Raw genomic sequence first — 114,141 nt, forward strand, 5'->3', positions numbered from 1 at the left:
TGTGGGCAATGTCTATGTCTGCAAGGACGGACCGGTCTTTACCGCTAAACAGGTCAAGGAGATGCCGCAGGAGTTCTGAGGCGGCAACCGGTATAGCAAAGGAGCTAGCAATGGGCCGCAAACGAAAATATACCAAAAGCTATGTCATTTCGATCCGTGTCTCTGAAGAGGAGTTCAAGGATCTTAATTTGATTATGGAAACCATGCAGATCAAACGGGTATCGGACATGATGCGCCAGGCGCTCGGCTGTTTCAGGGACAGTTCGGCATCATACTGCAGACCAGTGATAAAAAGGGGCAGGCTCCAACCGCTCCGAAACTTTGCATAGCAGCATGCGATTATCCATTACTTCAGAGATGAAGGGCGTTCACCCCATACGCAAAAAAGCGCCGTCCAAGCTGTTTGTCGAAGTAACAACTCGCTGCAACCTCAACTGCTTCATGTGCGTCAAACAAAACGGCGTTGATCCCCAGTGTGAAGGAGATATGCATCAGGAGCTATTCGCCCGCCTCACTCCGGCATTGACCGGCCTTGAAACGCTGGTGCTCAACGGCATCGGAGAACCACTCCTGAATCCGGAACTGGAAACCTTTATCAGACAGGCAAAAAGGTTCATGCCTGCAGGTAGCTGGATCGGCTTTCAATCCAACGGCCAGCTGCTCACTAATCTGCGCGCCTCTTCTCTTATTGATTCGGGACTTGACCGGATCTGCCTTTCTGTAGATGCAGCGCTCCCCGACACCTTTCAACGCGTCAGAGAGGGCGGCGAACTGAAGGATATGGAGCACGCTTTTCAGGCCTTACGCCGGGCAAAGATCCAATGCCAACGCCCTGAAGTCAAGGTAGGGATCGAATTCGTGGCCATGCGCAGCAATATAAACGAACTCCCGTCGGCATTGCGCTGGGCGGCGCAACAGGGAGCCGACTTCGCCATCATCACCCACCTACTACCCTATAGCGACAAGCACGCGGTTGAGGCTGCCTACAGTACCTGCTCTAGCCAGGCCATTGACCTGTTCAACCGCTATCGCACGCTCGTTGCCTCTCAGGGGCTCGACATCTACCGGTATCTGGAAGCGCGTTGGAAATACATCCGGACAGAGCAAGAACAGCAGCTGGTTAGGCTAGTTGAGGAGATGAAGCAGGAAGCAGACCGGAACAATCTCTTTATCGACATGAAACGCTTACTGAACCTGGATGCACATTGGGCCTATCACGTGGCGACAGTCTTCGCTGAAGCAGCATCCGTGGCGGAGCGATGTGGTATAGAGCTGCACCTCCCTGCAGTGACATTGCAAGAGCAGCGTCATTGTAGTTTTGTCGAAGACGGAGGGGTCTTTGTCTCATGGGACGGCAACATTTCCCCCTGCTATTTCCTCTGGCATCGCTATAACTGCTTTGCCAGCGGCTGGCAGCAGAACGTCCGGCCGAGGGTCTTCGGCAACCTGCAGCAGCAAGGTATCCTTGAGATATGGAACAGTAATGCCTACCGGTCATTCCGCGAGCAGGTTATCGGTTACGACTATCCCACCTGCGCCAACTGCAGCCTCGCGCCCTGCGACTATGTTCAGACAGAGGAATTTGCCCAGGACTGCCATATCCGCGAGGTCCCTTGCTGTGAAGAGACACATGCTAGGCATAATACCGGGATAAGGTGGGATTAAACGGGAATCAGCGGGACGGCTTATCTAGTGCGGAGTTGAGCGAAAAATCGTGAAAAAATTTTTCCGTCAGATGGACACATGGCATTTTTCATTTTTAGAGTTCTGGACACATGGTTTACTAAATAATCAATTACAAAATCGCTGCCATATAATATCAAAATCTTTAACTTGTTCCTGAAGGTAAGTCAGATCGGCTTTCCCTCCTGAAATAAACTTTTGAAAGCCAGATTTGCCACCATAGCCATTTTTAGAATTTACTTCACCACAAGTCATTGGTATGCCATCAACCCCTTTATGGAAATACACGTTACGGAATTTTACTGATTCGGGATCTTTTAGTTTAGCTTTAACAGATACCTTCCCTTTATCTATCCATACTATCTTATCAGGGCTTGTGGCCGCAAATACTGTAGGGCATGAAAATATAACCATAATCAAAACTATAAAAATATTCATAAACAATCCCCTTTGCCAGCAACGCCCTGGACATGGCGTAATATATAACAGGAGGCAGTTAGGTTATGAAACAGCAGTACAATGCATTATTGGATGCACACAAGTTACGGATAATCAGAGACCATGTTGACAGATTGATAGGCAGAATCTCGCCTGTATACCTATTAATAATAATACTTCATCTAATTAACCCAACATGCATCAAACCATTCCTTGTGAATTTAAGAACCAACCTTGGGCGCATGACGGATGAAAAGCTTGATAAAATCATATCAGACTTAAACACCAACGACTATTCACCTTTATCGCGTTTTTCAATAAAAGCAGCTTCAAATGAGCCCCAAACATCCAAAGCCCCATGATCAACAACTGCCTGTGACTTAATAGGCAATTCCCCTAATTTTAACCACCTCAATCTAACCCCAAACTCAAATGCCACCGCCCGGATCACTAGACCCGAAACCGGGCGGCCCGCCTTTATTTTGACTAGTTCAATTTCGTCCATACCTAGCCGGTTACAGAACTCAGAGTCATCCAGATCGAACACACTCATCAGTTTAAGAATGCGCTGGTTTAGCTCTGGCAGCTCATTGTATGGCAGCGGGTCTTCCTTAGCATTACTTGCGATGTTAAATACTTCAGGTTCAGGATATGGAACATTTCTCCGCATCTCCCCTTCGCCAATAAGAAGCCAAGATGGATTTATATCAGGATAAAGCTCCAAAATATATTTCAAATCATCTGCATTTGGTACACCTTCCCCTCTTTCCCATCGTCCTAAGGTGTTTTTATTAACCTTTAATAGAGACGCAAATACATCCTGCTTCTCATTTCCTCTTACTTGCCTTAACCGATCACCGATCATAGTTTGGTTCCGTTTTTTTGTTTCCACCTAAAAAAAGAAAATCGGAACTTTCCCCTCTTTTCCCCAAGTGGTTCCTGAATGCATAAAATAGGCATAAAATTAAATAGTTACTTATATATTGGTTCCGAAAATAAGATTAAAAAATTTCGGAACCTTTTTTTAGGTTTGACACAACCAATTTATTGGTTTAGTGTTGTCTAAAATTAACTACACACTTAGACCAAATAAACAAGAAAAAGGGACAAGAAATGACCGCGAAAAAAGCTCTACCTGGCACCACTATCTACGCACCAAAACAACAGGACGGCACCGGCGGAACCCTGGTCTACACCCCTAAACCCCGGACTTGATATGGTCTTGAGCTTCGGCAAGGACCTTATAAGCGGTTGTTATCATGTCTCCCATCATAGCCATCGCCTGGGAGTTTTCACGGGTTGATCCGCCGCAGCGGATATCCCCATTAGCAATAAAGGCAGCAGTAATCGTAACGGCATGGGTAAAGAGTTTTTCATTAAGCATAGGACACCTCCAAAGGATAAAAACATGAACGACATTCAGCGATACTTGGGTTTACGCAACATCACCTGCCAGCAGATAGCGAACGCCACAGGGATCGGTTATCACAGCATCCAGAAAACCGTAAAAGGACTTCGTCGCTGTGTCCGGATCCGAGCCGCCATCGCCGAATATCTGGATCTTGATCACACCAAACTCTGGGGTCGCGGTTCCGTTTTATACCTGCGCGCCCAGATCGCCATCGAAGCCGGCCGCCAGGCCGAGAAAAAGCGACAGGAAATAATCAAGAAATATGCCCCGGATGCCAGAAATATAGCCGCAAAACGGAAAGCGGTCAATGTCTAACAATAAACAAAAAACAGACACACCCGCCGGACAGCTCAGCCTGTTTGAAGCCATCATCATGCAGGAGATATCCGTGCAGAATAGTCCGGTGCCCGGCAGCCTCAATATGCGGCATCAAATCATAGCTGCATTGAAATATGCCCTGAGGCACGCTGGTAAAAGCCGGGAGCAGGTTGCAGATGAAATGACCAACCTCACCGGTGAAGTAATTACTGATGACATGATCAGCACTTGGTTGGCATCGTCCAAACCAAAACACAGATTTCCGCTCGAATACCTCCCTGCTTTCCGTCGCGCCACCGGCTGCATGGAACCGCTCAACGTAACATCTCGCGCTTGCGGAGCCTTCTCACTTCCCGGTCCGGACGCATTAAGGGCAGATATCCGTAAGCTTGACGAACAGAAACAGGTCAAAAAAGAAGAGGAAAAAGCTATTGATGCCGCAAAACGGAGGCTTGAAACACTTTTGCAGGAAGTGGAGGGGAAACGGTGAGCGAGCTGACTGCTGCAGAAATAGCCAAAGCCCTTAAAGTTACTGACAGAGCAATTAGGAAGCGTGGCTGGCGCGCAGTCAATGAAACAGGCGTTGCTCGGTATAATATCCACACCATTGGCCTGGACAATAAAGAGATAACGCGCATCAAAACATATCTAAAACGCCAAAATCGGCATCATGTGCAACTGCCAGTAATTGCCCAGGATGAAACCGAAGCCCAAAAAGAAGCCCAACGCCTCGAAGCTCGGCAACAAAGCGCCTCCCAGTTTGCGGCCCTTCCGGCCTGGCAGAAACGGGCAGCGGCCGCCAAACTGGAGATCATCAAAGCCTGCACCAGGTATATCAACGACTGCGCCCTCGCCAAAATAGAGGGCCAAAACTCCTTTGCCCACGAATACGCCCTTGGCAGGATAGATGTCGCACCCTGGGTGCGCTCCGAGATCCGGCAGTTTCACCCGCAAACCCTGCGCGACTGGATCAAAACCGAGTACGAACTCGGCTCCATGGGCCTCGTAGATATGTACGGCAACCGCAAAGACCAGAGCAAGATCGAGACCTTCTCCCCTGACGGCAAAACCCAGCCGATGGTCGATATCCTGGTAGCCCTGGTTCTTAAACACCCGCGAATTCGCGAGAAAAAAGCCAACGAGGCGCTTCGCGGTATCCTGCTGGAGCGCGGCATTCATGATGCCCCGCTGGTCAGCGACAAATCGGTCATGCGCTTCATGACGAAATGGAAGAGCCAGAACCGCGACCAGTACGAGATCGCTTGCAACCCTGACAACTACAAGAATAATCGCCAACCTGCCTTTGGCTCGCGGTCAGAAGGGATTACCGGGCCAAATCAGCTCTGGGAGATCGACGCCACCCCTGCCGATCTACTGCTCACCGACGGTCAGCGTTACAAAATCATCGGCGTCACCGATGTCGGTACCGCCCGCCTTAAATACTACGTCAATGTAACTGAAAAAGCGCGTGACAACGCTTGGGCCATCCGCAACTGCATCCTCGACTGGGGTGTGCCATGTAATGGCACCCTGGTCACCGACAATGGATCTCCTTATATCGGCGGACACTTCACCCGGATCCTGCACGACCTCGACATTGATCACCATGTCTGCAAACCGTTCTCCGGAGATGAAAAACCGCATATCGAGCGGAGTTTCCGCACCTTCAGCCATGACCTGATCGAGCTGACTCCTGGCTATTGCGGCCATAGCGTTGCCGATCGCAAAGAGATTGAATCGCGCAAATCCTTTGCCCAGCGCCTCATGAAACCTGATGAGGTTATCGAAGTATCAGTAAGTGCCGCCCAGCTGCAGCAGTTCATCGACCGCTGGACCGCTGCCTATCACAACTCCAAACACGATCGCCTCGGCAAAACACCCAACCAGGCGCTTGCTGAGTGGCCGCATGCCATCCACAGGATCAGCGACGAACGCGCCCTGGATATGCTCATGGCCGAAGCCGTCCGCCGTGGTAACCGGCTGCCAACCATCGGCAAAAAAGGGATCCGCGTCAATGGTGGCGTGTATATCCACCCTGCTCTCGGTATCCATGTCGGCAAAAAGTGCCGCGCTTTCCAGGATCCTGCCGACCTCGGCCGCATCATAGTCCATCTGATGAACGAGCATGGTGTTTGGGAGTTCCTCTGCATCGCCGAGGATCCGAACCGCACCGGCATCTCCATGGCCGAGGTCGCCAGTGTCACCCGAGCCTTGCATACCCAGCACAAGAAAGAGATTGCCCGGCTTAATCGTGAGGCCAAAAAGGCCATTAAGGGTGTTGATATCGTTGATGCGGTACTCACCTACCGCGAACAGGAAAACGCCCAGGAGCAAGGGAATGTCACCTATTTCCCTCGCCCGAGCGTCGAGTACTCCACGCCCGGCCTCCAGGCCGCAGCCGATGCCAGGGCCGCTATCGACGGCCGAAACAGCATGGAGCACGCTATTGAGATCGAAGCCAAGCGCCTCACTGCCATCCCGCAGCCGCCGGTCCAGGACGAACTAGTCCAAGCGCACCCACGCAAAATCGTCCCATTGCCACAGAAGCCTAAAGGATTCCAGGTACCCGAGGATCGGCAAGCTCGGTGGGATCTCTGGCAAGAGTTGCATGCCCGCATTCTCGATGAAGACGACACAATCAGTGACGATGAGATTCGCTTCTACACCAGTTTCAGAAAATCCGCCACCTGGGCCGCATTCAATAAAATCATGCAGTCCGCCATAAAATGAAAAATCCCCGCCGGAGGCCACCGACAGGGATTTAGGGCAATTGCCCAACTACTATAAAAGGAGGTTTTACCGTGACACAACCTGCAACAAATGTCAATCAGATCGTCTCCCTCGACCCCAACACCGCAAATCTGGTCAATGTAGGCCTAGCTTTAGAGGCCGTTGAATCGGTATTGAGCCGCAGCAGCCATTTGCCCGGCGCAGTAACATTCACCGGTTTTTCTGGCTTCGGCAAATCACTTGCCATGGAGTATGTCGCCCAGCAGTACCGCGGCTACTATGTGGAGTTCCAGGACAACTGGAGCAAAGCGGATTACATCAAGATGCTCATGTTTGTCATGGACATCAAGAAGCTCAAAGGATGGTCTGAAAATGACTGTGTTCAGGCCATTATCGACGAACTTGGTGCCAGCCGTCGGCCGCTGATCATCGATGAGTTCGACCAGCTGATCGACCGCAAGCATGTCGGATCGAGCCTTGTAGCGCTTACGCTCAACATCATCAAGAAGAGTGGCGGTTCCGTCATTCTTGTCGGAGAAGAGCTTCTCCCCCAAAAAATAAGGAACTATGAAAAGTTCGACAACTGCATCTATGGCCGTTATCTCGCCCAACCAAGCAAGCTCAACGACTGCCGTATCCTGGCCCGTCACTACTACCCAGAGTTGGAGATGCATGACGATCTACTCGAAGCCGTGGCCACCCGATGCAAGGGAATCACGCGTCGAATATGCATCAATCTCGATCGTTTTGCCGTAGAAGCCCGTGACCTCGGCATTACCAGCGTCAGCTTATCCGAAGCCGGCAAACTCATTACGACCGGCGAAGCCACCAAACCACGGAGCCTTAAATGAGCCGCAAACCCGCAGATAAACTGCGGCCCAACGAAACCAGACAGGCTATCTGGGATTGGATACGCAAGAACGGCTCAGTTCCGTTCATGGTCTTGGATGTCGAAGTGCGGCTCTCATTGGCCACTGTTCGAGATTATCTCACTGGGCTATGTAATGCAGGTTTCCTGGAGTGTACCCCTAGCCCGTTCCTCGGTAGGCCTGCAATCTACAAGATGAAAAAGGACAATGGCCAAGAGGCACCCAGGGTGCGCAAGGACGGCACCCCGGTCACCATGGGATTGGCACGGGAAAAAATGTGGATCGCTATGGGGATCCGCGCCCAGAAGGGTCACACCTTCACCGCCCGCGACCTCACCGTCGGCTCCACTAAAGATATTCCGGTCTCAGAAGTCGATGCCAAAAGCTACTGCAGCGCCCTGCATCGGATGGGCCGCCTGGTTGAAGTCGAGCCCGGCTCTCCCGGCAAACTCACCATCTACCGCATGCCGCGCAATAAATGGACTGGGCCGAAGCCGGTCCAGATCCAGCGCACCAAGCGCGGCTTTGATCCCAATACCGGCGAGGCGTATCACCTCGACGTAACCAGTGTTGAAGGGGGCGAGTGATGAATCTTGACCCTGAATACGTCCTGGGACTTCTGCAAAGAGCGGTGATCGAGCGCAACAATCCCAAAACCGGCAATGGCGGGCAAAAGCGCGTCGGTGATGAGTTGGGTTGTAGTGGCAGCTTGGTAAATCAGTTGTTGAGCGAAACGTATCCCAACCCTGAAGAGAAGTGGTATCCGCTCATCGTAGAACACTATGGCAACGAAACCGTACAGTGCCCCACCCTGGGAGAGATCCCGCTTATCCGCTGCACCGAAGAGCGCAATAAACCGGCCGGAGCTCCTAGTGCCTTCTATGCTCGCCAGAGAAGGACATGCCGTAACTGCCCAAACAACGGAGGTGCCAAGTCATGAAATGCCCCAAGTGCAAAACCGGCTTCCTGATCCCGGAGCGTGACATTTACGGCAAAACTCAATCTATCGGCTGCATTAACTGCGGCGATCGCAAATTTAGGGATGTGGTGATCCGTAGGCCCACACCAGTCGATCAAAACGGGCTCACCGGCGCCAAAGGTGCCACGATCAAGCGTAACCGTGGAGGTAAGCCATGACTCCCGAATTCCGCTGCAGTAGATGCGAAACGCTTCTGGATGTAACACCGGACAACATGCACACCGACGGCTTCACTGTCGAGCCATGCCCCCGCTGCATAACCTGTGACGGGTGCATATACCAAGAGGAGGATTAAACCATGCTTAAACGCATCTTAAAGCACCTTGCCGCTCGACGTGAATGGAACCGAACAAAGCGATTATTAAACGACCGCGCCCGCAGCCGCTGCCTGGTCAGCTTGCTCTACGCTAACGGCGTCCTGCGCCAGATATAACTCAATCAAACACAGATAGGAGATAACAGTGGATTTCTACAGCTACTCACCAGCATTCGGCATGGAATACCATCCAAGTAAAGAAGCCGCCATAGAGGCCGCCACCGAGGGGATGAGACTTACCCACCATGATCAAATAAATCAAGTGACCTGGGGCGAGGTTACCGAACGCGGCGTCGACACAACAGCCGGGGCCGTCCTTAAACGTCAGGACCGGCTCACTTACGAAGCGGCATATCCCCAGGTTGTCAATGGCCGCATGGAGGATGCCGCAGGGAGTCTGGTCCTTTTAAAGAACATCCGTGAGACCGACCTCCTGGAGCACGATCTGGTGCTCTCCATCGCGGCGATCTGGAAAGGGCTGGCCGGTAAGATAGCGCGGTTCAAGGAACATAACTTCAGTGACGTTACCACCTTTGTTGATTTGCTCTTTGAGAAACACAACACCAAGCGAGGCGGCACCCAGGGGAATATGACCTTTGGCACCTTCGATCGCAAGTTCAAGCTTGTAATCGCCATCCAGAAGACTCTCGACTTCGGTCCAGAGATCGAGGTTGCCAAGGCCAAGATGCTGCAGGCTGCCAGAGAGATGGGGAACGGCAGCCAGCTTGAGGGCATTGTGACTGCCACCCTTACCCAGGTTGACGGTAAACTGCGTGTCGCTGAGGTTTTGCGCCTCTGTCGGCATAAGGTCGACAATGACACCTGGAATGAGGGCGTAGCTATCATTAAAGACGCCATCAATGTCGTGAATAGCAAAAAGCAAGTTCGGATGTATGAGCGAAACGATCAAGGTGCTTACGTTGCCATTCCGCTTGATATAGCGGCAATATAAGGGGGAAGCCATGAGTGAACTGATTTGCTCAACTTGCAATAGTTCTGAAATCGAAGACGACTGCACCGTTCCCGGATTGATTCACAAAGTTTGCGCGCGGTGCGGCGCAACCCTGGCTACCGTGGGTGGCATCAAGACGCTGACCGATGCCGTCCGGGAGCATAGCCGCCTGTATGGGATCAAGGAGGCCGCGTAATGTGTAACTGCAGAACAACACTCGAATCTGATGAGCAGGGTTCCATTAAGGAGTTTCTCGCCAAACATCATAAGGCCACCATCAAGCGCTCCAGTTTTAAGGAAACGGCATTCCCGATAGTTAAAAGCAAGGACGGTAGCACGAAGATGTTATGCGTGACCTATTCAACACTTAATGTCGAAACCAATAAAAAGAAAAAACCTATCGACGTCACCATTATGCACTCGTTTTGCCCCTTCTGTGGGGTCAAATATGGCCAGGAGGCGGCAGTATGAAAGCGCCATACTACCTGGTCACGGCCAGCTGCCGCAACAATCGCTGCAAACAGTTTGGCAAGCCATTCACCAAACAGCGTAAGACCCTGCGCGGCATGAGCACCAGCGGGGCCTTCTACGATATCAGCCAACTGGCCTGCCCGGAATGTCGCAACTGGAGCGATATCAGCAACCGAGAATATGTTGGGAAAAGGGAGGCCGCGTAATGTTGATGCGTGAAAAAGAGATCGATCACATTGAAACGATCGGGGATCTGAGGGCAGCCATAGCTGATGTGCCAGACGATACCCCGCTTGAGGATTGTATGAATGCCGGAATGTGCCTCATTTATCACGATGGCAAAACACGGCCCGAAGAGCCTGATTCTCCGGCGTATGTCGAATATCGGTAAAACAGTTTGATCATTGAAAGCAGGGGCGCATCGCCATGCGCCCTCTCTTTGAGGGATCAAGCAAAAGCCAAAGGGAAACCGCGTGCAAAAACCAGTTAAAAAAACAAAAAAGCGCCAAAACTGCACGCACATGACCGGCGCAGAATTAAAGCAGCTGCGCCGTGAAATAGGCATTGGCACCTGCGATATGTACCGCCTACTCGGCCTACCGCGTCGCACCTACCAGGACTACGAAGCTGGCAAACGCGGCATTCCAGAGAGTGTGGCGATAGCAGCCAAAGAGGCCCACCGGAGAGACCGGGAGTTTTTTGCCTCTTTGCCTGACCGGATCGATGCCAGGATCCTGAAGCAGTTCCCGGACGGGCTTATAAAGTAAGGAGCGGATATGTTTATAAGCAGAGAAGAAAAATTAGTGTTGAAAAAGCATAAGCACAAGCAACTTTTAAATATGTTTCGCGGTGTTTTGACAAGGGTATCTGGATTAAAGCAAGGCACGCTGAATGTCGATGTCTCTGCCCATTTTCAGGATACTGGATTTAGTTTTGACATAACTGTTTTTACCCTCCGTGGGGATAACACGTCGTTAACTATTTATGATTTTTGGGAAGTTAAACAATCTCAAAATCTTGTTGACGCTTATATCTTAGCGATAAAGACAGGAAATTTCGAAAAAGTAAAGACTGTGGGTAGGCTTTAACGGCTGGTCATGTGAGGCCACGGAGGGTGTAATGGCAAAAGAAACTATTATGAGAATGGCTGCCGAGGAAGCATATCAATTACTTCAAGCGGCAATGGATAAAATTATGTCAGCGGAGCATTTCCCTGAACAGGCCAGTAGGGAGGCAATTAACAAGCAACTCCGTGAGGCTGGGGATTTACTCTGTAAAGCAAATAATTGGGTTTACGCCATCAAGAGCACATAACATCCAGCACAGCGGCTTGCCCGCTGTTGCGTAAGTTAATAAACGGTGAGGTTTCACATGCCAAAAATGAAAGAACACCCTCGATACAACATCATCAGCACCAGGATCGATGATCACCTTCATGCCGATGTGGTAGCCGCTGCCGGAGATAACCTCTCCAACTATTTACGGCTCGCCCTGGAGGAGAAGATCATCCGCGATCAGCAGCGTGCCTTGGACGCACACCTTGCCGATTGCTGATTATGACTATATCGAGCGGGTGGGAATCATGGAGTACTGCGGCCGGCTTAATCGACGTGACGCCGAGCGGCTGGCCTGTGAGCGACCGTGGGACAGTGACAGTAGTTGGGGTATACCGAAACCTCGACAAATGAGTCTTGGTGAAGGGACACCTGCAGAAGATTTTTTCAGGATGTCGTGGAGTAAGTAATGGTACGCATTGACGACAGCGGATGGTGGCAGCTAGAGCTGGATGACGCCGAAATCGAGGGGGGGGGGGGGTGCCTTCCCCACAGGAGAAGGGAATGAACGAACTAGAGCTGCTCATAATCGGTTTTGCCATGGGCTATTTCTGGGCCATATACCGTGCCGAGAACATCAGGATATCCGGTGTGAAAGTCTACTCAACTATCAACGCCAAAGAGTTCTGGACGCAATTGGAGAAATGGGCAAGAGAAAACCCTGAAAAGCCCACAATGGAGAAACTCGATGAAAAAGAAAATTGACAAGCACGGTGACCACCTCTTTGGATGTGAGTGTAGGGAATGCACAAAAACAAATGCCACTTGTCCGGAGTGCGGGACGAAATATTGGACTGACCCAGAACGGCCTGAAATGGAAGAGTGTCATCACTGTATGTGGACACCTTTTAAACAAGGATTAAACCATGACTAAAACAGCCCTTAAAAGTGATAAATCTCCCCGCCTCAAGCTCTATGGTCGCATTCATAGCCTAATGGCCGAGGGGAATATCTCAGATGAAATCTACCGAGATATCCTCTTCGTAAACTTCGACGGCGCTGAGTCAAAATCCAGCCTCAGCGAGCGCCAGCTCCTGCAGCTTATCCAGCACCTGGAAACTCTGGTACCAGGTAAACAGCGCCGCTCATACCCAGGCCGGCCGCATAACATGAATCGTCCTGGTCAAAGCCGGACCGACCAGCTGGAGAAGATTGAGGCCCTGCTTACCATCGGCAAGCTACCCTGGAGCTATGCCGATTCAATTGCCAAACAGATGCGCCTGGCAGACAAAGTCGCCTGGGTAAAGACGGAAGATCTCTATAAAATTACCACCGCCCTGCGTAAACGGGCACAAAAAGAAGGCTGGGACCTCTCAGGAGAAACAAAATGACAAAATGGCATGAGTACATCAAGATCGAAGATCTGCCCGAAGATTACCAGTTAATGGCCGGATCTATAGGGCTGGAGAACGTCATTAAGCTCACTAACGACCTGCCGAAGGTCTATATATACCTGAAAGGTGCCGATAAACTGTTTCTTCCTGCCAAACGTCAATACATCCTGGATGCGTTTGCCCAGGCCGGCCCCGACAATAAGTTCAGGCCGCGTAAGGTTGCTCTCGAAACCGGATTGTCTGTAGATTACGTCTACAAGCTGCTCAACGAAAGCAGCGGCCCCAAGCCAAAACAGGATGAATTTAATTTTGATTGACAGTCGCAACCGTTTGGCAGTATAGAGGCGAAATACCCCGTAACCCCGCTATCCATGCGGGGTTTTTTTATTTTAAATAAATGATCCCCCCGCGATTACTCCGTACTATCCCCCTCAATTGAATTACAACCGACCGCCGGCATCCCCGTTGCCGACACCAGGCGGAACAGGCGTCGCGGATACGCCTGAACCGCCGCGGTCCATTCCTGGGGGGAACCATGAAACTGACGCGTCATTTCACTTCGGATGAATTCATTGTCTCTCAAACCGCGGCTCGGCTCGGGATCGATAACAGCCCCACGCCTGAAGTCATTGCAAACCTGCAGCTTGTGGCTTTGGTTCTGGAAAAAGTGCGGGAGTATTTCGGCAAGCCGGTCTTGGTCTCCTCTGGTTACCGCTCCCCAGCCTTAAACGCGGCGGTTCCAGGCTCATCAAAAACCAGCGCCCACAGCAAAGGATTGGCCGCTGACTTTACCGTGCAGGGAGTCTCCAACCATGATGTTTGTAAATGGATTGCTGAGAACATTAAAGAACTGGACATTGACCAGGTGATTTATGAATTCGGAGTCACCGGCTGGGTGCATATAGGCCTTGCCGCTACCCCTCGCTATCAGATGCTCTCCGCTATTCGTGGCGACGGCGGCAAAACTGTTTATGTAGAAGGCTTTAGAGCCTGACAAACTAACTGGAGGAACCTTATGTCAAAGAAAAAGCTTACCACTCGAATCAAAGAAAGCAGCTGGAAAACCACGCTGGCCGGAATCCTTACCCTTGCAGCTACCGGTGCCCAGGCATACGGCGCAGTCAGCGGTGACGCAGTCGCCAGCAGCGTACCATGGACGCAGGTAGCGGGCATGATCGGACAGGCCCTTGTCGGCAGTGGCCTGATCGTTGCCAAGGATGCCGGCAAATGATCAAGCTGTACGCGCCCGACAGTTATGTCGCCGCCTCTGCTGCGGTCCGTTGCCAGGTTGTTAATGGCTGCGGACCGGGCGGCTGGAAGGTAGACCTCATCCCTGACACCATGTGGGGATTGAGCGTTGCCCCGGCTTGCGACATCCACGATTGGATGTACGCCACCGGTCAGACCATAGCCGACAAAGACGAGGCTGACCGAACCTTCCTCAACAACGTGCTGCGCCTCATCGATGGCGCCGACGGATGGTTCAATCAGCTCTGGCTGGTCAAAAAACTCAGGCGGCTCCGAGCACGTGAATATTACGAGGCAGTCCATCTGTTTGGCGGCCCGGCGTTCTGGGCGGGCAAGAACCCGGATACTCACCTGATTGCCGCTTGTGAGGCTAGCGCCCGTGCCTGACGACATGGACCTCTGCCAGCAGATCAACCAGGAGCGGATTGACGACGCCCTTGCCGACCATTACCGCCGGAGAGTAACCGGCACTAGCCTTACTCACTGTGTTGATTGTGGCGATCCTATTCCGGCGAAACGGCAAATATATTCACCAGGCTGCTGCCGGTGCGTGGCGTGTCAAACTGACTTTGAAAACAGCTTTAAAGGGTGATTTAAATGAGATTACTTGTCATTGCCATATTGCTCATGATCGCGGTACCAGCTACCGCGCTCGATCCCGGTCAGTATGATCTCACCCTTTATGCCAACGAAGATTTTGAGCTTAATCTTACCCATACGGCTGCCGGCCAGCCGGTTGATCTAACCGGCTACTCCTTTAAGATGGCCGCAAAAAAGAGCGGTGTTGCCGTACCGTTTGCCATCTTTTCCAGTGTAATTGTGGATGCTGCTGCAGGGAAAACCCGGCATCGACTGAGCCGTCGCGCTACGGCCGCCAATGCTAATGTGGCTGGCACATATGACCTGCTGCAGACCGACCCTTCAGGCAACAACAGCTATCGTATGCGGGGCGCATTCAAAATACTGGAAACTGTAACGCGATGATCCGGATCCTGCTCGCCATATTGCTGCTGATCCCAGCGATAGCTGCGGCCGAGGTCGTAGGTGTCACCGTCACCGGGCCATCTCAGCAGCTCATCGTGACAAAGCAGTCAAGCACGGTTACTGCCGAAACGGTCACAGTTAATGCCTCAATCAATCTAATTGGTACCGAGATTATCACCGTTGCCGTGCCCGGCCCCCAGGGGAGACCGGGCGATGGTGGCAGTGGCAGTGGCGGTGGCGTCACCGTACATAATAATCTCTCTGGCCGAGATGCCGCCAATGCGCACCCGGCAACTGCCATCTCCGGGCTGTCTACGGTTGCCCGTACCGGGAACTATGCCGATCTGACCAATAAACCTGCCATCCCTGAAGCGCAGGTCAATAGCGACTGGACAGCATCGAGCGGTCTTGCGCAGATTCTGAATAAGCCTGCGATTCCCAGTACAGCAACCGAAATCGCCTACAATGGCAGTACCGTTGCCGCGGCACTGGATCAAATACTTAATCCGATCAGCATCACTTCATTTACCCTGGATGGTGGTTCTAACATTACTCGCGAGATCGGTAGCTCATACACTATCACCACAGGGCTGGTTTGGGTGACTAACAAGTCCGCAACATCTCAGACGGTGAACTCTGTCGCCAGGACTAGCCCGTATTTACCATCTCCGTCTACGATTTCTACCAACCAGACCTACAATCTTTTAGTGAGCGACGGCCAGACCACAGCCAACAGCAGCCGCACGGTAACGTTCACCCATTACCGTTACTGGGGTGTCAGTTCGGCAGCGGTAATCGACGATGCCGGCATCATTGCTCTTAGTAAAGAGTTTGGCACGTCCCGCGGACAGAACCGCACCTTTGCGCCGGTCGATCAGTATATCTACATCGCATACCTGGCCACAGCCGGTGCCGCCGCCACTATCACGGTCAATGGCTTTCTCGATGATTCCTGGCAGATGGTCCAGCGCCAGTACATCAACGCTTCCGGGTATAGTGCAGAGTTTCGTATTTACCGCTCTGCATACCGCCTTACCGGAACCTATGTGGTGGTGGTGTCATGAGATGGCGCATTCGCGTAGCCTTGGTGCTACTGTCCCCGTTACTTGCGCTCTGGTGTTTTCAAGCGTTCCCTCAAGCCCGCGCCTGGGCTGCAGGCATCATACTCTCCGCCCCGGTAGAGCCCGGCGGTGCGTTCCCTGTCGCTAAGGGCCGCAATATCAGGGGCGCATTCATGGTTGTGTCCAGCCTCGGTGAGCGGGACAGAATCCATGACAGCCTCCGTGAGCCAGGCATGGAAGTTTCGATCAACGGCACAGTCTGGCAGCTTTATAGCGGCATAACCAATGACCGCTGGCGGCAACGCCCCGGCGGTGCCGGCGGCGGCGTAACCGTCCACAACAATCTTACTGGCCGCGACGTGCAAGGGTCTCATCCGGCAACAGCAATCTCTGGTATCGATACTGCCATTGCCCTGAAAATCCCCTCCAGGTTGCCGTTTGATGGCCGTCCCGGCCGGGATGCACTTAGATGTGAGATTTTGAACAGTGGCAGCGACGGCGTAGCTTACGACGAAAACGGTCTGAACCCGGTCGGATCTCCCGGCCCGTTCACTCTGGTCGGGTACGAAGGCGCAGTTCTCTTGGCTGAATCAGCCTATGTAAAGATCAGCTACGACTGGTTTGTCTCAATAATCGACAGCCAGGTAATCAGGCCGCCTGCAGAACTGGACGGCATGCAGATGCGCCGCCAGGTCCTGGATATCGGTATTCAGCCAAGCTACAGCACTCATCGGGTTAATAATAAGGTCACCGGGTATCTCAACGTCTCCACGTCCCGCTATCCGTCCGGGAAAAGGACCTGCAGCGCAACGTACTATGTGCCATTTACCCGGCGTGGAGCCATAGGGCTACCGGGGCAATCCGGAGCGGCAACTGCAGCTGGGGCGCGAGGTGCAGTCCAGTACAACTACAGCAGCGGCGTCATGTCTGGTGCCTATGGGCTCAATTATGATCCGCTTACCAATACAGTCACTATTACCGGTCGCTTGGTGGTGAAATGAATTGGGTTAGACCTGCACTAGCTGTTAGCTCAATGAGTCTCGTGATTATCTGGGCCTGCCTGGCGCTACAGTGCTCCCGGTTTCAGGATTCGCCGGGAACATGTGGAGTTATTTATAACAGGGCAAACGGATCAATCACTACGGTATGGAACTATAGCAACGCATCCATCTACCTGCCGATCTGGAACCCGGCTAACCCGTCGTTTGTGCCGTGCAGCAGCTACACCGGACCGAACCTCCCGCCAGAGGGCGCAGCCGTGAACTTATTACCCGATACCGTAGCGGCTCGCATGACCCCGTACTGCTGGACCTGCCACGGCGAGGCGGCAATCTGGAGATATGGCGATGCCAATACCGGCATGGCATTCGGTAACGGCAATCCGGTGGGGTACAGGTGATTAATGTGGCATGGGCTGATTATCGTACTACTGTTCGCGGCCACCGCGACCGCCGCCAGCGTAACCATCGAAAAACGTGGTGTCGGTACCGCAATTGTTGCCGATGGCAAAAACAGCTGCACCAGCGATATGCGAGTATGCACCTGGTCCGTAGACGCCGGGTCAACGTTTTCCGTCTCAGTGCAACGCGATGCCAGCAACGCCAATCTAATGTCCTGGGGCGGGCTCTGTGCTGAATACGAAGACCGCAAGCAGTGCACCGTTCGCCTCGACGACACTGCGGTCCGCCGGTACCGGGGAGTATATCCGATTCTTGTCGGTCTCGGTTATGCGGCCGATGGTCGCTGCCGGATCCCCGGTGGCATGTACGATTATATGTTTTTTGATTCGCTCCAGGTTGCAGTCAACACGATCAAATCCGGCGCAGGCAGTAACCCGGTGGAGTGCATAACACGCGGCTATTACAGCCTGGCAGTAGTCGATAGTGATGTAACGATTTCCGGCGGGTGGACCGGGTTCTCGCCGCCGATCCAGGGCGAGGCCCCAATGACTATAACAGACACAATAACGGTATCCACCGGGACATTAACGATAACCGGGCCGGTGCAGATAGCATGCGGAACCACGGTTGTAAATTCGCCGCTGGTTATAACAACGACACCTGTAGTGGTGGGAGCAAGTTCATGCGATTTTGGGTTGGTTGTTCGATAATCTTTATCCTGAGTACATCCGTATTTGCTGAGGATGTTAGCCGGCCAACCGTTGTGCTTCGGCCATGTGGCGGTACCAGGGTAGCACTCACCGATAATATCTGCGTTCCCGGCGACATCTATGACACTGAAGGGGCGTATTACATCGATGGTGAGGGGATCTATGGGTATCTGTATCCGAAGCTCCAGAACGTGCTGGCACCGGCAACACACAGCCATGCTGCCGCAACAACCACGACTGACGGTTTCTATAGTGCATCTGACAAATCCAGGATAGAAGCGTGGCTGTTGAGTGGCGCACCATCGACTAAATCGGAGGGAGCTACTTGCTCAGGTGCCTGGACCAGTCTCCAAGCGGCTGGCTATAGCCTGTCAACTGCAAAGGCCAAATGGTCATGTATTGCCAACCAGGTTACAGATATCACTGCTATTGGCACAGACTGGGCCGCGTTTGCCAATGCCGCCTGTAAATCGTCTGTGGTTGTTGTGTCAGCTTGTTCTCACATGTTTGAACGGCCAGCTACAGTTGCCGCAGGGACTACTGTAGCTGGCGAGGGGAACCTTAGCATTATCAGTCCCAAAGAGGATATTTTCCCTACTGCAAACGCGTTGATAGAAGTTGCCGGTACCGGCCAGTACATGACCTATACCCCCGGCAATAAAGTTGTTGTGAAAAACCTAGCGCTAATGGAAACAGACAAAGTGACCACTGGCCCGATCGGCGGGGCAGGCAGTTATGGGGTATTCACCGGGATCAAGATGGCGCCCCAGACCGGTTTGGATGTAACTGACGTTCAATTCCTCCACCTTAATAAGGGCGTTGTAATGCCAGATCTAGGGGAACGGCTCAATTATCAGCATAACTACACATACAGGACATTGCGACCTGTTTATATCGCCGGGTCAGTTGGTAATGTGAAAGTCAAGCACAGCACATTCAATACTACCTATAAAGCCAGTAGTAGCAACGAAGCGGTTGTTACTACTGCCGCTAACATAGGGATAGATGATTTTGAGTTTGTCGATAATGCAATCTATTGGCTGAAGGGTTTTGTCGATTACACCAATACCACGGCCATGCCGAATTTTGTGAAGGTAGCCGACAATCGCGGGTACTTTTACCGCGGCCAACCAATCATGTTCAATGTCGTAATGGCCCAATACGAAATGGATGTTTCCAGGAATTTCCTCTGGAATTATTCAGCATCAGGAGCGCCACTGATTAATATTGGCGGTGGAGTAGCAACAGTTAGAGATAATGTGACTGGTCATGATGGTGGCAGTGCATATTGCTTCGTAAAAGTAAATAATGCTGATGCTGTTGTTCAGTTTTCAGGCAACACCTACGGTTACCAATACGGAATATGTGCCAGCGACAATATCCAGGTCACGGTTAATATTTCCGGTGATAACCACTCCGGCTCGACAATCAGACGATCACAGTTTGCCTATCCTTATAAAGTCACTCTGCTGGGGGATTACCGCAAAACTCTCACCCATTCTGCAGCAACTACTATTGTCCCTGATATGGATGAGTACCAGATTTACATAACTGGCACCGGCACGGTCAATCTCCCCGCAGTTGGGTTTTCTCAAATCATGTCCTACAACGGCCGATATCGCATTACCAATGCGACAGCAAACGCTAAGACGATTGGTATCGGTCCGGAGGGAAATACCAGGATTATAGATCGGTTTGGAACAGTTATGTACACGATAGACATCCCGGCGTTTTCGAGCAAAGAATTTTCATTCGTCAGCAATGATTACCGAAACTGGGTTGAGGTTATCCCATGACAATAATGAAATGGCTACTATGTTTCGGCTGGGTTGCTATCGCATGGCAACATGACGGTGGCGCCGATTATTATACCGTGCATTATCGGACGACAAACCTGATTAGGTTTATGCCGCTAACATCAGCGACCGCGAAAAAGGTTAGGGTAAAACTCGACGCCAGGCGGCATTACTGGTTTAGGGTTACCGCGACGCGGGCCGGGCTCACGTCAGGGCCCAGCGAGATATTTTATCTGCCGAGAGGATATTAATTACACGGCAAACGCCGCTTTAAGGGGGATTTAATGGAGTTCGATTATAAGGCATTGCAGTTCTGGTTTTTGGCCGCCTGCACTCTGGGCAACTGGATCTACGCCTGGTGGAGCAACCGAGATAAGATTACGGCGGCCCGGTTTACCGATCTGGAAAATCGGCTGACCGCCCTGGAGATAAAGGGAACCTGCGTCAACCATGATGCGATGCATAAACAGGTTGATAAGGCCGTGAACAGCCTGGAATGGATTAAAGGGAAGGTAGACGGCATGAACCGAGCCGTTGACTTGTTAGTCGAGAACGAACTGAGGGGGGACAAGAAATGAGCTTCTCCGATATCATTTCCGAGCATATCCGGATCACCATTCTACGAGCGCTTAACGAGATCGGCGGCTACAGCTGCAATGAGTCGATACTTCATTCAATCGTGGCCCGATTCAAAATTATCGTCACCCGCGATCAGATTCGCATCCAGCTAGCCTGGCTCCAGGAGCAGGGGCTGGTTACCCTGGAGACCGTTGCTGAATTCTACGTGGCCACTATCACCCCACGCGGCATCGATGTCGCCGAGGGTAATGCTATTGTGCCGGGCATCAAGCGCCCGCATCCAAAGGGATAGCGGCTATGCCACAAGTATCGAGCATCGACAGATTACCGCCGGATATCAAGACTCAGTTGCAGCAGCTGCTCCAGGATCCCCGCGTCACCCAACTGGGAGCAACTGCCAAAATCAACGAGATACTGGCAGCTGACGGCCACCCTGAGCGGGTTAGTAAGTCCGCTGTCAATCGTTACTCCATGCAAATGGCCGAGGTAGGAGAAGAGCTGAGGCAAAGCCGAGAAATTGCCAACATGTGGATTGGCAAGCTGGGGACGGCCCCTGAGGGTAATGTGGGGATGCTGGCCATTGAGATCATTAAGACTATGTCTTTTGAGTTGGCTATGGTCCTTAAACGCGGCGATATGGACTCTGAGAGCGCACCCGGAACCATTAAAATGATCAAGGAACTCGCCCTCACCTGCATGCGGCTTGAGAAGTCGGCCAACGACAATATGAAGCGGGAGAAGGAGATCCGGACGCAATTTGCCGAAGAAGCGGCCAAAACCGCCAGCGAAACAGCACGGGCTGCAGGTGTCTCTCCGGATACAGTAGACAGGATCTGGAAAGAAGTGTTGAGGATGGCATGACCCACAAGGGCAACGCTAAAATTATACCGGCCAATCCGAACGGACTGTTTCTCCCGTTCCAGGAGAAGTGGATTAAGGATAATAGCCGGCTGAAGCTGGTAGAGAAATCGCGTCAGATTGGTTTCTCCTGGTCAACCTCATATCCATGTGTTGAACGCACGGCACTGCAGGGCGCTCGTTACGATCAATGGGTGTCAAGTCGAGATGAAATCCAAGCAAAGCTATTCCTGCTCGATTGCAAGATGTGGGCACAGGTATTCAGTATGGCGGCTGAAGATTTAGGGGAAGTCGTCATTGATGCAAAGAAGAAACTCTCTGCCCAGGTCCTGAAATTCGCTACTGATAGGTGCATCTACTCCATGAGTAGTAATCCGGATGCCCAGGCCGGCAAGCGCGGCGGGCGCGTCCTGGATGAATTTGCCCTGGGCGACGATCCACGGTTGATGTGGTCAATCGCCTATCCCGGCCTTACCTGGGGCGGCAGCATGGAAGTCATCTCTACTCATCGTGGCAGCGCCAACTTTTTCAATTTACTGATCCGGGAGATTCTGGAGAAAAACAACCCTAAGCGGATCAGCCATCATAAAGTAACCCTGCAGGATGCCCTTGAACAAGGATTCCTGTTTAAACTCCAGCAGGCTCTCCCCGAAGATGCCGAGCAGCAGACTATGGATGAAGCGGAGTATTTCGACTTCATCAAGAACGGCTGTGCCGATGAAGAATCGTTCCTGCAGGAATACATGTGCGTCCCTGGGGATGATGAAACCGCTTTCCTGGAATATGACCTGATTGCCAGGGCCGAGTACCCTGCTAATGAAAAGTGGGAAATTGAATCTCCGGAGGATTGCAAAGGCCGACAATTGTATGCCGGCATCGACATCGGCCGCACCAAGGACCTGACAGTAATCTGGATACTTGAGCTGCTTGGTGATGTGCTCTATACCCGCAAAGTGATCGAGTTGCGGAACATGAGCAAACCTGACCAGGAAAAGGTGCTCTGGCCATGGGTTGATTGGATGGTCCGTACCTGCCAGGACTACACCGGCTTGGGGATAGGCTGGGGTGATGATGCTCAAAAGAGGTACGGTGAGTATCGTTACGAAAACATATCCTTTAGTGGCCGAGTCAAGGAATCGCTGGCCTACCCGGTACGCGGCAAGATGGAAGATCGCAAGGTTCGCATTCCATTTTCATCCGAAGTCCGTGCAGATCTCCGCGCAGTCACTAAGGAGACCACCGCCGCCGGGAATATCAGGTTTACTGCAGAGCGATCAGAAAACGGCCATGCGGACCGGTTCTGGGCGCTGGCGCTGGCCATTCATGCAGCAGGCAATAGCGGCCCAACCACATACGCCTACCACGGTATCAAGAAAGCTGATTCCGGTCTCTCCAGGGACATTCGCACAACCCACGGCATCGGCCGTATAGAAGGATGCTACTAATGGCAAATATAACCCTTTATGACGCCTATGATAGGCCGGTACAGCGCCAACAGCTGGGCAAAGAACAGGCCGCTCCGGCGATGACCGGTATCCGGTCGCTCTGGAACCATAGCAGTGTTACCTCCGGTCTTACGCCGCAACGGCTGGCACGGCTGCTGCGCAATGCCGACGAAGGGGAAGCTGACGATTACCTTACCCTAGCCGAAGAAATGGAGGAGAAGGACCCGCATTACGCCTCGGTGCTCGGCACTCGCAAACGTGCCGTGGCCAGGCTGCCGATCGTGGTCGAGGCGGCGTCCGATGATGATCAGGATGTGAGAGATGCCGATGCTGTCCGCCTGCTGATGAAGCGGGCTGGTATAAAGGGGATGATCGAGGATCTGCTTGACGCCCTGGGTAAGGGGCATTCGGTAGTTGAGAACATCTGGAATACCTCGGAAACACCCTGGGTGCCTGGGCGTCTGGAATGGCGCGACCCCCGGTTTTTTCAATATGACCGGGTGACGTTACGGGAATTGCGGCTGAAGGATGATTCTGCGCCGATGGATGGCCTGCCGCTTACGCCGTTTGCTTTCATCGTCCACATACCGCGGCTCAAGAGCGGCATACCGATCCGCGGCGGTCTTGCCCGCCTGGCTGCCTGGACCTTCATGTTTAAGAACTACACAGTCAAGGACTGGGTGGCATTCTGCGAGGTGTACGGCATGCCGCTCCGGGTCGGAAAATACCGTCCTGGAGAAACAGAGGACAATATCTCCATCCTCCGCTCTGCAGTCGCCAACCTTGGCAGTGATGCCGCGGCGGTTTTCCCGGAGGGAATGCTGATAGAACTGATTGAGCGCACTGGCGGCACCGGCGGCGAGTCTCTTTTTGAGCGGGCGGCTGACTGGTTCGACAAGCAACTTTCTAAGGCGGTTCTGGGCCAGACCATGACAGCTGATGACGGCAGCAGTCAGAGCCAAGCCACGGTGCATAATGAGGTACGCGAGGATATCCGCGATGCTGATGCCGAGCAGCTCGCCGAGACGATAGAGCGGGATTTGATTAAGCCGTTTCTCGATCTCAACTTCGGTCCCCGGAAAAACTATCCGCATCTCTGTTTCCGTGAACCCGAGACCACTGATATCCCGGTCATGGCCAAAGCGCTGGCCCTGCTGGTCCCGCTGGGGTTGCGGGTTGAAGTGTCCGAGGTGCGGGACCGGCTCGGGTTCTCGGACCCAGCCAAGGATGCTGAGTGCCTGGCGCCGGCAAAGTCAACCGAGCCGGTAACGATCAAGGAGAATAAGCTGCCGCCGGAAACCGCGCTTAATGCCGAGCGGATTGCCGAAGCGCGGGACGCCTCTGATCAGTTGACCGATCTGCTGGCACAGCGGGCCATGGCACAAAACGATATCTGGATTGGCCTGCTGCAGGGGCTGGTAAACAGCTCGGCCGACCTGGAGGATTTACGCGATCGCATTATTGAGCTGTTCGGCCATATGCGCCCGGATGAATTCGGCGGCCTTATGGCCCAGGCCATGACCCTGGCTGAAGCTGCCGGCAGGGCTGATGTTATGGATGGTGATTAATGACCCCGGAAGAGCACAGTCGCACCTTTAACCTGCCGTTTAACGAGGCTGAAACGTTCTTTCAAGGTAAGTTGAATATCCCGACGGCAGTGTGGGATGATCTGCAGAAGGACCAGCATGCCAAAGGGTTCATGATTGCCGGGGCAAACAAGGCTGAGCTTTTGGCAGATTTCCGCGCTGCCGTACAGAAATCGATCAATGGCCAGATGACCCTGCCCGAATTCCAGAGCCGCTTTGATGAAATAGTGGCAAAGCACGGCTGGAGCTACAACGGCAGCCGCAACTGGCGCAGTGAGCTGATTTATAATATCAACGTCCGCACCGCCTACATGGCCGGCCGGTGGGAGCAGTTGACATCCCCAGGAACGCTTCTCCCCTTCCTGACTTATCGTCATGCCGATGGTGTGCGCCATCCCCGGCCAGTGCATGTTTCCTGGAATGGCCTGACCCTGCCGGCTAATCACCGGTTCTGGAAAACCAATTTCCCTCCCAACGGGTGGGGCTGTCATTGTACCGCGTTTGCCGCATCCCAGCGGGACCGGCAGGCGGCTATTGACGCAGGGCTTGGCGAGCCGCCAGCAGGATGGGATAAGGTTGATCCCAAGACCGGCGCACCGGTCGGCATCGACAAAGGGTGGGATTATAACGTCGGCATGGCTCGCGATCGCAGTTACCAGATCCTGGGAGAGAAGTTCGAGACCTTGCCCAACGATATAGCCCGCTCCTGGATGCGTGAGCACGTCAACGGTCCGGCGTTCGAGAGGTTTATTGAGGGGAAGATCGGCGGAGAATTCCCGGTAGCGGTATTGAACTTGACCGACATGGCAGCCCTGGATACTGAGGCTCAGTCGGTTTGGTTTTCACAGGACAGTCTGCTGAAAAACAGAGGGGAGTTGCCGACCAGGAGCGCCGGTCACCCTGAACTGACCTTGGCTGAATATCGACTGATTCCGGAGATCATTGACCAGGGCGAGGTTTACCGGAGAAACGATGAGAAGCTGATTTACCTGTTGCGGGGAGATACCGTCTATCGAGCGGTGCTGAAAAAAACCAAGGACGGCAGCGAGAACTATTTTCTGAGCCTGTTCGGTAGTTCCAATGAAACCAATGCCATAAAACAGGTGGCGGCCAAATACGAAAAGGTTCGTTAACCGGGCGGGGGCGGCGTCCCCGCAAGCGCTCATCATCGGGTTTCCCCGAAGGCGTCGGCAGCCTGTGGCCGAACCGGTGAAACGAACCTCAGTATCAGTATAGACCGATTGCGGAGCGAAGCAAATGGAAATATCCGTAAAGGTACATGACGAACAAGCAAAGCAGTTGCTGGCTGCGGTTTCCTCCCGCTACGGCAACCTGCGGCCTGCATTTGGGGCAATCGGCGAGATTATGACCCGCCGGGTCGATGACCGGTTCGAGGGTCAACGCGATCCGGACGGCAATCCCTGGCTGCCGACAAAAGTGCTTTCAAACTACCTCGGCTATGTCGGCACCCGTAAAGGGTACAAGCGCAAAGAGGCGTACACCCAGGCCGGGCGGTTTCGTGCCTCCTTTGCCCGGTACCTGGAAGGCAAGAAGATCCTGCAGCTGACCGGGGCCCTCCGCCGCGACATTCATTACCAGGCTGACGATACTCACGTCGAGTGGGGGACGTCTGGCCGGATCCCTTATGCCGGCATCCATCAGTTTGGCGGGATGGCTGGCCGTGGGCGAAAGGTAAAGATCCCGGCAAGGCCCTATTTAGGCCGTAATGTAGGGGATACCATGGAGATTGCCCCGGCTGATCGACAGGCCGCAATCGATATCTTATCCGATCACCTGACCTCTTCATAAACCTAAACGCGCAAATTTGCCCGTTAAGCGCTTTTCTCACCCCCACTGTAACCTACCCCTGCCACCTCGGGCCGTTCGGCCAACTGAATAAAATTTAAAGATGGTTTTAATGCGGTTTCATTTCAAAGGGCACTGTAAATTTTAGATGGTCTAAAAGACGTGCCACTTCTCCTGTTGTACGGTGCAGGCACCGGACAACAGGAGGAATGATGAAAGTATTAATTATTGATGGTGACCATGCCCTGGCGATTGCTCTTAATAGCGCTGTTGAGGAGAGCGGTATCGCGCTTTGTTTTGAGTTGGCTGCCGGAGCTGAACCTCCTGCGGAAATAATGCTGGTGCCTCCGGGTAGCATGGTCAAAGGCCGCGACGGCCGCGCCTGGAATAATCGCAATCCTGCTGCGCTGGTGGATTTTTATCGGCAACGCGGCTTGAAGGTACCGCTTGATATTGAGCATGCCACGGAATTGCGGGCACCAAAAGGCGAAAGCGCTCCGGCCATGGCATGGGTCACCAATATGAAAGACAAGCCTGATGGTTCAGTCTGGGGTGTACTGGATTGGACTCCCAAAGGCCGGGAAATGGTTTTGAATCGGGAGTACTCCTACTACTCGCCAGCCTATTTCTATAACCCTAAAACAATGGACCTGGCCGGTGTTAAATCCATCGGCCTCACTAACTCGCCGAACATCCCTGAACTCCCTGCACTAAATCACGAAGAAGAGAAAGGAGCATCACCAATGACCCTGGAAGAACTATTGCAGGCCCTCGGGCTTCCTGCCGGCACTACATTCGCGGCAGCGCTCAATCACATTGCCCAGATGAAAACCAGTCTGGCAACCGCCCTCAACCACGCCAACAACCCGCCGCTCGACAAGTTCGTGCCAAAAGCTGATTACGATTTGGCGCTCAACCGTGCGGTAACAGCTGAATCCACCCTTACCACCCTGAAAACCGAGCAGCTCGATGTCGCAATTAATACCGAGATTGATGCTGCGCTGAAGGCGGGTAAGATCACCCCGTCCACCAAGGATTACCACATTGCGAACTGCCGTCAGGAGGGTGGCCTGGAGCGATTCAAGGCATTTGTAGCCACAGCCCCGGCAGTTGTCCAGGACAGTACATTGGATGGCAAAAAAGTTCCGGAGTCGGGAGTTGCGCTGAATGCCGAGGAGCAGCAGATTGCCGATATGTTTGGCAACTCCCCTGAGGATCTTAAAAAATACGGTGGAGTGTAAGTAATTTTAACCCTGATTTAAGGAGGATTTACCATGGCTTTGACTGCCGATCGTAACACCCAGATGAAAGATGGCGAACTGATCGCCGTACCCATGGCTACTAACAAGAAGATATTCGCAGGCTCCATGGTGGCAGCCAACGCTACCGGCTTCGCCACCCCTGGCGCCACCGCCACCACGCTCACCTACCTGGGACGCGCCGAGGAGTTTAAAGACAACACCGGTGGCGCAGATGGAGCCAAGACCGTCCTGGTTCGCCGCAAACATGCCTTCAAATGGAAGAACTCAGCCGGCGACGCCGTCACTCAGGCCGAACTCGGCAAGACCTGCTACATCGTAGACGACGAAACCGTCTCCAAGACCAACGCAGGGGGCAATACACAATCGGCCGCCGGCAAGGTTGTCGGGGTCGATTCTGACGGCGTCTGGGTCGAATAACTAATCACCCTTAACTAATTAACGGAGGATCTCACATGAAACGCTTCGCATTATTTCTCTCCTGGGCGGTGCTGCTGGTCATCGCTGTCCTGCTGAATGGCCATACCGCCCATGCCGGCGACACCATGCCATTGATTGGTTTCGGCGGTCTGATCATCAATGCCGCCACACTGAATAACGTCTTCACCAACATTAAAACCACCTTCAACCGGGCATTCGACGCGGCCCAGTCACAATGGCGGCAGACCGCCATGGTAGTTCCATCTACCGGCAAACAGAATGATTACTCCTGGCTCTCCACATTCCCCCGTATGAGGAAGTGGGTAGGAGATAAGGTTGTCAAGGCCCTGTCGGCATTCAAGTACACCATAGTTAATGACGACTGGGAAGCAACTGTAGAAGTGGACCGTAACGACATCGAAGATGATAACCTCGGTATCTACGCCCCGCAGGCAGAATCGGCAGGATTCTCCGCCAAGCAGCTCCCTGATGAGATCATCGCGGATTTGAAGAACGCCTCCTTCACCAGCCTCTGTTATGACGGTCAGTACTTCCACGATACGGATCACCCGGTCGGCGACGGCGCTGGTGGCAACAATAGTATCAGCAACAAGGGTACCAAGGCGTTGTCTAATGCCACACTGGCAGCTGCACAGCTTTCCTATGGCGCAGCCCGTACCGCGATTATGAGTTTCAAGGATGATGAAGGCCGGCCGCTGGCTATTGTGCCGAATGTCCTGGAGGTACCGCCAGCCCTGGAGGCGATGGCCAACCTGCTCATAAACTCCGATAAGCTGAACGATAACTCTCCGAACCCATATAAGGGGACGGCAACGGTTATCGTCAACCCACGCCTCACCAGCACTACCGCCTGGTTCCTGCACTGCACGAATATGCCGGTCAAACCATTCATTCTCCAGGAGCGGAAAAAGCCGACCTTCGTCCAGCAAACCGGTATGGACTCCGACGAAGTCTTTATGCGCAAGAAGTTTAAGTTCGGCGCTGAGGCAAGATATGCCGGCGGTTATGGCCTCTGGCAGCTCTCCTATGGCAGCGACGGCACCACCTAAACAGTTGACGGGCGGTTTTAACCGCTCTGTCTCAATATCGGGAGGAATTACATGTTACTCATTACAGCAAAACAAGACGGCTTTCGGCGTTGTGGGTTGTCTCACCCGAAAGAGACCACGGAATACCCTGACAATAAGTTTACCCGGGAAGAACTTGCAATCCTGCAGTCGGAGCCGATGCTGGTCGTGACTGTGAGCCCGGATAATAATGAGCAATCAAAACCCGGTAAGCCGCTCGGAGCTGCCGACTTGATCGCCAAGATCACGGTTGCTGAAACGGAAGCCGATATTGAAGCAATACTGAACGGCGATCAGCGCGCGACGGTTGTAGCTGCGGCTGCCGCCCGTAAAGCTGAACTCGCCAAGGCGGCGGAGTAAGGTCATGCCCTACTGCACCCTTGCTGACATCGAGAAAAAGCGCATTCCGACGGATACGCTGATCCAGCTCACTGATGACGATAATGTCGGGATAATCGGTGAGCCGGTCGTGGCTGGCTGCATCGATGATGCGACAATACTGGTGAACGGGTACCTGCGCGGCAGGTACCCAATACCTCTTCCTGATCCGGCTCCGGGCCTGATCGTTACCATTACTGCCGATCTGGCGTCATACGGCATCTACGCAAGCAAGCCGCAGTTTGATGTTCCGGATACAATTAAAGCCCGCCGGGAAACAGCGATTGCTCTTTTGATCCGGATACAGGATGGCAAGATGCAAATTTATGATGAAACAAGCACTGGCGCTCCGGCAGTTAATCCATCACCGGCTTTCGTTAGTGGCCCAGACCGGCTGTTCAGTCGCGAAACGATGAAGGGACTCTGATGTTGACCGAAATCCAGAACGATATCCTGTCAGCCTTGGAAGCTATCGGCGCATTCAAACAATGCGGTGTCTGGCAGGGCGATCTGGATGAACTGCTGAAACTGCCGCAAAAAACACCGTCTGCTCATGTTGTGCTCGCAGCGGGCCAATTTGGCAAAGTGCAGACCGTCCCGCCCAAATCCTCTCTGGCAAACCTTGGGTGGGATGTGATTCTGATCTACCAATGTTTGAAGGACCGGAGTGTTTCGTCGGCCCAGGGATATGGCCTGATCGAATCCGTGGTGAAACCTGCAGTCAAAAAACCTGAGGATCCCATTGGTGGGCTCACCGGGCTGATAACCCAGGGCGGACTGCTCTGGCCGCAAACCCTGGAGCTGCTCGATACGGTTAAAGGTACCACTGCCTATGCTATCCGCTTCGAGATTCAACGAGACATTAAATAAGGAGGAACCATGTCATACAGTGCATTAACCCGTGAACTCTCTAAGGTTCGCGAAACAGTTTTCGGTACCACCCCGGCCGCCCCGACCATGCTTGAAGTTCGTGCCTTAAAGCAATACGACTTCGGTGTTGACCAGGGCGCTATGGAATCGGCCGAGAAGAAGGCCCACCGGATGCGGATGAAATCCCGCCTTGGTAACAAGAAAGGTCAATTCAGTATTCCGTTCCAGCTCTCCTATGGCGATTTCGACGATATGTTCGAGGAAGCGCTTGGCGGTACCTGGACGCCTATTGCGACATGCACCGCCATGATCGCCGCGGCAGCATCGCCGACCAATACATTCACTCGCGCTGCCGGCAGTTTTATTACTGATGGTTTTGCCGTAGGCCAACAGATAGTCACATCTGGGTTCACCGCTCCTGCAGATAATATCACAGCTATAGTCAGCGCGGTCACCGCGACCGTATTGACTGTATCTGCAGCCACAACCGGCATGGTGGTTGAAGCATCCGCCAGCCGCACCATATCTACAACCGCCCAAAGGTTGCGCGTCGGCAATATTTTTCGCTCCAGCACTTTCGAAGATCGCAACCCTGCAGCCAATCTTTACGAGCAGTTTAATGGCGCTGTTATCTCCGGTTTCGACTTGACGATCGAGCCGGAGAAAATCATCACTGGAACATTCAAGGGATTGGTTCGTGACTGTGTGATTGCCGGGGTTGGTAATGCCGCTATTGCTGTTGACTCCGCTGCCAAAACATTCACCTGTGCTGCAGGTGGATTTCTGGCCACCGGTGCATCGTTCAGGGTTGGCGACAATATTATTACAACCGGATTCACGAACCCTGGCAATAACGGCACATTTGTCATTTCCGCAGTAACCGACACTGTTATTACCTGCTCCGCCGCTGCTGGTCTGGTGACTGAGGTTGCCGGTACCGGCAAAAATGTCTACCTCGGAACACTGGGTACACCGACTGCTGCCTCAACCAATGACCCTTATGATTCATTCCTGGGAGACATTGCCGAGGGGACAGTTGACCAGGCCGAGGCAACCGGTATCAAGATTAATTTTGAGAACTCCATGAAACCGACCTATGCGATTTTGACGCCTGGTGCTGCAGCTGCTGCATCGATCAAGCCGGACCAGGACATAAAAGCCGGTGGTGAGATCTCGATATTTTTCGCCAACCAGGAGTTTAAGAAAAAGTATCTGGGTGGCACTGAATCGACCGTGAATGTCCTGGTGGGTTCCGGACTCCCCGGCGGCAAGTCGATGCGGTTTATTATGTCGGCCATTCAGTACACCGGCAACAAGCGTACAACGGATAGCACCATAGTGGAATCTGCGCCGTTCGACGCCAACTATCACGCCGCTACGGCAACCTGTATCGAGATTCAGAGGATTCCGTAAACCATCTTAACGGGGACGCCGTTTCAGGCGTCTCTTAAACACATATTCAAGGAGCATTAAATGGCATTGGTAACATTGAATACCGCTGAAGCGGCAAATAGAGGTCGGGCGGTTGCCCTGCTACATCCTGCAACTCAGGTTCCTATTGGAATCAGGTTTTTCGTTCTGGGTAGTGACTCGGAAGAGTTTAAGCGCATTACCCGGCGCCAGGAAGCGGCCCGGCTGGAAAAGCAGAAAAAGACCCGCCGCGGCGTTTACCTCTCCACTCCGGAAGAAAACGAAGCGAATGCGCTGGATCTACTCTGTGGGCTCACAACCGGCTGGGAGGAGGATGTAAAGGATGCTGACGGTAAAGTCACCGGCACCCGGCCTGATATCGAGATCAATGAAGGTGAGTTTGTGAAGTTCTCTCCGGAGTCGGTCCGGAGGATTTATAGTGATCTCGGCTTCAGCTGGATCCGGGAGCAGATCGACAGTGAAATCGGTGATAGACGCGATTTTTTGCCGAGTGCGAAAAAGAGCTGAGTGAGCATATTGCGGAGTTTGCCGAATGGCAGTTTCGCAATAACAGCGCCACCGACGGCAAGAGTTCCACGGCGGCGCATCTGCGCCAGGCACAAAAACGGCGCAAGCTCGATGATGATCAGGTTAACGGCCCGGAGTTATATCCGGCGGTAGAGCACATATGGCGCTGGTTCCATCAGCTGGCGCAAACGCGAGGGGGCGGGTTCGGCCCCGCCCCCGTTACGCATCAGGAAGTACGAGCGTGGTACGTGAACTACAGGATATTCCCCCGTCCCACTCCCTGGGAGATAGAGCAGCTCCTGATGATTGACCAGATCTCCCTGAAGGTTTACGGAGAAAAGACTGAAGACACGGCAGATAAACCGGCTGGCAAGAGAAGGTAGCGAATGAGCGAATTAGCAAAACTCAGGCTGGTGATGGAGATTGACGGCAATAAAGCGGTCGTCACTGATTTGAATCAGGTTGACTCTGCTATTGAACGAGTCTCCCGCACCAGTCAAACCGCTACTGAGCGTATGGCCAGCGGCATGAATAATGTCGAGTCTGCTACAGGCAGAATGGCGGCTACAACGCGGATGAATATTTCGTCGATCTCGGCATTGGAGCAGAGCATTCAGAGCGTAACCATGCGTATCTGGAATTTGACTATGGCGGCAGGAATGATCGCAGCACCTGCAGCGCTTTTGATCAGGTATGCAGATAACTATACTCTTTTGGATAGCCGGATACGGTTGGTTACTCAATCCGAGTCTGACCTGGTTGTAACCAGAAGAGCGTTATTAGATATTTCCCAGCGCACCCGTCAAGCAGAAGAATCTACAGTAGAAGTATATTCTCGCATTGCTCGTAACTCGAAAGAGTTGGGGTTGAGCCAGCAGGAACTATTAAGAATCACGGAAACCGTTAATAAGTCGATCGGGATATCCGGTGCAAATGGGGCAGCTTCACAGGCTGCAATTATTCAGTTTGGGCAAGGATTGGCATCAGGGGTTTTGCGCGGCGATGAACTTAGGTCGGTAATGGAGCAAGCGCCGCGTCTCGCGGAAGCAATTGCGACTGGCATGGGTAAATCTATAGGTGAACTGAGGAAAATGGGTGAAGAAGGCGAATTGACCGCCCAGCAAGTTACCCGCGCTTTATTGTCACAAAGCAGTCAAATTGATCAGGAATACGGGAAAATGGCCATGACTGTTGGCCAGGCTTTTACGGTCCTGAATAATTCCATAGGTCAATACATTGGCTCTGCAGATAAGGCTGAGGGATCGTCAAGCGCATTGGCCAAGGGTATTGTATCTCTTGCTAATAACCTATCCCCGGCTGTTGCAGAATTTTATCGTTTGAACATGTTAGTAGATCTTGCAGGGGGGACATTAACTGCTTTCGCATATATCGTTGTCAAGACCGCCGAGATTGTCACCCGCTTTGTGACAATAGGTCAGTTTGGTGACGGTTTGGGGTCGGCAGCAGAAAAGATGAAGGAATGGAACGCCCTGTTTGCTGAGCGCTATAAGATGGCAGATAAGGCTCTGCAAGATATTGCCAATCGAGAAGCGGGGTTAAGTAATAAACAGCCATCTGACACCCGGCCGCAACCAGCTCAACCGCCAATTGATGAAAAAGCTGCTAAAGAAGCTGAAAATGCATATAAGCGATATTCCGAGGCCATGGCCGGACTGAATAAACAGATCCGTGACAATAACCCATACCTGGATGAACAATCCCGCAAAATGTCTGACGTTGATGCTGTCATTGTGAAACTGGTAAACGAGTTCCCTCAATATGAAAATTCGCTGCGGGCAGCGGGTGAAGCAATTAAGCATAATATTCAACTGAACGCAGATTATAAAGCCGCCATAAAAGCCACATCAGATGAATTCCGCGGCTGGCTGCAGACATGGGAGCAAACGCCTGCAGCAGAGCCGTTGCGGATCGGTAACTATCAGGAGATTTCCGACCTGGTTGATAAGTTGAATCAAGCTCCAAACGTGTCTGAGTTTACTGACCAGTTAAAGTCTATTGAGCAATGGATGCTTGATTTCCCTGACCAGGCTGCCCGCGCTGAAGCGGCAATAAAGGCATTAAAGGAATCATTTTATAAGAAAGAGATAGCCGCTGGTAATGAGATTACTAAAGCATTCAAGGACGCCACAATAGATGGCATGTCTAACGATCCTTATGCCCAGCGTCTAGCTAAGATGAACCGGTTTTATGATGAGGAAGAGGCGCGGATTAAAGAGCAGATGAAGCTTTTTAAAACAAGCGATAAAGAGTATATAGCCGGTAAAAACACTCTTGAGCAGCTTCGTAAGAATAAGGCAGATGAGGAAGAAAGGATAAATGAAGATTCTTTTAAATCTCAGCTAGCTGTAGCCGCTGAATACACCAGCCTTTCTGGGCAGATGTTTGCCGCTCTGGCAGAGACTCAGGACCAATCCAGTAGAAGCGGATTTGAGTCGGCAAAAGCTATGAACCTTGCAGCTGCGGTCGTGAGCACTGCTGCGGCTGTAATGAACCAGATGGCAGGTGGCGACCCTTACACTGCATGGGCACGGGCTGCAGCAGCTGCCGCTATGGGTGCTATTCAGATAGCGACTATCGCGTCAACGGAATTTGGTGGCGGTGGCTCAGTCGGCGGTGTCTCGGCTGGGTATACTGGTGGCGGTGCGGCTGGTGGTGTCGGCGGCGGTTCAGTTGGCTCCAGTATCGGTGGGCCAACCATATCAATCCAGGATAGACAAACTGCCGAGTCGCTGCAGCAACTGGCATCGTCCGCAGAAAATGCCTCGCTGGCCATCGGCAAGGTTGCTGACGGTCTGACTAATATTGCCGACTTGTTCGGTGATGGGACTAGGGGCTCATTGTTGGCCGGCGGTTTGACTGGTCCAAGCATTGATGCTTCTGGTAGTGGTGTCCCTCTCGCTAATGGTAACGGCTTCTGGAAATCTACTGGCCAAGGTGCTGCTCTCGGAGCCGGGATTGGCTCAATTTTAGGCCCATTGGGTTCGATCGCCGGTGCAGTAGTCGGTAGTATTATAGGTAGCACGATGAATGCCATGTTTGGTTGGGGTAACAGTTGGTATACCAAATCCTCTGGCCTTAATCTGGGCATTAAAAACGGCCAGATGCTCACTCGCACCTACACTGAAAGCCAGAAAGATGGCGGCTGGTTCTCTAGCGACAAGCATCGCACTGACATTGGCAATGCGGATCCACTGATTGCATCATCCTTGGATTCTTACCTGAACAGCATTACTGCCACCATCATCCGCGCGGCAACCACCATGGCGACCACGGTCAATCTTGGTTCAGTTAACCTAGCTCCGACTAATATCCAGACTTCGGGCCGCAAACCGGAAGATATACAAAAGGATCTCGAAGCCTGGTTCACTAAAGCAGCCGACGTTATCGCTCAGTCAACCAATGGCCTCAAAGAGTTTACCTTTTATGGTGAATCCGCCTTTGATGCGATTGTCCGCCTGGCCACCTCTCTCCAGGGGGTCAATGAAGGCCTGGAGCTGGTAGACTCCGCCCTGATCCGGTCAACTCTGTCTGGAGCCAATGCTGCCTACCAGCTCACAGAACTTATGGGCGGGTTTGATAAGTTCTCCGACGCTATAGACACCTATTTCACCACTATGTTTAGCGATGCCGAACAGGAAGGGCGCAAGGCAGCCCAGGCAGCCCGCCAGGTGAATGTCGCGTTCAACGAGATGCACGTGACCGTGCCAACCACCCGCGAAGAGTTCAGGGCTCTGGTTGGGAGTTTGGATCTGACCAGACAAACCGGCCAGGCGCTGTTTGCCTCTCTGATGAATATTGCCGAATCGTTCGGCACGGTGATGGACGCAGTTGATGCGGCGTATGCAGCCCAACAGGATCTGCGGATCCGCCGCTTGAGAGTGGCCGGCAATGATGCCTCTGCAGATCTCCTGGAGCTGGTAATCGATCAGCAGAAAGAGTACCAGGATTATCTCGGCAAGGGCTATGACACGACTGAACTCCTGATCGTCCAGCAACTGGAATATGAAAAGGCAGTAAAAGACGTTTCAAGCACCCTTAAAGAGTCGTCAAACGAGATGACCATTGCTGCCGAGCAGATCAAGAGCAAGCTATCCTCGGCTGTTTCGGCTCAGGTGCAGATCATGACTACTCTGAAAAACATGCTGAGTGGTGATCTCTCCACGCTCTCTCCTGATCTCAAGTACAACCAGCTCGGCTCATCGTTCCGGGCCACTGCCGACCGCGCTAGGCTCGGCGATGTCTCTGCTTTGGAAGGGATCAGCCAGATCGCCCAGGAGTTCCTGACGTCGTCGCGTAGTTACAATGCCAGCGGCCCGGCATATGCTAGCGATTTCGCCCTGGTCACTCAGACTCTCGCCGAGCTTGGCGGTTTGCCAACCTCCACCGAGATCCAGATCGACGTGGCCCAGCAGCAGCTCTCCAAGCTTGGCGCGATCCAGGCGTCTATTGCTGACGGCAATATCGATCAGCTTACTTACCTCAAGTCAATACTTGGTGAAAACAGCGGCGTTTCGACCCTTCTTGAGCAGTACCTCAAGGCGGATCAGGCTGCTAAGGATTCTGTAACCCAGGCGGTAGCCGATGCCCAGGCCGCAGCAGAGGCTGAGCGGCAACGTCTTGCTGCAGAGCAGGCGAGGGCTGCTGCCGTTGCCACTGAAGCCCAGATTAAGGCCAGAGAGTACGCCCAGATCGCCATGGAATACTCGGTTGGTAAGCGCACCGGCTACGATGCTAAATATGATATTGGGCCGATGATTAACGGAGTCTCGTCTCCAAACGGCAAGATTGACACCGGCGACGGTATTGTCTGGTTGAGTTTGGCCGACGGTAAAATTGGCATAAGCGACGAAATTAAGAAAATGCTGGGGATCAGCAGCTATGACGTTGGCTCACCGTTCATCCCTTACGACCAGATGGCCCAGGTTCATAAAGGCGAGATAATTGTTGACCCGGCATCCTCGGCAGTACTTCGCAAGTACGGGATCCAGGTCAACGGCAGTGGTGGCGACAATTCTGAGCTGGTAGCGCTGCTTGAGGAAGTTATCACCGAAGTCCGCGCCCTGGTTCGCCTCTCCGGCGCCGGGCATTCCCAGCAGATCGACAAACTCACGGCATTGGAAAAAGTGCTGGCTGGCATTGAACGTGACAACCGGCAATTGGTTAATCAATGAGTGAATATCTGGTTGAAATTTCGGCACACACTGGCTCTGCGGTTGAAACGCTCCGTTATAGCAGCGGCTCAGGATATATCTATGCCGGCAATTATTATGAGCCGCGGGTTTCTAATCCAGGCAGCCTGAAAACAATGATGTTCAGTGAAGGGACTACCCAGGGTGCATCCAAGATAGGTTATGGCGAGATTCAGCTAAAGAACAGTGATGGTGGCTTGGATGGCCTACTCAATTACGGGTTTGATGGGAGAGTTGTTGTGATAAAAGAGCTAATTGCCGGGGTAACGATCGGGATGACTTTAAGTTGTGGGATGGAACAGCCGATTTTTAATAATAATGAGATCTCGATTAGGGTTAAGGATCCTCAAGTTATTTTTAACTCGCCTCTCCAGAATAATAAATATGCAGGCAATAATACACTCCCGGCCGGAGTTGAAGGCACTGCTGATATAAAGGGTAAACCAAAACCTTTAGTATTTGGTCAGGTTTCCAATATAACCCCTGTCCTGGTTAATACATCACGGCTGATTTATCAGGCGAATGATGGGGCGCTCTCCTCTATTCCAGCAGTCTATGATAAAGGGGTAGGACTTATTGCAGGGGCTGCGTACAGTAATCAAGCAGATATGGAAGCTAATGCTCCTGCTGAAGGTTACTATCGTGTATGGCTGGCAGGCGGCATGTTCCGCTTGGGATCTTCTCCTGCGGGATTGATTACCTGTGATGCTATCCAGGGAGCTGCCGCAGCAAATCGTACCTCGGCGCAGATATCTAAGTTGATTGCATTGCGGGTGCTGACATCCGACGATATTGTTGCCCAGGATTTCACAGATCTTGATATTCTTAACAACTCTACAATAGGTTTTTACTCCAATACAGAAACCACCATTGGTAAGGCATTAGATGAAGTTCTGGGGAGTATCGGCGGCTGGTACGGCTTTGATTCCTCTAACAAGTTGAATGTTGGCCGGCTTGACGCTCCAGCTGGAGACCCTTTATTAACACTTAGTCCAGATGAAATTACAGACTTACAGAGACTGACTATCCAAGATGAAGGCCGGGGGATCCCTGCTTGGAAAGTGAATCTTCAATATGATAAAAATTATACTGTTCAGGATGCCGGCAATTTAGCAGGTGTGTTGGCTCAGTTTACCTGGGATCAAAAAACACTGCCTGTGAGTAGTAGTTGGACTTCACTTACTTATGGTAACGGTTTGTTTGTTGCTGTGAGTGGAAATGCAACAACAATAGCGGCAACATCTCCTGATGGTGTGACATGGACAGCAAGGACTCTTCCTGCTGAGTTGTATTGGACATCTGTCGCGTATGGTAACGGGGTGTTTGTTGCTATTAGCGGCAATGCGCTAACTAATGTAGCTGCAACTTCTCCAGATGGAATTACTTGGACACAAGGGACTTTACCTGCTTCCGTTAATTGGGCTTCAATTACTTATGGAAATGGTTTGTTTTGTGCTGTCGGGTTTAACTCAAGTATTGCTGCAACTTCTCCAGATGGGATTACTTGGATACAAAGGACTTTACCGTCAACGCAATACTGGATAACAGTAACTCGCGGTGGTGGGATGTTTGTTGCTGTTGCTGGTCTGACCTCTAATAACGTAATTGCAACCTCAACAGATGGTATTACTTGGACACAAAGAACCCTGCCAGTCTCTAAAGTTTGGACTTCTATTATTTATGGTAATGGGTTGTTTGTAGCAGTTGGTACAGGAGTCGATGCAGCTACGTCACCGGACGGGATTACTTGGACACAAAGGACTTTACCTGCCGACGTGTCGTGGAAGGCTATTGGCTATGGTAATGGGTTATTTGTTGCAGTTGCGTATAATTCGACCGTTACTGCAACGTCAATTGATGGTATCACTTGGAATTATAGAAATCTTCTTTATGCGTCCACATGGAATAATATTATTTATGGCAACGGGTCTTTTGTTTCAGTATCTAGCCCAAATATGGTTGCAATTGCCAGAGTTGATCCATCTTCCGCAAGGATCATTTACTTATTTAATCAATATAGAACTGTAACTTCTTCTGACTCAAATATAAAAACGACTCACCTTCTGGCCTCTGAAATCAACCTCAATACCCTGCTTGTAAATCTCTCTGCTGCTCAAGCTGAAGCTGATAGACAATTTAATTTGCGTAAAGTCCGCCGTGATTACTTATCTGTAGTTATTAATACAAATGCTTTATCTAGTATTCCGCCTTTAGGCACTGTTTTGAATATTACGTACCCACGTTACGGCTACGATGCCGGAAAACTATTCGTCTTGATCGGCGTGAATATGGAATTGTCGGCTAAAAAAATCACTTTTTACCTGTGGGGCTGATATGAGTTGCCTGTTTTGTTATCCGAATCGCGTAGATGATTCTCTCAGTTACAGCACGACGTTGTCCGGCGGGGCCTGGTCGGCCACTCTGCCACTGACAAACCTGAAAAGCCCATTGTTATCGAAAAAAGCTCGGTCAACCAATGCTCTGGCAGCATCTACCCAGTTCAATACTGATATGGGTACACCGCGAGCCATTAGAGCCCTGGCGCTGCTCAGGCACAACCTCAGCTCTGCTGCCACTGTCAGATTCCGGGGCTATTCTGACTCGGGCTATACGTCGTTGGTTTGGGATTCGACCGCATTGTCGGTATGGCCGGAAGGTTACCCGGCTGTGGAAAACAAGAAGCGTTACCAGGAGGATTTTTATCTCATTCTCACTGCGGCAGTAACTGCCCGCTACTGGAAAACCGAGATCGTTGATACCACCAACTCGGCTGGATATATTGAGATCGGCCGGCCCTTTTACGCGCCAGCGTTTGAACCGGTCATTAACATGTCTTATGGAGCATCAATCAGTCTCGAGACAGACACTACTTCCGAGCGGTCAAAGGGGGGTGTGGATTATTATGACCGATCTGAACCGCGCCGGGTAATACAGTTCACCCTGTCAGATAATACCCAAGACCAGGCATTTGGTGACATTTTCGATATGCAATGGGATCGGGGTATTGATCAGCCGCTGCTTTTTGTATTTGCGCCAACTGACACTGGGGGAATGCTGAAAAAACGGAGCTGGTTGGCAACCATGCGGCGGTTATCTCCGATCGAATTTCCGTACTTCGATAATCATTCTATCGCGTTCGAATTACTGGAGGTTTTGTAGGAAGGAATTAAGAGGCAGCGATCGAGCCGCCAAGGCTGCCCCACTCTGGGTGCGAGAAGGAAAGGAGATTTAATATGAAGAAATTGAAAACAACGGTGTTGATGGTGTGCTGCTTTTTTTTGTTATGTGTTTCATCTGGATGTGCAGAGGTTCGCGTTAAAACTCATCACGGCTGGATGGGGCCCGATACATGGGAAGCGACGGACGGTAAAACCTCTGTAAAATATTACAACGGCAACTGCTGCTGTGTAGCTGAAAAAGTCCTTGAAAATTTGGCGATGCAAGCAAATCAGAAAAGGTTGGATTGGTCAAAAATGGCTGATCCGAAATTTCAGGAATCAATGTTGGCTGCTGAGTGCCTGAAAGTCCGGCAGGAAAAACCGTGAGACTATTGAGAGCTTTTCTTTATTGGATATATCCGCAACAAGGCGCTATCGATGCACTGAAACGGCAAGTTAAGGCGCAAGAGGCGCTCATCCAGACGCTAAGAGCTTCTCGGCAAAGCGAACGCAACGAAAATGAGAAATTACTTAAAGCATTGAAGGCGTTCGACAACCCTAAACCATGTGGCTGCTTCCCTGAACATTGCACTGATATGAGCCATGGTGAATGTTGGTGTAGCCCAACGCGTGAAGGCGACCTGATAATTCACAATCAAGGCGCATAATGTAGACTATATAGTTGACGGAGCTGGTAAGGGAGTAGGGAGAAATGAGTTGTTATCCGGAACTAGTGACCGCCATATATTGGTTTTAAGAAGGGATTTTAAAGGCGTGGCTCGATATGAGGAAACTTAGAAAACGGCTCACAAGTCAAATATGGACGCTGGTTATATGAACTCTTTAAAACTGCCCTAAAAATCTTAAACCCGACTCTTTTAGTCGTGTATAAAATGTGGTTGATTTAAGGGGTGCTTTTGCACCCTTTTTACGAAGGTTTTATTAGTTGGAATAATGCGTAAACCATGTGTCTGAATTATGCAAACCATGTGGCGCGTTACACTTGCGGGGCCTGCCTTTGGTGCATGGGAGTTTTCCAGTGCTTGAAGTGATATGGTCAGATGGAGCTTACTATTGACCGATGAACAGTCTGAAAGGACAAAAGGCTTATAACCAGAGTTATAAGCCTTTGTTTTTATTGGTGGAGATGATCGGGATCGAACCGACGGCCTGTACGTTGCGAACGTACCGCTCTCCCAACTGAGCTACATCCCCGAGGCTTTTACGCTGCAGAACTGCGCTGATAATACAACCATTTCATGGCCCATGCAAGGGCAAATCAGCTGTGCATAACTGGTGGAGGCGGCTCCACAGGCAATATGACAGTAAACTCTACACCGACACCAGGATAGTTGTTGACCTGCACCTTACCACCATGGTTTGTCACGATCCGGTTGACGATTGGAATACCGAGACCTGTGCCACTCTCTTTGGTAGTATAAAACGGGTTAAAAATATTATTCAGCGCACTGAGAGGAATCCCCCCGCCGGTATCGGCGACCTTGACGATGACCGCATCATGGCCGGCGTGCCTTCCGCTGGTAGCCGTTATCTTGATTTCGCCAGCTCCCCCCTGCATCGCCTCCAGTGCATTGGTGAACAAATTGATGAAAACCTGCTTGATCTGCTGACCATCCCCCAGAAAAGAGAGTACTTTACGGGGGAAATTGCGCATAATTGTAATCCGGCTCTCTTCAAAAGGGGGCAAAACCACTGAAAGCGCCTCTTCAACAATTTCCTGCATCGAGCAGACAGAATAACAGAGGTTCGACTTTTTGGAAAATGAGAGGATATCGGACAGCATTTTTTCAAGCCGATCAACTTCTCCAACAATTGTTGAAACATACCCGGACTCTTCGGAGCCTTTATGAAGCTTTCGTTGGAGACGCCTGGCAAATCCGCCTATCGACACTAGTGGACTCTTCAGCTCGTGAGCAATCCCCGCAGCCATCTCGCCAATCGTAGCCAGACGCTCACCATGGATCAGGCGCTCTTGGGCGTCGCGCAGCCTTCGGTTTGCATCCTCAATCTGACTGTAAAGTAGGGAGTTTTCAATGGCCATACCTGCCTGATTGGTACACAACTCCAGGAACCTCAACTCTTCCACCGTGCTAAGCCGCGAAGAATCCGGATTATCGACAACAATCACACCTAAAACCTTTTCTTTTGCAAGAAGTGGAGTGGCGGCAAACGAGCTGATACCGAAGCGCTTTACAAAATCTTGGTCTACATGCTTTTCTCGAGAAGCGTCGGGGACATGCACCAGTCTTCGTTCCAAAACTGCCCGCGAGGACATGTTTTTAGCCTTATTGAGTTCAAGTCTAGTTCCTCTCACCTCGGAACTGAATTCGGAGTTCTGTTGCAGCAACATCTCCTTTTCAGTTATGTCCCAACGGCTTGTCAGGGCAATATCAGAATCGTCGTCGAGCAACGGCTTGCTTAAACCGGTTGTCTTGGTGCTAACTCCGAGCATTCCCTGCATTACGCCAGCTCGCTCATTTATAAGAAAGAGCATCGCCCTTTCAAACAGCGGGTTGGGGCCACAGGTAAGAGCGGACAATATGAGGTGCATCAACTTGTTGAGGCGGATGGTGGACAACATGGTATTGCTTAATCGATACAACAGGGCCAACTCTTTTAACTTATGATTGTTATCCTGGCTCAGTCTCAAGACCTGCTGGTAATTAGTTGCGCCGGCAATGGCATTTGATACCAGGAGGGCCATGCTCTCGAAAAGATCGCGGTCCTCTTCGGTAAAGTTTTGGTCTTCGCCTGAATTGAACCCTTTGCCAAAAAAAGTCATGGTTCCGTGAACCCGGTTTTCGAACTTAAGAGGGACGCAGACATAGGATAGTGGCAGATCCTCATCAGAAACAAGATCGCTGATCAACAAAGAGATGCCGCTGTGGCGCACCTTTGCCGAACAGAGGTCCTCAATTCCGAGAAGAATCGCCAAATTCTTTCTTGCTGAATGGCTGACTCTATGTTGGCGCAATGTTGGAACGCCATCTTCACCGACAAGCCGGAAAACAGTGCAGCACGATCCTGTTTGCCGCTGACAGGTGTCAAGCACGATCGGAACCAGAGAATCCAAGGAAGCAGACCTGTTCAGGAGGGCTCCGAGTTCACTCAGGATTGTCAGATTATTGATTCGTCTATGAGATGCTGCGGAGATGCCAATTCGGTGAATAATCCCGGCAATTACTTCAAGTAGATTTTGAAAGAGATCAAGGTCCTGGCCTGAGGGGCTATAATCGGTAGCACTACCTAAAGTGACCACGCCATAGATTGACCGCTCATCCTGAATGGGGTGCGCATAAAAGAATTGCTCTGTTCCCTTGGCAATTTCCATGGAATGACACTCGGAAGCTGGTTCCAGGAGAGGACTGCGCGCAGCAGCGCAGCGTCCGGCTATCCCTTTGCCGAAAGGGAGCCGGCATGAATATGATTTACTTATGCTGATTGAAGAGACCGCGGAGGAAAGATATCTGCGGCTGTCATCGCTGATGTATATTGTGACTGACTGGCAGGAAAAAGAAGTTGCTAGGAATTTTGCAAGTGATTTTAAACGTAACTGATAAGAAAGAGTGGCTGAATTGGCAATCCGTATTGCCTTGCTCAAGAGCGTGTATCTGTCCTTATCTGTCACGGTCATACAGTAACCTTCACAAGGGAATAAGAAGAATTGTCGATTACATTAAGGAAGCTTTTCCTTCCGCTCTTGCTCCATCTTGCAGTCGATACAAAGAGTGGTCACTGGACGGGCCTTGAGCCTGGCCTCGCCGATCTCCTCTTCGCACATCTCGCAGATACCAAAAGTTCCCTCTTCGATGCGCTCAAGGGCTTCCTTGATTTTATTGATCAGCTTGCGCTCCCGGTCCCTGATCCGCAGCTCGAAGCTTCTGTCCGACTCCTGCGTAGCACGATCGTTTGGATCAGGAAAGTTGGTGGTCTCGGCGGTCATCTCCGAAACAGTCTTGCCGGCATCCTCCAGCAATACCCGCATCTCCTCTTGGAGCAAGCTCCGAAAAAATTCTATTTTCCCGACGTCCATAATGTCACCCCACCCTGCATCAGCATTTTCAAATGAATAATATTATGTTAATGCTAATACCAAGTAAAGAATAAATCGTTTGAAGCCCCTAAAATAAGCGTTCCAAAGCCTCTTCAAGAGTACGAACCCCAATCAATTCCATGCCAGGCACGTTCACATGCTTTTTGCTTCCTGCCGGAAAAATGCAGCGAGTAAAGCCAAGCTTGGCAGCTTCTCTCACGCGCTGATCAGGCTGAGTAATTGCCCGTACTTCACCAGCAAGACCAACCTCCCCGAGAACAAGCGTTTGCGGGTCAATGACGCGGTCCAGGTGACTTGATGCCACTGCCAGGGCCATCCCAAGATCGGCGGCCGGCTCATTAAGCCTTACCCCACCAGCAACATTAAGAAATATGTCTTGCCCTGACAAAGACAATCCGACTTTTTTCTCAAGCACAGCCACAAGCAGAGCGAGCCGGTTATGATCAACACCTATTGTTGTTCTGCGAGGCACACCAAATGATGAGGAACTGACAAGCGCCTGTAATTCGACCAACAACGGCCTGCTTCCTTCCACAGTGGCAATCACCAGTGAGCCGGAGACTCCTATAGGCCTCTCGGACAAAAATAATTCAGATGGGTTCTGCACCTCCTGCAGCCCACCCTCCTTCATCTCAAAAACCCCAATTTCATTGGTTGAGCCGAAACGGTTTTTAACGGCCCGGAGAATCCGGTACGGGTGTCCAGAATCACCTTCAAAATACAGCACAGTGTCAACCATGTGTTCCAAAACTCTTGGCCCGGCAATAGAGCCGTCTTTAGTCACATGCCCTACAAGAAAGACCGGCAAGCCACTTCCCTTGGCCAAGAGCATCAGACGGCCAGCCGTCTCTCTAACCTGGCTTACGCTTCCAGGCGCAGACTCAACGCCATCAGTAAATACCGTTTGGATCGAATCAACTACCAAAGCCTTGGGTTTCAACCGGCCCACTTGCGCAAGAATCTTCTCAAGCGACGTTTCCGCCAGCAGGTATAACTGTTTCTGGTCAACTCCCATCCGGCTGCCTCGCAGCCGTATCTGCTGGGCAGATTCCTCGCCCGAGACATATAGAACCGGCTCATTTCTCATGGCAAGATTGTTCATTACCTGCAACAGAAGAGTGGATTTGCCGATACCGGGGTCACCACCGATCAACACTAGCGATCCGCTTACCAGCCCCCCCCCCAGAACGCGATCAAACTCCTCTATGCAGCATGGGATGCGTTGTTCAGCTGATGCCGAGACCTCACTGATCGGCAATGGAAATGCTTCGGCACCTGTCAAGGCAGCAGGTATTTTGGATTTTGCCACAACCTCTTCATGGATGGTGTTCCAGCTATTACAGTCTGGACACTTCCCCATCCACTTAGGGGATTGATATCCACAATTATGGCAGACAAACAATGCCTTGTTTTTCATTACCTTCTCCGGAGAGCAATCATAGTTTTGTGCTGCACAAAAACAATTAGCGAGATATTATGTCAGAAACCTGCAACTCCAGCAATTTGAAAGGGTCCAACATGTCGATTAATTTTAAAGCGCTCCTACTTTCAGCACTTATCCTTCCCGGGCTTGGCCAACTCTACAAAGGTGAAAAAATCAAAGGGGCAATAATCATTTGCCTGGTGAACATCTTTCTATTAGCCGCCCTCTTTCTCGTACTCCAAGGCGCAGGACAGATAATTGCCGGCAAAGCAGGAGTAGCGGATATCAACTCGATCCTCGAAGCCCTCAGCACCAAAAACACCTCGGCACGCTGGCTGTTGTCAGCTTTTTTCGGGATCTGGATTTTCGGCGTTATTGACGCTGCCAAAAAATAATCTTTCAACAGAGCAACATCCGCCTTCGCAACTTATTCTTTTGACAAACACTGTTTTTTTTGAGATAACGAAGCAGTTTTTTTCATGAGAATAGTTCCCTGCAGCTGGAAATAAGCCCAAAAGGGAATTATAAGGACAGAACATGCTCTATTCGCATCTGCTGGGTACCGGTGGCGCACTTCCCGAACGGGTTGTTGCCAACAGTCATTTCTCCTATTTAGTTGAAGACGCTGATGAATGGATTCATTCACGAACCGGCATAGCTGAGCGCCGATTTGCTGCTGAGCATGAATCCACATCAGATCTGGCAACAACAGCAGCAAAAAACGCCATTGAAAATGCCGGGATCAGCCCACTGGACATTGACTGCATCATCGTAGGTACGTCTACCCCTGATATGTGCCTTCCGGCAACAGCCTGCATGGTTCAAAAAAACATTGGAGCAAAAAACGCTGCAGCATTTGATATGAATGCGGTATGCAGCAGTTTCGTTTTTGCCGTTGAAACGGCAGACAACTTTATAAAATCCGGCAAGTACAAGACCGTACTTGTCATTGGCGCTGATACCTACTCAAAAATACTAGATTTCCAAGACAAGGGCACTTCGCCTCTCTTTGGCGACGGCGCCGGAGCCGTCATCCTTGGCTCTTCACCGGAACGTAAAGGAATCCTCTCAAGCCTGATAAAAAGCGATGGCAATGGTTGGGAATTAATCCAGGTTCCCTCTTCAGGCTCCCGCAAACCGATAACTGCCGAAACCATTGCCGCCGGCGAAACGACATTCAAGATGGAAGGCAAAAAAGTCTTTATCTTTGCCACCGAGGTAATTCCCCAGATTATCCACGAAGTAGCGGAAAGGGCCGGCATCAAACCCGATGATATTGACCATATCATCCCGCATCAGGCCAATGTCAGGATTATCGACTTTATCTCAAAAAAAACCGGTATCCCAAAAGACAAGTTTCTTCTAAACCTGGACCGCTGCGGTAATACAGCTGCGGCGTCAGTTGGTCTGGCCCTTGATGAGAACCGAAGGAATGGTGTGCTGAAGCCTAGAGAGCGCGTGTTGATCATGGGATTCGGCGGCGGCCTATCATGGGGCGGGATGCTGATACAGCTCTGATCTTATTTAAGAATCCCGGCAACGCCTTCGCTTGCCGGGATGACAGTTAGGCCTGACCTCGTAAGCAAACCTTCTAATTCCTGTTGAGACAGCATTTTTTTCCACCCGCCATGGAATCGATCTGCGGCAAGAAGTATCCCTCCGCTATGCATGCCTTTTACAAGACGCTTAATGACACTTTCGACCTCCTCGTGGGCATGCAGAAATGGACCTCCGAGAATTCCGTTGCATAAAATGATGTGGTATTTTTCAGTTGGTTCCCATGATTTCAGGTCAGCAGTAACGAAATTAATCATGGGGAGTGCGCCAAATGATCTCATATACTGACGATTTGCATGTTCCCGCGGGATATCATGCGGAAGATAGCCATAGGCTGCGGCAAAAACCTCCAGAGGATTTATCGTTGCTCCGGTCACTCTGAATTGTGAAATATCAAAGCCGCTCTTCAGCAGTAACCCTGCCAGTTCATAACTCCCCTCGCCACTGCCACAGGCCGCATCGAGGCAGGTAATCGGCAGATGCCATTGTTCAGAGCGGCTCGTTAACCAACGCTCGAGAAAATCAAGCTGGCTGGGATACCGTCCATATGATCCGCCGAATTGCTGGGGAAGGTAGAGGCCAAACAGGAAGCGCACCCGGTCGGCTTGATTCTCTGCAAGGTTCGCGACAAGCGCTGCAGGATTGACATGTTGATCCCACAAGGCCTTCATTTCAAGGAATTCTAGCCACCCATCAACCGTGAAAAGCACCTGCGGTGGATCAAAATGTCCGGCCAATGATTTTTTTACAATCCGCACAAGTGCTTGGCGGATCAATGAATAATCTAAGTATGTTTCCGTGACTCGCCGTATTTCATTGGTAACAGCCAAGCCTCTTGACCAACATGGGACAGGGCAAGTTGACCGATAAACCTGAAAAAGATTTTCTAACCTGGCCATCCTGCGGCCCAGGTCATGGTCAACAATGCTGCCTTGTACAAAAAGCCGCTGAAATGTCTTTTCAAATTGACTTTCTTCCAGCGTCGCTTGCAAATTGAAGTGTATTTTTTTCACGATCGGGAATATATCTGAGAAATGGGAACCTGGACAAGACTTAGTTCATTGATAGCAGTGGCGGTACTCGTTGTCAGGCATAGCTTTGGCAAAACTCCAGGTTCTAAGTCATGTGCCCCATTACAAGTTACAACCGATAAAGCACAAATCGTTTCAGTTACCATCCAAGAGTTATGCACTGTTTTTAAAGCGACGGACAAATATGTCAATGCGCAGGGCAAACTGGCAATCGAAATCATCAACTGCCCGCTAGCGGCAGCCCCGGCATTGCTGTTTTTCCTAAAGAGACGTGGTTATTCTCGCTGTAAAGCGTGGGGTGGGCCAAACGGATTGATCATTTCAGCTTTGAGGTAAATTAACCGGCAATACGACCTATCTCGAAACCAATTTCTCCTAGAGGCAGTACTTCATCTGCAACACCACCATCAACACATGCCTTTGGCATACCGTAAATTGTCGAAGTGGCTTCATCCTGAACCAAGGTAACTCCACCCTTTGATTTTAGATGTTGCATCCCCTTGAAGCCATCATTTCCCATACCGGTCAGAACAACCCCTAACATCGCACCATTGCTGACGTCTGCAAGAGATGTCATCATCAGATCAACAGATGGAATATACAGATGCTTTGGGTAATCGCTTGCAGGTACAGTCTTAACAGCTATACCGCCGGCTTGCCGCACCATCAGGGTGTGCCTGCCACCAGGAGCAATCAACGCCTGCCCTGGTTTTATAAGATCGCCATCAACCGCTTCCTTTATACTCAGAGAACACTTTGCGTTCAACCGTTCCGCATAAGGCCCGGTAAAGGCCTTGGGCATATGAATGGCAACCACTATGCCATAAGGAAAGTTTACAGGCACTCGGGACAGAACCTCCTGAAGCGCTACAGGCCCACCAGTCGAAGCCCCGATACCGACACAGTGTATTTTGCGATTTGCAAACCGAGAACTGGCGACCTTTATTGTTGATGTGGCAACAGTCCTTGCAGGTACTGCCACTCGCTTGGCAAATATCGAAATGGCAGCCTCTTTGACCCGGCGCAGCAGCTCTTCCTTGAATACTTTCTGAGCGTCTGCAGAATCGGTAACATTTTTTGGGATATAATCAACTGCCCCAGCCTCGAGCGCTTCAAAGGTCGCTTTGGCTCCTTCATTGGTGAGCGTTGACACCATCAACACTCTGGTTGGAGCTTTTTTCATTATCTCTTTTAAGGCTGAAATCCCATCCATCCTGGGCATTTCAACGTCCATAGTTATTAGATCAGGCTTAAGACTCTGGGCTTTTTCAACACCTTCCAAGCCATCAGATGCAACACCGACAACCTCAATATTCGGGTCTTGTGACAGAATCCCACGAATAGCCATGCGCATAAAAGAAGAATCATCGACAATCAACACTCTGACTTTTTTTGTCTGTGTCATAAAATTCATGTACGGCTACTCCATTATCATGCCTTCAAAGATAGATTTGACTAAGTCCTGCACCTCGGGAACCCTGTCATCAAGCTCATAACAAAACCTCTCGATGTCCAGTTTGGCTATGTGGGGCGCAAATTGCTTCAAGATCTCCCAAGCGGGCTCTTCCGCAAGATTAAAGCTCACCCACTCCCTGCCTCCATAGTTCAATTGCCTTACTGAACAGAAGAGATCCGCAAGATTGACTATGGCTACAAGGGTCGGGTCAAGAACAGCCTCTTCAGGTCTGTGATGATAAGCAATTACCTCCCCGTATTCCTGAGGGAAATTCCACTTTTGGGCGATTGCATAACCGATGTAGCTATGGTCAGTGCCCCAGAACTTCTGTTCAGCATCCACAAGTTTGTAAGGTTCACCTTTTATATCTTCAAGAATTTGCAGGAAATCTTTTTTGTAGTAATAGCTGAGAAAAACCTCTCCGATATCGTGAATGATTCCTGCCAAGTACGCTTTTTCGGTATCCATATATCTAGCGCGCTGTGCAATGATTTTGGCAACGATCCCGACCCCGAATGAATGTTCCCAAAAGGTCATCACATCAAAGGCACCATCCTTGCCCTGAAATGCCTCGATAAATGAACATGTCAGCGCGAGTTCACGAATATGCCTGAATCCAAGAAATACCAGAGCCCTCTTGACCGACTTGATCTCATGCGCCGAACGATAAAGAGGGGAGTTCACTATTTTTATAACCCTGGCAGCCAGCACCTGATCAGTAAGAATCATGTCAGCAACTTCATCAAGTTCGCAATCAGGCTTGTCAAGAAGCTCAAGCACTTTGGTTGCTACTATGGGAATGGTTGGCAAATCGTTGATTTTGTCGACCATTTCCTTTGCTTTTTGAAGTTTTACGGTCATATCCATTTATCGCCTCTCACTTTTTGTACGCAAACCCACCAGGGAAATGAACTGTCTTGAAATTGTCATTCACTCCATGCAGAGATTCGGATTGCCCGACGAAAAAATATCCATAAGGCTGAAGATTGTTGTAAAAATGCTGGACAACTTTTGATTTTGAGGCAGTGTCAAAATAGATCAATACGTTTGCACAAAAGATAAAATCAAAGCTCTTCATAAATATCATCTTGGTATCTTCGTAAAGATTCAGATGGTTGAAGGTTACCAGCCTCTTCACTTCAGGGGATAAGATGTATTTTTCAGGACTTTCTTGCTTAAAATACTTTTTCAAATAAAAATCAGGGGTATTTCTTACAGAATACGCGTTATAAATTCCCTCTCTGGCCTGGGCAAGAACCGTCTCGTTGATATCGGTACCGATGATTTCAATAATCCAGTCCTTTAACAGGGAATTCCTTTTCTCGAGCAGAATCATGGCCATAGTATATGCTTCTTCACCGGAAGAAGATGCGGCGCTCCAAATGCGCAGTTTCCGAAAACCGATCTTCCCTTTTGTTTCTACCACTTCAGGCAGAAGCTTGTTTTCCAGTGCGCTCAACTGGGGGAGGTTACGGAAAAAACAGGTTTCGTTGGTAGTGATTTCATCAAGGAGCTTTTTCAACTCCTGTGAACCACCCGGGACACTCTTCAGAAGCTTATAATAGTCGGCATGGCTCTTAATACCGCAATCTTCCAGTCTACGGGCGAGCCGACTCTCCAGAAAATACTTTTTGCTTGTATGAAAATAAATGCCACAGAGGTTATAGATATAATCTCTGAACAGTTCAAAATCCTTATCCGCTAGTTTCACGGTAGCCCCTTTTTACTTTCGTATTAAATCGATTCTGAGTTTCCAATGGGCCATTATCGTCCGGCATTGCCGGCTTCGTTCCCTTCCACAAGACTAACAGGGTCTACAATAAGTGCAACGCTGCCATCTCCCAGGATTGTTGATCCGGCAATACCGGCAAGATTCGTCAAATATTTCCCTAAAGATTTTATTGCCACCTCCTGCTGCCCGAGCAATCGTGTAACGATGAGACCAACACGTTTCTCGCCGACACCGACCACAACAACATAACAGGAGCCATCACCTTCACCCTTACGCTCGACATTAAAAACTCTCTCAAGGCGCACCAATGGGAGGACGATATCCCTCAACTTCAGCATCTCCCTACCTCCGATGCTGTGGAACTCCTTCTGTTCAACCCTTAAAGTCTCGAGAACTGCAGACAGCGGGATTGAATAGATCTCGCCTTCAACCTCGACCAGAAGGGACTGGATAATTGCCAAGGTAAGAGGTAGCTTGAGAATGAATTCAGACCCTTTGCCCAACTCACTTTTGATGTCAATAATACCATTGAGTTTCTTGATATTTGTCCTGACCACATCCATGCCGACACCACGACCGGAAAGGTCTGAGGCTTTCTCCTTGGTTGAGAAACCTGGCAAGAAAATGAGATCAAGGATTTCTCTGGCCATCATTCCTGCGAGCTGTTCCTCGGTGATCAACCCTTTTTCTAGGGCCTTTCGTCCAATTTTCTCAGGATCTAACCCCTTGCCATCATCCTTTATACTTATGATAATCTGGTTCCCTTCATGCGCCGCCGCAAGGAGCAGATTGCCACACCTTGGTTTGCCAGCAGCTAAACGCTCGTCGGGTGTTTCCAGACCATGGTCCATTGCATTACGGATCAAATGGATAAGGGGGTCGCCAATTTCGTCAACAACAGACCGGTCCAATTCGGTTTCTTCACCCATCAACTGAAGATCAACCTCCTTGCCAAGGTCTCTGGCCAGGTTCCTGACAATTCGAGGGAACTTCTTGAAAACCTTTTCGACAGGGATCATCCTCATTTTGAGCACTTGCATCTGTAATTCTGAGGTGACAAAATTAAGCCTTTTGGTAAGTTTGCTGAAATCCTCAGGAAAGCTGTCGAGTGAGATTTCCCCCTGATAGTTACTATTCAACTGAATCATCCGGTTACGTTCCAGCACAAGCTCGCCGACTTGGTTCATCAAGTCATCAAGCCTTTTAACATCAACTCTAACCGTTGTATTGTCGGAAAGGTCTTCCCCGCCTTTTGTCTCTACCGCCTTTACAGGCTGTTTTGACGGAACCATAGCTGTCGCTTCTTTTGCCGCAACCTGTGGAGGTACAGGCTGAGGCTCTTGACTGGTTGCGGCATCAGAAGGCTCTGGAACTGTTGCCGCAGCTTCAGCCTTTTCACTCTTCTTTTTCTTTCCTTTTCCTTCAGCTTTGGCAGTTTTTTTGTCACTAGGAGCAGTTTCAGCTGTTGACGGGTCTACGGGTTGGGCAACAACAGCAGAAGCTGAAAGCAGTGGAATCAGCTTCTCGATGGTACCGTCAACCTCCCGCTCTTGAATATCCCCCCCTTTAATGTCGTTTACCAATACTTTAACCAGATCAACGGCTTCAAGTATCACATCCATTATCTCGGGCGATACGGTAAGCTCTCCCTTCCGAAGACGATTCAAAACATCCTCGGTCTTGTGAGTCACCTTAACCAGCAGTTCAAAACCAAGGAAACTGGAGGCACCCTTGACCGTATGGATAGAACGAAATATCCGGTTTAGCAGATCAGGGTCGTCAGAAGATTTTTCCAAGGTAACCAGGTCATCATCCAGTTTTTCCAATAACTCGGTTGTTTCGGTAAGAAAACCTTCTAAAAGTTCTTGATCTTCAATTTCTAATGACATGGGATACCCTCACTTGCAGAATTCATAAACAAACTCAGCATTAAAAATAACTCGCTAGCCCTAAAGATTGCTCAGGATTTTCCTGTCTTCTTTAGATGACATTTTTTCCAGATCGAGAAGAATGAGCAGGCGCTCTGGCTGGTTTATCACACCTGACATACACTCCTGGTCAATACCACTTGTCGCAACCGGCGGAGGAGGCTGAATTTCATGCTGAGCAATCCTGATGACTTCTGAAACTGAATCGACGATAAACCCCATAAGTTCACCATCGACATCCATGACCATAATTCTGGTACTCTTATCATTTTCTATCTCACCAAGACCAAACCTTCTCCTGATTGACATGATCGGGATAACTTTACCCCTGAGATTAATAACTCCTTCCACATAATGAGGCGTGTTAGGAACCCTTGTAATGCTCGGCATGCGAATAATCTCCCGCACTTTAAGCACGTCAACACCATACTCTTCCTCATCCAGGTTGAAGCTGACCAGTTGAATAAGCTCGCCGGAAGCATCCTCTTTATTTTTCTGATCCCTATGAACGGTCAGTGCATTTTCCATTGCTCGCTTCCCCTTTCAAGATCCGTATCATATATTTACCCGAAGTTCTGCCCATCGGCAATTGCACTAAAGCAATTTTAATTGATCACTACATAAATTTAATTAACTGCCACAGTTTTGACATATTTGAACATCCTGCAGACTAAGTAGCGGAAACATCTCCGAATCATCTTTTTCGTTAAACGGCTAGAGGCCTATTTCAAGCCCAAAAACCCTCAAGTCATTTTATTGACTTTACACTTGTATGTGTTATAGTAGGCCGCGATATGAAATCTCTTCGGCTTATAACTATGTAACTTTAATTGCCGAGATGAGGAAGCCATGGAAAACACCAAAATTCTGATCGCTGATGACGACAAGAAAACCCGGGATTTTGTGGCTGCATTCCTGAGCTACAAAGGATATCAGGTTTTTCAGGCTTCTGATGGCCAGGATGCCCTCGAAAAGATTGAGATTAACGACGTAAATCTTGTCATAACAGATTTGATGATGCCGAGAGTAAATGGCATTGAATTTATAAAAAAATTAAAAGCGATGCGCCCTGAAATAGTCACCATCGCTTATAGCGCCTTTGCGAACTCAGAAATGACCGCAAACCTCCTTAAAGCCGGGGCTTTTTTCTACCTCGAAAAACCATTTAACCTTGAAGAGCTGGAAACTCACGTCAGGCGTGGACTTGAACACCATTCTCTGCAGAACCAAAGCTTCAGATCCAAGCCATGCATCAAGAATAGAACTCTGCTCAACAATATCATCGGCGAGAGCGACAAAATGCTCGCGCTGTTTGAACTGATTGAAAAAGTTGCAAGCTCTGACTCTACAGTTCTTCTCCAAGGAGAATCAGGCACAGGAAAAGAACTGGTGGCCCGGGCAATTCATGACTTGAGCAATAGGCGGCAGAAAAATTTTGTGCCGGTCAACTGCGCAGCAATTCCTGATGAGCTCCTCGAAAGTGAGCTTTTCGGTCATGTCAAAGGGTCTTTTACCGGCGCAATCGCTACAAGAATAGGCAGATTCGAAATGGCCGACAAAGGAACACTTTTTCTTGATGAGATTGGCGACATGAAGCCGAGTCTTCAGGTAAAACTCCTCAGGGTTCTGCAAAACAGAGAATTAGAACCTGTCGGTTCCACAACCACTAAAAAGGTTGACGTAAGAATAATTGCCGCAACGAATCAAAATCTTGAAAAAATGGTTGCAACCAAAGAGTTCAGAGAAGATCTGTATTACAGAATATCTGTCATCCCCATTATTCTGCCCCCGCTTCGTGAGCGACAAGGCGACATTCCTCTTTTGATCAGCTCCTTTCTGGAGCGCTTTAGCAACAGCAAATATCAGAAGGTACGAGGGATAGATTCGTCAGCCCTCAATTTGCTTCGCAATTACGACTGGCCCGGCAACGTTCGCGAACTTGAAAATCTGATAGAACGGATGGTTATCCTCAAAGGAAGCGGCACAATTTCCGCAAATGACCTGCCTGAAAAGTACCGAGGACGTAAAGCAACCACTCCGCAGGAATCGATTACACTACCAGATAACGGTTTCTGCCTTAACAGCGCAGTTGAGGAATTTGAAAATCAATTAATTCTCCAGGCATTGGAAAAGACCTCCGGCAACAAGAAAGAGGCAGCAATCCTCTTAAACCTAAAAAGAACGACTCTTATCGAAAAACTTAAGAAAAAGAAATTGTCAATTCCTGGTTCCAGCATGACTATATAGCTTCAACGAAAAGGCTTTTCCCTAGCAGTCATGGCACGCCAACTGCATTAACACTCAACATGTCCATCAACATGATTGAGTCCAACAAAATATCCTCACTGAGCCAATCTACCTCAAAAACATCCAGCAATAAGGGGTTGTCAGCCGGATCGTTTTCCGAAGCAATATCTTCCGCAACGCAAAGCCTTATAACACGCGCAGAAAAGGATTCTTCCGTAGCCATGGCGACCGCCGAACTTCTGCAATTGCAGATGATGAAAAGCGCCTTATCCCTCGGAGATGACGTCAAGACTTCTGCCAACTCTTTCGATTTGCCTGTCAAACTTACCTTATCCGACCTGATCGCCAAGCGTCAAAATGTCGACAATACTTTAAACTCAACGCCAATAGCTCAAAACACAACACACATTGAAACTCCTTCCCAACGATCTGAAGGAAACATCCAAGAAGTTATAACCAGAGCCTCAGAGAAATACGGCGTTGATGGTGCATTGATAAAAGCCGTAATAAAGGCTGAAAGCAATTTCAACCCTTCAGCCCTGTCACACGCCGGGGCGCAAGGGCTCATGCAACTGATGCCTTCAACTGCTAGAGGTCTGGGAGTAGTGGACTCCTATAACCCCGAACAAAACGTAATGGCAGGCACACGTTTCCTTAAGGACATGCTGAACCGATACCATGGGAACCTAGATTCTGCACTGGCAGCCTACAATTGGGGCCCAGGGAATGTGGATAGAAAAGGGACGTCTTCACTGCCTCAGGAAACCAGGGAATATCTCGCGAAAGTCAAAACCTACTACAACCAGTACCTTGGCTAACAACTGCTTGAATGCAAGAAAACGAAAAGCGGTCGAGATTCTCGGCCGCTTTTCGTTTTGCACAACTAAAATATTTCTTTTTTATTAGCTACGCGTTCTACTCGCGCACATACGTATCCTGGTCTGACTTGTCCACCATTCTCATTACATGCATATACTCGTCTTCGATCATATCATAGTGATTCTGAGTCTCTTTGACCACCTGCTCGAAGACCTTCTTTACCAGAGGATCTACGATATCCTGGGCAAGAAGAGTATACTGCTCGATAGTTGCTTTCTCTTCTTTCATAGCAATTTCAAGGGCTTTTTGCTCATGGGTCTTGTCATCAATTGCCTTCTCCAGAGCAATTATCGTGGCTCCCTTCTTGTTGGGAGGAGAATCAATGAACGATTTGAAATCACCAAACTCACTGCCTTTGTAATGGTCAAAAAACAGCTTTAAATGCCCGACCTCTTCGTTGGCGAGCAGATCAAAAACTTTCTTTGCCCGTTCATTAGCGGTCACTGACGCTGCACGTCTATAAAAATCCATGCTATCTTTTTCAGCCTGCACTGCCAGCCTTATAGCCTCTTGCATCGTGTATTCCTTGCCCATATGCGCCTCCTTAAACCAAATAGTCTTTTTTATATATTGTAAACACAAGTATATCGGCTATAAAACTGCAGTCAATCGTTCCTCATGCAATTTTGTAGCAGCAAGGAGATCATTAACAACAACACCTGCCATGGTTAAACCGAATATTCCAGGGAGATATGAAATACTGCCCAGCACGACGCGACGATGCTCACAGGAAAACTGCTGAGAGCCGCGATTTGGGCAGATGCAGTCCTCTTTGCACCCGGAATTCCGAACCTCTAGCGGCTTAAACTCCTCAGTCGAAAAAACAACCTTTACCCCATCTGCGACCCCTTCTTTTTTGAGCAACTTGCGAAAAGAACGCGCCATTCGACAGGTATGAGTATTTGAAATATCAGCAACTTTGATTCTACTGGGATCAAGTTTGTTAGCGGCACCCATGCTAGAGACTACCGGTATCCCATGATTCAGGCACGTTACAACAAGATGAACTTTGCTGGTAAAATGATCTATCGCATCAACCACATAGTCAAACTTCCGTGAAAAAAGATAATTGCTGCTTTCCGCCGAGTAAAACTCCTTTAAGGGAACCACCTCCGCGTCAGGATTGATCAGGTTAAGTCGTTGAGCCATCACGCTCGCTTTTGATAGTCCGACAGTCCCATCCAAGGCGTGAAGTTGGCGATTTACATTAGTCAGGCAGATGTCATCAAAATCAACAATGGTGAGATGCCCAACACCAGCCCTGCAAAGCGCTTCAGCAACATAACTGCCGACACCTCCCAAACCGATGATCGCGACAGATGACCGATTCAGCTTCGACTGCCCTTCTAGGCCCAACAAAAGTTCATTTCTCGAGAATCGATTCAATCCCATCAAGCACCTCTCAGACAATTATTCAATACCATCAGACACCCAATATCCTTTTGGCATTGCTTGTGGTTTTTTCTGCCACTTCTAAATATGACAAACCCTTTATTTGGGCAACGGCATCGGCGATAAAAGGGAGAAAAGCAGGCTCATTATCGATCCCTCTGCAGGCTTCCGGGGTAAGGTCCGGAGCATCTGTTTCGAGAACCAGGCTCGAAAGAGGTAGTTGTTCAACCAGCGTTACCGGATGTACAGCATTATTATAGGTAACAGGTCCGGCAATTGAGACAAGAAATCCCAGCTTGATGCAAGCCTTGGCAACTTCTGGGCTGCCGGAAAACGCATGCAAGATACCGCCAACCTGTGCAGCATTCTCTTCAGCGAGAATGGTTAGCAAATCCTTGAAAGCTCCCCTGCAATGAATCAGCACCGGGAGTCCGGCGCCAACAGCGAGCTTTAATTGTTGTCTGAAGGCGTCGACTTGAATGGCTCTGGGCACGTCCTTGCGATGGTAATCTAGACCGATCTCACCAATAGCAACTGCCTTTGGCAGCAATGCGGCCAGGGTATCGCTAATTACTCCAGACCATTTTGCTGCAAAAAAAGGGTGAACTCCGAAGGCAGGAGAAACCTCACTGCGATCGACCGTCAAAGCTTCAATCCGTGACCAATTATCAGGGTCTACCCCAGGCACAATATAGTGAGAAACACCTACCCTACCGGCATCAGTAAAAACTTTGGCAAGGCGACCAGCCAGGCGGAAATCATCAAGGTGGCAATGGGTATCAATAAGAGGATGGGGGTTTTCGCTGAATTTACACATAGCGAGGCTCATGATTGTTTAAGTAAGAGCCGAGGGTTCAGATTAAGCATTATCCATAGACAAGTTGATCCTTCAACTCACGGATGATTTCCACCTGTTTCTGAAAAATGAATTGAGAGATAGCAGTTTCAATTCGTGGACTTGCCTCAATCTCAAAAATATAGCAATACTCATTCTCAACAGACGCAATCTTTAGAAGTCTTCCCGGCATTTCCAACTTCCCGGCGGGGAGCTCAGCAGTGAGAATCCCTGCAGTGTCTATGTCTATATCGATCTTATCACTCGTTTTCAGAGATAGTCCGCCAATGGAGATATCAATCATCTGTCCATCGAAATTCTTGTCAATTCGCCTGAAGTTGACCTTAACCGGGTCGACTATCTGCACCCGGACAAAGCGTCTTCTCTCAGCCCGAATCTGGGCGTAAGAAAAATTATGTAGCAAGCCGATACATTTATTAATATTTGCCTTGTAAACGTTTGCAAGAACATCATGTGGGAAATGATCACTTTTCAGAAAAGCCGTTTTTTCCACATACATCACCACTGCCTGGTGCTGATGAACCAACATTTCCACAAGATCCTCGTCAATATGGGAAATCGTTGCCCCATAGCTGACAGGAATCTCTTTATAATAATTCAGGATACGCAGGTCATTTTTAAGCTCTCCACTGTAAATACCCTTCAATACATCAATAATGGCTTTTTCATCCTTGTGGATATCATCTACGGTTTGGAGGCGATAAATATCTTTCATTCATGTGTCCCATGTAAAAGCCATTGGATTAGCAACAGATAGCAGTTGCCCTTTTCATTATATCGTGCAATTATAACACGATAACTGGGCGAAGATATCTTCTTCGCCTTTATTTTGTCCAGGCTTTTTTCGGAGTATCCCTAATGCAGCATAATAAAAACGAAATTGACCGTAGAAGAACCTTTGCCATTATCAGCCACCCGGACGCAGGGAAAACAACTATAACCGAAAAATTGCTCCTGTTTGGCGGGGCCATACAACAAGCCGGCGAAGTCCGTGCCCGTAAGGCTGCGCGCCATGCAACCTCTGACTGGATGGAAATGGAGAAGCAACGCGGCATTTCAGTAACATCATCAGTAATGAAGTTTACCTACCAAGACTTTGAAATCAACCTCTTGGACACTCCGGGACATAACGATTTTTCTGAAGATACCTATCGCGTACTGACAGCCGTTGACTCTGGCCTCATGGTTATCGACTCCGTCAAAGGAGTTGAGAGCCAGACCAAAAAATTGCTTGAAGTCTGTCGTCTCAGGCACACCCCGATCATGACCTTCATCAACAAGCTTGACCGTGAAGGCAGGGAGCCCCTGGAGCTTATCGACGAGATCGAAAGCGTCCTCGATATTCAATGCGCCCCAATGACCTGGCCGATAGGTATGGGTAAACGCTTCCGGGGTACCTACCATCTTTACACCAAAGAGATAACTTTTTTCGATCCTGAGGCTGACCGTGGTACCGGGCAGATCCTAACGGTAAAAGGGCTGGACGATCCTAGACTCGACGAACTGCTCGGCAGTCAGGTTGAAGAACTACGACATGACATTGAGCTGATTGAAGGAGTGGCCCATCCCTTTGAACAGGAAGCCTACTTGGCAGGACTGCAGACGCCGGTCTTCTTCGGCAGCGCCATCAATACCTTCGGTGTGCAGCAATTGCTTGACACGTTCGTTGAGCATGCCCCGTCGCCTCTGCCGCGCGAAGCAACAACACGCTTGGTATCACCATATGAAGAGTCCTTCTCCGGGTTTGTCTTCAAAATACAGGCAAACATGGACCCAGCTCACCGGGACAGAATCGCTTTTTTTAGGATATGCTCCGGCAAATTCACCAGAGGCATGAAAGTCAAGCACCTGCGGCTGGGACGTGATTTTCAGATTGCCAATGCAACCATATTCATGGCCCAGGACAGAACCAACGTGGATGAGGCATTCCCTGGGGATATCATCGGCATTCACAACCATGGCACCATAAAGATCGGCGATACCTTTACCCAGGGTGAAGATCTCAAATTCACCGGGATCCCAAACTTCGCGCCGGAGCATTTTCGAAAAGTGCGGTTGCTTGACCCGATGAAGTCAAAGGCCTTGGAAAAAGGGCTTGTCCAGCTGGCAGAAGAAGGGACAACCCAGGTATTCCGAGCCCAGATGGGGGCCGATTGGATCGTTGGCGCAGTGGGACTCCTCCAGTTCGACGTGGTAATGCATCGCCTGGAGCATGAATACAAGGTTAAAGCGACCTACGAGCCGGCATCCTACGTTACTGCTCGCTGGGTGGCCGGCGACAAAAAGACCTTGGAAGATTTCCAGAAGAAAGAAGCAATGCACTGTTATGTCGATGGTGAAGGGAACCTCGCCTACCTGGCAGGAAGCCAATGGCGCCTGGATAATACCATGGAAAACTGGAAGAACCTTGAGTTTCACTCAACCAGAGAGCACAATTGATTTTCCGCACCATCTCTAATTTATTAGCCCTTGCTTACAGCAGGCTACACTAAATTTGCATCTGACAAGCTGTTCCCAACAGGACATGGGAATGAACAAGGTTATCGATCAATTCAGTAAACGCGCCAATACCTATTCCGGATCGGCCAACTGGATCGCTGACGCGACCTGATTCAGGCACACCCAGTTTGGTTCTACCTGGTAGATTTTCGACCTCCCCGTTTTCAGAGAAGGCTTTGCGAGCCGTGAACTGGTCTATTCGCAAAGAATAAGGCAAAAGAGTCTATTGTTACAATGGCGGTTCTTCCGGCCTCATATCCTCGAATCTTTCAACGGTGATGTCGATTCCTTTCGTAATGATATTATTGCCAACTTGGACAGGGATAGGGGTCTCTCCACCATATTTCCCGAGAATATCGCCAGAATGAGGTCGACCGCCGCCGTAGGAACTACGGATTTTCAGATAGTACGTCCCGGCCTGATCCACCTGAAGAAGGTACCTTCCATCCTTACCGGTCCTGAACGATACAAAGAGAGGTCTACCGGTCATCTCCTCGTTAAGATAGGCTAAAACCATCACACCTGCTACGGGGACGCCGTCATCTCCTTTTACAGTGCCGGTTATTGCGGTAATGCCGTCTGTGATTTTTATGGCTGGCGTTTTGAATGGTTCTGCTTTTCGAAACGTCCCCGCACTCAAGCTGCTCCCGCCGGTAACTACATACTTCTTGGGGGCTCCTTTTGCGTCTCTACTGAAAAAGTAAAGGTCGCCATCGGCAGGGGGGCCGGGTTGGTTGCCCTTGGGCTTTTTAAGTGTTCCCAGATAATAGGTGCCATCAGGGAGATCCAGAGAAAACTTGCCGTTGTTATCGGTAACCGCCATGCCATCAGGCACTCGCCAATATCTTTCAGGTGTTGGCGGCGGACCAGATTCAGCATTGAAGGCGTAGACCAGCGCTCCGGCAATGGGACCTTTTGGGGGAGCTATCCACGCGCCAGTAATTTTCCCAGATCCTTGCACTTCGGCCTTAGCTGAAAGTACAGAGGCCAACAATATCAGTAATAATAAGCAGTAACGAATCATTCCCGCGGTTCTCCCTTTGAAAAGATTGCGCATAGGGTAATGCCTGCAACATCAACCAGTTAGCGGTGAAATATTGTGGCATTAATTTCTGGTAGGCACAACATTTTTATATTATATTAACTAATCGCTACATGCCTTAAATACATAAACAACTGTAATTATAGGATGTTGCCAAAGATTCAATCGTGCAACTGGCAACAAAAGCCGTATTGTTGTCATCTGTAACTTGTGCCGCCGGTAGAGAGGGGCCATGCTCAGCAATGTAATATGTCTTATTTGCCTGCTGCTGTTTGCGACAGGCTTTGCAGAAGGATCACAGACCCGTCTGGTGCTGCTTGGAACCGGCAATCCTCAGCCGGACCCTGACCGTTCAGGCCCTGCGTCAGCAATCGTGGTAAACGGCAGCGCCTATCTGATCGACTTCGGGCCCGGCGTGGTACGTCGCGCTGCCGCAGCAAGGCTCGACAAGGGTATCACCGAACTGGATCCTGCCAATTTACGGGTAGTCTTCACCACCCATCTCCATTCCGATCATACCGCGGGATTTCCGGACCTGATCCTTACCCCTTGGGCCATGGGCCGCAAACAGCCTCTTGAGGTTTATGGCCCTAAGGGGATCAAAGCAATGACAGACCATATCCTCGCGGCCTATAGCGAAGACATCAATATCAGATCAAAAGGGATGGAGCAGGAGCCTATCGAAGGGGTGAGGGTGAATGTTCATGAAATCAAGGCCGGCCTGGTCTATAAAGATGCCAATGTGACGGTAACCGCTTTCCCGACAAAACATGGCGAGTGGGCTGAGAGCTACGGCTACCGTTTCGACACTGCAGACCGGAGTATCGTCATCACCGGAGACACAAATCCGACACAGGCTACCATCGACGCATGCAATGGGTGTGACTTGCTTGTCCATGAGGCGTTGACCGAAAAATTCCTCAGTAACCCGATGCGGCCCAATGCCCAAGGGCACGACATCCGCGCTTATGCTGCAAAGTATCACACCACGACCAGCCAACTGGTGGAACTAGCGAACAAAGCAAAACCAGGCATTCTTGTCATGTATCACAACCCCATAACACTGCGTCCCCAGAAACGTCCTTTGGCTTCCACTCCTGATGACCTGCTGCAAGAGATGAAGGGGTACAAAGGGCAACTGACTGTTGGCCGGGATCTCGATGTATATTAACACCAAAATAACTTGCCCCGTTGCATTGGGAGCAGCAGATAAAGGAGAGGCGAACAAATGAAACAGCATGTAGAGCATGACGCAACGACGACTGAAGAAATGGACCGCCGAGAGTTTTTGAAGCGTACTGCGCTGGCCACCGGGGCGCTTGCCGCAACCATGTCCCTACCAGGACTGGTGACCGGAATAGCCGGGGCCGCTGAAAAGAAAGGGGCCTTGCAACTCCCTGACAAATACAAAGACTACAACGTCGTGTTCGTCAGCTTTGATGCCCTTCAGGCAGCTCATGTAGGGTCTTTGGGATACCCGCGCAACGTTACCCCAACCATCGACGCCATGGCGAAAAAAGGGTTCAACTTCACCAACAATATCTCTGTCGCCTCTTGGACAGTGCCAGCCTCCATGACTTGGTTTACCGGCGTGTATCCCTCGGAACACCGGCTGACCAATAAATTTGCCGTCTTCAATCCTCCAAGCAATAATGTGCTCTCCAACCTCAAGAAACTCTCGCCGGAGCTGGTTACCCTGGCCGAGGTACTCAAGCAGAACGGCTATGCCACCGGCGGATTCACCGGCAATGCCGGAGTCAGCGGCTTCTTTGGCTATGACCAGGGGTTCGATACCTATTTCTTCGAAAAAGGGAAATTCGGCAGCATGGGGGTCAGCATTCCCAAAGCTCTCGACTGGTTGAAAGAGAACAAGAACAAGAAATTCTTCATGTTCTTGCACGGTTATGATTGCCATGGCCAGAACATCCCGGAAGGTGGCTTTGACTATCGTTTTGTCGAAAAGGGATATGACAAGAAATATACCGGTTCAGCCCAGGAGCAAGAGGCTCTGCGCGAAGAAGGGCTTGAGAAAGGTTCCGTGGCCGTGCGGGACGAGGACGTCAAGTTCTGGAGAGCCATCTACGACGAGAAGATCCAGCGGACCGACGCCCGTTTCAAAAAGTTTCTTGATGAGTACGAGAAAATGGGCCTGATGGACAAGACTATCTTCGTGCTCACCTCAGACCATGGCACCGAATTTTTCGAGCACAACCATATGGATCACGGCTTCAGCCTTTACGATGAACTGATTCACGTGCCATTGATCATAACTCTCCCTAAGCAGAAGACTGGCAAGGTTATCAATGACCAGATCAGCAGCATCGACGTGATGCCGACCATCCTTGACCTGCTCGATGTCAAGATGCCCGAGAAGGCAAAAAAACAGCTGCGCGGCGCCAGTCTGGTGCCAGCGATGAAAGGGAAATCGGTAGCAAAAGAGGTCTACTCTGAAACCGATTACCGCCAGTATACCTACAAGCGTTCGGTCATCACCAAAGACGGTTGGAAGTTCATCTATACTCTGGAAAACAAAAACCGCGAGCTCTACAACCTTAAAAAAGATCCGAAAGAGATAAAAAACCTGGTTGAGCAGCAGCCACGAATCGCTTATGAACTCGAACAGAAGCTGTTCGCCCACTTTAAATCGATCGGGCATGACCTCAATGCCAAACAATGGATCCCAGGTCTGAATCCTGTTTATGACTCTCAGGCCAAGGGAGCGCAGAAGAAATGATTAAACCGGCCGGCAACGATCCCGGCTCTGTTTTCAGTGCTGTAGTGATCGTACTTTTCATGCTGGTCATCCACTCAAGCAGCGGAGGATGTAGCACAGCCTCCGCTGCTCCTGTTCCTGAGCGCAATGAATACACTAATATAATTCTGGTTTCTCTGGACATCCTTCGTCCGGATCATCTGGGCACCTACGGTTATCCAAAAGAGACAAGCCCAAACATTGATCGCCTGGCGAAACAGTCCGTCCTGTTTGAAAACGCCATTGCCCACTCCTACCTGACCCCGGTGGCTCACATGAGTGTGATTACCGGCCAATATCCACGCAACCACGCGATGGTCTCATTTGAAGTCAACAAGGACCAGGTTTCCCAGCGAACTCTGCCAGCGATCCTGAAACTCTACGGATATCAGACTGCGGCAGTGGTGAGTTCGCCGGAATTCTTCATGCGCTATGACACCGCGTCAGGCAAGGTTGTCAGTCCCAAGGACGTTTTTTCACAGGCTTTTGACTATTACGGCCGGACCGTTCCGGATGCCACCGGGAGCGTCAGGGTCAATCCTGTTGCTGCGCTGGATTGGCTGAAGGCCAACAGTGATAAGAAATTTTTTCTCTGGATAGAAACCGGGATGTTGCATCCGCCCTATTCGCAAACCGTTCCCGCACCATATAAGACACAGTTTGACCCATCGGACTACACCCCTTTCTACGAGCAATTCCCCATTCGGCCAGGTAAAAAAGTGACCGATAACGGGGTGCCGACAGAGGTCCTGTTTCACCTATACCGAGGCAACTATTACCTGGATTTCCAGCCGATCCACAAGCTGACCGACAAAGATGTTGCGTTTATCAATGCCCGCTATGATGCCGGTGTCTATTACACCGACACCTTTATCGGCGAACTGCTGAATACACTGGATAAGTTAAAACTGTCAGGCAAGACTCTGGTGGTCTTTCATTCGATCCATGGAGAGAGCCTTGGTGAGCACGGTTATTTTTTTCATCACGACGTCTTTGATACAGAAGTAAAAACTGCCTTGATGCTGAGATTTCCGGATAACAGCCAGGCAGGCAAAAGGATATCTCGACAGGTACAAGGAATCGACATCCTGCCAACCATCCTGGATTACCTCCAAATCCCTATCAACCATGAATCCCAGGGGGCCAGCCTGATGCCACTGGTAACCGGTGATGAAGCCGGGTTCAAAGGCTCTGATTATGCATTCATTGATCGCTTGCCTTGGTGGGAATATGTACTTGGCGGCTGGCATCTAGAGCATCAGTCAGAGCGGGCAGCACAGTACACGCCTCTGGAAATGACCAAGATGAAGGATTACAAGATCACATTGGATAATACCATTTTAGGAGGGCGATATCCGCAGGGGTGCATTGCCGTCAGGACCAACAAGTGGAAACTAATTCTCCGAGAAAAAAATAGCCTACTGGAAAATATCTCGTGGTGGAACTTCATCTCAGGCAATAAATTTCCTGTTGAGCCGCTTGAGCTGTATGACCTTAGCCTAGACCCACTGGAACAGAGAAATGCCGCCAAGGACCATCCAAAGGTGGTTGAAGCATTGAAAGCCAGGCTACTTGAGTGGGATGCCACAAACCCCAGAAATAAGTTAAAGGTAAATAGCAGCAAATCATCCGGGGTAATTCCCTATCCTTAACGAATAAGATTTCAGGCCGGATCATGTTACAAGGTAAAGGAGCAGGTAATAACAAATGGCAACAAAATATTTTCTTCTTAAATTTAAACATGCAGCCAGCCTTGCGATAATAGCTATGCTGCTTGCAACCCCCTCGTTCGGCAATGAGGATGCATTGCAGACAACGGAAACTTCCGAAGCCAAGCGCTATGAGAACACGAATGTTATCCTTGTATCGTTGCAGTGTTTGCGTCCCGACCACCTTGGAGTCTATGGCTACAAGCGCGATACGAGTCCCAATATAGACAAGCTGGCAAAGTCGTCGATCCTTTTCGACAACACGATAGCCCAGGCAAACCTCACTCCAGTTGGCATGATGAGCGTGCTTACCTCCCAATACCCTCGGGTCAACGGGATGATCGCCTTCGATACCGCAAAGGACGCGGTAAAAAGCAGGACACTGCCGGAAATTCTCAAGTATTACGGTTATACGACAGCGGCAGTGTCAGGGGCACCTGAATTTTTCATGCGCTACGACTCCGACTCTGGAACCGAAATCAAGCTGGGGGATGTTTTTTCACGCTCCTTTGATTATTTTGGCAGGACCAGACGCGGGACCGGCCCTTCCCTGCGCGTTTTGCCGACTGACTCACTTGACTGGATCGTGAAGAATAAGGACAAAAAGTTCTTCATGTGGATTGCCAGTGGCGTTATCCATCTCCCTTACGCAGCTGCAGCCCCGGCAGAGGACAAGACCATATTCGACCCCCCGGGATATGCTCCTTTCTGGCGCAAGTTTCATTCAATTAAGGCGGAAGAAGGGTTTGACGACGATATAACCTACGATGTCCTGATGAGGGTATTCCGCAACAATTACTACCTAGGCTTCAAACCTGTCTACAAGTTGTCGTCTGACGATGTTTCCTACATAACATCACGATACGACGCCTCTATCCGCTACACAGATCTTTTTGTCGGCGAACTGGTCAAGACGCTGGAAAAAACGGGCCTGGCCAAAAATACCATCCTGATTATTCATTCTGTTCATGGGGAAGATCTCGGCGAACGGGGAACTTGGGTTCATTACGACTTGTCCGAAGCAGTTCTAAAGAGTGCGCTGGTCATCCGCCTGCCGGACGGCCAATATGGGGGTAAACATATTGCCAACCAGGTGCAGGGGCTTGACATAGTGCCTACAGTTCTTGACTATCTTGGGATTCCCAAAGATCATGGGCTGCAAGGCAATAGCCTGCTGCCTCTTGTAAAAGGCGAGCCTGAAGCGAAAGGGACAGAATACGCTTTTATCGATCGCATCCCCTGGTGGGAACACACTTTAAGCAGATGGTATCTGGAATTCAAAAACAACCAAACCGATTATCCGGATGCTGAAAAAAAACCGGTGACAGATTACGGCACCATGCTCCGTGAGGCATTTCCACCCAATTCCTATCCTCCCGGCGATATTGCCATCAGAACCTCGAAATGGAAACTCATCATAAGGAAAAACCCCAGACTACTGGAAAAGGTTTCCTGGTATGGTTTCATTACCGGTAAAGCTCTCCAGTATGGAGACCTGGAACTGTACGACATTATTGCCGATCCTGCCCAGTTGACCAATGTTGCCGACCGGAATCCGCAAGTGGTCAATGACCTGAAAGCAAGACTTCTTGCGTGGGATGCCTCAGTTGACCATAAAAAGGCAACCTACGGCACCGGAGAAAAACGGTTTATCATCCCTTATCCATAGCACCCAAAGAAATGCCCAAGAAAAAGCCTCCTGGAGCAAGTACCCAGGAGGCTTTTTTCATCAAAGAAAATTCGCTGAAGCAGCTTACCAGCTACTTTTCTGGTTCCACTGGCTCCCATCCTGGCGGCTCTGAGATGGGGTGTTGCCTCTGCCAAACTGTTTTACATGACATCCGACAACTTCGACCTTGCCGGTCTTCTTGCTGTTAGAGGCATCCCCCTGACTTGCAGCCGGCTTTGCATTTTTATCGGAAGCGACATCGGACTTCTTTTTCGGCAACCAGGAAAGCCCGCTGTTTTCCCGTAATCCGGATGGACCTTCTTCAAAACAGTTAGTCTGCATCAGCCTGGGCAAGCCGGAGTTGTGGGGCTGGTGACACTTGGAGCAAGGAAAGGCATGCTCCTTGTTGCTTCCCCACCCCTTTACTGATCTATGAATCTCAGTTGCTTTGCCGTTTTTTTCCTTGATGTGGCACGAAAGACATAACCCGGCAAAGACATCTTCATTCTCCGCGATCCGCTTGTCGGCGCCAAAGGTATTCCGGTCGATATTGTATTTCATCCCTGCCATGGACATCGGTTCGCGTGGCGCACCGCTGCCGCCGATGCCAAAATTGGCATTGGCGTCACGATTGGTGAAACTGAAATCCCCCTTCTCCCATGCAATCGCGCGATTGCCAGTGCCGTCGCGTTTCTCGAAACCGGCCTTTCCTGGGGAGGCAGAAGGCGGCCCGTCTTCGCGGTAGGGAGAGGTGAGCCAGGTCCCTTTCAAAAGCGGCACGGCATAGGCCATACGGGCTCCCAGGATTGGACTGACGCCGTGAGGGTCGTGACACGGGGTGCAGAGGCCGTTGATTCGACCTTGCGTTGAATAGCTGAGAAATTTCCCGGCTTTCAGATGGCTGCTGATGATCTCGGTGCGGCTCTGACGGTTGGTGTAGCGGGAAGTGGAGCCTTTGACTCCAGTGCCGAAATGAGAGGTGTCTTTATAACCGATGATCGGCCCTTTGGCGCCAAAAGTGCTGTTGTACCCCCAGGGGGTGGCGCCGCTTTGGGCGGTCTCATGGCAGTCGAAACATAACCCGGCGCCGGGATTGTATGGGTTGCTGCTCTTTTGGTCCAAGTTAGCGGAAGGAACGTAGTTCATCCGGTAGCCGGATTTGCCGCTGTTGGTCTGTTTCAAGATACCGCCCCGGTTGGTGCCATCGAAATTACGATAGCTGGAGGTGACCCCGGTGATGTCGGAACCGTGAGAGTTGTGGCAATCAAAACATTCGATATTGCCGGCGCTAGGGCCACCACGGGTTATGGGGATCTCTCCGTCATAGCCACTGGCGCTGCTCCACCCTCCCTGGTTGGCCGATGCGTTGCCATGGGCGGAAAAGGCCTTAGTGATGCGCATCTTTTTGTTGGATGCCGAGGTGGAGTATTTCCCCCAGGTGGTGGTCCCTTTAGCGGCATAGCGAGCGGCGACGCTCTGGCCGTCCCAGGCATACCGGCTGGGGCTGTTGGGGTCACCGCTGAAAGGCTGTATGGAGTTGTTGCTGTCGCTGTGGCAACCAAGGCAGTGTACGGTGATGCTACCTACGGCAGACCGTTCTTGTGCAGTGGCCAGCTCGGAGGGGCTATAGATTATTGCCGTTACACCTTTATTGTATTCTGTGGGCCGTTGCCCCGCGCCCCACACTACCAGGTCTACGGCACTGTTCTGGGCAGTGCCGGAATGGTACTGTTTGTCGACGCTACCATCGGGCCTGGCTTCCCAGTGGCAGGCATAGCAGTGTATAGGCTTAACTCCGGTTTGCTGCACATGGTGGGAACCACCGCTCATCCTGGCTGATACATCGCTATGGCAATCAAGACAATCTTCGGCAAACGAGTGAGGAATAGCGGCGAGGAAACCCACAAAAAAAACTGACAGGCTATACAGATAAATTGGAGTAAACCTGTTGATCATGAGTGCTCCTTTGGCCGCAAACTTAGCTATTTACCAGCTCAAGATCACGAAAATATCATGCGCTAATGGATAAATCCAGAACCAAATTAAGGAGAACAAGGCCGAGAGATTACAACCGAATCCGGGGAAAAACAAACTCGGGCCCCCTTTTTAGGTGATTACCTCTTAGCAGCAATGCCGCAATCAGAGCAAACAGCTGAGCCTGATTGTTACACCTGCTCAGGGAACAACTACGATGAAACTATTTCCCTCCCCGGACCAACCTCACGAAAAATTTGTAGTTCTTGTCATTGCCGTCGCTAATGCCATATGGGAAATATATATTCCAGGCAAAATTCTTATTCTCGGCAAAAGGCGAGCTTGACCAGAAAGACATGGTCGGTGTTGCCGGAAAGACAATTTCATTGATGGCCGGCATGGAGCATTGCCGCTCTACGATGGAGCCCAGCTCCTTGATATTCGGTAGTCGCCAGTCATTCTTCCCGGCAAATGAGCTGTTCACAGCAGATTGCAAGGCCTCCTGCCAGGTAAAGATCTCCGGAGCACCGTTTTCGCAAGTGCTGCCGCTCAACCCCTCACTGCACCGTTTCCAGATTAACCCGGTGGCGCTATCGCTTATGGTGCCGTCTTCATTATTGACAAAGCGGTTTATCGGGGTAGAAGGTTTCGGCCAGTAGCTATGACAGAGCTGAGCTGCCGAGGCTGCCAAGGGCATAAGCGTGACACAAGCCATGGTCATTACATAGAGGAAAGCGCGACTCATGAAGCAGCTCCTTAACTCCTTAATATGAATATAACGTCCAAATCATTTGCCTCTGACGAGACGCACATAAAGACTATAGTTCATGCTGCAAGTGTCCCGGCCCCCATCGTTAAAATTGAGGTTCCAGGCCCCATTTGAATAACCAGAATAACGCGACGAGGACCAGAAGTTCAATGCCGGCGTTGCCGGGAAAACTGCCTGGTTTACAGCCGGCATGGAGCATTGAAATTCAACGATGGTATCGAGCTCCTTGATTGTCGGCAGTCGCCAATCGTTTCTGCCGGCAAACTTGCTAGTTTCCGCAGCTTTTTTCGCCTCTTTCCAGTTATAGGTCTTGGCAGCACCGTCCTCGCATTTCGCTCCGGACAACCCTTCGCTGCAGCGCTTCCAGATAAGCCCGGTGGAGCTATCAGTGACGGTGCCGTCGCTGTTTATGACAAATCTGGCAGCGGGGGCCGACTCGGCAATGTCTGCCGGACGGCACGTTTGAGCCGCTGTTGCTAATGTCGGCATGACACTAATCATCGCCAGAATCGGCCAAAAGTAACAGATAAGTTTCACGGAATAACCTCTGGTAGTAATCATATGGATAATTTCATCTCCCGCCCCGCACCAGCCGGACATGATAGGCCCAGCTCTTGACGCAGTGCGTGATGCCCCCTTCATCAAAAACAACAATCCAGGCAAATGACGGTTCAGGTGCAAAAGAGGTTGCAGTCCAGAATCCAGCGGGCTGTGGCATGTTCGGGAAGAACCCGGGATCGATTGCCGGCATGGACCTTCCGTAGTCAACTATGGAGCCAAGTTCTTCAATGGAAGGCATGCGCCAGTCCCTGAACCCGCACCAACCTGCAGCGTTTACGGCACGAACAAATTTTTCGGTGTCACAACCGCCAGTCACACCATTGCAGATCGCATCATCAGGCTCGCCAGACATCCCGTCCCTGCCGCCGTTGCAGCCGTCGTCGGAGTTGTACCAGGTATAGGTGTGCGATATATCGTGCAGACCGTTGTCGCTGGTCTTCCCTTCCCAGACAAGACCAGTAACGTTATCCTGAACGCAATGCCAGGATGCCGCATTGTCAGGCAGTTTCCTGCCACGGTCGTCAAGCTTGGTGAACGAAAATTTTTTAGGAAAATCTGCATCCTGGCGAGGATAGGCACTTTGAGGAATTGACAGTTTGTTGCTGGTCCTGCCACCCCAGGCGTTGACACCGGTGCTGTTAAGAGGAATGCCGTTACCTCCCGCAGCATCTACCGGAGCAGAGGTTACGAGCAGTAACAGCACAAACATGAACACTGGATTCAAGGATCTCCTCCATTGCCTGCCAAGTGAGGCTATCGTTGTTTGACACTCTCGGGCTGCTTCAAGGCCCGAGGTCCCTTGCCGGATGAGTCCTTTGCCTTATCGGGTCGCGAAAACATCTTTACCTTGAGGACAACCCCTTTAACGGTCTCACCTTTAATCGACTTTACCTGCTCTGGCTTAAAGTCTTCCGTAACATTCATAAATTCCCCGTTTTTCGGGGCGCCCCCGCCAATTACCCCTCTAACCCTGAGATAATAGGTGGAACTGTCATGAACGCGCAGCAGGAAAGTCCCTTTCGGGCCGGTCCTGTCAGAAACAAACACCGGCCTTCCCGTGGCATCCGGAGACAGGTAAGCGAAAACCACAACACCTGTTACAGGCTTTCCGGCAAGATCGGAAACAACCCCTTCAATCGCAGTAATCCCTTTACCGCGTTGAATCATTTCCGGAGTGAACAGAAATACCCCGCCAAGTACTCCAAGATCCACGTTGGCCCCGGCGCTGACCTTCAAGGGAAGCGCCTCTCCTTTGGCATCCCCGTGAAAGTAAAGGTATTCACTGCCTGTCGGCGGACCAATCTCGCCGTCAGGATTTTTCTGGGCAACCATTATGTAGAACGTTCCGTCTGCGACCCTGAGATTAAAGCTCCCATCCTGGTTGAGCGGAGTGATAAGATCAGGAATTCGCCAGTATTTATATGGATCGGGAGGTGGCCCCATCATCTTGTCAAACAACAGCACAACACCATTCGGCAGCGGCTTCCCCTCAAGCAGCACCTTACCGGTGATTGTTGCAAACTCCTGCCGGTCAGGTGCAAATACCGGCGAATCACCATAAGAGTTTACCGTTAGTGACAAGAACAGCATAAAAACTACAAGCAAAGGACTTAGTTTCATAATTGCTTCCTTACAGCTAACCGGGAGCCGGTTACTTTTTCGCAAATACCAAAAAGTATTGATATGGAAGGAAGAAATACTCTGCTTCCATGGCAAATCCGGAGTTTTCAACTTCCTGGATTATCGTTTCTCTTGGGACGCGTTTATGTGGAGGGGGTGCCCCCGGAATTTCGGGTTTCATATTAAAGGACAAGATCGCCAGCCGTCCGTTACTTTTTAGGACGTCCCTCAACCGGGCAAGATACTGTCCACGATTCTCAATAAAAATGTAGGTATCACACAGAAAAGCAAGATCAGTAGATTTTTTTGCCAGCAAGGTGTTATCCGGTGGAGCAAGTACGACTTTGACATTGCTCACCCCATTACGCTTAACCCTCTTGATAATGTGGTCAGTCATGCTTTCATCAACATCTACGGCATAGACCATCCCGCTCTTACTGACTCTTTCTGCAAACAACATGGTGAAATAGCCTGTGCCGGCACCAACATCAGCGACGACATCCCCCTTTTTGACAAGAAGGTGATCAAGTACCTTATCCGCCTTTTGCCAATCGTCTCGGCGAGGGTCATCCAAGGTAGCCGCAGGGACAACAGAATTAAAACCCTTCCCGCTATGCTGCGAGGCAGCATACGTTAAACAGGCTCCAGCCTCAAACTGGATAGCAAGCAACAGACAAATGATGGTTTTTGATAGGGTCATAATGATCAACCGTAAATCTTAAGCGGTCGGGAGGCTTGCTGCTGGGGAATTATTTCATAATCAAGAAGTTATGGCAAATTGTTTAAGCTTGCATTAATCCGGGGATGCAAGTCATTTGTCCGTGCATACCGGGCGAAACCCCAGTTGGCTACTGCGAAACCCCGGCAGGTAAAAGTCGCGGTAAGATACGCGAATCCCTTTTCGGTCATAAAACCAGCTCCCCCCCCGATACACCCGGTTGGTGCCATTTATCGGTCCAGTTGGATTGTTGACTGGCGACTCTTGATAGTATTTTTCGCCGTACCAGTCTGCTGTCCATTGCCATACATTGCCGCTCATATCGTACAGCCCAAGACCGTTTGGCTGCTTTTCCCCGGCAGGGCGGGTTCCGTCCCCGGCATTGGCCGCATACCAAGCCACAGCATCCACATCGTTGCTACCTGCGTATTTCTCTATCTTGCCGCCGCTCCGAGCCGCATATTCCCATTCGGCTTCAGTCGGCAGACGACAGGCAAGACCGGTCTTACCGGCAAACCACTGCAGGTAAGCAACAGCATCATGCCAGGCGACACAGACAACCGGATGGCCATCATCCTGGGCAAACCCAGGGTTCTGCCAGGATGCAGCAGGATTCTTTTTCCAAGCTTTTCCGTCAAAGATGGCGCATCCGTCTCCTTTTTCTGCCTCGGTGCGGTAACCGGTCTCTGTGACGAATTGACTGAAGGCTCCCCTGGTAACAGGAAGCTTGGCAATGGTAAACCGGCTGAGACAAACATCATGCCGAGGATACTCGTTAAAATACCCCTCGCCAAAGCTGTCGCCCATCTGGAAGCACCCTGCAGGCACGGCAATAAGCTCTGCGGAGACGACCTTACGGCGATCAGCCACACAACCAGATAATTGCAGCAGGCAGATCATGAGTATGAGTTTCAGTAGGAGGTAGCGCCAACAGGACATTATGATTCCGAACGTTTTGACTGCAGCAGATCCGATCCGGCGAAGTTACTAACTAACAAGACTAAAATTCGCTGAGAGTGCCTATGAATGCCGCGACGCTGCCCTGAAAAAATTCCGGGGCCCACGGCAAAGGCCGTCAGAGAGATGCCCCCTTGTTCTCCTGCTCGATTTTTTCTATCACGCAGTAAATGCCGCCTTCCTTTAGCCCGGGCTTAAAGCAACCATTACACGAGATGCACCGGGCGTGGGCTTCGTTTCCCTGCGCCCATCGCAATGGCAGACGAGGTTCTCGAATCAAGGGACGGGCAAATGCGACGTAATCCGCTTCTTCACGCCTGACAATTCCTTCAACCAGTTCAAAGGACCGTAATCCGCCCACCACCATCACCGGGCAGGTAACCGCATTCTTGATTCTATATGCCAGGGGGAGATTGTAGGCCTCTTTTTCGCGAGTCTCAATGCCTTGGCGCACCGGAGTCTGCTCTCCGGATGCCGGGGTTCCGCCGCTCACCTCAATAGCGTCCACCCCCTCCTCGTCAAGTCTTTTGCATGCGAGGACAGCGTCGTCAAGCGAGAGTCCGCCTTCCAGATTATCGCAGCCGTTCATCTTTATCATTACCGGATAATCGTTGCCCACGGCATTTCTCACTGCGCGGTACACGTCCATCAGGAATCGGCACCGGCCATCAAGATTGCCGCCAAACCGGTCGGTACGCCTGTTCGTTAGTGGCGACAAAAACTGGTTGACCAAGTAGCCATGTGCAGCATGCAACTGGACAGCGTCGCAACCGCTAGCGCGAACTCTTGATGCTGCAGTTGCAAAGCTGTTAATGATATCTTCTATTCCCTGCGCATCCAGCTCTGCAGGGAGTTCCGGGAATTGTTCAACTTTTACGGCAGAAGGAGCCACCGGTTGGCAACCGGCCATTTTGGACGTCGTTTGGCCGCCGCAATGAACCAGCTGGACACACAGCTTTCCTCCTTCACGGTGCACGGCATCGGCCAATGCCCTCAAGTCAGGTACAAAATCATCAACATGCACCCCAAGTTGTCCCGGTAGCTGTCTGCCATCGTTGCGAACAAAAGCGTATCCGCTTATAATCAGGCCAACTCCACCTTTGGCCAGAGTTTCATAATATGCAGCCAGCTTTGCTGTAGGGCGACCATCTGCCTCGCACATCCCTTCCCATGTCGCGGACCGAACAAGCCTATTGGCAAGATGCATTCCCTTGATGGTGGTGTCATCAAACAGATTTCTCATGGCCGCTCCCTAAAAGATTTCGTAGAAACCTTTAGCGCCTAATTTGTGAACTTTTAATAAGTTGGTAGACCCTCTGGCCTCAATGGGTACCCCCATTGTGATGATTATTACGTCGCCTTTGCGGAACCCTGCAGCCAGCAGCGTATCCTCGACCGCATTAATCTGTTCATCAGTGCCCGTCAACCGACCGACAACACAGCTGTTAACCCCCCAATACAGGGATAGTTTCCGTTGTATCTCTGGGAAAGGGGTAAAGGCGATAATCGGCAGTTGCGGCCGGAACTTCGATATTAATGCAGCGGTACTCCCCGACTGCGTGAGGACGGCGATGCATCTGGCATTGAGGGATGCAGCGGCATGGCACGCCGCTTGGGCTACCGCACGGGAGATATTGTTGCTGATGCCATCCGGGCGATGGCTTATCCTCCAGAGTTCCGACCTTTCAACATCCACTGCGACTTTGCACATGGCCTTTACAGCCTCAACGGGAAATGCCCCAGAGGCAGTCTCTCCGGAGAGCATTACAGCATCTGTGCCGTCAATGATTGCGTTGGCGACATCCGACGTTTCAGCGCGAGTCGGCCTGGGGTGGCTGATCATTGATTCAAGCATCTGCGTAGCGGTTATCACCGGTTTACCCGCTTCATTGCATGCCCGGATGATTTTCTTTTGAAAGAGTGGGACTTTTTCAGCATTGATTTCCACGCCAAGGTCGCCACGCGCAACCATCACCGCGTCTGTCACCTTGAGGATTGATTTGAAATTCCGCAACGCCTCCGGCTTTTCGATTTTTGCAATAACAGGCAGATACATATCATGTTCAAAAATTATTCTTTTCACTTCTTCAATGTCAGCTGCAGTGCGAACAAAAGAGAGCGCAATATAATCGACCTTTGCCTGCAGGCAAAATTCGAGGTCTACTCTGTCTTTTTCAGTAAGAGCGGGGCTGGATACATTCACTCCTGGGAGATTTATCCCTTTCAAATCCTTAAGCGTTCCTCCTTCAATCACTGTGCAATGAACCGTATCATCCTCGATGGAGGCAACTTTCAGCTCAATCAGTCCATCGTCCATAAGAATGCGCGAACCGGGCTGCACATCGTGAGGCAGCGCTTTATAGACAGTCGAGATAAGACCGGGACGGCCAAGCAGGTCACGAGTAGTAATCGATAACCGCTCCCCTTTTATCAGAGGAATAGCGCCATTTTCCATGCGACCGGTGCGGATCTTTGGGCCCTGCAGATCCCCTAAAATGCCAATCTGCCGCCCTTTCAGCTCGGAAAGCTCACGAATCGCCTTTATTGTTTCGGCCTTCTCTTCGTTTCTCCCGTGTGAAAAATTCAAGCGAAAGAGGTCTACACCGGCATCAATTAAATGCCCCAGCATTTCGATGCTGGAACTTGCCGGGCCAACGGTGGCGACAATTTTTGTCCTGCGTCCGAATTTTCTCATGTTACCCCTAGTACGTTTTAATGATGAAAGCGGCCGGAACGCTTCTTATGCTCAGCATTTGGCGACTTATGACATTCAAAACACCGCAGGTCCTGAACCTTCCGCACCTCCAGCGACGAAGCCGAAGCTTGACCGGTAGTAGGCATGTTATACTCCGGGGTCTGAAAGGCCACCCTATCCCTTTCGTCCGTTAGGTTTGGGGCCTTATACGACACCCTCCAGTCATTGCTTATCGCGGCTGTATGGCATTGGTCACATCCTCCTGGAGGAGGAATACTTCTCCAGGCAGTGAGCATAGAGCATCCTCCTGACAGGAATGCCGTTAAGACCATTAATAGAACGAGAAATAGTTTCATATAAACTCCATGGCAGTTGTTATAAAATGTTATCACATTGGCAGGGTATCTCAATAATAATGCCTGTGATCGGCAATTATAGTAATCCCGTTGAATATTTCTGAGCTGTATTCAATCCAGTTGAAGAAAATTTCTAATCGTAGTTTTTGCCTCATCACCAAGATTTATAAACTCAACACCAAAACCTTCAGGCAATTGCTTCTGCACGTAATGCTTACCTGTGTTTAGCCAGACAACGCGAGCCGATGATTCAATGAGCGCAGGAAATTCATCCGAGATTACAAAGCAGAGGTCCAAGCAAGCTCCGCAAGTGACATCGCCTTCATATGCTACATACATCCCGTGCAATCCCAAGTTCCAGCAGGTGCCATAATCATTCAGATCTGCAAGCATAAATTGAACGTTAATTCGACAGTGAACTCGAACCTCTCGCCGATCCAGCAGCTGTTTATCTGACATATTTTCAATAATCGTTTCAACAGATCTATCCTCTGGCATTAAATAATCCCCCATATCAGCTTAATCGCAACGATAAGAAGAAATCCGGCAAATACCCTCTTCAGGCTCGGCACTGGAAGTCTGTGCGCCAAACGAGCACCAAAAGGAGCCGTAATATAACTTGCAAATGAAATCCAGGCCACTGCTGGAAGATAAACAAAGCCATACGAGAGTGACGGCAATTTAGCGATATGCATCCCGTTGATAATATAACCGACTGTACCAGCTAAGGCTATCGGGAATCCAATTGCGGCAGAAGTCCCTACCGCCTTATGGGCCGGGAGGTTGCACCAGATGAGAAATGGTACTGACATGCTGCCGCCACCAATGCCTACCAAGCTTGACAAACCGCCGATAATTCCTCCGGCCCCCAATAGACCTGCGGCACCAGGTATCCGGTAGTGGCTTTTCGGTCGGATATCCAGCAACATTTGCAGTGACACATACAAGAGAAACAGGACGAAAAATCCCTTCAAAAAATTAGATGACAGACTCGATGCACAATAAGAACCTATGAGTGTGCCAATTATTATCCCTGGAGACACCTTACCGACAATGGTCCAATTCACCGCAGAATGTTTGTGATGTGTGCTGATACTCGAAATAGACGTAAATATTATGGTTGCCAGAGATGTTCCTATGGCAAGATGCGCAATATACTGATCCGGCATATTCTGCGCTGCGAACATGTAGGTGAGCACCGGCACGATAATCAAGCCACCACCGACGCCAAGCATTCCAGCAAGAAAACCGGCGGTAACGCCAAGAGCCACATATTCAAGCATATGGATGGGTAACGCACTCAAACTGATCCCCTCTATGGCTTTATCAACCGTAAATCACCAGTAAACTGAATAAATTGCGGCAAAAGCACTTTATCCTGTGTAACAACTTCATAATATAGATCATAGTCAGCTGTGGACACACTGTCAGCATCAGACAAATCAACCATCATGCCAAACGGCAGTATGACATCAGGATGTACAAGCGATGGAATAAACTTAAAAATCGCATTCCCCAGCAACTTCCCATTTTCACCAGAAACCCTTACCCGTAGCTCAATATTCAGTTGATCATGCATACTGACGTTCCGCAATTGACCGGTCAATTGCAGTCGTTTTGAAGCGCTGAGCGCACTCTGCCAAGAGATGTCAACTTCTGGATTTGAGTAATGTCCCTTCTGAAATCCACAAGCGGCTGTCTTTGCTATTAAGAGTATCATAAAACATATTGAAATCACTGAAATGTGTTTAAGACGCCTAGTTTTCATTTTTACCTCCAATGCTAAAACAAGAAAGCCCCTCTGTATCCAGAGGGGCTTTCTTAAAATATTCATGAAGCTAGTTACATCAGCAATGCTTTTTGTGCCAAGTCAAGCAACGACCCTGGCAGGATCCCAGGAATAAGCACCCCGGCTACCGAGAGGAGCAGGCAAAGAGCAAGTGATGGTGAAACCTGCAGCCAGTCAAACTCCTCAGTGGGATCTTTCATATACATGAAAACCATAACTCTGAGGTAGTAATAAACCGAGGCAGCGCTATTCAGCACACCAATTATTGCCAGCCACACATATCCAGCCTGAATGGCACCAGAGAAGAGATAGAACTTACCGATAAAGCCAGCTGCCGGCGGAATACCCGCGAGAGAGAAGAGGAAAATCGACATACACATACCGAGAACAGGATGCTTGAAGCCAAATCCTGCATAATCCGAAACGTTGTTGTTGTCTTCACCTTTTCTGCCGACCAAAACTATGATTGCAAAGGCTCCGATGTTCATGAACGCATAGGAAAGCATATAGAAAAGTACGCCTGCAGTGCCTACGGCGTTGCCGGCAGTAAAACCAACCAGAACATATCCAGCATGAGCGATTGATGAATAGGCCAGCATCCGCTTGATATTGGTCTGGTAAAGAGCAGTGATGTTGCCGACCGTCATTGTAAGAACAGCAAGCACCCAAAGCAGTTCTGACCAATCAGCCTTCATTGCAGGGAAAGCAACAATGAACACTCGGAGGAAGGCTGCAAAGCCTGCGGCCTTAGGGCCGACAGACATAAATGCGGTCATCGGAGTCGGTGCGCCTTCATAAACATCAGGGGTCCACATATGAAACGGAGCGGCAGCAATCTTGAAGGAAAAGCCAACTGCCATCAGAAGCATACCGGCCAACAGCATTGGATTGGACAATACCATGCCATTTTGTGAAATATAAGATGCTATTGCAGCAACCCTGGTAGTTCCGGTAGCACCATAAGTCAATGCCATACCATAGAGCAGAAACCCTGTTGAGAATGCACCAAGAAGGAAATACTTGAGACCGGCCTCATTTGACTTGAGATTTGCGCGATTGAAGCCAGCAAGCACATAAAGTGATACTGACAGAACTTCAAGCCCAAGGAAAATCGTCATCAAATCCGTTCCGGAAGCCATCAGCATCATACCGACTGTGGCAAAAAGGATAAGCGGGTAGATTTCGCCCCAGTTGCACTCTTCACGCTTTAGGTACTGGTCCGTAATTAGAATGGTCAGAAACGCTGAGACAAGAAATGTCCCTTTGAAAAACAGCGCAAAATTGTCCTGAAGGACTGAATTATTAAAGCCGGACTGTGCGGTGCCCCAGCCACTAATTACCGTGACGAACGTGAGGATGATACCAGCCAGGCTGAGATATCCCAGGTATGCCTTCTGCTCACTTTTAATAAAAACATTCACGAGCAGCAAAGCCATGGCTATTACTGACAGGATGACCTCAGGCATGATTGCCGCAAAGTTAACACCTGCTGCAGCCGCAATATTGGCTGGGAACTGAAGCATATCCATTGAGTCATTACCTCCGGAACTTTATTACCGATTAATTACTTGGTTACTGGCATTGCCGGATGTCCAGCCGGCATTCCTTCATGGGCTGGATTGCCCATTGGCATGCCTGGATGGCCCATAGGCATTCCAGCAGGCATACCTTGCGGTGCAGGCGCCTGAACAACCTGCTGCTTCAACCTTGTGATCTGGATCATCTTGTCTATAGATGGAGTCATCTTATCAATGAACGGCTTCGGATAAAGACCCATGACAAAAATCATCACTACCAGCGGGACCATAATGGCAATTTCACGAGCATTAAGATCTTTGAGTTCTTTATTTTTAGGATTTTTCAGCTCGCCAAACATAACACGCTGGAACATCCAGAGCATATAAACTGCGGACAAAATAACACCGCTTGTAGCAATAATCGTATACCAACGCAGACTGCTCTCAAACGAACCAATGAGTACCAGGAACTCACCAACAAATCCGTTAGTACCTGGAAGGCCGATAGACGAGAAGGTGACGATCATAAAGATTGTCGCAAATATCGGCATCTGCTTAGAAAGCCCACCAAAGTCGGTAATAAGTCTGGTGTGTCGGCGTTCATAAATGAAGCCGACGATAAGGAACAGTGCGCCAGTGGAGATACCGTGATTGAGCATCTGCAGCATGCCTCCAGCAACACCCTGCTGGTTGAGCGCGAAGACACCAAGCATTACAAAGCCGAGATGGGCTACGGATGAATAGGCAACGAGCTTCTTGACATCTTCCTGCACCATGGCGACGAGAGAGGCATAGATGATACCGATAACTGAAAGAGTGGCAATCAGCGGAGTGAACTGCTCAGAGGCCTGCGGGAACAAAGGCATGGCAAACCGGACGTAACCGTAAGTACCCATTTTCAGCAGAATTGCAGCAAGTATCACAGAACCGGCAGTTGGTGCTTCGGTATGCGCATCTGGCAACCAAGTATGGAACGGGAACATCGGTACTTTAATAGCAAAGGCAAAAGCAAAGGCCAGAAACAACCAGGTCTGAGTTGCCATCGGCAGGTTAAGCCCATAGAAACGAAGAAGGTTGAAGTCGCCGGCACCAGCCTTGAAATACAGGACAATGAGAGCGACCAGCATGAGAAGTGAACCGGCCATGGTGTAGATAAAGAACTTAATGGTCGCATAGACCCGGTTCTTGCCACCCCAGATACCAATGATAAAGTACATCGGGATCAGCATCAGTTCCCAGAAGATGTAAAAGAGGAACATGTCAAGAGACACAAAGGCGCCGAGCATCCCAACTTCAAGAAGAAGCAGGAAAATCATATACTCTTTTACCTTTGTCTCGACGGCGGTCCAAGTTGACAGAACAGCAATCGGCATGATGAATGTGGTGAGAATGACCAGCCAGAGGCTGATGCCATCAATCCCGACATTGTAATTCATCTGAAACGGGCCAGCTGCTATCCAAGGATAGAATTCCTTGAATTGAAACTCCGCATTGGTCACAAAACCGGTCATTATCGGAATTGATACCAGGAAAGTTACGATCGTAGACGCAAGAGCTACGCCACGAAGTAAGCCATGACTGTCTTTTGGGATGAAAAACAGTAGTAGCACCCCGACTAGCGGAGAAAAGGTCATCAGGGTAATGATCATGTCGCTCATTGAATCAGCTCCTTTTGCACAATAGCTAAGTCAGGAATACTATCTGAAAACATAAACTGCAACGATAACAACGGCACCAAGCGTCATGCCGAGGGCGTAATTATGGGTATAGCCTGTCTGGAGGCCCCTAATACCGGCACTCAGCCCCATGACCACCTTGCCGACACCGTTGACAATACCGTCAACTATAAGCACGTCAAAGCCTTTCCAGAGGAAATTACCAAAGGACTTGCAAGGATTGACAAAGAGGAAGTCATAGATTTCATCCATGTACCACTTGTTGAACACAGCACGGTGCAGGGCCGGGAAGGTCGAGGTGAACTTACCGGGGAGCTTGTCGTTAGCCATGTACATAGTGAAGGCAATGCTGATACCGATGACGGCAATCACTACCGATACACCCATGAGGCCCCATTCAAGGGCATGTGTGTGATGTGCCCCGTGTGCATACTCTTTGCCGTACTCATTGGCCAGCTCAAAGACCGGGTCAAGCCAATGCTCAAAATAGTTGGGGAGCATTCCCATGAGTTTCGGCATACCGATATAACCACCAACCACTGCGAGCGTTCCGAGAACCATCAACGGAATAGTAATGACCAGTGGAGACTCGTGCAGATACTCCTTCGCTTTAGCATTGATTCTGCACTCACCGAAGAAGGTCATGAAAACTAGGCGGAACATGTAGAACGCCGTAAAGCAAGCGGCAATCGCGCCAATACCCCAGAGAACAATATTCAGACTGCCATGATAGGGATTGGCAAATGCCTGCCAGAGGATCTCATCCTTGGAGAAGAATCCGGAGAAACCTGGAATACCGGCAATCGCGATGGTTGAAACAAGGAAGGTGAGAAAGGTAATCGGCATTGCCGACTTGAGTCCACCCATGTTACGCATATCCTGAGCATCATCATGCGAATGGATCTTATGTAAAGCATGATGCATTGCGTGGATAACAGAACCGGAACCAAGAAAGAGGCAGGCCTTGAAAAACGCGTGAGTCATCAGGTGGAAAATACCTGCGCCAAATGCACCGACACCCATTGCCAGGAACATGAAGCCGAGCTGAGACACGGTTGAATATGCCAGAACTCGTTTGATATCGTTTTGTGCAGTACCGATAGTCGCGGCAAAGATTGCCGTTGCTGCCCCCACCACTGCTATTACCATCATTGCATCAGGGGACTTGATAAACACGAAACTCATTCTACCTATCATATACACGCCGGCAGTAACCATTGTTGCGGCATGGATGAGAGCGGAAACAGGGGTCGGACCTTCCATAGCATCAGGCAACCAGGTGTAGAGCGGTAGCTGGGCCGACTTGCCGGTTGCGCCAAGGAAGAAACAAAGTGCTGCAACGGTTACAACGCCACCATAGGGAAGCAGGTGGGATGCAGCCTTGATTTCCATAAAGTTGATTGTCCAAATGTTATGATTACTGCCGAACCACCAGTAGAGTGTAAAGAGGCCAATGAGGAAGCCGAAGTCACCAACCCTGTTCATGACAAACGCCTTCTTGGCGGCATCCCCGGCAGACTTCTTCTCAAAGTAATAGCCGATCAACAGGTATGAACAAAGGCCTACACCCTCCCAGCCAATGAACATGACCAGCATATTGCTGCCGAGAACAAGGAGAAGCATGGACATACAGAAGAGATTCAGGTACGCAAAGAAGCGGTAGAATCCTTCCTCACCGTGCATATAGCCAATGGAGTAAAGGTGAATCAGTGAGCCGACTCCGGTGACAACCATGATCATTACCGCGGAGAGCGGATCAATCAGGAATGCCATGTCAACCTTGAGGTTGCCACAGTGAATCCAGGGGAATACGACCTTCTCAAAAACTCGCTGCTCCGGAGGGAGTCCGATCAACTGCATCAAAATCCCACAAGACACCAGAAATGAGCAGAAAATCATCAGGGTGCCAATTCCACCAATTACAGCCTCATTCTTGATCTTCTTTCCAAAGAAGCCATTGATCAGGAAGCCGATCAGGGGGAACAGAGGTATGAGCCATACATTGTCAAACATTCCAGACTCCTTGAGTGAAATGATTCGTTGAGTTGCGCGGCCTGACTACCACTTCATCAGGTTGAGGTCCTCTACATCAATGGACTCTCGGTTCTTATAAAATGCGATCATCAGGGCAAGTCCTACAGCAGCCTCTGCCGCAGCAACAGTCATAACAAAGAACACAAAAATCTGACCGTCCATATTGCCCAGGTACTTAGAGAAGGCAATGAAAGTAAGGTTAACTGAATTGAGCATCAGTTCTACGCACATGAATATGACAATGGCATTACGGCGGATAAGGACACCGATGGCACCGATCGAAAATAGAATTGCGCTAAGGATTAAATAGCTGTGCAGTGAAAGCATCTCATCACCCCTGTAACGTTATATTTTCTTCTTTGAGAGAATCACCGCACCTATGATTGCAACAAGGAGCAGTATGGAAGTAATTTCAAATGGCAACAAGAAATCTGTGAACATTGAACGGGCAATCAGTTCGGTGTGGCCGACCTTGTTAACAACATCAGTGGTTACCAGACCGCGTACCCCAGTCAATGTGCTGTTATTCAAGAAACTGAATGTTGTAATCAGCAGTAGTACCCCAGCAACCGTGCCGATTATGCCGGCGTGGGTATAACGCTTACCTGCTTCAGAACGAATATTCAGGAGCATGATAACGAAGACAATAAGAACCATGATTGCGCCTGCGTATACCAGCACCTGTATGGCCGCCATAAAAGGAGCGTCAAGAGTGACATACAGTGTTGCTATGCAGAAAAATGTCAGGATGAGCGACAGAGCACTGTTTATCGGGTTCCGACATGTCACGACCATGATACCGGAGAGGACAGTTACGACTGCCACAAGGGTAAAGAAGATGGTTTCCATTGCTGCTCCTTTATTTCTTTTCTAACAAGGCTTGCTTGGTGAAAATAAAGTCTTCCCTTTTGTAATTCGCAAGTTCAAAAGTCTGCGTCATCTTGAGGGCATCAACCGGGCATGCCTCAACGCAGTAGCCACAAAAGATGCAACGCAACATGTCGATTTCGTAAACAGCGGCATATTTGTCATGATTTGCATCCTCTCCGGCCTCTACGGTTATGCATTTGGCAGGGCAAACCGTCGGGCAGAGATAGCACGCAACGCACTTGGCGTTGTTGTGCGAAACCTTCAGGGCGTGAAGGCCGCGAAAGTTGGGAGCAACATTGGGTCGCTCATCCGGGTACTGCAGCGTAACCGGTTTCATAAACATATGCTTCAGGGTAATCTTGAGTCCATTAATCAACGGCATTATCATGGCGGATATCCTCTTCCGTTAAATTAAGCTGTTATCGGTAAATCAAGCCTGTAACCACGATATTGAGCAGGGTCAGGGGCAGGAAGACCTTCCATCCCAAACGCATGAGCTGATCATAGCGGTATCTAGGGTAAGTAGCGCGAATCCACATGCATACAAAGATCAGGAAGTAAACCTTGGCAATAAACCAGGCCCAGCCGGGCAGGAATGCGGGACCATGCCAGCCACCGAGAAACAGGGTGGTAGTAACAGCACATACAGTTACCATGTTTGCATATTCTGCCATGAAGAACATCGCATACTTCATGCTCGAATATTCAGTACAGAATCCCGAGACCAGTTCTGTTTCTGCCTCTGGAAGGTCAAAAGGTGTCCTGTTGATTTCAGCCAGAGAGCAGATGAAAAAGAGAATGAAAGCCAGCGGTTGCTTGAAGACATACCAGCCAAATCCAGCCTGATCTGCGACAATCTTCTGTAGCGATAACGACTCGGACATCATGAATACAGAGATAATGGCGAGACCAGCTGCCAGCTCATAAGAGATCATCTGTGCTGAAGAACGGAGACCGCCGAGCAGAGAATACTTGCTATTTGATGCCCAACCTGCGAGCACTATGCCGTAGACACCGACTGAGGCAAGAGCAAGGATGTAGAGGACACCGACATTAAGATCAACAATTTTATTAGACCCCTGATCCCAGAAGGCAGCAATCTGCAGCGGGATCTTGTAGCCCATGACCTCGATAGTGTCTCCAAAGGGAATTACTGCAAACCCAATAAAAGCTGGAATCAACGCGATGACTGGTGCCAGCAGAAACGCAAATTTATCTGCCTGTGATGGAATAATCTCTTCCTTGAAGAAAAGCTTTACCCCATCCGCTATAGGTTGCAGTAATCCGTGCCATCCAGTACGCATCGGTCCAAGACGTACCTGCATGTGTCCGATGATCTTACGCTCGGCATAAGTTGCATACGCCACAGTGAGCAGTACGAATACGAAGACCACGAGTACCTTCACAACCATGGCTATGTAGTAGATCATTGGCAGTCCAAACAGTTCGAATCCCATGAGTGCCTCTTCCCCTTCTCGCTAGTGTAAAAAACTGACGGATTCTATATTATTTGCCAACCGTAACCCAAGTGACGGCGCTTCCAGTGGTCACGGTGTTTATTGAAGCATTGGCAAAGTGATACGGTGCGAATACGACCCCTTGCGGGAGTCTGGAACCAACTTTGGCCTTAAGGCGAAGTTCACCAGTAGCTGACTTGACCAGAACTTCTTCGCCATCTTTCACGGTAAGTGCTTTTGCATCTTCCCGGTTGAGTTCAAGGAAGGCTTCCGGACAAACCAGCATCGGGCCTTCCCCATATACAGACAGGGTTCCGGAATGGTTGAGTGCGCTGCCTGTTACCAAGGCTAACTTACCTGGTTCTGCTGCAGGCACTGTGCTAGCAACCGTCACAAAAGACGACTTGCCGCTAACTGGACGGACAATACCGTTATCACCAAGCCCATCCAGAGACAAACCTGCATACCCGGGAACTGTTGCGACAATCTCCTGGAATGCGGAGTTAACGTCCGAAAACGCCGGTGTACCAGCAAGCGCAGCGTAAAGATCATTAAGTACCTGGAAATCAGAACGTGAAGAACCAACTGCTGGGATCGCACGATTAAGGCGTTGCACGGCACCGAGCGCACTGGTGTAAGAGCCGTCTTTCTCGGCAAATGAGCAGACCGGCAGGACAACATCAGCCTTGGCAGCTGTCTCGGTCAGGAAAAGATCCTGCACCACCAAAAATTCGAGTTTACCAAGAGCGTCTTCCACCTGCTTGCGGTTCGGATAAGACACGACCGGGTTTTCCCCAGCTATAAACAGAGTTTTGACAGAACCTGCGGCACATCCGGCAATTATTGCCTGTGCTCCCTTGCCGCCGGATGTCGGATGAATCGACAAATCCGCTGCGCCCTGGCTGTTGTTCTTCTCGCCGAGGATGAGTGCACCGCACCCCTCTTTACCAACCTTGCCGGTCAAAAGAGCCAGGTTGATCAGTGCCTGTGCCAGTTCTTTGCCATGGCCAGGATACCCGAGCCCAGTAGGCAAAAGAATAAGAGACTTTTCAGCTTTGGCATAATCTGTTGCCAATGACTTGATTTCTTCTGCCTGTAGTCCGCACTGTGCAGCGACTTGATCGATGGCAACTGACTCTAGGCTTGCCTTCCAAGCAGCAAAACCGTTGATGAGCTCTACTGCTGCCGCATCTTGCAGATTTTCATCAATGATTACCTTGGCTATGGCGTTTACCAACGCCAACTCCGTGCCTGGCTTGTGAACATAGGTTGTCGCATCAGGAAGCCTGGACAGCTTGCCCTTTTTGTCGGATATGATCCGCAGATCAACACCTTGACGTTTAACAGCGAGATTTATCTCAAAACCGACAACCGGATGGGTATCATAGGCATCAGTCTTGATTACCAGCAACAGGTTAGTTTTTTGAATGTCCGCGACTACAGAAGGTGATGACGGATAGCCGAGGCTTTCCTTTGCTCCTGCGGTAAGGGCACTGTGGGCATAACCCGCAGAATGGTCGATATTGTCACAGCCGAGCTGGTCCTTGAAAAGCTTCCTGAAAGCAAGGAGCTCTTCGTTGGTAAGGCGTGGCGTTACCAAGGCAGCCAAGGTATCAGGACTCGACTTAGCCTCTTTGAGTCGGCTGGAGACAACAGCTAATGCCTCGTCCCAGGATGCCGGCTGCAGAGCACCGTTCTTCTTCACCAGCGGGGTTGTAAGCCTTTTCTCACTGTTGACGAACTGATACCCCCACCGACCGCGGGTACAGAGCTGGCCGTTATGGAATCCCTGATTTTCGTCATAGACTGTAGTAAGGACTTTGTTGTCCTTAACACCAAGGGTCAGCTGACAGCCGGTTCCACAGTAGCCGCAAACAGTCTTGACTTTATTCAGTGCCCACCAGCGAGCCTTGAACTTGAATGGCCTGGAGATCAAGGCGCCGACAGGGCAGACAGACACACAGGAACCACAGAATTCGCAGTTCAGGGGACCATCAAACTCAGTGCCGATTTTTGCCTCGATACCTCTGTTAATAAAGGAGTAGGCACCGAAGCATACAATCTCATCACAAATCCTGGCGCACTTGCCACAGTGCACACAGCGATTCATGTCACGTTCTATCAGTGGGTTTTCGTAATCGATTTTCCAGTTGAATTTCTCATCTGTAAATCGATTGGCATTCACCTGATATTCATAGGTAAGGTTTTGGAGATCGCAGTCACCAGCGGCATCACATACCGGACAATCAATCGGATGCTTCAGAAGAAGGAGTTCAAGAACCATCTTCCTTGCCTTGATGATCTCATCCGTCGATGTCCTGACTATCATCCCTTCAGTCACCGGAGTGGTGCATGCCGGGATCTGACGCCCCTTCATCTGCTCAACCTCAACAAGACACATCCGGCATCCACCGAACGGCTGAAGCTTCTTGTCGTGGCATATGATAGGTATACGGATGCCTGCTGCCTTAGCTGCATCGTATATTGTGGCATCCTTTGATACCGTAACCTGCTTGTCATCGATTGTAAGAGTTACCATCTCGACCTCTATCTCCCCGGATGTCTGACTTACAGCTCGCTGCTATTCTATGGCCATGAAACGGCAGGCATCGTAGCACGACTTGCACTTAGTGCATTTTTCCTTGTCGAGGAACGCAATCTGCCCTTTCTCCCAGACAATTGCGTCAACCGGACATGCCTTAAGACAGGCACCGCATTTCACGCATTTCTCTGCTACAACCTGCCACAGGAGCAGCTCCTTACAGCAGTTTGACGGACAACGTTTGGCATTAATATGGGCTTCATACTCATCGCGGAAGTATTTAATGGTGGACAGAATCGGGTTTGGCGCTGTCTGTCCAAGGCCGCAGAGCGAAGCCTTCTTAATGGTGGTTCCCATCTCCAGAAGGGTTTCGATGTCTGACGGCTCGCCACGACCTTCGGTGATCTTTTCAAGAATATCGAGCATCGCCTTCAGACCAATACGGCACGGCACACACTTTCCGCAAGACTCATCACGCGTGAAGTTAAGGAAGAATCTGGCCACGTCGACCATACACGTGGTCTCATCCATAACAACGAGACCGCCGGAGCCCATCATTGCTCCGGCCTTGATCAATGAGTCATAGTCAACCGGAGTATCAAGGATCTCGGCAGGGATACAGCCGCCGGAAGGACCACCAGCCTGTACCGCCTTGAATTTCCTGTTATTGGCGATTCCGCCGCAAACATTGTAGATAACATCACGGACCGTCATCCCGGCAGGTACTTCAACAAGGCCGGTATGCTTTACTTTGCCGGTTACTGCGAAGATCTTGGTCCCTTTTGTGGTTTCAGTCCCTAAAGAGGCGTACCATTCGGCACCCCTGAGAATGATATGCCTTACGTTGGCAAATGTTTCTACGTTGTTGATATTAGTCGGCTTTGCCCAAAGACCTTTGACCGCTGGAAATGGTGGTCGTGGCCGCGGCATCCCGCGTTCGCCTTCTATGGAAGCCATCAGCGCTGTTTCTTCACCGCAGACAAAGGCGCCGGCACCCTTCTTGATCCTCAGATCAAAATCAAAGCCAAGACCCATGACGTTCTTGCCGAGGTAATTCTTCTCGTAGCAGACATCTATTGCCATCTGCAAACGCTCAATGGCCAGCGGGTATTCAGCCCTTACATACACATAACCGGCAACGGCTCCGATTGCATAACCGGCGATCATCATCCCTTCGATGATGCAGTATGGGTCCCCCTCAAGAATTGAGCGGTCCATGAATGCGCCCGGATCACCTTCGTCAGCGTTGCAAATTATATATTTGAGTTTACCGGGAGAAGCCGCGCAGAAGGACCATTTCATCCCGGTGGGGAACCCCCCGCCTCCACGCCCTCTGAGTCCCGATTTCTTTACTTCATCAGTAACCGAAGCCGGATTCATCTCCTTGACGCACTTCTCTATAGCTTTGAAACCGTCTTCTTCAAGGTAAGCATCAAGGCTTTCCGGATTTATCTGTCCGCAGCCGGTCATTACGATTCGCATCTGCTGATCGACGAAGGTGTTGTAGTACGGTTTGGCCTTACGCTTTTCAAGGGTCGTTTTGTTAACTATGTGCTCGTTAACAATATTTTCGACCTCTTCCGGCTTGACAAAATCGTATGTTACCCGCCCCTGCTCTTCGGTGATAATATCTACAAGCACATCATTGGCGCAGAGGCCACGACAGCCGGTTTTTATTACATCACACCGCTTGCCGACAATGGCATCAACACCCTTTTCGGCTATCACCCGGGTGAACTCGGCCTCAACTTCCTTGGCCCCCATTGAGACGCCACCAGTACCCTGGCAAATCAGAATTTTTATCGCAGCGTTTTCGCTCATGACTGAATTGTCCCTTACCGAATAGTATCGAGCTACTTACTTTTTCATTGGTCTCTGATTGTAGTCCGCGATGATTTCATCAACCTTCTGGACTGTCATCGAACCGTAAGTCGAGTCATTAACCATTGCCAGTGGGGCCATACCACACGCGCCCAGACAGGCAACCTTCTCAAAGGTGTAACGAAGATCAGGGGTCGTTTCCGCATGACCAATCCCGAGCTTGTCGAAAAAGGTCTCTACAATGCGAGGCGCTCCCTGAACATGACATGCCGTTCCTACACAAACCCTGATTATATAACGGCCGCGCGGCTTGAGGTGAAACTGTGCGTAAAACGTGAGAACACCGAATATCTGGCTTGGATAAACATTGAGCCTCTCTGCAACAAGATCGATAGTCGGCCGTGGCACATACCCATACTCGTCCTGGATCCCCTGAAGCACAGGCATCAGGTTCCCGTGGAGAGTCAGATACTTGTCAATGACAGCATTAGCCGGTCCGAGATCTATCTCTTCGGCAGGTGCTTCTGTTGTTTCCGTTACTTCGGCAGGAGCATTGCTCATTACTCCATCTCCTTAAAGTTGACGTTACCGGTCGATTTCACCGAGCACGATATCAAGCGTTCCAATTACCGCAACAAGGTCAGCGATCATCGCACCCTTGGCCATCTTCTCGATAGCTCCGAGGTTGCAGAATGACGGTGGGCGAATCCTCATGCGATATGGCTTGGTACCGCCATCACTCACGATATAATAGCCAAGCTCACCTTTCGGCGCCTCTACACCCTGATAAACTTCGCCTTCCGGAACCGGGAAACCTTCGCTGGCGATCTTGAAGTGATGAATAAGACCCTCAATGGTGTTGTAGACATTTTCCTTGGGCGGATAGCAAACCTGCGGATCATCTGCCAATACCGGTCCGGGCTTGAGAGAATCAAGCGCCTGCCTGACAATCTTGACTGACTCTCGCATCTCAATCAGACGCACCTTGTAGCGATCAAAGGTGTCGCATTTTTCACCGACCGGAACAGTAAACTTGTACTTCTCGTAGCCGCTGTACGGATTGTCGCGACGGAGATCCCAATCCACGCCTGAGCCGCGAAGCGCAGGTCCGGTGATACCGTAATCGATGGCATCTTCGGCCGAAATAACCCCGTTGCCAATAGTACGGTTGGTCCAGATCGTGTTCTTGGTCAACAGCCCCTCATAGGTATCGAAATGCCCGGGGAAGGTATCTAATATTTCGCGAACATCCTTCTCAAAGCCGTCATAGACGTCGGATGAAAGGCCGCCCACCCTGAAATAGTTACTGGTCATCCTTGCGCCGGAAATCTTCTCATACAGACTCATGATCATCTCGCGCTCACGGAAGGCGTAGATGAAGACGGTCATGGCGCCAATGTCGAGGGCATGACATGCAATCCACACCAAGTGAGATTTGAGACGCGTCAATTCGGCCATGATGACCCGAATGGTCTGGGCGCGCTCGGGAATCTCTATTCCGAGGAGCTTCTCAACCGCCAGCACATAACCGAGGTTATTGCTCATTGGGGCAAGGTAATCGAGACGGTCAGTAAGAGGGATCGTCTGATGATAGGTCCTATGCTCCGAAAGCTTCTCCACCCCACGGTGCAGATAGCCGATATGAGGTGTAATCTTTTGAATGATCTCGCCGTCCAGTTCGATGACAAGCCGCAAAACCCCGTGAGTACTCGGGTGCTGCGGTCCCATGTTTACTGTCATTACCTCTTTATTAGCCATTGCTCGCCTCTGTATCTATCTAAATAGCTTGATTAACTATCTACTTCAGAAGAAATCAGTCCTTACGAAAGCCTGCCTTTATAAGGCTCGCGGTCAGGCCCCTGCAATGGATAGTCCTTACGGAGCGGGTGACCTACCCAGTCATCTGTCATCAGGATTCTTCGAAGATCTGGATGGTTTGTGAAGGTGATACCCATCAGGTCATACACTTCACGCTCAAGGAAGATCGCAGATTTCCAGATTCCGGATACTGAATCTATGGTGCAATCATTTTCAGGAACCGGCGCCTTGACCCGCAGACGATCCTTATTGGGGATCGAGTAGAGGTTGTACACCGCCATGAACCTTGTATCCTGCTTGCCCAGATAATCGACAGCAGTAACATCTGTGCAGAGGTTGTACCGGAGCGAATCCTTGAGGAAACTGCAGACCTCCAGGATACTCTCACGCGTTACGGTAACTGTGACCTCGCCGCGGAATTCCTTGACATCAAGGACGGAACCAGCAAACTTTTCTTTCAGCTTTATTACTGCGCGATTATTTTCAGCCATAACCGTTCGTTCCCCTTAATTAGAAAGTTGGCTACGCCGCCGACTCAATACGCTCACCGAGACCGATTGTCGAGCCGAAAGAGTTCTTCTCCTTCATGATCTTGTCCTGGAGCTTCATCAATCCGTAAAGAAGTGCTTCCGGCCGAGGCGGACAACCCGGAATATAAACATCAACCGGAAGTGCCTTATCAATCCCCTGCACAACACTGTATGTATCGAAAACTCCGCCGGAGCAGGCACAGGCACCCATTGCAACCACCCATTTTGGTTCAGGCATCTGCTCATAAACAGTCTGAATTACCGGCAGCATCTTTTTCGTTACCGTTCCCGCAATGATAATACAGTCAGACTGGCGGGGCGACGCGCGAAAGATAATTCCGAAACGGTCGAGGTCATTATGGGACGCACCGGTTGCCATCATCTCAATGGCGCAGCAGGCAAGGCCGAAGGTCATCGGCCAGATGGAGGACTTCCTCGCCCAGTTGACGAGGCCATCCAGGGACGTTGTAATGAAGTTGTCTCCCAACGGCTGATCTACTCCCATTCCAGTGCTCCTTTTTTCCAGACATATATGTAGCCGACAAAGAGAATAACGATAAACACCGCCATCTCCATCACGCCAAACATCCCCAACTTCTTATATACAATTGCCCAGGGATATAAAAACACCGCTTCAATATCAAACAAGATGAACAGCATTGCGATAATATAGAACTTTACCGAGAAACGCTCTCGTGCGGTTCCGACCGGCTCGCAACCACACTCATAAGGAGCCAGTTTGACAGCTGAGGATTTCTTCTGGCCTATCAGCGACGACAGGCACAGCGAAGCAAAACCAAAGACTGCCGCGATAATGACCAGCAGGATAATAGGCAGGTATGCACCTAACATATGCAGCTTCCTCCACTCTGGTATAATCCTGACTTATCCCGTCAGTGACGAAACTATCAGGATGTTCTTAAAACTATGTAATTTATCAATGGAATTTAAAGATCAGCGCCAAGCGTAAAAGCATACTGTATACACTTGACCGAACGGGAACTTATTTCATTTCTCAACTGGTGTCAAGAAAAAAAAACTCTAATTATCTATCTTCTCCAACCTTTCTTTTCCCGCATAAACAGCTCGTCTTGCGACCGGTTAAAACCTGTCAACTTAACACCTTGACACCAATCTTCCATATATGTTAACAACATCTCGATTTACCTGTGGAAATCTCATATGCGAGGTACGCAAATGCAAAACAGCCGTTCTGCTCAACTTTTTAAACAGGCCCAGGCAGTCATTCCGGGCGGCGTCAACAGTCCGGTCCGGGCATTCAGGTCTGTCGGCTCAGAGCCACTCTTCATCAAGACCGCTTCTGGCTGTAACATTACCGACGAAGACGGCAACTCTTTTATAGATTATGTTGGCTCATGGGGGCCTATGATTCTCGGCCATTGCCATCCCCAGGTCATTGCAGCTGTCAAAACTGCCATGGAAAGAGGCTGCAGCTTCGGGGCGCCAACCGAACTTGAGGTCACGCTTGCTGAAATGGTGATAAAGGCCGTACCTTCTGTTGAAATGGTCCGCATGGTAAGCTCCGGCACCGAAGCGACAATGAGCGCAATCCGCCTGGCCAGAGGCTACACAAACCGTGACAAGATCCTGAAGTTTTCCGGATGCTACCACGGGCACTCCGATGCTCTTCTGGTCAAAGCCGGCTCCGGTGCCGCAACTTTTGGAGTTCCCGACTCTCCCGGTGTGCCGACTGACTTTGCCAAGCACACCCTGACCGCCCGCTTCAACGATCTCGACTCTGTCCGCAAACTGGTTTCTGAAAACAAAGATCAGATCGCCTGCATCATTGTTGAGCCGATCGCCGGCAACATGGGAACCGTACCTCCGCGCGAGGGTTTTCTTGAAGGGCTGCGCCAGCTCTGCACCAACGAAGGGATAGTTCTTATCTTCGACGAGGTAATGAGCGGCTTCAGGGTCGCCTATGGTGGGGCTCAAGAGGTATACGGAGTTACTCCCGACATGACCACTCTCGGCAAAATTATCGGCGGTGGTCTGCCGGTAGGGGCTTTTGGTGGCAAGAAGGAGATAATGTCCCTTCTTTCCCCTTCTGGCGGAGTTTACCAGGCCGGCACCTTATCCGGCAACCCGCTGGCAATGACTGCCGGCATCGAAACGCTAAAACTACTCCAGCGCCCCGGCTTTTACCAGGAACTTGAGGAAAAGAGCGCTTACGTGGCAGGCGGGATTGCCAAAGCAGCCAAGGATGCAGGATTCCCGATCTACTCGACACGCGTCGGCAGCATGTTCTGCGCTTTCTTTACAAAAGGCGAGGTACAGGACTGGGACAGCGCTGCACAATGCGATACAACAGCCTTTGCCAAGTATTTCCGCCTGATGCTCGAAGAAGGCGTCTACCTGGCGCCATCACAATTCGAGACCGCCTTTGTCTCCATCGCCCACTCACAGGACGATCTCGACCGGACCATCGCAGCTGCGGCAAAAAGCTTCAAGGCTCTGTAGCCCCGAAGTGGCAATAACCAGACAGAAACTATTGACAGGCCTGCCGCATTATGCTAAACAGCCTTGTTTTTGCTTTAGGCCAAGATTAACATGACTAGTGAAAAAAAAGACCTCTTCCGGGCACTCGGGCTGGTCTCAAGCATGGGGATCTCAGTCGTTGTAGCAATAGCGATCGGGGTCTGGTGCGGGCTTAAACTTGATGAGTGGCTGGGAACAGCTCCTTGGTTCTTTTACATCTTTCTTTTTTTCGGGATCGCTGCTGGTTTCCGCAACATTTATATAATAACCAGCAGGGAGATTCATAGAAATGGGAACGGCACGGATAAATGACGACAACCTGATAACCGTGCTGGTGATCGGCTGCGCCTGTCTCGTGGTGATAATGTCGATCACGGGCTGGTTGATGGGTTCCGGCAGATTCGCCATAGGGATTGCAACCGGCGGATGCCTTGCCCTACTGAATTTTTTCTGGTTACGGGTTGCACTGCAGAAGATATTGCAAATGCCTGCAGGTCAGGCAACAAGATCGGCAAACGTACGATATATTCTTCGCCTTTCCGCTCTAGGATTCATCCTCTGGGCGCTGATCGTGAAGGCGCAGATAAGCATCCCCGGCCTGCTGGTCGGACTTTCGGTACTGGTTATAGGTATCGTGTTAATGACAATATACAGACTACTCCACTTGGGAGGTTAATTTCATGGTTCACCCTTTACTATTCCTGCAATTTTTCAGAGAACTTCTGGCACCGCTGCACATTTCTGCCGGCTCTGCAGACGCGATCGCCTATACCTGGCTGATCATGATACTTCTTCTGATAGTATCCAAACTCGCAACAAGCAACATCAAGAGCGTTCCCAGTGGGCTTCAGAACTTCATGGAAGTGGTTGTCGGCGGCATCGAGAACATGCTTATTGAAACCATGGGGGAGCACGGCAAGCCCTTCTTTCCTCTGATCGCTACCTTGGCCATATTCATTCTGGTTTCAAACCTGATCGGCCTGGTCCCCGGGTTTTTCCCGCCAACGGCCAACATCAACACCACTGCCGCCTGTGCAGTTATTGTTTTTGTAATGACCCATGTAGTGGGGATCAAGCACCATGGGGCCGCCTATGTGAAGCATTTCATGGGGCCGATTATCTGGCTTGCACCGATGATGTTCTTCATCGAAGTTATCGGGCACCTCTCCAGAGTCGTATCACTGACGCTACGTCTGTTCGGCAACATGAACGGCCACGAGCTCGTTCTGATGATTTTCTTCGGACTGGCACCGTTCATCGTACCGATGCCGATGATGCTGATGGGCGTTCTGGTCTCTTTCATCCAGGCATTCGTATTCATGCTGCTGGCAATGATCTATATTCAAGGATCACTTGAGCACGCTCACTAATATTTTTCGCATCCTATACAATTTAGGATAAAAAAACCCTAGAGGAGGTAGTACAAATGAGCTTTTTCACCATGTGCGTTCTGGCCGCCGGTATCGGTATGGCACTCGGAACAGTAGGAACAGGCATCGGCCAGGGTATGGCTGTTAGCCGCGCAGTAGAAGGCGTTTCCCGTAACCCCGGCGCTTCCGGCAAGATCCTCACCACCATGATGATCGGTCTCGCCATGATCGAGTCACTCGCAATCTACGCATTGGTTGTCTGTCTGATCATCCTCTACGCGAACCCTTACAAAGAGATCGCAACCAAACTGGCAGAAACCGTAGCTAAGTAATTCCGTCTCTTAGAGACAAAAGGGTGTGTCAATAACTGACACACCCTTTTTTTATGCCAAGTGACTGATCCGGTCTACCCGGCAATCCCTCGCAGATAGTCCACCAACAACCTTACCCCAACGCCGGTAGCCCCTTTTGGCAGATAATGCTTCCCTTTCTCCTCCCACGCCGTACCGGCAATATCCAAGTGCACCCATTTCGACTTCCCCACATACTGACTCAGAAACCAGGCAGCGGTTACTGTCCCGGCATAGGGGCCTCCGGCGTTTTTCATATCCGCAATGTCGCTCTTCATTGCTTCGCCATATTCATCCCAGAGAGGCAGTTCCCAGAGGCGTTCACCAGTTGTTTCCCCAGCCTTGGCCAGCGCTTTTTTCAACCCGGAATCATTGCCCATCATTCCGGAAGCCTCTGTCCCAAGGGCAACCAAGCAAGCGCCAGTAAGAGTTGCAAGGTCGATAAGTCCTGCCGGCCTGTATTTCTGCGCATAATGAAGGGCATCACAAAGGACCATTCTCCCTTCGGCATCGGTATTGTTTATTTCCACCGTCTTGCCTGACATGGTCTTAACTACATCTCCCGGCTTGTATGACCGACCATCCGGCATGTTTTCCGCCGCAGGCACCAGCCCCACCAAATTCACCGGAAGCTTCAAGGCGGCAACTGCCTGCAGAGTCGCAATAACTGCTGCGGCACCAGCCATGTCATCCTTCATACGCTCCATCCCCTCGCGAGGCTTCAGGGAGATCCCGCCCGAATCAAAGGTAATGCCTTTGCCGACGATGACAATCGGTCGTTGAGCCTTGGCCCCGCCGTTGTACTCCATAATTATGAAACGAGGGGGATTTACCGACCCTTTACCGACAAACAGCAGGCCGTTCATCCCAAGGTGCTCAATCTCTTCACTATCAAGAACATGGCAATGCAAGCCATACCTGGCAGATATCGCGATTGCCTGTTTAGCCAAGTAATCCGGGATTGCGTGATTCCCGGGCTGCGACACCAGATCACGCGCTAGGCAAACGGCCTCGCTGACGGCACAGCTTTCTGTTACAACATGACGAATGTCTTTCAGTTCTTTCTTTGAGCTAACGAGCAACTGCAATTCAGAAAGATCCGGTCGTTCACGAGGTGTTGTACGATAGCTATCAAAGGAATATGCCCCCAGAATCGCCCCTTCGACAGTTGCCGCTACCGCTGATCGATTGCCGTTAGAGCTTTGATGCAAGACGGTTGCACAACTCGGCACACCCAGAACCTTTAATGCCCTGGAAGCGGTTCCTGCCGCTTGCCTGAGCCTCTCATCCGTCAGCTCCTTTTTCTTGCCCAATCCCACCAGCAGCACTCGTTCAGCAGCTAGCTGCCCCAAGGAATGCAATTCCTTCACAGAATTCAGCTTCCCGGTGAACTCTTGCTGTTGACGGAGAGAGGTAAGCAATCCGTGCAGCGCTTTATCCAGCATGAGACTTAGGTCATCTCCAAGGCCATCCTCAAAGCAGCCGACAATCAGTGCCGGAGTCGCAAAATCCAACGGGTCACCAGATACTACGTTAACATGCATCTTCTACCTCCATAGCATTTTGTTCAGACATCCTGTGGTTCATATCAGTTCTAAATATTGTAACCCCAGGTGACGCGATCGCAAGCAGAGCTGCCTTCCTTGACATTATGCACAGTAATGTGAAATAGTTCTCTCATGAAAATAATCGCTGATATGCATACACATACCATATCATCGGGGCATGCCTACTCTACAGTCAATGAGCTGGCAGCATCCGCAGCAGAAAAAGGCCTGCAGGCATTTGCCATAACCGATCATGGGCCAGCCATGCCTGGTGGACCTCATATCTACCACTTTGGTGCGATGAGGTTTATCCCGCCTGAGATCCGAGGAGTCAGGGTATTTGTCGGCTGCGAAGCAAATATTGTCAACATTGACGGTCGGGTCGATCTACCAGAGGATTATCTTGGCAGGCTAGAGTTCGTAATGGCAGGTTTTCACGAATTTTGTGGTTTCGACTCTCAAGGGACAGCCCTGAATACCAAGGCACTGGTAAATGCTATGCGCAACCCAGCTATTCAAGCTATTTCGCACCCGGGTAACCCGGCGTTCCCGGTCGACTACGAGATCATAGCCCGTGAAGCGGCAATAACCGGGACAGCACTGGAGATAAACAACTCATCCTTCAATATCAGCAGATGCGGTAGCCGGCCTAATTGTGAAAAGCTTGCCCAGGAGATCAAACGGTTCAACACACCGGTAGTAGTAGGCAGTGACGCCCATATCTCCCAGAATGTCGGAGAGTTCGGCTCAGCACTTGAAGTAATTCTGAAGGCAGGGATTGCAGAGGCGCAGGTGATAAACTCATCCCTTGCAAAACTTATGGCATTTTTGGGATTGCCAGATTGAGGTGTCAGGCAAGGCCGCCAACAGTGGCAGCCTTGCCTGACGGGATTTACTGATCGATTTTCATCGCGATTATTAGCGCCGTGTCACCGCGCCGGATGCGAAAGCGGAGATAGCCCCCCTTAGACGGCTGTTTGACAGTTTTCTCATAATCCTGAACAGTGTGAATTTTTGCATCGTTTATCTCCAGCAGAATGTCACCGCGCATTATACCTGCTTCATCAGCAATGCCTCCAGGCTTGACATCAGAGACAACAACCCCCTTTGCGTCTTTAAGCCTCAGAGAATTGGCAAGATCTCTCGTCAGCTCCTGTACTGAAAGCCCGAGCTTGTCTTGTGCTACCGCGCCGGAGGCTGCAGTATCGCTGCCATCATCCTTTCTGCGCTCCAGAGTAACCGCTACCGACTGCTCACTGCCATCGCGGAAAAGTTTCAGCGAAACCGTTTTCCCCGGTGGGGTAGCTGCCACAGTCCGGGAAAGATCGTTCGGATCACGAACCGGCTTACCGTCAAACTCCGTAATGATGTCGCCACTCTTCAATCCTGCCTTCTCTGCCGGGGTGTCCTTGATAATATCGGCAACCAGGGCCCCCTTTTCTCCGGTCAGCCCATAAGACTTGGCGATTTCCGGAGTAACTCCTTGAGTCTGAACCCCAAGCCACCCTCGTGTTACTGCACCTTTATCCTTAAGCTGCGGCAGGATTGCTTTAGCCATGTTTACCGGTATGGCAAACCCGATGCCTTGACCTCCGGCAATAATTGCAGTGTTGATACCAACAACCTCACCTCTGGCGTTGAACAGCGGTCCACCCGAGTTGCCAGGGTTAATTGAGGCGTCGGTCTGGATGAAGTCATCATACGGACCACTGCCGATCACCCGCCCCTTTGCGCTGACGATGCCGACAGTGACGGTCTCGGAAAGGCCAAAGGGGTTGCCGATCGCCATCACCCACTCCCCAATTTCAATAGAGTCGCTCTCGCCAAGTTCTGCCGAAGGAAGATCTTTTTCCGCGCTGATCTTTATCAATGCAAGGTCGAGTTTCTGGTCACGCCCCTTGATCTCGGCCTTGTATTCCTTGCCATTGTTGAGCTTTACCTTGATTTCATCGGCGCCATCAACGACATGGTTGTTGGTCAGAATGAGACCATCTTTGCTAATTATAAAACCGGAGCCGAGACTCCTTTGCTTTTGCTGGCGTTGGGGGGCCTCATCAAAAAACCGGTCGAAGAAATCGTCGAACGGGCTGGAACCAAAGGGGCTGCTGAAAGGTCTGCCCAGGCGACGCTGAGCAGCAACGGATTTTGCGGTGCTGATATTAACTACCGATGGCGTCAACCGCTTGGCTAATTCAACAAAATCAGGATTGGTGAATTTTGCCGTCGCATTGGGCACAGGCAAAACTACTGTCAAGGCAGCTGCAAGGGACAAAGTTACCATTGCGAAGAATAGTCGTGACATATCTACCTCCGGAAGCTGAATTGGACATTAATCTAATTATGGCTAAGCCGGTTGTCAATAGTCAGAAATTTTATGAAGGGATGAAAGCTTCGGCAGAAGGTGCCGGGATTGCAGGGAGATCTACAATGAAGACACTCCCGAGGCCGACGGAGCTCTCGACATATACTTTGCCGCCGTGAGCCTCGGTAAGAGACTTCACAAGTGATAGACCCAGGCCGGCCCCACCGTCGCGCCTGTTGCGGGACTTGTCTACGCGGTAGAAACGCTCGAAAACATGTTCAAGGTCCTCGGCAGGTATGCCGACACCACGATCAATCACAGATACCCTGGCACGAGAAGCCTCGACTTTGAGTTCGATCCGGACGGGGCTGTCCTCTGCCGAAAAATAAAGGGCGTTATTCAAGATGTTAAGAAAGACTTGGCGGAGCCTCCTCATGTCACCCATAATCCAGGCGGTGCCGTAACTTTCGAGAGAAATTCTGCTTTCCTGCTCGTTATGACGACGCTGCTGCTCCAGGTCGTGAATCAGCCCTAGCAGGAACTCGCTAAGCTCTATTTCCTGGAGTTCCAGATGAACTCCGCCTTCCTCGGCGCGTGACAGGTCAAGAAGAGACTCGACAATGTCGGACATCCGCTTGACCTCATCGAGATTGCTCTGCAAGATTTCTTTGAAATCTTCAGGTTCCTTGGCCCATTTAAGGCCGACTTCGGTCTCACCGCGAATGATTGTCAGAGGGGTGCGAAGTTCATGGGAGATATCGACGAAAAAGCGCCTGGTTCTTACAAATGAGGCCTCAAGTCGGGCGAGCGTCGAATTGAATGTCTCGGCCAGGCGACCGATTTCATCATTGGGATTGAGAACTTCGAGACGTTGACTGAGGTTTTCTGCTGTAATCCTCTGGGCGGTGCGTGTCAACAGGTCAACTGGCCGCAGGGCCTGACCCGCGAGAAACCACCCCCCGCCGCTCAGCATCAGAATGCCAAGGGGAATGGAAATGCCGAAAATCACCAGGAGTTTGTTCAGGGTATCGAGCTCGTCACCAAAAGGAGCGCCAACTTGAACGACCCGCACCAGCTTTTGATCATTGAATACCGGGATGGTAACGATTCGCATGTCAGGCAACCCGCTTACCTGCCCGGTCTCATGAACTATCTCGCCTGCAGCAGCCTTCCGATAGGTGCTGCGCGACAACATAAACCGCTGATTGTTGAGGTTTTTTGAGGTCGTGGCTACCGTGCCGTCAGCCTCCAGCAGCTGCACATACATTCCGGCTATCTTGGGTCCGAAAAAATCCTCCAGCACCTGGTCAAATACTGAAGGAGCCGATCGTCGGAAAGGCTCCATCGTAGGGCTGGCCAAGGCTTCAGCGACTTTATTCAACTCACGATCGATCTGCTTGTAGATATCTGCCCTGATTGTCAGATAGACAAAACCGCTGAACACCAGCATTATTACAGCCAGGGTGAGCGCGTACCAGAGTGTCAGAGAGAAGCGGATTGAGCGATGAAGCTGCAATCAATCCTCCTCTTTCAGGATGTAACCGACCCCCCGCACTGTATGGATCAGCTTTTTGTCTGCTTCTCGATCAATTTTCTTCCGTAAGTAATTCACATACACATCAATAATGTTGGTAAAGCTGTCAAAGGTATAGTCCCAGACATGATCGGCAATCATGGTACGGGTCAGCACCTGGTTCGGATTGCGCATGAAATATTCGAGAAGTGCATATTCTTTGGCAGTAAGGTCAATCTCTTTGTCGCCACGCCAAACCTTGTGCGTCACCGGATCTATCCTCAGGTCCGCAAACCGGAGTTCTGCGCCCCGATCCATTTCACTGCGGCGGAGCAGTGCTCTTACCCTGGCGAGCAGCTCGGCAAATGCAAACGGTTTTGTCAGGTAGTCGTCAGAGCCGGAATCTAGTCCAGCAACGATATCCTCTACCGTATCCTTGGCAGTCAGCATGAGAACAGGAGTAGATCTTTTCTGGGCTCGGAGTTCCTTGAGAACGGAAAGACCGTCCTGTTTCGGAAGCATCCAGTCGAGAATTACCACTTCATAGGGCCTGTCAAGCGCCATCTTAAGACCTTCTTCCCCGTCAAAAGCGGTATCCACTTCGTACTTTTCCTCTTCCAAGCCGCGCTTTATAAAGCTGGAAACCTTTTTTTCATCTTCAACCACTAAAATTCTCATGTTAGTACCTCTCGTCAATGTGATATTGTCAAACATAGCCAAAGCAACCCGCAGTAATCGTCAAGCAGCGACGCCGTCATTCACCCGCCGCAGAATTTCTGCAGCCGATTCCTCTACGGACTTATTGGTTACATCAATAACCTGCCACTGCGAATTATTGCGATAAATACGCCTGCACCATTCCAGCTCATCCTCAACAACTTCAAAATCGGCATAACTTCCTCTGGGATTCTGCCGCAAATTACGCAAACGTGCCGAACGCAACTCAACCAGTCGCCTGGCATCGATCAGCAGGCCAACCACCTTTTTCTGGTCGATTTCAAACAGCTCGCGCGGCGGCTCAATCCCTTTTACCAGTGGCACATTGGCAACCTTATACCCCTTATGCGCAAGATAAATAGAGAGCGGCGTCTTGGACGTTCTTGAAACCCCTACCAGCACCATGTCGGCGCGATAGAGATGACGAAGCTCCTGCCCGTCATCCTGTTTGACCGTAAAATTCACCGCCTCTACCCGCTTGAAATACTCGGTATCAACCTGATGCAAAAGCCCCGGCTCTTCCCGCGGCGCTCTGCCAAGCAGGTCGGAAAGCTTATATAGCAAAGGGCTTATCAAGTCGATGGCATCCAGCCCGTAATGCTCCACCTCGTTGCGCAGGTATTCGGCAAGGTCAGGGTTGACTAAGGTATAAATTATCAGGCCGGGAGTTCCCTTAGGCCCTGCCAAGGCATCATCGATATCAGCACGGCTTCTTAAACCGCTCAAGCGATGCAGCCGGGAATTCCCTCCCTGAAACTGGGAAAGAGCGGCACGGACAACCCTCTCAACCGTCTCACCGGTTGAATCAGAAAGCAGGTAAAGATGCTGAACAGCATCTTCGTTTAAATGTTTAATCATTAGCATGTCTCATTAACAATATCATGATTTGTATTTTCAGCAAATTTTTTGTCAATTCTTTGTGAACTCTTCTGCAATCCGCCTGCGGTATGCCGGGTCGCAGACCAGATCAGCGGCAGTCATTGCAAGGGCACAGGCACCTTCAAGGACAGCCTGATCTCCCTGCAAAGAGACAGTAGCCTCGGCAAAAGAGCTGCTGTGGATGTTTATTCCAGAACCGATCGGTACGTGGGGATGAATGGTCGGCACAATCTGGGAAACATTACCGATATCAGAAGAGCCGCAGTTACGATCAACAGCAACGACATCCTCCGCCAAGCCCAGAAGTTCCAGTTGCTTCGCATAAAGATCGGCATAAGCCTGGTTGATCCTGAACGGCGCCATTATTCTCGGATCTTCCTCAACCTCAAGCCTGCTGCCGGTGGCCGTTGCTGCCCCCTGGGCACAGGCGATCACCCGCTGCACCATAGCGTGAACACGGTCCAGCTCGGCGGCCCGCACATAGAAACTACAGGAAGCGCGGGCCGGTATGATGTTTGGCGCCGCTCCTCCGTCGGTAATGATGCCGTGAATCCTGACATCTTGCGGAACTTGCTGCCTGAGGGCATTTATCGCATTGAAGGTCTGTATTACCCCATCCAAAGCGTTGATCCCTTCTTCAGGATAGGCAGAGGCATGTGCCGGTCGACCGTGAAAAACAAAGCGCAGACGAGCGAGCCCCAGATATGCCTTTGTCACATAGCGCCGCGATGAAGGATGCACCATCATGGCGAATTCGATACTGTCGAAGAAACCGGCCTTGATCAGCTCGATCTTCCCGATCCCCTGTTCTTCTGCCGGAGTTCCCATTACCGTTAACCGGACAGCATCTTCCGGCAGCACCTCGCGTAACACAGCAGCAGCTCCTAATGCCGCAGCCGCGATTATATTGTGGCCACAGGCATGGCCTAGTTCCGGCAGCGCATCCATTTCCGCCAGGATTGCGATGGCGGGCCCGGCATTCCCGTAAGTAGCCGTGAATGCGGTTTCCATCTCAGCCAAGCCCCGTTTGACCTGAAAACCTTCGCGCTCCAGAAACCGGCATAATACCTCGGAAGAACGCTGCTCCTGCAATGCCGTCTCCGGGTGGAGATAAAGATCATGGGATATTGCGGTAAAGTCGTTTCTGCGCAACTCAACGCTGCGGCAAATCGCAGTCTTCAGTGACTCAGTATCCACCAAAACACCCCGGCAGTTAAAAAAGATATTTTAATGAATTACACTGCAAGCCGTGCTTTGTCAAGGGATTTTCATTGACCAATACTGTTGCGTTCTGCTAGGTTAGCTCCCAGCCAGACCATCTTTACAGACAAGGAGAAACCATTTCATGACAGATGGTTGGGTGGAAGTTGCCTTTCAAGTCCCTGCAGAACTAGTCGACCAGCTTTCAGAGCAGCTATTCGAGCTGTCCGGCAACGGAGTCTGCATAGACAACCAGACGCTTGATACATTTTCTCTGGACACCATCGCAGAACCAACATCAATAACAGTTCGTGCATATTTCTCCCAAAATCAGGAACTTGATCAAAAGATTGAGCAGGCATCGCGTTTTGTAACGAATCTCTGCTCAGGTCACCCGGATTTCATTCAGACCCCTCCACTCGTCAAACCGGTCCACCAGGAGGATTGGGCGACCAGTTGGAAGCAGCACTTTCATCCCAGTCCCATCGGACGTCGACTCATTTTAAAACCTTCCTGGGAAGAGCTGGAGCGAGATAAAGACCGGATCGTAATCGAGATCGATCCAGGGATGGCCTTCGGCACCGGCACCCACGCAACAACCCGCTTATGCATTGAGGCCGTAGAAAACATTCTTGAGTGCCGCCCTCCCTTTGACACCCCCCTGCCGATCACCCCGCCGACAGTTCTTGACGTTGGTACCGGTTCTGGCGTGCTGTCCATTGCAGCGCGAAAACTCGGCGCTGGCCTGATCGTGGCTATCGATATTGATCCGGAGGCTGTGCAGGTGGCGCAAGATAATCTGCACATCAATGCGGTCATCAATGAACTTGAGATATCAACCACCCCACTGAACCAGGTTAAAGGCGAATTTGCCATAGTTCTGGCCAACATCCTCGCTGAAGACCTGATAAAAATGGCTCCAGAACTCTCATCACATATTATGCCGGGCGGACTGATCGTGCTTTCCGGCATTCTCAATGAGAGAGAAGATGGAGTATTGACAGCTTATGTCAAATGCGGACTTTCTCACCTTGAGACAAAACGCCAGGAAGAATGGAGTTGCATCGTATTCCGCCGGAATCATTAAATGCGAAGATTTCTTGTCCCAGCTAATTTAATTTCAGGCGAATCGGTGATTATTGAAGGCGATCTGTATCGGCACATGGCTAAGGTCCTTCGCCTCCAGCCGGGTAACAGGGTCGCACTTTGTGACGGACAGGGAATGGAGTTTACCGCCACCATTCTCCAAATAGATAATCGAAGCCTTTCACTGCAAATCACAGCACAGCACAGCACCGCTCACAGAGCCTCCGAGCTGCCTTTTTTCACCTTGATTCAAGGACTCCCCAAAGGCGACAAATTCGAGTTAATCATCCAAAAAGCCACGGAATTGGGAGTACACAACGTCATAGCCTTTCCTGCAGCACGTTCCGTTGTCAAGATCCCGCAAAACCAGATTGACACGCGAATCTGTCGCTGGGGCAAAATTGCTGCGGAAGCGGCCAGGCAGTCCGAGCGAACCACCGTTCCGACTATTACCCTAGTTGAAGATCTTGGTGCGGCATTGCGCAATGCCACTCAGCCTGTTAAGCTTTTTCTGTATGAACGCGAGCAAAAAAATCACCTCCATGAGACACTTGAAGGGATTGATCCGCCCACCAGCGTGGCCATACTGGTAGGCCCTGAAGGAGGGTTTTCCGAGGCTGAGATTTCCCTGGCCCGGACAACCGGCTTCTTTCCGGTATCTTTGGGGCCACGAATCCTGAGGACGGAAACGGCCAGTCTGGCAATGCTGTCAATACTACAGTTTCTCTGGGGAGATTTACGCTAGCAACTAGTGATAAAGCTTTGCGACAATTTGCCGAAGAGTAGGGTAACGACGCGCAATCCTCACGAACTAAAGCTTTGGAAGCAGTGTTCCTGCCGCAAAGGAGTGAACATGAAGTGCCCTAAATGCGGATACAACAGTTTCGAACATCTGGATAGCTGCAAAAAATGCGGGAACTCTCTCACCGCCTTCAAAGAATCTTTAGGCTTAAGAGCGCTCATCCTGCCAGCCGGAGCAACCATGGCAACAGTTGCTCAGGTAGCATCCGATGACTATAACGTCACCGCAACGACTCATGACAGTACTGGTGATGAAACTTTTCAATGGGATATGCCGTCCCCAGGACCAGTGGCAACCAAGGAAGATGCGAGCACTGGCGACTTTGACCTGGACTTTGGCGAAGAAGCAAAGCCTGCTACTCCGGCCGCAGCTGACCCCTTTTCCTTTGAAGACGATCTCTTGTCAGCAACCTCTCCTCAAGCCGAGCCACCTGAACAAAGCCCTGTAGCAGAATTCTCATTTGATCTGCCCGACACTCAGGTTGCCGCCACATCGCCATCAGATGTAGAAATCAGCACCGGATCAGGCGATCTGCAGATTGAGGCGGAAGCTGCTGATAATATTTTCGGAGAATTCGCCTTCGAGACTCCAGACAGCCAAGATGCGGTTATGGCTCCCAATGATGCTGGAATCACCCAGGAAGCACTGGGCCATTTAGCGCCGCAAGCAGACAATGATAATGTTTTCGGGGAATTTTCGTTGGATATTGGCGATAATCAAGGGAGTGAAAGCACCCTGCTGGATGCCGCCACCAATCTGCAGTCGCCTGATATGGCGTCAGCGATTGATGATGCCGATGCTGTTTTCGGTGAGTTCTCGTTTGAGGAACCGGAGGTTCCAGCCTTCTCTTCCGCGCCAACAGAGCAAGGCAATGCGCAGACAACATCAGACTTCCCGTTTGATCCGTTTGGAGATCTGGATGAGTCAGCCTTCAAGGAAGAGGTTTCAGCGCCGGTATCAAACCCGATCGGAGAGTTGGATCTCGACAGTTTTCTAGCGACAAGTGAGCCGGCAACAGCGCCGAAAGATAAAGATGTTACATCCGGGCTGGAAAAACAGCAACTTGCCGGAAACGACTTTGATGACCTTTTCGGGGAACTCGCCGAGAAAAAATGAGTTAATCAGCTCGCAAGAAGAGTGGCAAGCTCGGCGCCAAAGGCACTAAACTGCCACTGCTTCAGATTCTCAAGCACCCAACTGTTTTCGCTGCCCGGATTTTGGTCTGCCAGAGTCTCCAGCAGGGCATTATTTGCGATAAGTCCCGGCGCCAGCCCAGTCTTGTCAGATTTACTCTCCCGCCAGGCCTTGAGAAGCTTGAGTCTTGCCTCGTTTGCCGGAGTTCTTTTTTTCCTCGGAGAATGGGGAAATTCGGGATATTGCCCTGGTGGCGTAGCCACCCCCTCCTTGATCACCGTCAGCAGGGACACGCCATAACGTTGCAGCAACCGCGGCGACAACCCGGTGATGCCATCCAGCTCTCCCAAGGTTGACGGCTTGCGTTCAGCCAGCACTCTCAGGACTTCATTACCAAGAACCTTGAATGGCGGAACATCACGACGCTCTGCCTCGGTTTCCCTGAATTTAAGTAGACTCTCCAAAACAGCCAATGTTGGCGGCGACAGCTTTGAAGCACCTTTAAACCTGAGGAAAAGAGGTTCGTCGCGACGCTCAGCACTCCGTACCCGTGAAAGAAGCTCACACTCTTCTTGTACCCATGCAAAACGACCCTTGCTGCCCAGCTCCTCTTTCAGCTGCTCGTAAAGCGGAATAAGCAAGGTGGTATCTTTTACCGCATAGTCCAGCATCTCTCCGGAAATCGGCCGACGGCTCCAGTCTGCCTGCTGAAACCTCTTGTCCAACTCCACTCCGAACCGTTTCCTCAGTACCGCAGCAAGTCCAAACTCTGCTTCACCCAGAAACTGGCAGGCAATCATGGTGTCGAACAGATTATGGATCTCGATACCGAAGTCGCGGTGCAGAGAACGCACATCGTAGTCAGCCCCATGAAAGATCTTGCAGATGCGTGGGTTGGCAAAGATCGGCGCCAAAATCGACAGGTCCTGGCAAGCCAGCGGGTCGATAATATATGAGGCACCAGGAGAAGATATCTGCACCAGGCAAACCTTCTCCTTATAATGATGCATTGAGTCAGCCTCTAAGTCGCATGCCAATAACGGCTCTCTTTCGAGAAGCTTAGCAGCGAGTTCCAGCTGAGAGATATTGGCAATGAATTCAAATCCCATCAAAACTCCTTCACAATATCGTACAAGGTGGTGCGTTGGGCCGCGCGGAAACCGGCGCCATGGATCAGCTCGATCATTTCCGTCATGCTCATCCTGAATCGGCACCCGGCAGCAGCCACGACATTTTCTTCGAGCATGGTTCCGCCAAGATCATTGGCCCCGAAGAAGAGAGCCACCTGGGCCATCCTCGCCCCTTGGGTCACCCAACTGGCCTGAATATTGGGGACATTGTCCAGCACAATCCGCGACAAGGCAAGCACCTTGAGGTAGTCGATGCCGGTTGCCGTCTTGCCCCCCAGTTCGGTATTTCCGGGCTGGTAAGTCCAGGGGATGAATGCGGTAAAACTGCCGCCGGCCGCCTGCAGCTCGCGCACCCGGAAAATATGTTCCACGACATCTTCCGGCCCCTCGGTACTGCCGAACATCATGGTCGCGGTGGTTGGCATCCCTAACAGAGCAGCTTCGCGCATTACGCTGGACCAGCCTTCCCAGCCGATCTTTTTCGGCGATATCTCCTGGCGCACGCGATCAACAAGAATCTCTGCGCCACCCCCGGGAACCGAGTCCAATCCCGCAGCTTTTAAACGAAGCAGAGTTTCCGGTATGGAGAGTTTAGAGACCTGGGCAATCTGGGTAATCTCGGCCGGTGACAGCGAATGATTCTGAACTTGCGGAAATCTTGCCTTAATCTCCCGGAACAACCGCTCAAACCATGCAACGCCAAGCGAAGGATGAAGTCCGCCCTGCATCAGCAGCTGAGTACCGCCAACAGCCACCAGCTCTGCGATCTTGCTGAAGATTTCCTCTTCTGCCAGTAAAAAAGCGTCCGGGGAATCCTGGTCCCGATAAAAGGCGCAAAAACGGCATTTGGATTCGCAGATGTTGGTATAATTTACGTTCCTGTCCACCACAAAAGTAACCAGCTTATCAGGGTGGACCTGACGACGGATTGCATCTGCCAGCTTGCCGAGTTGCAACAGGTCGGCGTCAACCAGTAATTGCAAGGCGTCACTCCGCTGCAGAGGTTTGCCCTGCTCAACGTTACAAATTATTGTTTCAATGGAATTCATCGGTTACCTTTGTGCCAAAGCAAGCCTGACCCCCAGGGAAGCAAAAATCGCCGCTGACAGCCACGAAAACCAGCGGCCCGCCCTAGGCCGCCGCAAAATCCAATTCCCGACAATGCCGGAGAAAAAACCAATACCGGTAAAGATTACCAGGGCTTGAGCCATGAAAACCAGCCCAAGGACCGCCATCTGCAGCGGGATGTTGCCCGCCTCGCGATTGGTGAACTGCGGCAGGAATGCCAGAAAGAAAAGCGCCACCTTGGGATTCAGGACATTCATGACAAAGCCGCGCCGAAAGAGAGCAGCCCCCGACAGACCTAGTGATGCGGCAAGCCCCAAAGAACTGCGCTCACGAACAGCCTGCCATGCCAGGTAGATGAGGTAACCAGCTCCGGCGAATTTCACCACCTGAAAAGCCAGAGCAGACGAGTAGAACAGCGCCGATATTCCAGCTGCCGCAGCAACAGTATGCACCGTAATGCCGCTGCACATACCCAAGGCGGTGAGGATTGCCGCTCTTCTGCCACGGGCTATCCCCTGCGTTACCACAAACAGATTGTCCGGACCGGGTGCAAAGGTCAGGGCAATAGACGCAGCGAGAAATACGAATAATATTGATGCTGTCATGGTAGTTGAATGCTGTGTGCACAGCCCCCTTCGCGCCTGTTGTTGTGTCAATAAGCCCTGATTACGTTGTACAGCGTGTCGCGTTCGACAGGGCAGCGTCCTGCTTTGCTGATAAGGCTGACAATGTCGTCTTTCGTCATCAACTGGGGCGAACCAGCCCCGGCGTCGTGACCTATCTTTTCCTCGACCACGGTGCCGTCCAGGTCATTCACGCCAAAACAGAGGGAAGTCTGGGCAATCTTCTCGCCAAGCATCACCCAGTAAGCCTTGATATTGGCAAAGTTGTCGAGGTAGAGGCGGGCAATCGCCAGGGTCATGAGGTCATCCACGCCGCCGCTCATCGGGTTCTTCAGGTGACCGAGCGGGTTGTTCTCTTTTTGAAACGCCAAGGGAATAAAGACCTGAAACCCTCCGGTTTCATCCTGTAACATTCTTAGGCGCCGCATATGGTCTACCCGATCCGAGTACGATTCCACATGCCCGTAAAGCATGGTTGCATTGGATTTGAGCCCTGACAGGTGAACGTCTTTCATGATTTCGAGCCACCGCTCACCGGAAATCTTCTCTGGGCAGAGCTGGTCCCGGATCTCTTGCCGCAGAATCTCCGCCCCACCACCGGGAAGAGAACCCAGTCCGGCGAGTTTCAGCTCACCCAGAGTCTCGGCAAGCGACAGCCCGGCAATCTTCGCCAGGTAATCGATTTCGACCGCGGTAAACGCCTTGACATGAAGGGTTTCCGATACCTGCCTAACGGTCCTGAGCATCTCCAGGTAAAAATCGAATGGCAAGTCAGGGTGGAGACCGCCGACGATATGAATCTCGGTCGCCCCCTGTTCTGCCGCCTCAATAGCCCGGTTACGAATCTCTTCCAGATCGTAGCAATACGCGCCCGGCTCATCGGCGGTCTTGGAAAAGGCACAGAACTTACAGCGATTGACACAGATATTGGTGTGATTGATGTGGCGATTGACATTGAAGAAGACGCGCTTGCCGTTAATCCGGTGATTGGCAAATGCGGCCAGTTCACCTACCGCCAGCAGATCCCGGCATTCAAAGAGGAAAAGGGCATCATCATCGGTGATCCGCTCACCGTTGGTGACTTTTGTCGCAATTGTTTTAAACCGGCTCAATTCTCGCCCCATCTCTGGTAAAGCGCATGTTCAACAGCCAAAGCGTCCAGCACCTTACCCACAACAAAATTCACCAGATCGTCAACGGTCTGTGGTTTGCCGTAAAACCCGGGCATAGCAGGGATGATACTAACCCCGAGTCTAGCAAGCTTCAACATATTCTCCAGGTGTATTGCGGAAAGTGGCGTTTCACGGGGGACCATGAGCAGCGGTCGCTTTTCCTTGAGCA

General features: G+C 50.6%; 127 protein-coding genes and 1 tRNA gene (1 of these 128 only partly in view). 73 read left to right on the forward strand and 55 right to left on the reverse strand.

The genetic code is table 11. The features are described 5' to 3' along the window. From KI809_RS10465 to KI809_RS10475, 3 genes are all read left to right on the forward strand, one after another. The coding region (locus KI809_RS10465; protein WP_214171844.1) for an iron-sulfur cluster-binding protein at positions 1-79 on the forward strand (79 nt) is incomplete at its 5' end. A gap of 31 nt (positions 80-110) precedes the next feature. Next, positions 111-329 (forward strand): hypothetical protein, encoded by a 219-nt coding sequence (locus KI809_RS10470; protein ID WP_214171514.1) that lies wholly within the window; start codon positions 111-113, stop codon positions 327-329. Between the two features lie 4 nt (positions 330-333). After that, the gene (locus tag KI809_RS10475; protein ID WP_246559355.1) at positions 334-1,665 is read left to right on the forward strand and encodes a radical SAM/SPASM family putative metalloenzyme maturase; all 1,332 of its coding nucleotides are present in this window, start codon (positions 334-336) and stop codon (positions 1,663-1,665) included. Positions 1,666-1,791: 126 nt separating this feature from the next. On the opposite strand, the gene KI809_RS10480 is transcribed toward KI809_RS10475, so the two are convergent. The 3 genes from KI809_RS10480 to KI809_RS10490 all read right to left on the reverse strand — a co-directional run bounded on the left by KI809_RS10480 (position 1,792) and on the right by KI809_RS10490 (position 3,505). Beyond that, the gene (locus KI809_RS10480) at positions 1,792-2,121 is read right to left on the reverse strand and encodes a hypothetical protein (protein WP_214171515.1); all 330 of its coding nucleotides are present in this window, start codon (positions 2,119-2,121) and stop codon (positions 1,792-1,794) included. Positions 2,122-2,413: 292 nt separating this feature from the next. Further along, positions 2,414-2,986: a helix-turn-helix domain-containing protein gene (locus tag KI809_RS10485; RefSeq protein ID WP_214171516.1), complete on the reverse strand. Its 573-nt coding sequence runs from the start codon at positions 2,984-2,986 to the stop codon at positions 2,414-2,416. Positions 2,987-3,319: 333 nt separating this feature from the next. Next, positions 3,320-3,505 (reverse strand): hypothetical protein, encoded by a 186-nt coding sequence (locus tag KI809_RS10490; protein ID WP_214171517.1) that lies wholly within the window; start codon positions 3,503-3,505, stop codon positions 3,320-3,322. Positions 3,506-3,529: 24 nt separating this feature from the next. Between KI809_RS10490 and KI809_RS10495 the strand changes: the two genes are divergently transcribed. The 52 genes from KI809_RS10495 to KI809_RS10740 all read left to right on the forward strand — a co-directional run bounded on the left by KI809_RS10495 (position 3,530) and on the right by KI809_RS10740 (position 41,016). Next, positions 3,530-3,847: a hypothetical protein gene (locus tag KI809_RS10495; protein WP_214171518.1), complete on the forward strand. Its 318-nt coding sequence runs from the start codon at positions 3,530-3,532 to the stop codon at positions 3,845-3,847. After that, the gene (locus KI809_RS10500) at positions 3,840-4,340 is read left to right on the forward strand and encodes a hypothetical protein (RefSeq protein WP_214171519.1); all 501 of its coding nucleotides are present in this window, start codon (positions 3,840-3,842) and stop codon (positions 4,338-4,340) included. Before KI809_RS10495 ends, KI809_RS10500 begins: the two co-directional genes overlap by 8 nt. Continuing rightward, entirely contained in the window at positions 4,337-6,580 is a 2,244-nt protein-coding gene (locus KI809_RS10505; protein ID WP_214171520.1) for a Mu transposase C-terminal domain-containing protein, read from the forward strand. The genes KI809_RS10500 and KI809_RS10505 overlap by 4 nt, the downstream gene beginning before the upstream one ends. 71 nt (positions 6,581-6,651) lie before the next feature. Further along, on the forward strand, positions 6,652-7,431 hold the full coding sequence (locus KI809_RS10510; protein WP_214171521.1) for an AAA family ATPase: 780 nt from the start codon (positions 6,652-6,654) through the stop codon (positions 7,429-7,431). After that, the gene (locus tag KI809_RS10515; protein ID WP_214171522.1) at positions 7,428-8,036 is read left to right on the forward strand and encodes a hypothetical protein; all 609 of its coding nucleotides are present in this window, start codon (positions 7,428-7,430) and stop codon (positions 8,034-8,036) included. The genes KI809_RS10510 and KI809_RS10515 overlap by 4 nt, the downstream gene beginning before the upstream one ends. Next, a complete protein-coding gene (locus KI809_RS10520; protein WP_214171523.1) occupies positions 8,036-8,389 on the forward strand; it encodes a hypothetical protein in 354 nt (117 codons plus the stop codon). Before KI809_RS10515 ends, KI809_RS10520 begins: the two co-directional genes overlap by 1 nt. Further along, entirely contained in the window at positions 8,386-8,586 is a 201-nt protein-coding gene (locus tag KI809_RS10525) for a hypothetical protein (RefSeq protein ID WP_214171524.1), read from the forward strand. The genes KI809_RS10520 and KI809_RS10525 overlap by 4 nt, the downstream gene beginning before the upstream one ends. After that, positions 8,583-8,723: a hypothetical protein gene (locus KI809_RS10530; protein WP_214171525.1), complete on the forward strand. Its 141-nt coding sequence runs from the start codon at positions 8,583-8,585 to the stop codon at positions 8,721-8,723. The genes KI809_RS10525 and KI809_RS10530 overlap by 4 nt, the downstream gene beginning before the upstream one ends. 3 nt (positions 8,724-8,726) lie before the next feature. Next, positions 8,727-8,861: a hypothetical protein gene (locus KI809_RS20710; protein ID WP_281416906.1), complete on the forward strand. Its 135-nt coding sequence runs from the start codon at positions 8,727-8,729 to the stop codon at positions 8,859-8,861. A 28-nt stretch (positions 8,862-8,889) separates the two neighbouring features. After that, on the forward strand, positions 8,890-9,696 hold the full coding sequence (locus tag KI809_RS10535; RefSeq protein ID WP_214171526.1) for a DUF3164 family protein: 807 nt from the start codon (positions 8,890-8,892) through the stop codon (positions 9,694-9,696). A 10-nt stretch (positions 9,697-9,706) separates the two neighbouring features. Further along, entirely contained in the window at positions 9,707-9,892 is a 186-nt protein-coding gene (locus KI809_RS10540) for a hypothetical protein (RefSeq protein WP_214171527.1), read from the forward strand. Then, complete coding sequence (locus tag KI809_RS10545) at positions 9,892-10,167, forward strand: hypothetical protein (protein ID WP_214171528.1); 276 nt, start codon at positions 9,892-9,894, stop codon at positions 10,165-10,167. Before KI809_RS10540 ends, KI809_RS10545 begins: the two co-directional genes overlap by 1 nt. Then, positions 10,164-10,373, forward strand: a complete 210-nt coding sequence (locus KI809_RS10550; protein WP_214171529.1) for a hypothetical protein — start codon at positions 10,164-10,166, stop codon at positions 10,371-10,373. The genes KI809_RS10545 and KI809_RS10550 overlap by 4 nt, the downstream gene beginning before the upstream one ends. Further along, on the forward strand, positions 10,373-10,558 hold the full coding sequence (locus KI809_RS10555) for a hypothetical protein (RefSeq protein WP_214171530.1): 186 nt from the start codon (positions 10,373-10,375) through the stop codon (positions 10,556-10,558). Before KI809_RS10550 ends, KI809_RS10555 begins: the two co-directional genes overlap by 1 nt. Positions 10,559-10,640: 82 nt before the next feature. Further along, on the forward strand, positions 10,641-10,934 hold the full coding sequence (locus KI809_RS10560) for a helix-turn-helix transcriptional regulator (protein WP_214171531.1): 294 nt from the start codon (positions 10,641-10,643) through the stop codon (positions 10,932-10,934). A gap of 9 nt (positions 10,935-10,943) precedes the next feature. Continuing rightward, positions 10,944-11,255 (forward strand): hypothetical protein, encoded by a 312-nt coding sequence (locus KI809_RS10565; RefSeq protein WP_214171532.1) that lies wholly within the window; start codon positions 10,944-10,946, stop codon positions 11,253-11,255. Positions 11,256-11,286: 31 nt separating this feature from the next. Further along, entirely contained in the window at positions 11,287-11,481 is a 195-nt protein-coding gene (locus tag KI809_RS10570; protein ID WP_214171533.1) for a hypothetical protein, read from the forward strand. 57 nt (positions 11,482-11,538) lie between these two features. Further along, complete coding sequence (locus tag KI809_RS10575) at positions 11,539-11,721, forward strand: hypothetical protein (protein WP_214171534.1); 183 nt, start codon at positions 11,539-11,541, stop codon at positions 11,719-11,721. After that, entirely contained in the window at positions 11,708-11,911 is a 204-nt protein-coding gene (locus KI809_RS10580) for a hypothetical protein (RefSeq protein WP_214171535.1), read from the forward strand. Before KI809_RS10575 ends, KI809_RS10580 begins: the two co-directional genes overlap by 14 nt. Before the next feature lie 94 nt (positions 11,912-12,005). Beyond that, a complete protein-coding gene (locus KI809_RS10585; RefSeq protein ID WP_214171536.1) occupies positions 12,006-12,206 on the forward strand; it encodes a hypothetical protein in 201 nt (66 codons plus the stop codon). 161 nt (positions 12,207-12,367) lie between these two features. After that, entirely contained in the window at positions 12,368-12,832 is a 465-nt protein-coding gene (locus tag KI809_RS10590) for a phage protein GemA/Gp16 family protein (RefSeq protein WP_214171537.1), read from the forward strand. Next, the gene (locus tag KI809_RS10595) at positions 12,829-13,152 is read left to right on the forward strand and encodes a hypothetical protein (protein ID WP_214171538.1); all 324 of its coding nucleotides are present in this window, start codon (positions 12,829-12,831) and stop codon (positions 13,150-13,152) included. The genes KI809_RS10590 and KI809_RS10595 overlap by 4 nt, the downstream gene beginning before the upstream one ends. A gap of 218 nt (positions 13,153-13,370) precedes the next feature. Beyond that, complete coding sequence (locus tag KI809_RS10600; protein WP_214171539.1) at positions 13,371-13,829, forward strand: D-Ala-D-Ala carboxypeptidase family metallohydrolase; 459 nt, start codon at positions 13,371-13,373, stop codon at positions 13,827-13,829. Positions 13,830-13,850: 21 nt separating this feature from the next. Beyond that, the gene (locus tag KI809_RS10605) at positions 13,851-14,066 is read left to right on the forward strand and encodes a hypothetical protein (RefSeq protein WP_214171540.1); all 216 of its coding nucleotides are present in this window, start codon (positions 13,851-13,853) and stop codon (positions 14,064-14,066) included. Next, positions 14,063-14,470: a hypothetical protein gene (locus KI809_RS10610; protein ID WP_214171541.1), complete on the forward strand. Its 408-nt coding sequence runs from the start codon at positions 14,063-14,065 to the stop codon at positions 14,468-14,470. Before KI809_RS10605 ends, KI809_RS10610 begins: the two co-directional genes overlap by 4 nt. After that, entirely contained in the window at positions 14,463-14,675 is a 213-nt protein-coding gene (locus KI809_RS10615; protein WP_214171542.1) for a TraR/DksA family transcriptional regulator, read from the forward strand. Before KI809_RS10610 ends, KI809_RS10615 begins: the two co-directional genes overlap by 8 nt. Positions 14,676-14,680: 5 nt before the next feature. Beyond that, positions 14,681-15,067 carry a hypothetical protein gene (locus KI809_RS10620; protein ID WP_214171543.1) on the forward strand — a complete coding sequence of 129 codons (387 nt, stop codon included), beginning with the start codon at positions 14,681-14,683 and terminating at the stop codon, positions 15,065-15,067. Further along, positions 15,064-16,131 carry a hypothetical protein gene (locus KI809_RS10625; protein ID WP_214171544.1) on the forward strand — a complete coding sequence of 356 codons (1,068 nt, stop codon included), beginning with the start codon at positions 15,064-15,066 and terminating at the stop codon, positions 16,129-16,131. Before KI809_RS10620 ends, KI809_RS10625 begins: the two co-directional genes overlap by 4 nt. Then, positions 16,128-17,129: a hypothetical protein gene (locus KI809_RS10630; protein WP_214171545.1), complete on the forward strand. Its 1,002-nt coding sequence runs from the start codon at positions 16,128-16,130 to the stop codon at positions 17,127-17,129. Before KI809_RS10625 ends, KI809_RS10630 begins: the two co-directional genes overlap by 4 nt. A 32-nt stretch (positions 17,130-17,161) precedes the next feature. Next, the gene (locus tag KI809_RS10635) at positions 17,162-17,527 is read left to right on the forward strand and encodes a hypothetical protein (RefSeq protein ID WP_214171546.1); all 366 of its coding nucleotides are present in this window, start codon (positions 17,162-17,164) and stop codon (positions 17,525-17,527) included. Between the two features lie 3 nt (positions 17,528-17,530). Continuing rightward, a complete protein-coding gene (locus KI809_RS10640; protein WP_214171547.1) occupies positions 17,531-18,238 on the forward strand; it encodes a hypothetical protein in 708 nt (235 codons plus the stop codon). Further along, positions 18,211-20,034, forward strand: a complete 1,824-nt coding sequence (locus KI809_RS10645) for a hypothetical protein (RefSeq protein ID WP_214171548.1) — start codon at positions 18,211-18,213, stop codon at positions 20,032-20,034. The genes KI809_RS10640 and KI809_RS10645 overlap by 28 nt, the downstream gene beginning before the upstream one ends. A gap of 284 nt (positions 20,035-20,318) precedes the next feature. Further along, complete coding sequence (locus KI809_RS10650; RefSeq protein WP_214171549.1) at positions 20,319-20,612, forward strand: hypothetical protein; 294 nt, start codon at positions 20,319-20,321, stop codon at positions 20,610-20,612. After that, positions 20,609-20,905: a VpaChn25_0724 family phage protein gene (locus tag KI809_RS10655; protein ID WP_214171550.1), complete on the forward strand. Its 297-nt coding sequence runs from the start codon at positions 20,609-20,611 to the stop codon at positions 20,903-20,905. The genes KI809_RS10650 and KI809_RS10655 overlap by 4 nt, the downstream gene beginning before the upstream one ends. A gap of 5 nt (positions 20,906-20,910) precedes the next feature. Then, positions 20,911-21,474 (forward strand): DUF3486 family protein, encoded by a 564-nt coding sequence (locus KI809_RS10660; protein ID WP_214171551.1) that lies wholly within the window; start codon positions 20,911-20,913, stop codon positions 21,472-21,474. Further along, a complete protein-coding gene (locus KI809_RS10665) occupies positions 21,471-22,916 on the forward strand; it encodes a phage terminase large subunit family protein (protein WP_214171552.1) in 1,446 nt (481 codons plus the stop codon). Before KI809_RS10660 ends, KI809_RS10665 begins: the two co-directional genes overlap by 4 nt. Next, positions 22,916-24,484, forward strand: coding sequence for a DUF935 domain-containing protein (locus tag KI809_RS10670; protein WP_214171553.1), 1,569 nt, complete (start codon positions 22,916-22,918; stop codon positions 24,482-24,484). The genes KI809_RS10665 and KI809_RS10670 overlap by 1 nt, the downstream gene beginning before the upstream one ends. Then, positions 24,484-25,635 (forward strand): phage head morphogenesis protein, encoded by a 1,152-nt coding sequence (locus KI809_RS10675; protein WP_214171554.1) that lies wholly within the window; start codon positions 24,484-24,486, stop codon positions 25,633-25,635. The genes KI809_RS10670 and KI809_RS10675 overlap by 1 nt, the downstream gene beginning before the upstream one ends. A 124-nt stretch (positions 25,636-25,759) precedes the next feature. Next, complete coding sequence (locus KI809_RS10680; protein ID WP_214171555.1) at positions 25,760-26,311, forward strand: phage virion morphogenesis protein; 552 nt, start codon at positions 25,760-25,762, stop codon at positions 26,309-26,311. Between the two features lie 209 nt (positions 26,312-26,520). Then, a complete protein-coding gene (locus KI809_RS10685; RefSeq protein WP_214171556.1) occupies positions 26,521-27,549 on the forward strand; it encodes a phage protease in 1,029 nt (342 codons plus the stop codon). Between the two features lie 33 nt (positions 27,550-27,582). Then, complete coding sequence (locus KI809_RS10690) at positions 27,583-27,987, forward strand: hypothetical protein (RefSeq protein ID WP_214171557.1); 405 nt, start codon at positions 27,583-27,585, stop codon at positions 27,985-27,987. 35 nt (positions 27,988-28,022) lie between these two features. Beyond that, positions 28,023-29,057, forward strand: coding sequence for a Mu-like prophage major head subunit gpT family protein (locus KI809_RS10695; protein ID WP_214171558.1), 1,035 nt, complete (start codon positions 28,023-28,025; stop codon positions 29,055-29,057). Positions 29,058-29,108: 51 nt separating this feature from the next. Then, positions 29,109-29,435, forward strand: coding sequence for an HI1506-related protein (locus KI809_RS10700; protein ID WP_214171559.1), 327 nt, complete (start codon positions 29,109-29,111; stop codon positions 29,433-29,435). A 4-nt stretch (positions 29,436-29,439) separates the two neighbouring features. Further along, positions 29,440-29,880, forward strand: coding sequence for a gp436 family protein (locus KI809_RS10705; RefSeq protein WP_214171560.1), 441 nt, complete (start codon positions 29,440-29,442; stop codon positions 29,878-29,880). After that, positions 29,880-30,323, forward strand: coding sequence for a hypothetical protein (locus KI809_RS10710; protein WP_214171561.1), 444 nt, complete (start codon positions 29,880-29,882; stop codon positions 30,321-30,323). The genes KI809_RS10705 and KI809_RS10710 overlap by 1 nt, the downstream gene beginning before the upstream one ends. 9 nt (positions 30,324-30,332) lie before the next feature. Continuing rightward, positions 30,333-31,736, forward strand: a complete 1,404-nt coding sequence (locus tag KI809_RS10715; RefSeq protein ID WP_214171562.1) for a phage tail tube protein — start codon at positions 30,333-30,335, stop codon at positions 31,734-31,736. A gap of 60 nt (positions 31,737-31,796) precedes the next feature. After that, a complete protein-coding gene (locus tag KI809_RS10720; protein WP_214171563.1) occupies positions 31,797-32,261 on the forward strand; it encodes a hypothetical protein in 465 nt (154 codons plus the stop codon). 80 nt (positions 32,262-32,341) lie between these two features. Continuing rightward, the gene (locus KI809_RS21035; protein ID WP_435052253.1) at positions 32,342-32,644 is read left to right on the forward strand and encodes a phage tail assembly chaperone; all 303 of its coding nucleotides are present in this window, start codon (positions 32,342-32,344) and stop codon (positions 32,642-32,644) included. Between the two features lie 3 nt (positions 32,645-32,647). After that, positions 32,648-37,453, forward strand: coding sequence for a tape measure protein (locus tag KI809_RS10725; RefSeq protein WP_214171564.1), 4,806 nt, complete (start codon positions 32,648-32,650; stop codon positions 37,451-37,453). Beyond that, positions 37,450-39,804, forward strand: coding sequence for a DUF6242 domain-containing protein (locus KI809_RS10730; RefSeq protein WP_214171565.1), 2,355 nt, complete (start codon positions 37,450-37,452; stop codon positions 39,802-39,804). The genes KI809_RS10725 and KI809_RS10730 overlap by 4 nt, the downstream gene beginning before the upstream one ends. Position 39,805: 1 nt before the next feature. Then, positions 39,806-40,630: a hypothetical protein gene (locus KI809_RS10735; protein ID WP_214171566.1), complete on the forward strand. Its 825-nt coding sequence runs from the start codon at positions 39,806-39,808 to the stop codon at positions 40,628-40,630. Between the two features lie 74 nt (positions 40,631-40,704). Then, positions 40,705-41,016, forward strand: coding sequence for a hypothetical protein (locus KI809_RS10740; RefSeq protein ID WP_214171567.1), 312 nt, complete (start codon positions 40,705-40,707; stop codon positions 41,014-41,016). 752 nt (positions 41,017-41,768) lie between these two features. Here KI809_RS10740 and KI809_RS10745 read toward each other — a convergent pair. The 4 genes from KI809_RS10745 to radA form a co-directional block, all read right to left on the reverse strand. After that, positions 41,769-41,844, reverse strand: a tRNA-Ala gene (locus KI809_RS10745). Positions 41,845-41,908: 64 nt separating this feature from the next. Then, positions 41,909-44,284 (reverse strand): GAF domain-containing sensor histidine kinase, encoded by a 2,376-nt coding sequence (locus KI809_RS10750; protein ID WP_214171568.1) that lies wholly within the window; start codon positions 44,282-44,284, stop codon positions 41,909-41,911. A 42-nt stretch (positions 44,285-44,326) separates the two neighbouring features. After that, a complete protein-coding gene (gene dksA / locus KI809_RS10755; RefSeq protein ID WP_214171569.1) occupies positions 44,327-44,683 on the reverse strand; it encodes an RNA polymerase-binding protein DksA in 357 nt (118 codons plus the stop codon). An 88-nt stretch (positions 44,684-44,771) separates the two neighbouring features. Beyond that, on the reverse strand, positions 44,772-46,121 hold the full coding sequence (gene radA / locus KI809_RS10760) for a DNA repair protein RadA (RefSeq protein WP_214171570.1): 1,350 nt from the start codon (positions 46,119-46,121) through the stop codon (positions 44,772-44,774). Between the two features lie 101 nt (positions 46,122-46,222). Here radA and KI809_RS10765 point away from each other — a divergent pair, with 101 nt between their 5' ends. Then, on the forward strand, positions 46,223-46,522 hold the full coding sequence (locus KI809_RS10765; RefSeq protein WP_214171571.1) for a hypothetical protein: 300 nt from the start codon (positions 46,223-46,225) through the stop codon (positions 46,520-46,522). A 142-nt stretch (positions 46,523-46,664) separates the two neighbouring features. Continuing rightward, positions 46,665-47,645, forward strand: a complete 981-nt coding sequence (locus KI809_RS10770; RefSeq protein WP_214171572.1) for a beta-ketoacyl-ACP synthase III — start codon at positions 46,665-46,667, stop codon at positions 47,643-47,645. Positions 47,646-47,647: 2 nt separating this feature from the next. Here KI809_RS10770 and KI809_RS10775 read toward each other — a convergent pair whose 3' ends face one another. The 6 genes from KI809_RS10775 to KI809_RS10800 all read right to left on the reverse strand — a co-directional run bounded on the left by KI809_RS10775 (position 47,648) and on the right by KI809_RS10800 (position 54,359). Then, a complete protein-coding gene (locus KI809_RS10775) occupies positions 47,648-48,697 on the reverse strand; it encodes a class I SAM-dependent methyltransferase (RefSeq protein WP_214171573.1) in 1,050 nt (349 codons plus the stop codon). Positions 48,698-49,052: 355 nt separating this feature from the next. Continuing rightward, on the reverse strand, positions 49,053-50,120 hold the full coding sequence (locus tag KI809_RS10780; protein WP_214171846.1) for a protein-glutamate methylesterase/protein-glutamine glutaminase: 1,068 nt from the start codon (positions 50,118-50,120) through the stop codon (positions 49,053-49,055). A 15-nt stretch (positions 50,121-50,135) separates the two neighbouring features. After that, positions 50,136-51,038 (reverse strand): HDOD domain-containing protein, encoded by a 903-nt coding sequence (locus tag KI809_RS10785; protein WP_214171574.1) that lies wholly within the window; start codon positions 51,036-51,038, stop codon positions 50,136-50,138. Positions 51,039-51,048: 10 nt separating this feature from the next. After that, positions 51,049-51,882 (reverse strand): CheR family methyltransferase, encoded by an 834-nt coding sequence (locus KI809_RS10790; protein ID WP_214171575.1) that lies wholly within the window; start codon positions 51,880-51,882, stop codon positions 51,049-51,051. A gap of 53 nt (positions 51,883-51,935) precedes the next feature. Continuing rightward, positions 51,936-53,792 carry a chemotaxis protein CheA gene (locus KI809_RS10795; RefSeq protein ID WP_214171576.1) on the reverse strand — a complete coding sequence of 619 codons (1,857 nt, stop codon included), beginning with the start codon at positions 53,790-53,792 and terminating at the stop codon, positions 51,936-51,938. Positions 53,793-53,852: 60 nt separating this feature from the next. Then, the gene (locus KI809_RS10800) at positions 53,853-54,359 is read right to left on the reverse strand and encodes a chemotaxis protein CheW (RefSeq protein WP_214171577.1); all 507 of its coding nucleotides are present in this window, start codon (positions 54,357-54,359) and stop codon (positions 53,853-53,855) included. Between the two features lie 321 nt (positions 54,360-54,680). Between KI809_RS10800 and KI809_RS10805 the strand changes: the two genes are divergently transcribed. Both KI809_RS10805 and KI809_RS10810 read left to right on the forward strand, forming a co-directional pair. Then, complete coding sequence (locus KI809_RS10805; RefSeq protein ID WP_214171578.1) at positions 54,681-56,078, forward strand: sigma-54-dependent transcriptional regulator; 1,398 nt, start codon at positions 54,681-54,683, stop codon at positions 56,076-56,078. Between the two features lie 59 nt (positions 56,079-56,137). After that, entirely contained in the window at positions 56,138-56,896 is a 759-nt protein-coding gene (locus KI809_RS10810) for a lytic transglycosylase domain-containing protein (protein WP_214171579.1), read from the forward strand. 97 nt (positions 56,897-56,993) lie between these two features. Here KI809_RS10810 and KI809_RS10815 read toward each other — a convergent pair whose 3' ends face one another. From KI809_RS10815 to KI809_RS10830, 4 genes are read right to left on the reverse strand one after another with little or no spacing between them, the layout of a single operon-like run. Beyond that, positions 56,994-57,491, reverse strand: coding sequence for a ferritin-like domain-containing protein (locus KI809_RS10815; protein WP_214171580.1), 498 nt, complete (start codon positions 57,489-57,491; stop codon positions 56,994-56,996). Between the two features lie 57 nt (positions 57,492-57,548). Next, complete coding sequence (locus KI809_RS10820) at positions 57,549-58,352, reverse strand: tRNA threonylcarbamoyladenosine dehydratase (protein ID WP_214171581.1); 804 nt, start codon at positions 58,350-58,352, stop codon at positions 57,549-57,551. A 28-nt stretch (positions 58,353-58,380) separates the two neighbouring features. Further along, positions 58,381-59,166, reverse strand: a complete 786-nt coding sequence (locus tag KI809_RS10825) for a TatD family hydrolase (RefSeq protein ID WP_214171582.1) — start codon at positions 59,164-59,166, stop codon at positions 58,381-58,383. A 49-nt stretch (positions 59,167-59,215) separates the two neighbouring features. Further along, positions 59,216-59,920 carry a PilZ domain-containing protein gene (locus KI809_RS10830; protein ID WP_214171583.1) on the reverse strand — a complete coding sequence of 235 codons (705 nt, stop codon included), beginning with the start codon at positions 59,918-59,920 and terminating at the stop codon, positions 59,216-59,218. Positions 59,921-60,063: 143 nt separating this feature from the next. Between KI809_RS10830 and KI809_RS10835 the strand changes: the two genes are divergently transcribed. Beyond that, positions 60,064-61,644, forward strand: coding sequence for a peptide chain release factor 3 (locus KI809_RS10835; RefSeq protein ID WP_214171584.1), 1,581 nt, complete (start codon positions 60,064-60,066; stop codon positions 61,642-61,644). Between the two features lie 289 nt (positions 61,645-61,933). Here KI809_RS10835 and KI809_RS10840 read toward each other — a convergent pair whose 3' ends face one another. Then, positions 61,934-62,728 (reverse strand): carboxypeptidase-like regulatory domain-containing protein, encoded by a 795-nt coding sequence (locus tag KI809_RS10840; protein ID WP_214171585.1) that lies wholly within the window; start codon positions 62,726-62,728, stop codon positions 61,934-61,936. A 250-nt stretch (positions 62,729-62,978) separates the two neighbouring features. Between KI809_RS10840 and KI809_RS10845 the strand changes: the two genes are divergently transcribed. Genes KI809_RS10845 through KI809_RS10860 form a run of 4 tightly spaced genes read left to right on the forward strand, consistent with a single transcriptional unit; the run spans position 62,979 to position 68,876 of the window. Continuing rightward, the gene (locus KI809_RS10845; RefSeq protein WP_214171586.1) at positions 62,979-63,917 is read left to right on the forward strand and encodes an MBL fold metallo-hydrolase; all 939 of its coding nucleotides are present in this window, start codon (positions 62,979-62,981) and stop codon (positions 63,915-63,917) included. A 57-nt stretch (positions 63,918-63,974) separates the two neighbouring features. Then, on the forward strand, positions 63,975-65,480 hold the full coding sequence (locus KI809_RS10850; RefSeq protein ID WP_214171587.1) for a sulfatase family protein: 1,506 nt from the start codon (positions 63,975-63,977) through the stop codon (positions 65,478-65,480). Further along, positions 65,477-67,150, forward strand: a complete 1,674-nt coding sequence (locus tag KI809_RS10855) for a sulfatase family protein (protein ID WP_214171588.1) — start codon at positions 65,477-65,479, stop codon at positions 67,148-67,150. Before KI809_RS10850 ends, KI809_RS10855 begins: the two co-directional genes overlap by 4 nt. A 55-nt stretch (positions 67,151-67,205) precedes the next feature. After that, positions 67,206-68,876, forward strand: coding sequence for a sulfatase family protein (locus KI809_RS10860; protein WP_214171589.1), 1,671 nt, complete (start codon positions 67,206-67,208; stop codon positions 68,874-68,876). 84 nt (positions 68,877-68,960) lie between these two features. Here KI809_RS10860 and KI809_RS10865 read toward each other — a convergent pair whose 3' ends face one another. The 26 genes from KI809_RS10865 to KI809_RS10990 form a co-directional block, all read right to left on the reverse strand. Beyond that, positions 68,961-70,832, reverse strand: coding sequence for a hypothetical protein (locus tag KI809_RS10865; protein WP_214171590.1), 1,872 nt, complete (start codon positions 70,830-70,832; stop codon positions 68,961-68,963). Between the two features lie 241 nt (positions 70,833-71,073). Beyond that, the gene (locus KI809_RS10870; protein WP_214171591.1) at positions 71,074-71,595 is read right to left on the reverse strand and encodes an Lcl C-terminal domain-containing protein; all 522 of its coding nucleotides are present in this window, start codon (positions 71,593-71,595) and stop codon (positions 71,074-71,076) included. 42 nt (positions 71,596-71,637) lie between these two features. Beyond that, positions 71,638-72,180 carry an Lcl C-terminal domain-containing protein gene (locus KI809_RS10875; RefSeq protein ID WP_214171592.1) on the reverse strand — a complete coding sequence of 181 codons (543 nt, stop codon included), beginning with the start codon at positions 72,178-72,180 and terminating at the stop codon, positions 71,638-71,640. Between the two features lie 10 nt (positions 72,181-72,190). Continuing rightward, positions 72,191-72,895: an Lcl C-terminal domain-containing protein gene (locus tag KI809_RS10880; protein WP_337833313.1), complete on the reverse strand. Its 705-nt coding sequence runs from the start codon at positions 72,893-72,895 to the stop codon at positions 72,191-72,193. 38 nt (positions 72,896-72,933) lie between these two features. Continuing rightward, positions 72,934-73,800 (reverse strand): carboxypeptidase-like regulatory domain-containing protein, encoded by an 867-nt coding sequence (locus tag KI809_RS10885; RefSeq protein WP_214171594.1) that lies wholly within the window; start codon positions 73,798-73,800, stop codon positions 72,934-72,936. A 31-nt stretch (positions 73,801-73,831) separates the two neighbouring features. Beyond that, positions 73,832-74,500 carry a class I SAM-dependent methyltransferase gene (locus KI809_RS10890; RefSeq protein WP_214171595.1) on the reverse strand — a complete coding sequence of 223 codons (669 nt, stop codon included), beginning with the start codon at positions 74,498-74,500 and terminating at the stop codon, positions 73,832-73,834. Positions 74,501-74,611: 111 nt separating this feature from the next. Then, complete coding sequence (locus tag KI809_RS10895; RefSeq protein ID WP_214171596.1) at positions 74,612-75,457, reverse strand: formylglycine-generating enzyme family protein; 846 nt, start codon at positions 75,455-75,457, stop codon at positions 74,612-74,614. Between the two features lie 136 nt (positions 75,458-75,593). After that, positions 75,594-76,718 carry an NADH:flavin oxidoreductase gene (locus tag KI809_RS10900; protein WP_214171597.1) on the reverse strand — a complete coding sequence of 375 codons (1,125 nt, stop codon included), beginning with the start codon at positions 76,716-76,718 and terminating at the stop codon, positions 75,594-75,596. Between the two features lie 9 nt (positions 76,719-76,727). Continuing rightward, positions 76,728-78,170, reverse strand: a complete 1,443-nt coding sequence (gene pyk / locus KI809_RS10905; protein ID WP_214171598.1) for a pyruvate kinase — start codon at positions 78,168-78,170, stop codon at positions 76,728-76,730. 467 nt (positions 78,171-78,637) lie between these two features. After that, on the reverse strand, positions 78,638-79,024 hold the full coding sequence (locus tag KI809_RS10910) for a PilZ domain-containing protein (RefSeq protein WP_214171599.1): 387 nt from the start codon (positions 79,022-79,024) through the stop codon (positions 78,638-78,640). Further along, positions 79,024-79,830 carry a sulfite exporter TauE/SafE family protein gene (locus tag KI809_RS10915; protein WP_337833306.1) on the reverse strand — a complete coding sequence of 269 codons (807 nt, stop codon included), beginning with the start codon at positions 79,828-79,830 and terminating at the stop codon, positions 79,024-79,026. The genes KI809_RS10910 and KI809_RS10915 overlap by 1 nt, the downstream gene beginning before the upstream one ends. A gap of 11 nt (positions 79,831-79,841) precedes the next feature. Beyond that, the gene (locus tag KI809_RS10920) at positions 79,842-80,294 is read right to left on the reverse strand and encodes a hypothetical protein (RefSeq protein WP_214171600.1); all 453 of its coding nucleotides are present in this window, start codon (positions 80,292-80,294) and stop codon (positions 79,842-79,844) included. Between the two features lie 74 nt (positions 80,295-80,368). Then, positions 80,369-81,844 carry an NADH-quinone oxidoreductase subunit N gene (locus tag KI809_RS10925; RefSeq protein ID WP_246559358.1) on the reverse strand — a complete coding sequence of 492 codons (1,476 nt, stop codon included), beginning with the start codon at positions 81,842-81,844 and terminating at the stop codon, positions 80,369-80,371. 35 nt (positions 81,845-81,879) lie between these two features. After that, on the reverse strand, positions 81,880-83,490 hold the full coding sequence (locus KI809_RS10930) for an NADH-quinone oxidoreductase subunit M (RefSeq protein ID WP_214171601.1): 1,611 nt from the start codon (positions 83,488-83,490) through the stop codon (positions 81,880-81,882). Between the two features lie 39 nt (positions 83,491-83,529). Beyond that, positions 83,530-85,521: an NADH-quinone oxidoreductase subunit L gene (nuoL, locus tag KI809_RS10935; RefSeq protein WP_214171602.1), complete on the reverse strand. Its 1,992-nt coding sequence runs from the start codon at positions 85,519-85,521 to the stop codon at positions 83,530-83,532. A 45-nt stretch (positions 85,522-85,566) separates the two neighbouring features. After that, positions 85,567-85,869: an NADH-quinone oxidoreductase subunit NuoK gene (gene nuoK / locus KI809_RS10940; RefSeq protein ID WP_041973574.1), complete on the reverse strand. Its 303-nt coding sequence runs from the start codon at positions 85,867-85,869 to the stop codon at positions 85,567-85,569. A gap of 18 nt (positions 85,870-85,887) precedes the next feature. Beyond that, positions 85,888-86,391: an NADH-quinone oxidoreductase subunit J gene (locus KI809_RS10945; RefSeq protein ID WP_214171603.1), complete on the reverse strand. Its 504-nt coding sequence runs from the start codon at positions 86,389-86,391 to the stop codon at positions 85,888-85,890. A gap of 10 nt (positions 86,392-86,401) precedes the next feature. Beyond that, entirely contained in the window at positions 86,402-86,800 is a 399-nt protein-coding gene (nuoI, locus tag KI809_RS10950) for an NADH-quinone oxidoreductase subunit NuoI (protein WP_214171604.1), read from the reverse strand. Between the two features lie 31 nt (positions 86,801-86,831). Beyond that, the gene (gene nuoH, locus KI809_RS10955; protein WP_214171605.1) at positions 86,832-87,869 is read right to left on the reverse strand and encodes an NADH-quinone oxidoreductase subunit NuoH; all 1,038 of its coding nucleotides are present in this window, start codon (positions 87,867-87,869) and stop codon (positions 86,832-86,834) included. A 49-nt stretch (positions 87,870-87,918) separates the two neighbouring features. Next, the gene (locus KI809_RS10960; protein ID WP_214171606.1) at positions 87,919-90,408 is read right to left on the reverse strand and encodes a molybdopterin-dependent oxidoreductase; all 2,490 of its coding nucleotides are present in this window, start codon (positions 90,406-90,408) and stop codon (positions 87,919-87,921) included. Between the two features lie 42 nt (positions 90,409-90,450). Further along, complete coding sequence (gene nuoF, locus KI809_RS10965; RefSeq protein WP_214171607.1) at positions 90,451-92,232, reverse strand: NADH-quinone oxidoreductase subunit NuoF; 1,782 nt, start codon at positions 92,230-92,232, stop codon at positions 90,451-90,453. A gap of 36 nt (positions 92,233-92,268) precedes the next feature. Further along, positions 92,269-92,793, reverse strand: a complete 525-nt coding sequence (locus KI809_RS10970; protein ID WP_214171608.1) for an NADH-quinone oxidoreductase subunit NuoE family protein — start codon at positions 92,791-92,793, stop codon at positions 92,269-92,271. Positions 92,794-92,817: 24 nt separating this feature from the next. Then, on the reverse strand, positions 92,818-93,990 hold the full coding sequence (gene nuoD, locus KI809_RS10975; RefSeq protein ID WP_214171609.1) for an NADH dehydrogenase (quinone) subunit D: 1,173 nt from the start codon (positions 93,988-93,990) through the stop codon (positions 92,818-92,820). Positions 93,991-94,052: 62 nt separating this feature from the next. After that, on the reverse strand, positions 94,053-94,541 hold the full coding sequence (locus KI809_RS10980; RefSeq protein ID WP_214171610.1) for an NADH-quinone oxidoreductase subunit C: 489 nt from the start codon (positions 94,539-94,541) through the stop codon (positions 94,053-94,055). 31 nt (positions 94,542-94,572) lie between these two features. Further along, complete coding sequence (locus KI809_RS10985; RefSeq protein ID WP_214171611.1) at positions 94,573-95,085, reverse strand: NuoB/complex I 20 kDa subunit family protein; 513 nt, start codon at positions 95,083-95,085, stop codon at positions 94,573-94,575. Next, positions 95,076-95,432 carry an NADH-quinone oxidoreductase subunit A gene (locus KI809_RS10990; RefSeq protein ID WP_214171612.1) on the reverse strand — a complete coding sequence of 119 codons (357 nt, stop codon included), beginning with the start codon at positions 95,430-95,432 and terminating at the stop codon, positions 95,076-95,078. The genes KI809_RS10985 and KI809_RS10990 overlap by 10 nt, the downstream gene beginning before the upstream one ends. Positions 95,433-95,777: 345 nt before the next feature. Here KI809_RS10990 and hemL point away from each other — a divergent pair, with 345 nt between their 5' ends. From hemL to atpE, 5 genes are all read left to right on the forward strand, one after another. Continuing rightward, the gene (gene hemL, locus KI809_RS10995; protein ID WP_214171613.1) at positions 95,778-97,061 is read left to right on the forward strand and encodes a glutamate-1-semialdehyde 2,1-aminomutase; all 1,284 of its coding nucleotides are present in this window, start codon (positions 95,778-95,780) and stop codon (positions 97,059-97,061) included. A gap of 90 nt (positions 97,062-97,151) precedes the next feature. Then, the gene (locus KI809_RS11000; RefSeq protein WP_214171614.1) at positions 97,152-97,391 is read left to right on the forward strand and encodes an AtpZ/AtpI family protein; all 240 of its coding nucleotides are present in this window, start codon (positions 97,152-97,154) and stop codon (positions 97,389-97,391) included. After that, positions 97,369-97,755, forward strand: a complete 387-nt coding sequence (locus KI809_RS11005) for an ATP synthase subunit I (RefSeq protein ID WP_214171615.1) — start codon at positions 97,369-97,371, stop codon at positions 97,753-97,755. Before KI809_RS11000 ends, KI809_RS11005 begins: the two co-directional genes overlap by 23 nt. Positions 97,756-97,759: 4 nt before the next feature. Then, a complete protein-coding gene (gene atpB, locus KI809_RS11010) occupies positions 97,760-98,449 on the forward strand; it encodes a F0F1 ATP synthase subunit A (RefSeq protein ID WP_214171616.1) in 690 nt (229 codons plus the stop codon). Positions 98,450-98,505: 56 nt separating this feature from the next. Beyond that, positions 98,506-98,781: an ATP synthase F0 subunit C gene (atpE, locus tag KI809_RS11015; RefSeq protein ID WP_214171617.1), complete on the forward strand. Its 276-nt coding sequence runs from the start codon at positions 98,506-98,508 to the stop codon at positions 98,779-98,781. A gap of 74 nt (positions 98,782-98,855) precedes the next feature. Here atpE and KI809_RS11020 read toward each other — a convergent pair whose 3' ends face one another. After that, positions 98,856-100,343, reverse strand: a complete 1,488-nt coding sequence (locus KI809_RS11020; RefSeq protein WP_214171618.1) for a leucyl aminopeptidase — start codon at positions 100,341-100,343, stop codon at positions 98,856-98,858. 135 nt (positions 100,344-100,478) lie between these two features. Here KI809_RS11020 and KI809_RS11025 point away from each other — a divergent pair, with 135 nt between their 5' ends. Further along, positions 100,479-101,192: a phosphatase gene (locus tag KI809_RS11025; RefSeq protein ID WP_214171619.1), complete on the forward strand. Its 714-nt coding sequence runs from the start codon at positions 100,479-100,481 to the stop codon at positions 101,190-101,192. Between the two features lie 46 nt (positions 101,193-101,238). Here KI809_RS11025 and KI809_RS11030 read toward each other — a convergent pair whose 3' ends face one another. The 5 genes from KI809_RS11030 to KI809_RS11050 form a co-directional block, all read right to left on the reverse strand. Further along, a complete protein-coding gene (locus KI809_RS11030) occupies positions 101,239-102,648 on the reverse strand; it encodes a DegQ family serine endoprotease (protein WP_246559359.1) in 1,410 nt (469 codons plus the stop codon). 70 nt (positions 102,649-102,718) lie between these two features. Further along, a complete protein-coding gene (locus KI809_RS11035; protein WP_246559360.1) occupies positions 102,719-104,164 on the reverse strand; it encodes a sensor histidine kinase in 1,446 nt (481 codons plus the stop codon). Beyond that, positions 104,165-104,839 (reverse strand): response regulator transcription factor, encoded by a 675-nt coding sequence (locus KI809_RS11040; protein ID WP_214171620.1) that lies wholly within the window; start codon positions 104,837-104,839, stop codon positions 104,165-104,167. 60 nt (positions 104,840-104,899) lie between these two features. Continuing rightward, positions 104,900-105,736 (reverse strand): pyruvate, water dikinase regulatory protein, encoded by an 837-nt coding sequence (locus KI809_RS11045; protein ID WP_214171621.1) that lies wholly within the window; start codon positions 105,734-105,736, stop codon positions 104,900-104,902. 51 nt (positions 105,737-105,787) lie between these two features. Next, positions 105,788-106,954: a M20 family metallopeptidase gene (locus tag KI809_RS11050; protein WP_214171622.1), complete on the reverse strand. Its 1,167-nt coding sequence runs from the start codon at positions 106,952-106,954 to the stop codon at positions 105,788-105,790. A gap of 148 nt (positions 106,955-107,102) precedes the next feature. Here KI809_RS11050 and prmA point away from each other — a divergent pair, with 148 nt between their 5' ends. The 3 genes from prmA to KI809_RS11065 all read left to right on the forward strand — a co-directional run bounded on the left by prmA (position 107,103) and on the right by KI809_RS11065 (position 109,961). Beyond that, positions 107,103-108,044: a 50S ribosomal protein L11 methyltransferase gene (prmA, locus tag KI809_RS11055; RefSeq protein WP_214171623.1), complete on the forward strand. Its 942-nt coding sequence runs from the start codon at positions 107,103-107,105 to the stop codon at positions 108,042-108,044. Further along, entirely contained in the window at positions 108,045-108,788 is a 744-nt protein-coding gene (locus KI809_RS11060; RefSeq protein WP_214171624.1) for a 16S rRNA (uracil(1498)-N(3))-methyltransferase, read from the forward strand. A 108-nt stretch (positions 108,789-108,896) separates the two neighbouring features. After that, positions 108,897-109,961, forward strand: a complete 1,065-nt coding sequence (locus tag KI809_RS11065) for a hypothetical protein (RefSeq protein ID WP_214171625.1) — start codon at positions 108,897-108,899, stop codon at positions 109,959-109,961. 5 nt (positions 109,962-109,966) lie between these two features. Here KI809_RS11065 and KI809_RS11070 read toward each other — a convergent pair whose 3' ends face one another. The 5 genes in view from KI809_RS11070 to KI809_RS11090 are tightly spaced (at most 47 nt apart) and all read right to left on the reverse strand, a layout consistent with a single transcriptional unit that may run on beyond the window. Further along, positions 109,967-111,088: a ribonuclease D gene (locus tag KI809_RS11070; protein WP_214171626.1), complete on the reverse strand. Its 1,122-nt coding sequence runs from the start codon at positions 111,086-111,088 to the stop codon at positions 109,967-109,969. After that, positions 111,088-112,158: a cyclic dehypoxanthinyl futalosine synthase gene (gene mqnC / locus KI809_RS11075; RefSeq protein ID WP_214171627.1), complete on the reverse strand. Its 1,071-nt coding sequence runs from the start codon at positions 112,156-112,158 to the stop codon at positions 111,088-111,090. Before mqnC ends, KI809_RS11070 begins: the two co-directional genes overlap by 1 nt. 3 nt (positions 112,159-112,161) lie before the next feature. Further along, entirely contained in the window at positions 112,162-112,782 is a 621-nt protein-coding gene (locus KI809_RS11080) for a LysE family translocator (RefSeq protein WP_214171628.1), read from the reverse strand. A gap of 47 nt (positions 112,783-112,829) precedes the next feature. Continuing rightward, positions 112,830-113,912, reverse strand: a complete 1,083-nt coding sequence (mqnE, locus tag KI809_RS11085) for an aminofutalosine synthase MqnE (protein WP_246559361.1) — start codon at positions 113,910-113,912, stop codon at positions 112,830-112,832. After that, positions 113,909-114,141, reverse strand: partial view of a UbiX family flavin prenyltransferase gene (locus tag KI809_RS11090; RefSeq protein ID WP_214171630.1) — the end only. 376 nt of this gene lie beyond the right edge of the window; only the last 233 of its 609 coding nucleotides appear in the window; its start codon lies off the right edge, out of view; its stop codon occupies positions 113,909-113,911. Before KI809_RS11090 ends, mqnE begins: the two co-directional genes overlap by 4 nt.

This window comes from Geoanaerobacter pelophilus (assembly GCF_018476885.1).
GTDB classification, from domain to species: domain Bacteria; phylum Desulfobacterota; class Desulfuromonadia; order Geobacterales; family DSM-12255; genus Geoanaerobacter; species Geoanaerobacter pelophilus.

Excerpts from the sequence above, each read along its gene's own strand:
- KI809_RS10970 (WP_214171608.1), bottom strand. The coding sequence starts at position 92,793 with ATGAGCAATGCTCCTGCCGAAGTAACGGAAACAACAGAAGCACCTGCC.
- KI809_RS10725 (WP_214171564.1), top strand. The coding sequence starts at position 32,648 with ATGAGCGAATTAGCAAAACTCAGGCTGGTGATGGAGATTGACGGCAAT.
- KI809_RS10550 (WP_214171529.1), top strand. The coding sequence starts at position 10,164 with ATGAAAGCGCCATACTACCTGGTCACGGCCAGCTGCCGCAACAATCGC.
- nuoD (WP_214171609.1), bottom strand. The coding sequence starts at position 93,990 with ATGGCTAATAAAGAGGTAATGACAGTAAACATGGGACCGCAGCACCCG.
- KI809_RS11025 (WP_214171619.1), top strand. The coding sequence starts at position 100,479 with ATGAAAATAATCGCTGATATGCATACACATACCATATCATCGGGGCAT.
- KI809_RS10565 (WP_214171532.1), top strand. The coding sequence starts at position 10,944 with ATGTTTATAAGCAGAGAAGAAAAATTAGTGTTGAAAAAGCATAAGCAC.
- KI809_RS10720 (WP_214171563.1), top strand. The coding sequence starts at position 31,797 with ATGGCATTGGTAACATTGAATACCGCTGAAGCGGCAAATAGAGGTCGG.
- KI809_RS10735 (WP_214171566.1), top strand. The coding sequence starts at position 39,806 with ATGAGTTGCCTGTTTTGTTATCCGAATCGCGTAGATGATTCTCTCAGT.
- KI809_RS10885 (WP_214171594.1), bottom strand. The coding sequence starts at position 73,800 with ATGAAACTAAGTCCTTTGCTTGTAGTTTTTATGCTGTTCTTGTCACTA.
- KI809_RS10590 (WP_214171537.1), top strand. The coding sequence starts at position 12,368 with ATGACTAAAACAGCCCTTAAAAGTGATAAATCTCCCCGCCTCAAGCTC.
- KI809_RS10800 (WP_214171577.1), bottom strand. The coding sequence starts at position 54,359 with ATGGAAAATGCACTGACCGTTCATAGGGATCAGAAAAATAAAGAGGAT.
- KI809_RS10525 (WP_214171524.1), top strand. The coding sequence starts at position 8,386 with ATGAAATGCCCCAAGTGCAAAACCGGCTTCCTGATCCCGGAGCGTGAC.
- KI809_RS10545 (WP_214171528.1), top strand. The coding sequence starts at position 9,892 with ATGTGTAACTGCAGAACAACACTCGAATCTGATGAGCAGGGTTCCATT.
- KI809_RS11030 (WP_246559359.1), bottom strand. The coding sequence starts at position 102,648 with ATGTCACGACTATTCTTCGCAATGGTAACTTTGTCCCTTGCAGCTGCC.
- KI809_RS10500 (WP_214171519.1), top strand. The coding sequence starts at position 3,840 with ATGTCTAACAATAAACAAAAAACAGACACACCCGCCGGACAGCTCAGC.
- mqnC (WP_214171627.1), bottom strand. The coding sequence starts at position 112,158 with ATGAATTCCATTGAAACAATAATTTGTAACGTTGAGCAGGGCAAACCT.
- KI809_RS10570 (WP_214171533.1), top strand. The coding sequence starts at position 11,287 with ATGGCAAAAGAAACTATTATGAGAATGGCTGCCGAGGAAGCATATCAA.
- KI809_RS10470 (WP_214171514.1), top strand. The coding sequence starts at position 111 with ATGGGCCGCAAACGAAAATATACCAAAAGCTATGTCATTTCGATCCGT.
- KI809_RS10490 (WP_214171517.1), bottom strand. The coding sequence starts at position 3,505 with ATGCTTAATGAAAAACTCTTTACCCATGCCGTTACGATTACTGCTGCC.
- KI809_RS10780 (WP_214171846.1), bottom strand. The coding sequence starts at position 50,120 with ATGACACAGACAAAAAAAGTCAGAGTGTTGATTGTCGATGATTCTTCT.
- KI809_RS20710 (WP_281416906.1), top strand. The coding sequence starts at position 8,727 with ATGCTTAAACGCATCTTAAAGCACCTTGCCGCTCGACGTGAATGGAAC.
- KI809_RS10495 (WP_214171518.1), top strand. The coding sequence starts at position 3,530 with ATGAACGACATTCAGCGATACTTGGGTTTACGCAACATCACCTGCCAG.
- KI809_RS10680 (WP_214171555.1), top strand. The coding sequence starts at position 25,760 with ATGGAAATATCCGTAAAGGTACATGACGAACAAGCAAAGCAGTTGCTG.
- KI809_RS10710 (WP_214171561.1), top strand. The coding sequence starts at position 29,880 with ATGTTGACCGAAATCCAGAACGATATCCTGTCAGCCTTGGAAGCTATC.
- KI809_RS10705 (WP_214171560.1), top strand. The coding sequence starts at position 29,440 with ATGCCCTACTGCACCCTTGCTGACATCGAGAAAAAGCGCATTCCGACG.
- KI809_RS10840 (WP_214171585.1), bottom strand. The coding sequence starts at position 62,728 with ATGATTCGTTACTGCTTATTATTACTGATATTGTTGGCCTCTGTACTT.
- KI809_RS10925 (WP_246559358.1), bottom strand. The coding sequence starts at position 81,844 with ATGGATATGCTTCAGTTCCCAGCCAATATTGCGGCTGCAGCAGGTGTT.
- KI809_RS11040 (WP_214171620.1), bottom strand. The coding sequence starts at position 104,839 with ATGAGAATTTTAGTGGTTGAAGATGAAAAAAAGGTTTCCAGCTTTATA.
- KI809_RS10785 (WP_214171574.1), bottom strand. The coding sequence starts at position 51,038 with ATGGATATGACCGTAAAACTTCAAAAAGCAAAGGAAATGGTCGACAAA.
- KI809_RS10900 (WP_214171597.1), bottom strand. The coding sequence starts at position 76,718 with ATGAGAAATCTGTTTGATGACACCACCATCAAGGGAATGCATCTTGCC.
- KI809_RS11045 (WP_214171621.1), bottom strand. The coding sequence starts at position 105,736 with ATGATTAAACATTTAAACGAAGATGCTGTTCAGCATCTTTACCTGCTT.
- KI809_RS10765 (WP_214171571.1), top strand. The coding sequence starts at position 46,223 with ATGTCGATTAATTTTAAAGCGCTCCTACTTTCAGCACTTATCCTTCCC.
- KI809_RS11080 (WP_214171628.1), bottom strand. The coding sequence starts at position 112,782 with ATGACAGCATCAATATTATTCGTATTTCTCGCTGCGTCTATTGCCCTG.
- dksA (WP_214171569.1), bottom strand. The coding sequence starts at position 44,683 with ATGGACGTCGGGAAAATAGAATTTTTTCGGAGCTTGCTCCAAGAGGAG.
- KI809_RS10855 (WP_214171588.1), top strand. The coding sequence starts at position 65,477 with ATGATTAAACCGGCCGGCAACGATCCCGGCTCTGTTTTCAGTGCTGTA.
- KI809_RS10830 (WP_214171583.1), bottom strand. The coding sequence starts at position 59,920 with ATGAAAGATATTTATCGCCTCCAAACCGTAGATGATATCCACAAGGAT.
- nuoK (WP_041973574.1), bottom strand. The coding sequence starts at position 85,869 with ATGCTTTCACTGCACAGCTATTTAATCCTTAGCGCAATTCTATTTTCG.
- hemL (WP_214171613.1), top strand. The coding sequence starts at position 95,778 with ATGCAAAACAGCCGTTCTGCTCAACTTTTTAAACAGGCCCAGGCAGTC.
- KI809_RS10530 (WP_214171525.1), top strand. The coding sequence starts at position 8,583 with ATGACTCCCGAATTCCGCTGCAGTAGATGCGAAACGCTTCTGGATGTA.
- KI809_RS10815 (WP_214171580.1), bottom strand. The coding sequence starts at position 57,491 with ATGGGCAAGGAATACACGATGCAAGAGGCTATAAGGCTGGCAGTGCAG.
- KI809_RS10980 (WP_214171610.1), bottom strand. The coding sequence starts at position 94,541 with ATGGCTGAAAATAATCGCGCAGTAATAAAGCTGAAAGAAAAGTTTGCT.
- nuoH (WP_214171605.1), bottom strand. The coding sequence starts at position 87,869 with ATGGGATTCGAACTGTTTGGACTGCCAATGATCTACTACATAGCCATG.
- KI809_RS10540 (WP_214171527.1), top strand. The coding sequence starts at position 9,707 with ATGAGTGAACTGATTTGCTCAACTTGCAATAGTTCTGAAATCGAAGAC.
- KI809_RS10640 (WP_214171547.1), top strand. The coding sequence starts at position 17,531 with ATGTGGCATGGGCTGATTATCGTACTACTGTTCGCGGCCACCGCGACC.
- KI809_RS10635 (WP_214171546.1), top strand. The coding sequence starts at position 17,162 with ATGAGTCTCGTGATTATCTGGGCCTGCCTGGCGCTACAGTGCTCCCGG.
- KI809_RS10795 (WP_214171576.1), bottom strand. The coding sequence starts at position 53,792 with ATGTCATTAGAAATTGAAGATCAAGAACTTTTAGAAGGTTTTCTTACC.
- KI809_RS11070 (WP_214171626.1), bottom strand. The coding sequence starts at position 111,088 with ATGGGATTTGAATTCATTGCCAATATCTCTCAGCTGGAACTCGCTGCT.
- KI809_RS11060 (WP_214171624.1), top strand. The coding sequence starts at position 108,045 with ATGCGAAGATTTCTTGTCCCAGCTAATTTAATTTCAGGCGAATCGGTG.
- KI809_RS10645 (WP_214171548.1), top strand. The coding sequence starts at position 18,211 with ATGCGATTTTGGGTTGGTTGTTCGATAATCTTTATCCTGAGTACATCC.
- KI809_RS10740 (WP_214171567.1), top strand. The coding sequence starts at position 40,705 with ATGAAGAAATTGAAAACAACGGTGTTGATGGTGTGCTGCTTTTTTTTG.
- KI809_RS10575 (WP_214171534.1), top strand. The coding sequence starts at position 11,539 with ATGCCAAAAATGAAAGAACACCCTCGATACAACATCATCAGCACCAGG.
- KI809_RS10860 (WP_214171589.1), top strand. The coding sequence starts at position 67,206 with ATGGCAACAAAATATTTTCTTCTTAAATTTAAACATGCAGCCAGCCTT.
- KI809_RS10930 (WP_214171601.1), bottom strand. The coding sequence starts at position 83,490 with ATGAGCGACATGATCATTACCCTGATGACCTTTTCTCCGCTAGTCGGG.
- KI809_RS11020 (WP_214171618.1), bottom strand. The coding sequence starts at position 100,343 with ATGCATGTTAACGTAGTATCTGGTGACCCGTTGGATTTTGCGACTCCG.
- KI809_RS10920 (WP_214171600.1), bottom strand. The coding sequence starts at position 80,294 with ATGAAAACTAGGCGTCTTAAACACATTTCAGTGATTTCAATATGTTTT.
- KI809_RS10845 (WP_214171586.1), top strand. The coding sequence starts at position 62,979 with ATGCTCAGCAATGTAATATGTCTTATTTGCCTGCTGCTGTTTGCGACA.
- KI809_RS10520 (WP_214171523.1), top strand. The coding sequence starts at position 8,036 with ATGAATCTTGACCCTGAATACGTCCTGGGACTTCTGCAAAGAGCGGTG.
- KI809_RS11005 (WP_214171615.1), top strand. The coding sequence starts at position 97,369 with ATGGGAACGGCACGGATAAATGACGACAACCTGATAACCGTGCTGGTG.
- KI809_RS11000 (WP_214171614.1), top strand. The coding sequence starts at position 97,152 with ATGACTAGTGAAAAAAAAGACCTCTTCCGGGCACTCGGGCTGGTCTCA.
- KI809_RS10810 (WP_214171579.1), top strand. The coding sequence starts at position 56,138 with ATGTCCATCAACATGATTGAGTCCAACAAAATATCCTCACTGAGCCAA.
- KI809_RS10890 (WP_214171595.1), bottom strand. The coding sequence starts at position 74,500 with ATGACCCTATCAAAAACCATCATTTGTCTGTTGCTTGCTATCCAGTTT.
- KI809_RS10650 (WP_214171549.1), top strand. The coding sequence starts at position 20,319 with ATGGAGTTCGATTATAAGGCATTGCAGTTCTGGTTTTTGGCCGCCTGC.
- KI809_RS10610 (WP_214171541.1), top strand. The coding sequence starts at position 14,063 with ATGATCAAGCTGTACGCGCCCGACAGTTATGTCGCCGCCTCTGCTGCG.
- KI809_RS10670 (WP_214171553.1), top strand. The coding sequence starts at position 22,916 with ATGGCAAATATAACCCTTTATGACGCCTATGATAGGCCGGTACAGCGC.
- KI809_RS10605 (WP_214171540.1), top strand. The coding sequence starts at position 13,851 with ATGTCAAAGAAAAAGCTTACCACTCGAATCAAAGAAAGCAGCTGGAAA.
- KI809_RS10730 (WP_214171565.1), top strand. The coding sequence starts at position 37,450 with ATGAGTGAATATCTGGTTGAAATTTCGGCACACACTGGCTCTGCGGTT.
- KI809_RS10660 (WP_214171551.1), top strand. The coding sequence starts at position 20,911 with ATGCCACAAGTATCGAGCATCGACAGATTACCGCCGGATATCAAGACT.
- KI809_RS10870 (WP_214171591.1), bottom strand. The coding sequence starts at position 71,595 with ATGAGTCGCGCTTTCCTCTATGTAATGACCATGGCTTGTGTCACGCTT.
- nuoL (WP_214171602.1), bottom strand. The coding sequence starts at position 85,521 with ATGTTTGACAATGTATGGCTCATACCTCTGTTCCCCCTGATCGGCTTC.
- KI809_RS10585 (WP_214171536.1), top strand. The coding sequence starts at position 12,006 with ATGAACGAACTAGAGCTGCTCATAATCGGTTTTGCCATGGGCTATTTC.
- KI809_RS10875 (WP_214171592.1), bottom strand. The coding sequence starts at position 72,180 with ATGATTACTACCAGAGGTTATTCCGTGAAACTTATCTGTTACTTTTGG.
- KI809_RS10625 (WP_214171544.1), top strand. The coding sequence starts at position 15,064 with ATGATCCGGATCCTGCTCGCCATATTGCTGCTGATCCCAGCGATAGCT.
- KI809_RS10620 (WP_214171543.1), top strand. The coding sequence starts at position 14,681 with ATGAGATTACTTGTCATTGCCATATTGCTCATGATCGCGGTACCAGCT.
- KI809_RS10805 (WP_214171578.1), top strand. The coding sequence starts at position 54,681 with ATGGAAAACACCAAAATTCTGATCGCTGATGACGACAAGAAAACCCGG.
- KI809_RS10555 (WP_214171530.1), top strand. The coding sequence starts at position 10,373 with ATGTTGATGCGTGAAAAAGAGATCGATCACATTGAAACGATCGGGGAT.
- KI809_RS11065 (WP_214171625.1), top strand. The coding sequence starts at position 108,897 with ATGAAGTGCCCTAAATGCGGATACAACAGTTTCGAACATCTGGATAGC.
- KI809_RS10985 (WP_214171611.1), bottom strand. The coding sequence starts at position 95,085 with ATGGGAGTAGATCAGCCGTTGGGAGACAACTTCATTACAACGTCCCTG.
- KI809_RS10945 (WP_214171603.1), bottom strand. The coding sequence starts at position 86,391 with ATGGAAACCATCTTCTTTACCCTTGTGGCAGTCGTAACTGTCCTCTCC.
- atpE (WP_214171617.1), top strand. The coding sequence starts at position 98,506 with ATGAGCTTTTTCACCATGTGCGTTCTGGCCGCCGGTATCGGTATGGCA.
- prmA (WP_214171623.1), top strand. The coding sequence starts at position 107,103 with ATGACAGATGGTTGGGTGGAAGTTGCCTTTCAAGTCCCTGCAGAACTA.
- KI809_RS10630 (WP_214171545.1), top strand. The coding sequence starts at position 16,128 with ATGAGATGGCGCATTCGCGTAGCCTTGGTGCTACTGTCCCCGTTACTT.
- KI809_RS10825 (WP_214171582.1), bottom strand. The coding sequence starts at position 59,166 with ATGTGTAAATTCAGCGAAAACCCCCATCCTCTTATTGATACCCATTGC.
- KI809_RS10690 (WP_214171557.1), top strand. The coding sequence starts at position 27,583 with ATGGCTTTGACTGCCGATCGTAACACCCAGATGAAAGATGGCGAACTG.
- KI809_RS10655 (WP_214171550.1), top strand. The coding sequence starts at position 20,609 with ATGAGCTTCTCCGATATCATTTCCGAGCATATCCGGATCACCATTCTA.
- KI809_RS10700 (WP_214171559.1), top strand. The coding sequence starts at position 29,109 with ATGTTACTCATTACAGCAAAACAAGACGGCTTTCGGCGTTGTGGGTTG.
- KI809_RS10695 (WP_214171558.1), top strand. The coding sequence starts at position 28,023 with ATGAAACGCTTCGCATTATTTCTCTCCTGGGCGGTGCTGCTGGTCATC.
- nuoI (WP_214171604.1), bottom strand. The coding sequence starts at position 86,800 with ATGATAATGCCGTTGATTAATGGACTCAAGATTACCCTGAAGCATATG.
- KI809_RS10515 (WP_214171522.1), top strand. The coding sequence starts at position 7,428 with ATGAGCCGCAAACCCGCAGATAAACTGCGGCCCAACGAAACCAGACAG.
- radA (WP_214171570.1), bottom strand. The coding sequence starts at position 46,121 with ATGAAAAACAAGGCATTGTTTGTCTGCCATAATTGTGGATATCAATCC.
- KI809_RS10750 (WP_214171568.1), bottom strand. The coding sequence starts at position 44,284 with ATGACCGTGACAGATAAGGACAGATACACGCTCTTGAGCAAGGCAATA.
- KI809_RS10715 (WP_214171562.1), top strand. The coding sequence starts at position 30,333 with ATGTCATACAGTGCATTAACCCGTGAACTCTCTAAGGTTCGCGAAACA.
- KI809_RS10770 (WP_214171572.1), top strand. The coding sequence starts at position 46,665 with ATGCTCTATTCGCATCTGCTGGGTACCGGTGGCGCACTTCCCGAACGG.
- KI809_RS10480 (WP_214171515.1), bottom strand. The coding sequence starts at position 2,121 with ATGAATATTTTTATAGTTTTGATTATGGTTATATTTTCATGCCCTACA.
- KI809_RS10960 (WP_214171606.1), bottom strand. The coding sequence starts at position 90,408 with ATGGTAACTCTTACAATCGATGACAAGCAGGTTACGGTATCAAAGGAT.
- KI809_RS10675 (WP_214171554.1), top strand. The coding sequence starts at position 24,484 with ATGACCCCGGAAGAGCACAGTCGCACCTTTAACCTGCCGTTTAACGAG.
- pyk (WP_214171598.1), bottom strand. The coding sequence starts at position 78,170 with ATGAGAAAATTCGGACGCAGGACAAAAATTGTCGCCACCGTTGGCCCG.
- KI809_RS10910 (WP_214171599.1), bottom strand. The coding sequence starts at position 79,024 with ATGCCAGAGGATAGATCTGTTGAAACGATTATTGAAAATATGTCAGAT.
- KI809_RS10485 (WP_214171516.1), bottom strand. The coding sequence starts at position 2,986 with ATGATCGGTGATCGGTTAAGGCAAGTAAGAGGAAATGAGAAGCAGGAT.
- KI809_RS10600 (WP_214171539.1), top strand. The coding sequence starts at position 13,371 with ATGAAACTGACGCGTCATTTCACTTCGGATGAATTCATTGTCTCTCAA.
- KI809_RS10865 (WP_214171590.1), bottom strand. The coding sequence starts at position 70,832 with ATGATCAACAGGTTTACTCCAATTTATCTGTATAGCCTGTCAGTTTTT.
- KI809_RS10895 (WP_214171596.1), bottom strand. The coding sequence starts at position 75,457 with ATGTCCTGTTGGCGCTACCTCCTACTGAAACTCATACTCATGATCTGC.
- atpB (WP_214171616.1), top strand. The coding sequence starts at position 97,760 with ATGGTTCACCCTTTACTATTCCTGCAATTTTTCAGAGAACTTCTGGCA.
- KI809_RS10685 (WP_214171556.1), top strand. The coding sequence starts at position 26,521 with ATGAAAGTATTAATTATTGATGGTGACCATGCCCTGGCGATTGCTCTT.
- nuoF (WP_214171607.1), bottom strand. The coding sequence starts at position 92,232 with ATGAGCGAAAACGCTGCGATAAAAATTCTGATTTGCCAGGGTACTGGT.
- KI809_RS10475 (WP_246559355.1), top strand. The coding sequence starts at position 334 with ATGCGATTATCCATTACTTCAGAGATGAAGGGCGTTCACCCCATACGC.
- KI809_RS10665 (WP_214171552.1), top strand. The coding sequence starts at position 21,471 with ATGACCCACAAGGGCAACGCTAAAATTATACCGGCCAATCCGAACGGA.
- KI809_RS10595 (WP_214171538.1), top strand. The coding sequence starts at position 12,829 with ATGACAAAATGGCATGAGTACATCAAGATCGAAGATCTGCCCGAAGAT.
- KI809_RS10835 (WP_214171584.1), top strand. The coding sequence starts at position 60,064 with ATGCAGCATAATAAAAACGAAATTGACCGTAGAAGAACCTTTGCCATT.
- KI809_RS10990 (WP_214171612.1), bottom strand. The coding sequence starts at position 95,432 with ATGTTAGGTGCATACCTGCCTATTATCCTGCTGGTCATTATCGCGGCA.
- KI809_RS10850 (WP_214171587.1), top strand. The coding sequence starts at position 63,975 with ATGAAACAGCATGTAGAGCATGACGCAACGACGACTGAAGAAATGGAC.